The sequence below is a fragment of the Criblamydia sequanensis CRIB-18 genome (assembly GCF_000750955.1).
GTDB classification, from domain to species: domain Bacteria; phylum Chlamydiota; class Chlamydiia; order Chlamydiales; family Criblamydiaceae; genus Criblamydia; species Criblamydia sequanensis.
In genome coordinates this window covers 173,015-288,357 of the sequence record NZ_CCEJ010000008.1, presented here as the reverse complement: position 1 = coordinate 288,357, position 115,343 = coordinate 173,015, and the positions used below count along the sequence as shown (strand labels likewise).

Below are 115,343 nucleotides of genomic sequence, written 5' to 3'. Positions count from 1 at the left end.
ATCGCAGGCATTTTGTCTGAAACCAAATCAATTGGTGCTTTACGTCTTGTTTGCTTAGGTCTTGGGCTTAATATAAACATGAAAGAAGAATCTCTTAAAAACCTTTCAAATCCTGTAAGCTCACTATATCTTGAAACCAATCGAACTTTTAATATCGATGCAGTTAAAAATGATATTGCTAAAAACTTTAATGAAAAAATTTCTATTTTTCTAAAAGAGGGGTTCGATCCTTTTTATGAACCTTTTAAATCTTGTTTAACCCTCGATGGCCCCCTTGTCTTTAAAGATAATTCGGGGAAGCTCCAAAAGGGAAATAAGGGAAGGCTCAATCGGGACGGATCCCTTTCCTTAGAGATTGAAGAAGGGTCTTTTAAAACTTTCTTTTCAGGTGAACTCCTCACAGAACATAGCGAACTTTAACCGCTGAATACTATCCTTAGGACATGTCGAAACATGTCCTTAAAAATGCTTTCAGGCCGGGTAGCATGGTTTAAGCGGGGTAGGGGCTTGTAAAGTCAACGTCAGGTATCAATTCGATATCGGGATGTACTTTATTTCTTAAAGTTTGCTGGATAAAAGAGAGGGTCGTTCCAATCGATGAGTAGCAGGACGTGCATGCGCCTTCATAGCGAATGAGAATTTGCCCGCTATCCAAAATTTTAACGATTTTGACGCCTCCCGCATCTAGAGCAATGTAGGGCCTTATATCCTCATCAAGGATTTTTTCAATAATGGCAATTTTTTGTTCATGGACAAGCTCTTTCCAATTGGGAACCTCTGATTTTTCCCCTGTTCCACCAAGTGAAATGGGCGGCGCCGAGTAACTGGTTGGAAGCGGCAAATCCAAGCACTTTTCTTTTGCAGAATCAATCGCTTCTAAAACAAGATTTAAATGAGGCCATGTTTCATTAGGAAACGCCGCCTCTTTTGGCTTATCCCGAAGCTGCTTATCGATAAGATCGGATGTGATCCTGGAAGCTTGATCATAATTTTTTCCAACAATCAGCTCTATTGCGCCTTCAAGGGCGCCAATTAAGGCTGTTTGCCCAAAAAGCTGATACCTTGCATCCACAATCGTCCCATCATCCCGATCTAAAAGCCAATAAAAAAGGATGTAATTGCCTTCTTCTATAGAGCCTGATTCCCCAAGAACTCTTCTTAAGGATCGATTTTTGGCATCCTCTTCGTTAAAAAAGCCGAAATTCCTAGGGTTTAAAATCTTTAAACGAAGCTTTTTGCTGTAGCGATACCAGGGAAAAGGGTCTATTAATTCTTTAAGGCTCATTCTTACTCTTCCTCCCCTCTTTTAAATTTAAGCTGGGAAGACAATGGCAGTAATTGGTTCACACATTTGACTATGATATTGGCAGCGTTTTCTATATCTTCCTGGGTCGTTTCCCGAGACAAACTAAAACTAAGCGCAGCTTGGGCCAAATCTTTTGGAACGCCGGCTGAAGATAGAATTAGACTGAGCTGTTGCAAGCTCCCTCCCCCTATTGAGGCATAAACCCCTTCTTCATTAAGTCTCCAAAGTAAAGTCTCGGCAGTAACTCCGGGAAAGGCTATAGCGGATACATGAGGAAGCCTTTCTTCCTCTTGATAAAAAGGCAAGGCTGTTGGCAGCTTTTCAATAATAAGGTCTTCAAGCAGGTTTCTAAGCCTTGCTGTTTCTGTGGCAAGGATCATTTTTGTCTCTTCAGCTTCCCTAAGGCAAGTTCCTAAAGCTAAAAGCATGGCTACACTAAACGGCCCTCCTCTTAAGTGCGCTTGCTCAACGCCACCTTGAATAAAAGGGGCTGCTTTGAGGCCCTCTTTAATATAGAGAGCGCCCGCTCCAAAAGGGGCGTGGATGGTCTCTCCTCCGAAACTTAAAAAGTGAACGCCTAATTCATTAAGATCAAGATCCAATTTTCCTATGGCATGGGTCGCATCGACATGGAATAAAATGGCTCTTTCCTTTAACAATTCTGAAATTTGAGAGATAGGGTTGATGACCCCTGTCAGGCCATTGGCAAGAGAAAGGGATACTAAAGCCGTTCTTGGGGTTAACGCATTTCCAACAGCTTCTTTTGTAATTAATCCCTGTTTATTAGGACCTATCAGTTTATAATTGCAGGAAAAATCCTTAAGGCGATTCAAAGACATAATGGCAGCCGCTTCATCATTCGCTCCTGCCAGGAATTGATTTCTTCCGCTTTCAAGAGTATGTGTCAGATAGGCGGAGAGGATCGCTTGGTTGACAGCTTCAGCCCCGGACGAGGTAAAAACAATCGTATCTTGCTCATTCGCTTTTAAAGACGAATAAAGACTCCTAAAGCCTTCTTGAACCCCTTTTTGAGCTTTTTCACCTAACTTATGCGGAGAATAAGGCGAGCCGAACCGCTCCCCTAGATAAGGCATCATTTCACTGACGGCTTTTTTTGATGGCTTTGAAGCCATGCTATTATCAAGGTAAATTTCTTTCATGAATGATTTGTTTAAGATTCTTTTCGGTAGAAGGAGCCATATTTAAATTCATAGATGATTGGCTCGCCGGTTGCAATTTCAAGCTGGATAATTTCTTCTCTATTTAATCCCATAAGGTCCATGAGGATGGCTCTAAGGGAATTTCCATGGGCGCAAACAAAGACGTTTCTAGCTTCCCTTAAGTGGGGGACAATCATTTCTTCAAAATAAGGAATTACTCTTTGAGCGGTCATTTCTAAACTCTCTCCCTCGGGCGGAGCTACATCATAGCTTCGGCGCCAAAGCTTCACTTGCTCAGCCCCAAACTCTTCCATCATTTCAGCTTTATTCTTTCCCTGCAGCTCGCCATACATTCTCTCATTTAAGTGCCAGGAAGTATAAACGGGAATTAAGCTTGCAAAGGTTTTTTCATTATAAACTTTAGCCCATTCTTCAAGTTTTCCTTCTCCCGTATGGGTTAAATACGGAATTCCGGAGGGATGATCGAGAAGAGAGAGCATCAAGGTCATTTGAGCTCTAATTAAAGTAGAGGTAAAAGCTACATCGATTTTGATGTCTTTGATGACTTTGCCCGCATCTTCTGCTTCTTTAATTCCTTTTCTAGAAAGAGGAACATCAACCCAGCCGGTAAAAAGGTTTAACTTATTCCACTCCGATTCGCCATGTCTTAGCAAGATTAAAAGGCTCATTAGTCTTCCGTCTCCCTATTTCCTTAAAAACACTTTCAAAGGAAAAATTTGTCCTGTTTTTCACAATCATAGTCAATAAAGGGATTAGTCGCCAGGCTTCTGATTGACTTCCGTATTCTATAAACAAAAACTTATTTTTAATATATTTATAAAGGGTAGTTTATTGCAATTTAATAGATTTTTAGTTAAAATTTTTTTTCATTAATTTTTTAACAGATAGCCCGATATGGAAAAAAACCCCCAGCAAGTACGATTGAATAAAGCTCTAGCGGAAGCAGGCGTGGCTTCACGAAGAAAATGCGATGAAATCATTTTTGATGGAAAAGTCAAGATTAATGGCGAAACAGTCCTAGAGCCTGGAAGATTAGTCGGAGAGAGGGATCATATTCAAGTTTTTGGAAAAAAGGTTAATCCTTTCCAAAAGAAGCTCATCTTTATGTTCAATAAACCGAAGGGTTATGTTTGCACAGCGAATCCCCTGCCTACTCAAAAAAGCGTTTTATCTTTTTTTGCTCACATAAAAAAACGTTTTTTTACTGTCGGCAGACTAGATAAAGACACCTCCGGGCTTTTGCTTGTGACAACAGATGGGGATTTAGCCCAAAAAATCATTCATCCAAGCTCAAATATTCAAAAGGAATACTTGGCTAAGACCGATAAGGAAATTACCCCGGACCATTTGCAAGAAATTTCTAAAGGAGTGGTCATAGATAGAGTCCTTATTAAGCCTGTAAAAGTACAAAAAGTGAGACGAGGCACTGTAAAAGTCTCTGTCAAAGAAGGAAAAAACCGAGAAGTTAGGTTATTGCTTGAGAAAGCCGGCCTTGAAGTCCTGGAGTTAAAACGTATTCGAATCGGAGGACTGCACCTTGGTCATTTAGCGGAAGGTGCTTTTAAGGAACTTTCAAATAATGAAATAGAAACCCTTTTCTCTTAAAAAAAAGATAAACCATGAAAAAAAGAGATTTAGCACCCTCGCTGACTTCAGAATTAAATGAATTAATGCCGCTTCTCATCTCTATATGGAGACGAACGATGCGGCTTTCAGGACCCCATGATCGTTTACAGACAAGGGAGTTTAGATCAGTCGTCGCCAAAATAACAGAATATGAAGAACACCAGGCAAAAAACGGCCATTTAGGGACATTAGAATCTTTTAAAGAAGCTGAAAATCTAGTTTCCTACCTTCTTTATTACTTTCCTCTCCACTTTCAGGAAGCCTTTTCTCTTCTTCAAGAGCTGCCTTCTTCTAAAAAAAGAGTCCTTGACTTATGCAGCGGGCCAGGCTCCTATGCTTACGCGGCTTTAAAACTTGGAGCGCAAGAAGTCACAGTCGCCGACTACCACGAAAGCGCTTTAAGAATAGCAGGTGAGCTTGCGGGAAAAGCCGGATACTCCTTAAACGTCAGAAGAATGGATGTTCATAGAAGAAATTGGCCCTTTGAGGGGAAGTATGATCTCATCATTTTAGCCCACGGTTTGGAAGAGCTTTTTCCATCAAAAGAAGGAAATTTTGAAGAACAAACATCGTTTTTCAATAGACTTCTCCAGCACTTAAGTGAAGATGGCCACTTCCTCTTAGTTGATAGTTCTTCCAAAGGAACCAATGCTAGAATTTTAGAGCTTAGAAACTATTTTGTAAAACAGGGCTATCCCATTCAAGCGCCTTGCCTTTATCAAGGAGAATGCCCTGCTCTAAAAAGCAAAGCTCCTTGCTACGCCCAAAGAGAGCTCGAAAGCCCTTATCTGATTGATGAAATTCATAGATCCGGCAAGATGAAAAGAAACTCTCTTAAAATGAGTTATCTTCTTATTCGGGGGAATAAGCAGGAGTGGCCAAAAATTGCTGAAAAACCTCTTTTTAGGGTGATAAGCCCCCCTATCGAAACCCAAAATGGAAGCCGATTTTTTCTTTGCGGCAAACAAGGAAAAAAGCGTCTTGGAACTCTTCTGAAAAAGCACCCCAAAGAGTCAAGGGCCTATGAATATCTCAGACGTGGCGAAGTCATACAAATTCAAGATCCTCAAGTTAGAGGGGATGATTTACTTGTTCAGCAAACTACAAAATTAGAAGTCTATACCCCGCTTGGCAAAGCCTTAAAAGAGGTTTACGAAGAAGAAAATTAGTTTTAATTAATAATAGAGAAGCTTAGAAACCATGTCTCAGGAAAATTTATCAAAAGAAATTGCCGAGCGGTTGGAGGCTATTGAGTCTGCGATTCGAGTCCTCGAAGAGTATAATCATCGCAAGTCCGCCATGAAAATGCAAGCTGTAAGCTCGCATTTAAAATCTCTATTTCAAAAAATATTCTTGCCCGAGAAAAAAACAACAGATTTCTCAGAGAAACTAACAGCTGCGATCGTCACCTTAAAATCCAACTATCTTCTCCTTGAAAAATTTCAGAAAGGCTCTCCAAAAGAGCAAAAGCTTGCGAAATTAGCGGTTGCGGCCATTCACGACTTTAATGATAAAAATGAAACGAAAAAATCCCCGAGCTGGAGCCATAAAATCCCCTTTCTTCTTTTAAAAACGCTGGGATTGGAAAAAGAAGAATCTTCCTTTCCAAAGATTTTAATGCCTATCAAGTTAAGCTCCCATTATGAGGAAGGCGAGGAGGTCCGGAAAAATGCGGCTTCTGCGTTAAAAACAGAAGGGGTAAGATTGAGCTTAAAAAAAAGAGAAGTTCATGAAAAGCCTTTAACGCAAGAGCTAGACATGTTTCGAATGAAAGGCATTATGCTTTTAAAAGATCATGAAATTCCCCTTAAAGTGATTGATCTTGCTAAGGTCCCGGTGCAATTTTCAGGGCTTGCCGATAAAGAAACGGTAGTGCTTTCACAAACCCTATTGCCGCTCCCCGGGGAAGAAATTGAACTCTCAGGCGAGTTTATAAGAAAGCAAGGAGCTTCTTTAAGAAGTGTTCCTCAAACGTTTAGAATGTTAAGAAGGTCCATGCAAAGCGGCTACCCCCATCCAAAACAATATGCGGGTTGGGCTTTAAGCAATTGCTTTATTCCAAATTGCCCTCTCAGGCCTGAATTTCTTCCCTTATTCAAACAGTTCCATGAGAAGAAAAACGCTGTCGCTATCGCTCTTTTGCCTAAGGGGCGTTTGAACACTTTAGCTAAAAAATCTCTTCAACTTAAAGAAGAGGCGTTCAAAAAAAATAAAACCTATTTTTTAAACCTCCACAAAAAATTGGCCTCGCAGTTTTTAAAGCTAGTCCCGGAATCTCTGATTAGCCAAGAAAAAAGCCTTGAGATTCTAGATCTTTTTTTTGGAAAAATAGCCGAAGAAAAAGAGGCTTTTAATACCCTCTCTCAAACCTATTCTTTGTTTGAAAATCAAGTGATCGCCTCTATTCACGAAAAACTTTTGGAGAAAAGAACTTTTGATAAAGAAATCATGCTTCAAACTAAGGTTGAGGGGTATCTTCCTCTTTATTTCTTTTTAGAAAAGGTGTACGAAGAGGCTTTATTCGATCTAACCGAAAAGAAAAAATATCTTTTCCCCTTTAAAGAAGCGATCGATTTTGTGCATTTACTTGGAAAAATTTTTGAACAATCGATCCTTTTTATTTTTATTCAGGAAGCCGGAGAAACACTTGAGTTTTGCCCCCCTCTTCTTACCCTGCATGAAAGGACAGTACAAGCCGCAGCTTTTAAACAGGCTGTCGATTTTATAAGAGAGTGTGAAACACCCCCTAATAATATCTTAGAAGCTGAGAAGCTGCTCGCAAAAAGACTGGAAGAAGACATCCTTCTTTTTGGCGAAGACTTCGAAGAGCATTTTTCCGAGATCAATAACCTTATCAATGAACTTGAAGAATACGCGCACGCACGCCACTTCACCAAAACCTAACGATCTTGCCTTAGGCTTGTCTTTTACTAAACCCAAGCTTTCGGCTATAGGAGAATAGTCTTTCTGTAGCCAAAAGACAAAGGAGGGCTCCTCCGATAAGCGGAGCTTGGGAGCCAAAGTAAGAATTCAAAATGCTTCCAAGAGCCGGGGCTACAAGGCCTCTTAGGCCGACTGTCACAACATTAACCGTTGTAAATAGAGAGCTGTCTTCATCCTTAGAGAAAATCGGGCCCGACATATTCCAGCTCAAATTGCTTCCGGCTTGCATAATACCGTATCCGATATATCCAAGATAGAGCCAGATCAAATTGAATTTCGCAAAAAGAAGGAAGAATGGAAAAAGGGCGGCGATAGCAATGACATGGCTTGTAAATCGGAAAATATCTTCCCTTCCGATAAACCTTGTCCAAAAAGGGGTTGAGAGGGCAAAGCCAATCCCTTTGCAAAAAGTTAAAGCCACTGCAAGCTCCGTATAGGACAACTTTAAATTATCAAAGAAAAAAGCCGGCAGCGCAGGCTGCATGATGATTAGTCCCGAGCCTCCAAGAATAAAGCCGATTTGAAAATAGGCAAAATCTCTTCTTTTTTTAATTAATTGGAAAGTGCTCTTCCATGGGGAAACAACATGGTCTTTAAGAGAGCTTTTTATGGGGTTTGCTTTTAGCTCTAAATCTTCCTTAAGGGGAATATGCCATTGAAAAACTAAAGGAAAAAGGGAGATTAAGGCCGTGATCGGAAAAATATATCGCCATCCTTGCTCAACCCCATCTAAAGCCATGCCAATGACAAAGGGAATGATGGCATCCCCTATGTACCCTAAAGCCGAACCGAAAGCAAAGGTCTTTTCTTTAGCAACTCCCGGCAGATTTACTTTTAAAATTTCCATCCAGGCAGGCTGCGCTCCCCTATAAAGAGCCATATTAAGACCGAAAGCAAAAATAAAAAACCAAGGATTGGAGACCCATGGGAATAAGAAAAAGGGAAGGTGTCTGATTAAATTGCTAAGAAGAATATTATTTTTTAAACTCCAGCCTTTTTTGCTTAAGTGATCACTCCAGTACATGGAAATAATCGCAGATAAGGGCTTAAGAGCAATAATAACGGCAATTTCAAAGCTTGAGGCTTGCAAATCCTTATATAAAATAAAAGGCAGCATGTTAAACATCGCCCAAAAGGGAGTGTCTAAAATCTTTGTCCATAAAAAAGCAAGGCGAGTTTTTTCTTGAACGAGTGTCTTTAGGTTAAACCCTTTTTCCATAACCAAAGCTTTTTAACTCTTTTCTATAACCGACAGACTAGGCATAACAAATTACCTGTTAAAATGTTAGTAAAAAAATAAAAGAGTTTTTATTTATGAATTTTAATTGAAAAGTTTCAACCATTTTAACAAAAAATAATACAATTAGATTCTTTAATATTCAATTAATAAAACTATTCATTTTAAAAATTTATATTGACCATTCTCTGGGCTGTTTTAGCCATTCTAAAAAAGAAGATTTTTTTGGTAACATTCTTTTTTCTTTTTTCTTTAGAACCACTCCGAAATACGAATTCTATATAAAAAAGAGGACTTTATATGCAGCCGAAAACGAAAGTTTCATCTTGCTTACGGGTAAATTTACAAAGGTTATCCAGCCCCTCCTTAACCACAGCGCTTTTTGGGTGTCAAACCAAAACCACTTGGAAAGGCCGATCGTACAATATTCCTCATCTCCCTTTGCTTAAAAGTCTAAACTGCATCCCAAAAGAATCTGTTATGACCCTCGACTCAACGACAAGAGATGGTTTGCAAAAACGAAAAGAAATTATTTCAACAGAAGATAAGCTTGCGCTCATAGAAGCAATTTCTGAGGCCGGCTATCCTCATATTGAATTTGGCAGTCTTGTAAAAAACTTGGTAAGCATGGCTAATACTGAATCAGTTTTTAAAGGGTTAACCTCCAAAAATGGAGAAACCTTCGATATTTTAGTCCCGAATGAAAAAGGCTTAGAGCGCCTTATCCCCCTTTATGAGTCTAGAAAAGATTTACCCCTAAGAGTCTCCCTTATCACAACCGCCTCTGCCGGATTTGCGTTAAAAAATACGAACTGCAGCGTCCAAACCTCTTTAGAGAGGACAGGCTCTCTTATAAAACGATTAGCTTCACTTAACCTTCCGAATAGGGTTTATCTCTCTTTTGCTTACGGCGGATTTCAAGATGAAGAGCTAACCGTTGATGAAATCGCAAGCTTTTCACAAAAACTATTCGATATGGGTGCTCAAGAGGTTGTGTTAAGCGATACTAATGGAAAAGCCTCTGCAAAACGGGTTTATGAAACCATTCAAGCCATTAGAGAACGCTCCCGAAATCCAAAAGAAGCAGTTAAAAAGCTTGGCCATCACTTTCATGGCGATGATTTAGAAAGAGTGGCCGCAGCGCTAGAACAAGGGGCCCGTAAATTCGATACCACTATCAACGGGATCGGCGGATGCCCATCTATTGCTAATACTGAAGGCAATCTAAATGCCATGCATTTACTGACTTTCCTTGAAAAATCAAACTTCAGGACAGGCATTGATGTCGAAAAAGTAAGTAAGATAGAATTTTTATTGGCTAAAATATTGAAGGAAAAGGCTCCTTCACTTTGAAAACTTGGGAAGTTAACGCCGAGACTAACGTCTCGGCTTTGATCTAACCGGTCCTCTAATTTTCCAAAGCTTTAACCCGCGATTTTCGTCCCAATCTCGCTTCTAAGCTGATTCTAAGGAGGTGGATGCGTATTTCCGTAGCCGAAGCCAAGCTTTTTCATCTTAGCGAGGCAAATGAAATTAGTTAGAGGCGTTGTTAGAATCAGCCTAGAAGAGACTAACTTACGTTTAAAATGCTAAATAAATGAGCGATAATGAAGAATGAAATTTTAAGGTAAAACCCTTTCTCTCTTCTAGCAGGAATATATCTAGGTATTCTGCTTAAAATGCTGCTAAAAACAGTTTCAATGCGGTTTCTTCCTTAAGATAACATCTAAACTTGGTGAATGCTGCTTGGGTTAAGTTGCTTTTCCGTCTTGGAACCGGTCTTATTTCTGCCATTTCTTGCAGATCATCTTCAAGTGTACAACTATTGGATGCTTTATCAGCAAACAACATAAACCCTTTTGGAAGCTCGCAAGGAAGCTCTTTTAAGCCTCTATGCCAGATGTGCTTCCTGGAGTAATACAGAATTCAATTGGTATTCCTATTTCGTCAACAATCATATGAACTTTGATTCCAAAAAAATATTGTTTTTTTGAAGCCGTATATCCGTGAAATTCTTTTCCTTTAAAAATTTTGGCTCGAAAACTTTTATGATTTTCATATGCCTTTACAGAAAAGCTATCGACAATAAAAACTTCACCCTCAAACTTACGAAAGATACATTTGAAGTACATAAAAAATCATCCACCCCATGTTTTCTTGAATAGCATGAAGGCGTCTAACTAAACGACTATGGCTAATTATGTTTGGAAAATACTTAAACGACATGGAGACAAGGGCATGTTGCACGAATCTAACGTGCTAATGCGAGGGCTGATATCAAAGCAAAGGTCATTACCTTTCGCTAGGGTCATTTTGTAGTGGGGATCATCAGACAAACCGAATGATTTTACGATTTCATCGCTAGATGAAAGAAAATTGCTATAGCTTGTTCATTCATGATATTTTTCCATTCGTAAAAAAGGAAGATATCGCTCGTGACCAATCATCTGATAGCTGAATCTCATCTTTTTCATCTTTCGTATCGGGAATGAAAGGAAACATTCCCTTCACCGGAAAGCTAAAAATTTGCCATCCATCTACAGCGGTTGGCCACGGATTAGGGCGTTAATCACGGGTTTAAGTTGGTATAAACAACAAAAGATAGTAAACCGCAATTGATATTAAAGCCCCGGCCGGCACCGTGACTATCCAAGAGACTACGATATCTCTTGTAGTGCTTAGATCAAGCGCTTCAATTCCCCTTGCAAGGCCGATGCCTAAAACCGCTCCAACTAGTGTGTGGGTTGTAGAAATAGGAAGACCGAGCCTTGAAGCAAAGACAATTGTCAAAGCCGCGCCGAATTCCGCCGCAAAGCCTCTGGAAGGGGTCAACTCGGTCAATTTTTTTCCTATAGTTTCAATCACACGCCATCCCCAAGTAGCAAGGCCGGCTACTATGCCTAGCCCTCCTAGGGCTAAAATCCATATAGGGATTGCCATACTGGAGGTAGGTATTTTACCTGTTTTTAAAACAACAAAAGCTGCAGCAACAGGTCCTATGGCATTCGCGACATCATTCGCGCCATGAGCAAAAGCCATAAAAGAGGCGCTCATAATTTGAAGGTAGCCGAATACTTTTTCAACAAGCTCATATTCAGAAGGCGTTGCTTGGTCATCTTGCTCCATGGAATGCGATAAATGCTCTAATTCATCAAGGGCTATCCCCACTTGATATGATGTAGACCCTTTGGTTTTTTCGCGGGCGGCGAAAAGGTACTTTTTGGCTTTTTCAAGGTCTTGAATGGCTTCTTGACTTGTGTCAGGCTTTAGAGAAGCCCCAATTTTTTTATTCGGAAGGTCTTTTACAAGGAAAAAAGCGATAAATGCGCCGATAGATCCTAATAAAAGACTAAAAAAAATGGATTCTACCAAGTTTAAGTGGATATTCAAATTCTTTAGCCCGCCAAACATAATTATGAGCGAAATGGTGCCAAGAAAAATTAAAACAAGCCAAGGAACTATTTTTTTGGTGGCTGCAATAGGACTGGAAGCATAAAAAACAACTTTTCTTAACCAAATGAAGACAAGATACCCAACTATCCCGCCAAGAATAGGCGATAAAATCCAGCTTGTGGCAATAAAGAAAACATTTTTCCAATAAATGGCATCCAAGCCGCCAACTATCGCTCCGAATCCTACAATCGCTCCTATGATCGAATGAGTCGTAGATACCGGCCAGCCATAGTAAGAAGCTATTTGAAGCCAAATTCCAGCCGCTATTAATGAAGCCAACATGCCTTTTACAAAGTTCATGGGCTCAAAAGCAAAAATGGAGGGATTCACAATCCCTTGCTGAATCGTATCTGAAACATGCGAGCCAAAAAGAAGGGCTCCTGTAAATTCAAGAACCGCTGCAATAAAGACGGCTTGTCTTAGAGTTAAAGAGCCTGATCCAACAGAGGTGCCCATGGCATTCGCGACATCATTTGCGCCAATATTCCAGGCCATATAAAGGCCTGCCAAAGCGACTAAAGTGATAAGTATTATTTCGTGATCCATCGTTTTTTTAAATTATTTTTTTACCTATTTTATTTCTAACATTCTTCTTACCCTCAGGGCGAGCCTTTCTGATAAATTGGAAATTCCCCCAATAGCTTCAATGGATCTTTGCCAAACATGGAAAGTGGTGTAGGTCATTTCATTCTCGGATGCAAAAAGCTTTTTTAAAAGCTGTCTTTGAATTAAATCCGCTTCATGCTCTTTATACGCCACCCTATCCACAAATGAACTCACTTTTTCAGCTTCTGCACCGCCAAAAGAGGCCTCCAAAAGATCATGCATTTCGTTGATAATGAGTCTTACCTCATCAAAGGTCTCGATATTTTTTTGTAAAAAGCTAAAAAATTCATCTTTAAAGGTATCTAAAAAAACAATCGGTTTTAAAGTTGTTAAAACCGCTGCATCTTCAGCTGCATCTGCGATCCCGTCCTGCAAACTTAAAAGCTCAAGCAAATGGCTTTTATCGACAGGAAGAAAAAGGCTTTTCGGTAAATGATTTCTTATATCATTTTTAATAAGGTCCGCTTGATGTTCAAGATGGGAAATAAGGTCTGCTAAGTCTAAGACCTCTTTTTCATTATTATTGGCTAACGCCTCATACATTTTGACGAGGTGATAAACACAATCTGCAATTTTATCCATATGAGCCTTTAAAGGTTCAAATGGGGATCGACCAAACAATTTTAATATCGTTAACATATTTTTTAAAGAGTTATGCCATAAAGTTGAGGTTTTTTTTAACACATCTTAAACTATAAGCAATTTATTTTTGCAAAAAAAAATTTGTTTATAAAAATAAAGAAATTCGAAAGAAGCCTATAAAGAAGGTTGGCGAAAGAATTAAAAAAAGGTAGGATCATAGAGAAACTTTTATCTTTTTTAGTAATTTTTTTTGGAACTATCGGCCTATGGAAGAATCCATATTAAAAGTAAGAGACTTGACAGTTGAGCTTTCCATACAAGGGAAAAATTATGCTGTCGTCGATAATATGAATTTTGACTTAATTCGCGGCAAAACTTTGGCGCTTGTCGGGGAGTCAGGCTGCGGAAAATCCCTAACCGCTTTATCTTTAATGCGAATTCTTCCAACTCCTCCGGCACTCCCTTCAAAAGGAGAGATTCTTTACAAAGGAGAAAATCTAACCCAAGTTTCCGAAAAAAGAATGAGATCCATTCGCGGCGGAAAAATGGCCATGATTTTCCAAGACCCTTTAAGTTCTCTAAACCCGGTATATTCCATTGGAGATCAACTTCTGGAAGTGGTTGAAATACATCTTTCGTTAAAAGGCGAGCAAGCTTATCTCAAAATTATTGAATCTTTAAAACAAGTGGGGATTCCAAACCCTGAAGAGCGTATTTTTGATTACCCCCACCAACTATCGGGCGGTATGAGACAAAGGGTCATGATTGCCATGGCGCTTCTTTGCAAACCGGACATTCTTATTGCAGATGAGCCGACAACAGCCCTTGATGTCACAATTCAAGCTCAAGTCCTCGAATTAATTCGAAAGCTTCAAAAAGAAGAAGGCATGGCTTTACTTCTCATTACCCATGACATGGGAATTGTAGCTGAACTTGCAGACTCAGTCGTTGTGATGTATGCTTCCCAAAAAATTGAAGAAGGAACTTCTTTCGATATCTTCGATCATATGGCTCACCCCTATACGCAAGGGCTGTTTAAATCAAGGCCAAGCCTTTCGACTTCAAGGGACACAAGACTTCCTGCCATTAAAGGTTCCGTGCCGCCCATCACCCATTACCCGACAGGCTGTCGGTTTCACCCAAGATGCCCTTTTAAAATGCCAAAATGTGTTAGCCATGCCCCCCCTTCGTTTAAAGCCCCCGGCGGGCCACTCCATCATGCAAGGTGTTGGCTTCTTGATGGGACAGAAGAAAGCCAAAAAAAATTAGAGGGCGGGAATCATGTCTGACAAGCCGTCTTTATTGCAAGCAAGCCGCCTCTATAAAAAATTTCCTATTTACTCAGGAATCATTAGACATGAGGTCGCTTCTGTAAAAGCTGTTTCCAACGTCAGCTTTGAGATAAAAGAAAAAGAGGTCGTTGGTTTAGTAGGTGAGTCAGGATCCGGGAAAAGCACTCTTGCAAGAATGGTTGCCGGGCTTATAGAACCGACATCCGGAGAAATATATTTTGAAGGAAAAAATATTCAATCCCTTACCCCGGCAGAAAAGTCTTTTTTTAGAAGAAATACGCAAATGGTTTTTCAAGATCCGTATGCGTCGTTAAATCCGAGAAAAACTATATCCGAAACAATTAGCGAAGGCATATTGCTTCTAAAGCTTGCAAGTAATAAAGATGAAGCAAGATCTCTTTCTTTAGAAGCCCTTCATAAAGTCGGTTTAAGTGAAGAAGCGCTCGATAAATACCCTCATGAATTTTCAGGGGGACAACAGCAGCGTATTTGCATCGGCAGATCGATTGCCCTAAAGCCAAAATTGCTTATTTCAGATGAATCGCTATCGGCCCTTGATGTTTCCTATCAAGCTCAGATCTTAAATTTATTTAACGATTTGAAAGAAGAGCTTAAGCTAAGCTATCTTTTTATTGCTCATGACCTTGAGCTTGTGAAACATATCTCTGACAAAGTTATTGTCCTCTACCTTGGCAAGGTTATGGAATGCGCCTCTTCTGACGAGTTGTTTTCAAATCCAAAACACCCTTATACTCAAGCTCTTCTCTCGGCTGTGCCAAAAAGGCATCCTTCGGAGGAAAAAAGCCGGATTTTACTTGAAGGCGAAATCCCCTCTCCCGTCCATCCGCCAAGCGGGTGCCCTTTTAGGACAAGATGTCCTTACGCACAAAAAATTTGCGAGGAAACGCCTCCAAAAAGAGAAGTGTTTGATAAAGGGACCGAAAAAATGGATCACACATACCATTGCATTTTGCCTTAAACCCCTGGGTTACCGCCCTAATCCGCTAGGCAAGCGCTAATAGTTAAGCAATAGGCTTCTTGGAAGGTCATGTCGAGACATAGCCGAAAGATATGATACTGTTTTAACTGTAGATGATTTGCCTAACGAACGTAATATCTTTTCTCTAGTCCTAGGGGTTACCTTATAAGTTAGTCGCTTGATGCTTCATTTTAAAAAAGCAGATCGCGGTTTAACATGAAGCATCAAGCGAGATTAGGGGCAATCAGAGGTTAAAGCCTTTTTTATCAATCACCTGTAAATGATCACATTTGGTGAAGATAGGGTGTCAGCCCCATATAGGTTAAAAAAGCACCTAATAGGCAAAAAACGGCTCCTATGAAATAAATAAACTCTGGAGAAGCTTTAAAAAAACTATGGAAGGTGTTCAGGATAAATTCAGGAAATAAAACTCGAAGCGCCCCCGATAGGAAAAGCCACCACGCAAAGAAAGTAATAATCACCCTCCAGTCAAAAACCCAAATATTATGCACTTGAATCATTAACAAGCCTAAAACGACACCGATAAACCCAGTTATAAAAAGAAGAATCGGGTGGCTTAAGACACTATCTGCAAAGCTTCTAAATAACTTCTGATTCAATATCAGTCCACCATAGAGAACAAGCAAAGTAACTCCAAGAACTCTAGCTAATATATAAGAAATATCCACGGTCAATCCTCTAAAATTATTTTTATTATATCATTAACCCTTCAAGGGATTTTTCGACAAGGACTTCAACTTATCGTGCCTTCTTTAATTTTAGAGAAGGGGGGTATATTAACCCGATTTTCCTCCTTTCCTAAAATAAGACTATCGGGAGGGAGAATAAAAAGAGTCTTATCTTAAGCTTCATTTTAATCTCAGTTTAAAGGCCATTTAAAATTTCTCCATAAAGATTTGAAACATGGATCTTAGGTTCTTAAAAGTTCAGATTCAATTCTTGGGTATATGGATTGGGCAGATTCAGACCATCCCGTTTTTGATGGCTTAGAAAGCGGATAACCTAGGGTTAAAGCACCCTATTTTTGAAGAGTTTGGATATCAATATCAGGATAGTTTTGCTATCGATTAGGTTCAAATAACTCTTAACGTATTCTTTGGGACAAAACCAATTTCATCTTGCGAAGTCTCTATTTTATAATATTCCCTCTCCTTATCAAAATCTAATATTTTAACTTTTAGACCTGCCGATAAGGGCTCTTCTCTTACAGCTGCAAATTGATCGCCTGCATCCATCTTTAACTCTACACCTTGTATTAAAACACCTTCTTTGGGTGAAAAAAGAGCTGAAAAAATTATCCAAGACAATGCAAGAGCGGATACCATCAAAAAAGTTCCTGCCAACTGTTTATAAATCGGTTTTTCTTTCCAGATATAAAGGCTTGCTAAAACAACAAAAAGAATCCAAGAAAGTGAAAAAGTTTGCAGCTTTCTTGTAAGCGGTGAAAAAAAGGTGATTACTTTTAAAGAGTCATTAGGCTCTTCCTTTAACCCTAATTTGTTTAAAGCCACTGCTAAATTCCTCTCTACTTTTTCATCAAGCGGTCGAAGAGCTATTGCTTTATAATAGTAGTAAACAGCGTAAGCAAACTCATCTAAATTAAAAAAAGAATTGGCAATATTATAATAAAGCTTTCCATTCGAGTAACGAAGATCATTCTCCTTTTCAACTTCAAGATAATTTTTAAGGGCTATATTAAAATTTTCTTCTCTTTCTGCTACTGTTTTCGCCGATTCTCCACTCCTATATCTAGTACCTGCTTCTTGAAGCTTTGTCTCAAGATTTGGGCTCATGAAAAAAAGAAAAATAGGAATGATTATAAAAGCTAATCCGGCAATGATGATTAAAGGGCTCTTTAAAACGTTCATTTAGGGTTTCCTATTTTTTTAGTCAGCCTTTTTAATTTTATCAAGCAACTCTAAGGCTTTTTGCTTTTGAGCTTCATAACTGAGGTGTTCTTTACCTGAAAACCTAGCTTCTTCTAAATCTTCGAAAAAGGCTCTAACTTCACCTGTAATCCCTCTTTCATCTAACTCATGAGGCGATAAATCTTGTCTGCTAACCAAGCCTTTTTCAAAAAGCGCCTGCATAAGAGATTTCTCTATTAGAGCATGTAAATTTGTCTTATCAGCTTCATTTAATATTTCTTGAGGCTTTTTACTGACCTTTTCCACACCCGGCTTATTTCTTCTTCTTTTCAATTGACTTTGCAGATAGAGAGCTAAAAGACCCATGGGAATAAGCCATATAGCGCTTAAAGTTCCCAAAAATCGAGAAGTCAAATCTTCTTTAGTTATGGGATAAATCGAGGAAATTTCTAAAGCTTCGGGAGTGTTTTTGGGCTCACTCCAAATTTTATTCTCATCTTTATTTTCTTCTGTAGGCCCTTCAGGGGCAATAGCGCCTTTTGGCGCTTCGTGCACCTTTATTGGGATGGGAGCACTCCTTAGAGTCGTGTAGCTTTCCGTCTTTAAATTGAAATAGCTGAATTCTATCGGAGGAATGGCTTTAATGGAGGATGAAAGCGGCGTCATCTCAACAACAAAATACTTGGTCGATCCTTTAACTGTGACAGCAGGCGGAAAATCGCTTAATCTGAATTTTCCGGGAAATCCCGGTTGGCAGCAGACATCAGGCATTGGAAGCGATTCAAAATCGCCTTTCCCGGTTACGGCAAGTGAAAGGGTAAGTTTATCACCCACACTTAATTCCGGAAGGCTTTGAATTTCAACTTTGAATTGCAAGTCCTCGCCAATAGCTCCATTAAAAGAAGCAGGTTTTCCTCTATCCGGAAAGGATTTTACTAGCAAATTAACAGCCGGTGCTTCAGCTCTTATGACATCGCTTATGTATTCTTTCTCTCCTGTTCTGCTGGAAGTTCTATAAACTTTACCTTCAATAATTGAAGGCCCCAAACGATAATTTCCAGGTTTATCGGCTTTTAATTCTTGCGCGATTTGCCTAATGCCAAGTCCGCTTTGCTTATAGTTGCTCACTTGCTGAGCCCCGACTTTCTTAAACTCTCCGGCTTCAAAAAGAGGAAGCGTTTCTTTTGTAATTTCAATGTTATTATTAAAAATATAGAAATAGCCAACGATAATTTTTTGCCCGGGGTAAAGCTCTGACTTTCCGTCTACAAAGGATTTTAATGCGAAAATGATGGGATCCCCATCTTTAGTTTTAGCCGTCGCATTAGGTGATTCTCCGCTTGACCCATCGGGCTTTATTTCATAAGTCATCGAAGGCGTTTGAAATTCTTGAGCGCCGACTTTAACTTTTATGGGAGGTAAAACATATAAACCCTTTTGTCTTGAAGCTATAGCAAATTGATAAAGAGAAATAACTAATCCATTGCCGACTTCGGTTTTCTTAAGGAAAGTGGGGTTTAACTTTTGATCTTTTAATTTAAAGCTTTCTAGCGGAATGGCATCCTTATCGGAATGCATGATTGTAATTAGCCCTTGAACAGGCTTTCCTGGAGCTAAAGTTTCGTCATAAAAGCTTACGGTTATTTTAGGCTCTTCGCCATCAAGCGTATTGGCCATAAAAAATAACCCAAAAAGCAAAAAAACTTGCAAAAAGGTTGGATATATTAGTTTATTTTTACTTCTTACCATGGCTTTTCTACCCCTTTAGGAGGCTCCGCTTTTTCTTCTCTAAATCCTGCATCTTCTTGTTCCATTTCCATAAGATTTTTAAGGACATCCTCTTCTTGCTGATCTGAGGGCTTTGGAGCTTCCGACTCTTCCGGCTCCTCTTCTTCTTTTTTCTTTTGAGGGGATCCTTTGCACCCGTTGCCGCCTTTAGGATGATCTATCGCTTCAAGCGCATCTTTAAAGCTAAAGATAGCTTGGTCGATATAGAGTAAATCCTCAAGTTTTTTTAAGATAGGCTTCATTCGGCTTGATGCTTCCGTTAAAAAAAGCCTTCCTTGATCAAATAAAGGATTGACATCATCCCAAGGGACGCTTTGACAGCGATCCTTTCCACTATAATCTTCATTAAACCCAAGTGTTTGAATCAATAAAACAGCTTCATCAAAATCATCTTCTATAGCTTGTAAGCTAAAATAAACACTCCATAAAAGTTGATTAGGCTCCTCTTTTTTATCTATCATATCATAATTTCGATACATTTCCCTAAAAGACCAAACCATTTTAAGCAATTTAACAAGAATTTCTTTAGGGGAATTTTTAAGCTCCGTATTCTTATACATGAACAATTGTAAGAAAAATTGGGCCCCTTGAAAAAAAAATTCACTCTCTCGATAGTTTTCTTCTGATTGATTGAGGATACTCAAACGAAGAAGCTTAGTGGAAGTTTCTAAAAATTCAAAGCCTATTAGCTCTCTTTCCTTTAGGCTTAAAAGAGATTCTTCCTGCAAATCCAACAAAGCTTGCAAACTCCCAATTCTTAAAAAACCTTCCTCTTCCAAGCTTTCATAGCTATCAATTAAAACATTTAAAGCTTCAAGCGCTCTACTTTCTCCAAAACTTGATTTTAGGGTATTTTGCAAGGTTTGCTCAGTTTTTGATAGATAAGATAGGCTTGTCTTTAAATCGCTTCCACTTAGGGCTTGGATAAATTGATTGAAAGAATCTTTAGCTTTTAAACCCTCAACTCTTTGATTCGCTTCTCCTCTTAGAGTGCTAAGCCTTTTTGAATACAGATCCCAAAAGGGAAGAAGCCCTTCGGCAAATTCTTTTTCAGAGGTTAGCAGTTGATTTTTTTCTTGATTCGGGATCGTTTTTTCAAGATGGGAGAGCCTTAATTTCATTCTTTTGATAATGCCAAGAAGCCTTAAGCTTACATCGGTTAAAGGCATTTTCTCAAAAGCTGCCATGTAAGATTGGTCTCTGATAATTAAATGAAGCTCTCGAGCTTTATTTTCTATTTCTTGCAAATATTTTGTCGGAAGGCAATTTTTAGCCCCTTTAAGCTTTTGAGTTTCGCAATCAAGTGTTCTGGCATCTTTTAAAGATTCTAAAATATGTTTATACAAACCTTCCGCTGCATAAAAGTCTGCTTCTCTAAATTCCCCCCTTGACCCGGCTTTTTCTTGCAAAAGCATTAAATTTTCTAAAGCAATAAGGGCTTCATTTATTTTGACCCTCAATGTAAGAGGGGGAAAGGTTTCTTTACTAAGGGGCTCTTCCAAAAAGTATTTTCTTGCGGGCCTCTTTTCTTTCGAATACATGTATGAAGCCCCTTGGTTATATCTTAAAATGGCTTTTTTCCAAGGTTCTTTTTCTCTTTGAATTTCAGCTTCCAAAGAAGCGCTTGCTTTTTCCGGCATATTGGCTTCGGCATAGTTTTTAGCCTTTATGGTGCCTTCATTAACAGCTTGCAATTGGGAGGCTGACATCAACAAAAGAATCAAAAAGCTCTTTTTCAGTTTGGGAATAGGGGGCGTAAATAAATACAGAATGAGGAAAAAGATCGATAACGAAAGGGGGTATTGAAAGTAGAGATCGTAAACGACAGGCAAAGGTTTATTATCAACAGCTTCTTTTTTTACTTTAAAGGATTCCTTCGAGCGGATTTCTTTAATAAGGGCTGCCGCAAGGGCTGCTGAGGAATAGTTTTCAGAAGCGAAATACCTTCCCTTAAAAGCTCTCGCAATTTCTTCAAGGACCTTTGGTTCGAGTTTGGAGGTGACTTTCTTTCCCTGATATTCAACATCCGGAACAACCCCTCCTGATTCTGTCCCCATGCCAACTGCAAATACCCTAAAAGGCAGCGCATTTTTAGAAGATTGCGCCAAGGTTTTCCAAATTGAAGGATTCGCGCTAGCTTCTGTTTCCTCGCCATCTGAAAATAGAAGTATAGTGGCGGGAAGCGTTCTATTTTTTTGACTCATTTCTTTGACAAGCTGGGACATGGTTTTTATAAGGCTTGTGCCCCCTCTTTCAAACTCCTTTTTTCCAACTTCTCTTAAATGAAGCCTAAAATAGAAATAGTCGATAGTGCTGGCGATTTTTCTCTCTAGATTATTTGAAAAGACATAAAGAGAGATCTGCTCCCCGTTTAACTGCCTTACGACATCATCGATAACGGTTTTAGCATTCTCCAATCGGCTTTTTTTCTGACGCCCATCTACAACATTCATGGAAGCTGATTGGTCTAAAAGAAAGACGACCTCTTGCGATTTCATTTCAACATCGCCGCCCTTGGCTTGCTCAAATGCCTTTTCAACCCCTGCCGGATAATGGGGATTTCCTTTCGGGTCCATTAACGCTAAAACTAAAAAGCTAAACGATTGAAGAAGAAAGAAAAAGCGAATCAAATAAGAGTATCGGTAAGGAAGGAGCGAGCTTTTTTTTAGGATTTTTAAATCGCCAAGAGCGGCTAATATTTTTTCATTTTTTCTATATTCCCGAAACACAAAATAAATAAAGAAAGGAAGGATAAGAAAAAGGAAGATATTTTCTTTTGCGCCAAAAATCACTTAGGGTACCCTGCTGATAACAAATAGCTTTATGATGAGATGAAGCAAAAGCAAACCAAGAGCCGCTTTCATTAAAAAAAAGGAAAAATATTTTTTTTCAGTGTACGTTGTGGGCTCATTTTTTTTAGATTTTAGAAAAGCCGGCACCTCGCTTTTTTCAAGCGTGTCTATTTCTCGATAAATATCAGCGAGGCTTCCCCCGCTTTCCACCATAAAAAATTTCCCGCCGGTATACTTAGTGACTAAATTAAAAAGTTCCCGATTGGATGCGTATTCCGGCGTACTTAGCTTTGGCTCAATATTGACAACATAGATTTTAATCCCTTCTTTTTTGGCAGCTTCGGCGGCTTGAAAAACATCAATGCTTCTTAAAGGGTGCTTCTCATCATTTGGATTGGTTTCTTGAAACCCGTCTGTAATGACAATGATAATTGAGTTTAGAATAGTAAACCCTTTTTCTTTGTCCATTTCTTTGGCAAATTGCTTGGTTGCGGCTATTTCATTGACCGTCTTAAAAATGGCATACCCGATGGATGTGCCGATTTGGTTGATATCTCGATTAATGGTCAACCGATCGATTTCATTGGCAATAGCCTCATGATCAAGCGAAAAAGGAGAAATAATTTGAGCGGTTCTTGCAAAAGCGACAAGCCCGATTAAATCAGATCCCCGACCCTTTAAACCAAGTTTAGGATCGCCCAAAACAAATTTTTTGGTTAATTCCTTTGAAAGATCTATCTTTCTCATGTTTTGAGGAAGGCCTGTCGAGCTTGGCACGGAAACTTCTTGATACATCGAACCTGAGTGATCTAAAAGCAGATAGATAGCCAACCCTTTTTGAAGCGCGGGCGGGGGAAGCCCCTCTTTTTGCTGAAATTGAATCGTCTTTTCTAAGTGGGGTCCGGCTAATGCCATTAGAAGGGTTGCTAAGCTAAGATACGCAATGGCTTCCGGAAGCCAATAATACTTTTCTTTAAAGGTCTTATTTGAGGAGAACGCCTGAACGGTGGATAAATAAACGCCGGGTGCTTCAAAGGAGTTTTTCAGCTTGTAAAGAAAAAAGCCGAGAAGAGCCAAAGATATCGCAATAACTGTCCAAAAAAAGTCTAAGCTCATAAAAAAAATGACTTAAATTAAAATCTATTTTATAAGCCTTTTCGGCGACTTCTTTCAATAGAGTTCTTTTAAAACTTCATTTGCCTTCTAAAATGAATCTTCTTTACAACCCATCAAAGCTAAAATGCGATCAAGATCATCATAATTGAAGTAAGAAATTGTAATTTTGCCTTTCTTGCCTTCTTCTTGAATCACAACTTTAGTGCCATACTTTTCTTGAATCTTATTTTGAAGATCTTCAAGGAAAAAATCTTTAGTTCTATATCTAAGCTTATTCTTTTTAGCTTTATCCTTAAATTGATCTGCTTTTTTTTCCGCTTCTCGAACAGAGAGTTTCTCAGACAAAACCGTTTCATAAAACAATTCCATTTCATCTTCTTTTTCAAGGGAAAGAAGAGCTTTTGCATGTCCCATTGTAAAAAGACCGCTTGTTATCCCATCTTGTATGTGTGCCGGCAAGGTCAAAAGCCTGAGATAGTTAGCGACCGTAGAACGCTTTTTACCAATTTTTTCAGAAACTGTTTTTTGGGTGAGTTTAAATTGCTGAATTAATTTGTCTATGCTTTTGGCAATTTCTATTGGGGAAAGATCCACTCTTTGAATATTTTCAATTAAGGAAGCAGCTCCACTTGAAAGATCGTCTATTTTTCGAATAAAGCAAGGAGCTTCTTTTCTTTTCAGAAGATGAAGTGCCCGAAGCCTTCTCTCCCCTGCGATAAGCTCATAGTGGTCATTCTCAATTTTTTTGACGACAAGAGGTGAGATAAGGCCTACGGATTCAATCGAATCGGCAAGTTCTTGAATATCTTTAGCGTTAAAGCTTTTTCTTGGCTGATACGAACTTACTGAAATTTTTTGTAATGAAATAATCTTTAAATCTTCATCCATTGGTTCATCTTTCATAAGCGTTTAATCTTCTCGACCTTTAAAATTTTAAAAAAATTGCTGTTAATCACGAAAATGCTGTTAATCATGGCTAAAAAAGAAATTCATGGTTTTTTTTAATGGGAAATTTTCTATACTTGCTAAAAAAAACAAAACAAAAATTTTAGTATGAAAGCAGCATCCTCCAATTACAAATCCGAATTCCCTATTAAAGAATCTTTTATAGACACTTTTGATCCGGAGTGGCTGAAAAAAAATTCTAAGAATATTTTACTAGCATTTGGCCTAGCTATGCTGCTTCTCATTATTGGAGCAAAATATTTTTTTACAGCCGGCTTAAAAGCTGAGTCAGATTATATTGCAGCGGACACTTATTTTACAGAGATGAAAACAGCTTCCATTAAGGGAGACAGAGATACTGCCCTTAAATCCTACCAGCAATTAAAGGACGTTCTTGAGAAGCATCCTGAATTGACAACAAAATATAATGGCTTGCTCGGACAATTATTAATGCTTTTAGGAGAATCGAAAGAAGCCGCTCCCTATTTAAAAGAAGGCATTCAAACTCTTATCGCAAGAGGCTTAAATTTATACAGCACATTAAGTGAATCCAGTCAATTGGCGGCAAATCAGGATCTTGCAAAAGCAGCCGATCTCGAAAAAAAACTGTTAGTGTTACTTTCGCAAAACCAAGATCAAGAGACAGAGTACCTCAAAGCTTACAATCTGCTTCAACTCAGCTTTATTGAAATGGCTCTTAATCAACCAAGCACTTATGGATCTGAAGTAGAAGCTCTTTTAAAAGATAAAGATTCTCCCCTTTCAAAGATCGGGGATAAATTTACGCAAGGTGAAGCAAAACTAATAGATGCATTGAAAGCTAAATAAGTCCGCTAGTCTTTTTGCTTTATTTCGAAATTGAAGTTATAGCTCCAATTTTATTACTTGCCATTTTTTAAGTTCAAAATTTACAAATTACGATTGCTTTTTTCAACATATAAGTGATAAAGGCATTAGTTAAGCTTTATGCTCTCTTTCTTGTAAAAAAGAAGAGATTTAGGCCCCAAAAGTGGACAGATCGAGCAAAAAGGGGGTGGATTGTGGCTTTTAAACTTTACTATGGTAAAGAAGCTCTAAAACCACGAATTAACTTGGGGCTATGAAACCTATAAGACAGAAAGCCTTAGGCGTTAAACCTAAGGAATTGAAAAATTATACAAGGCTGATTTTACGTTACTAAGTTGCTTCAAATGCAATCCAGAACGTAATCTGTACGTTTTTAAGATGATTTCCTTGGAACGGCAAGAGCCTTAACGCTGCCTCTTTAAAGGGGTATGGAGTTATCTCGTGAGTCCAAAATTATGCTCACTGGCTTTCGAGGAAGCCGAGTTAGAAACTACTTTCGAAGAGGACTACTCTGATAAAGTTGTGACCGCTAACTTTGCGCCTTCAAGCTATCATGCAACCAATAAAAATTCTTCCATTTCCGAAGATGTTATTTTAGTTTGCGGAAGAATTAACGTATCTTTCTAAGAAAGATTAATGATTTAGGCGGCCCTTTGGCCGCCTTTTTTTTTAATCTTAAGCAATCGCCCTTCTAGTTAGTTAACCCTCAATGCTTTTACAAAAAACTCTATGTAAAATAAATTTTTTATGTAGGATTAAAAATAAAGGCTTCGAAAATTAGTAATAATCGCAATAAGGTAAACTATGAGTCATTCAATTTTATTTTATTCTGATTTTTTAAAAAATTTTGAATCGGACCCTCAATTTCAAAAAATTGATTCGCAATTTAAACTTAATAAAACCCTTTCTTGGATAGAGAAAAAATTTTTTTCAGATTTTGATGAGTGCTATTTATTGCAGCATGAGGATACAAAAGATTCATTAAGAAAAAATCCAAGAAAAATCCATCAAATCGAAGTGCAAGAATCCTTAAAAAAAAAGCTAAGGCTATACGATTTGATGCTTTCGATCCACCTCTTCGATAAAGAAAATCAATTCCTCTCAACTGAAAAAGAGAAATTATCTGAATTCATAAGATCAATGATAAAGGGAACGACAAAACCTCCTAAAGAAGATTTTTTTGAGGAGCTCTACAATAAAGTCAAGACGTTTAGTAAAGCCCATAAGGCGAAAAAAAAAGATACTTTTTTTGAAGAAGAAAAGCCATTTTTAAAAAAGCTTGATCTGAAACTCGATAAAGCAGCTTCTCTAAGAGAAAGGCTTGTCCCTTTAAAGAATAAAACCTTAAACCTTGTCTTCCCTCTTTATAAAGTAAGCGAGTACCATGGCATTCCCTTTACAAGATTTAGCAAACCCTTAGGCTTTTTAAAAGGGTGTTCCAAGAAAGATAGGGACAAGGACATCCGTCTTGGAACTTCTCATCTTGAAGCGCTTATCTATCAAATAAGTATAATTTTAGGATGGGAAGCTTATTTTGCTCCAACTACTTTTGTTAAAATAACTTGTAAAAACGAATCTTTTTTGGGAAGCGTTCAAAAAAGAATTCCTTATGGAACTTTAGATGATATTATCGGGGTTCCTTACCTAAGTGAAAGAATTAATGAGCTTGAGTTTGCTAAAGCATTTGCCATAAGTATCTTCCTTGGCTTTAATGATGCTCATGGAGACAATATATTTCTCTCAAGCACGCATACAGGCTTTATCTTTTTTGATAATGCAAGGTCTTTGCCTCATTCAAACGGAATTATTTTAAAAGCAGATAAATTTTTTTTAAGTTTTAGATGCCACTTGCTCTTAATCCCTCTTGCCTTGATAAAATTAAGCTCTGAAACAATTGATGTTTTAGATAAAATGAGTAATCAAATTTTAAAAAATCTCGAAAACATAAAAAACGAAATTAAATCGGCCAAAAAAAAATTTACTTTTCCCCCTGATTGGCTAAATGAAGACCAAATTATTATAGCCATGAAAGAGCGAGCCGACTCTTTTAAAAAAGCCCTAGAAAAGTCTGAAACCGCTTATGATTTAATTTTTAATACAGATCCCACTTTTTTATTTATGTCATCACTTTGCATTCTTCTGCATATCGCAAGCAAGGGAGGACTCCTTCCCGTTAGAGAATCGTTTAAAGAGGAGCAAGACTATTTCAAAGCCATTCTTCCTCATTTAGACGCTCTTTTCGGCCCTCCCCTTGACATTTATCAAACAGTGGAAAATGCGAGATCCCTTCAAATTGATTTTAGTCGGGTGAAAGAAATCACTGAAAATTTCCATAATTTTGAATCTTTAATAGATAAATTAAACGCATACGGCTTAGAAATTTTGGAAAAGCCTTTGGAAAAAGAAGAGCCATCTCAGCTATTTGTAGCTTATGAACTTTATAAAAACGATCTCCTTGCTATGGCGGAAAAAGATGAAAAAGATCCGGTGAAGCCTTTAGAGGATATAAAATAAATAAAAACCCTTAAATATAACGTTGGATTTGTTTCGAAACTTGCTTTGACTAAGAAAGATGAGCTTATTTTGTGCAAATTTTTTGATAAATTCTGAAACCATATGAAGCATGTGGGAAAATTTCCAAAAAAAGATGTCAAAATAACTCTTTAAGCGATTAGGTTTCGAAGGATGTCTATTAAAACCAATACATAATAGGTAAAATTATGGGAGCAATCTCCTGGGCGAGCGTCGATAAAAAAGATTTCGGTGAAATTTTTCAATCTAAACCTAAAAAAACTTTAGCCGCTTTAACTAAAAATTTAAGTTTAGAACTTTTTAGTGAAGATTGGTGCGGCAAAAATAAAATTCGAAATTTACATCATAAGCTGCGTTTGATTTCAACTGTTCTTTCCCTTACAGAAAGAACCATTAATAAGGAATCGATCTCTCTTTTTTTTATCGAGCTGCAAAAACTTCTACCTTTTTCAGACAAAAACCCGATGGTTCATCAAACACCTCAAACTGAACCAAAAGAGAAATGTGAGGCCTGTCTTTTTGAAGATGTGCTAAAAGAGGCCATAAATAAGAAAAATGATAACTTGGCTAACACCATCATTCGTTATCGCTGCAATCCGGGTGATTTTAAAAGCCACCTTATAAATGCCGCAGCGAAAGGGTGTTTTGAAACTGTAAAAGAACTATATCTTAAACATGATGCTCTCATTGCAAAGGAATTAACTAAACAAGCTGCTTTAGAAGCTTTCAAATTTGATCGGTTTGAAACGCTTTCTTTCCTTTCAGAAAAAGGAGATTTTCAGCCGGATGAGGAAAAAGGTCTAGAACTTTTGCATTTAGCTTGCAGCAGAGTCTGTCTTAATTCTCTAAAAATTTTATTAGAAAAATTTTCATCTTCAGTATTGAAAAATCTTCTAGATACGCCTTTGCCTCAAACAAAGCGAGCAGCTTTAGAGACTCTTTATTTAGCCCTTGATGGCAATTGCAGCTCAAAATCTAGAGAAAAAGATAATTTGACAGTTATTGAAATGGAAAAAATCCTTTTAAGCCAAGGCGCGTCTCCAAACTGTCTAACAAAAGATGGAATTCCTTTAATTCATAGCATTCTTTCCGACTGGGCTTGGAAAGACAAGGAGCATCACTTCATTCAGCTTCTTATATCCTTTGGCGAGAACCCGAATCTTCTTTATAGTGGTTTAACCCCTCTCCACTCTCTTTTTGTTTCAAATAAAACAGTAACTGCCCCTCTTCTTTTTATGACTCTCATTCACTGTAAAGGAGATATTTCAGAACCAGGAGAAGTGGGCTGTGCCCCAATTCCTTTTGCTTTGCGTGAAGAAAAATTTGCTGTCTTGAAGGAAATCTTCTGTGATCATTCCCGCCTTGTAGAGGAAATTCAAAACTTAAAAGGCCTGTCAAAGACACTTATTTTAGAAGAATATGAGGCTAAAGGGATTAAATGGGTCCTTGAACTTATCGTTTTATTTCAAGATAAGGAACTTGCTTTATTTGCAGTTCAAACTTGGAAGGATGGAGATTCGAATTTTCAAAAATCTATGATTCAACTGGAAGAAAAATATGGATTAAAGGCTTTAATGATCTTTTCTTAAAAAAAATCCTTATTGTGACAAAACCTTTTTTTTGCTAGGATTTTAACTTTTCCATGCATTAAAAAAATTTCTATTCCATAATGAATGGAAGAAACAGCTTGAACCTTAGCAATCTAACTTAAATTTCTCTTGATTGTTGTTTAAGAAATTGGCAAAGTTTCAACTTTTTACCTGATTTTTGGTCTTATCGCCCAAAGTTTATCCTATAAATAGAATATTCTTTAGATAATGTTTAGAAAATAGACGGATCAGTCCGTCGACAATGGTAGAACTTCAGTTAGTTAGGCGCTTAAGAGAATTTTTCAAAGCTGTATTGTATTATTTTCCCCGTAATTCAATTCGTTAGTCTCTACTCGCTTTCGTTGCCATTAATTAAATTTGAAGCTATGGGGAAAAATACAATAAAACTAATAGTATCCTTATAAGGATAAATTAATTTTTTATGTTCCAAGAAAGCAAGGAGCACTAAACTCATGGGAAAATCGCTGATTATTGTCGAATCCCCAGCTAAAATAAAAACTTTAAAGAAATTTCTCGGCGCAGATTATCTTTTTGAGTCTTCGGTCGGGCATGTTCGCGATCTTCCGGAAAGGGAATTTGGAATTGACATTGAGCACAATTTCACTCCCCACTATGTCATCATGCCGGATAAAACCAAAGTCATTGCCACGCTAAAAGCCGCCGCCAAAAATTGCGATGTCATCTTCCTTTGTCCCGACCCTGATAGAGAGGGTGAGGCTATTGCTTGGCACATTCAAGAAATTCTAAAAAGCGAACTTGCTAAGAAGGCCCTTGTCTTTAAACGGGTCACATTCAACTCCATTACAAAAGAAGCTGTGGCGAAAGCCCTAAAAGAACCTCGGGAAATTGATTTAGCGCTCGTCGATGCCCAGCAAGCAAGACGTCTATTGGACAGAATTGTAGGCTATAAAATATCCCCGATCCTTAATCGCAGAATTCAAAGAGGAAAAGGCGAATCTGTATCAGCTGGCCGTGTTCAATCGGTAGCTCTTAAGCTTGTCGTCGAAAGGGAAAAAGAAATTGAAGCCTTTAAACCGGTAGAATACTGGAAGATTGAAGCCCACTTCAAAAAAGAAGACGATGAGAAAGTATTTAAAGCCTACCTCTATTCTGTCGATGGAAAAAGAGTTGCTAAAGAAGAAGAGGAAGGAAAAGATTTAATCACAATCGGGGATAAAGACACCGCTTTTGAAATTGCAAAAAGAATTGAAAACGGAAAATTTAAAGTTGAGTCTTTGGAGAGAAAAGAAAAAAGACGGTTTCCCGTTCCCCCTTTTATCACTTCAACTTTGCAGCAAGAAGCAAGCCGCCACTTTGGATTTTCCTCTGCCCGAACCATGAGCATCGCGCAAAAACTTTATGAAGGAATTGATCTTGGAAAAGAAGGACCGGAAGGTCTTATCACCTATATGAGAACGGACTCGACAAGAGTTGCGCCTGAGGCCATTAGCGAAGCTAGAAGTTTTATCAGCAAAACCTACGGCAGCGAGTTTATTCCGGAGACGCCAAAATTTTATTCGACCAAAAAAAGCGCTCAAGACGCTCACGAAGCTATAAGACCTGCCAACTTGCAGCATGCGCCTGAAAAATTAGAGCCTTATTTGACAAAAGAGGAATTTCTTCTCTATCAACTTATTTGGAGACGTTTTTTAGCCTCTCAAATGATGCCGGCAGTTTACGATACTCTTGCAGTTGATATTGTCGATGGAAAAGGCATTAAATTAAGAGCGAATGGCTCTATCATTAAATTCCAGGGTTTTCTTGTTCTCTACGAGGAAAAATTTGACGAAGAGAATAAAGATGATGAAGCCAAAATTCTTCCTCCCCTGGAAGTGGAAGATCTTTTAAAACTTTTAGAGGCTACAAGCGAGCAGGCCTTTACAAGACCTCCACCAAGGTTTACAGAGGCTTCGCTTATCAAAGAGCTTGAAAAATCAGGAATCGGACGGCCTTCTACCTACGCCGCTATCATGAATAAAATCCAAAGCCGGGACTATACAGTCAAAGAAAGCGGCAGGTTAAAGCCGACAGAAATCGGCCGTGTGATAGCACAGCTACTCGAAGCTAACTTTACAGAAATTATGAATGTCGGCTTTACAGCTGCCATGGAAGATGATCTTGAGCTTATCGCAGAAAACAAGAAAGACTGGAAAAAACTCATAAATGATTTTTGGGATAAATTCTTTCCGGTGCTTGAAACGGCTGAAAAGCAAGCTTTCGTTCCAAAGATAGAGACTGATATTCCCTGTCCTAGTTGCAAAACAGGCAAATTGCAAAAAGTATGGTTTAAAAATAAGTACTTCTTTGGCTGCACAAATTATCCGGACTGCACTTATTCAGCTCCAGTTGAAGAGATCACTTTTAGAAAAGAAGATTACAGCGAGAATTTTAACTGGGAGCAACTTTGTCCGGATTGCGGGTCTCCCATGAAGGTAAGGCATGGTCGTTTTGGAGCTTTTCTTGGCTGCAGCAGATACCCTGATTGCAAGGGAATTGTGAATATCCCCAAAAAAGGCGAAGAATTAGTTCCCGAAAGCGAGCTTCCCCCTTGCCCTGCCATAGGGTGCACAGGTAAAATTGTACAAAGAAGATCCCGATTCGGAAAAATGTTTTTCTCCTGTTCAACTTTCCCTGATTGCGACGTGATTGGAAATACTTTAGAAGAATTGGAAACCAAATACCAAAATCATGAAAGAAAAGCGTACGTCAGCAAAAGAAAGAAAAAAACAGCGCCCGTAAAGGCGTCAGCCAAAAAACCAGCGAAATCTGCAAAAACCGCCAAAAAAGCAAAAGCTCCTGCAAAAAAGACCGCAAAAAAAAGAGAAATGCCTAAATTTAATGTCAGCAAAGAACTTGAAGCGATTGTCAAAGAAAAAGAATTGAGCTTTGGGGATGCGACTAAAAAAGTTTGGGAATATATTAAGGATAAGGATTTGCAGGACAAAAACGATAAGAGAAGCATCAATCCCGACAAAACGCTTTCAAAAGTTTTGGGAAGCTCTGATTCTATCAATATGTTAAAATTAGGCGCCCATCTTAAAAAACACCTAACCAAAAAAGAAGAAGGATAATCATGCATTTTAGAGCTGCCGCCATTTTTTTTACGGCTTGTTTATACCTTTTAATGTTTGAGTCACCTCTTAATACCCAGGAAAACTTTATGAAGAATGACCCCGTTATCGTTATGGAAACAACACAAGGAAATATTGAAATCAGACTGTTTCCAAAAAAAGCTCCTAAAGCTACTGAAAACTTCTTAGGGCTTGCAGAAAAAAAATATTATGATGGCTTAACTTTCCACCGGGTCATTAAAGATTTTATGATTCAAGGCGGAGATCCAAACGGCAACGGAACAGGCGGAAAATCTTTATGGGGAACCCCCTTTGAAGATGAGGTTTCAGATGAGCTTAAATTTGATAAAGGCGGAATTTTAGCTATGGCTAACGCCGGTCCAAATACTAATGGAAGCCAATTTTTTATTACGACAGTTCCAACTCCTTGGCTTAATAAACGCCATACTATTTTTGGAGAAGTGATTTCAGGCTTTGAAATCGTTAAAAAAATCGAAAATGTGGATACTTCCGCAAGAGATAAGCCTGCAACTCCGCAAGTGATCAAAAAGGTTTATCTTAAGCAAGAATAGTCTCTTTAAGGCCAAGGCTTAAGTCTTGGCCTATCTCAACTTTTAAATAAGGCTAACTGTTTATCTTAGAACAAGTCCAAAAGGCATCCATTAGGGTTAGCTTAAATCAAGAGATATTACTATTTTCAGAGGTAAAGTCCATTTTAACAACAACAAATTTTGTTTTCATAATAACAAATCCCATGGCTATTGTCGCTTTGTAAGCTTCCTTCACTTTGGCGACACCTGGAGAAAGTAAAATTTCATACTCTCCTCTTTTACCTGCAGTATCGCCTATATAAAGGCCTCTTATTCTTTCGTTTTTACCGAATTCAAAGACAAATACCGTTAATTTTCCTTCTTCTTGAATTTTTGGGGAATTAGGCTTATTTGTAATGCTTGCGGAAACAAATGAAGGAAATTGCCAAATATCTCCCTCTCTTAGTTGTCTTGAAGTAATTTCTTTTCCTTGTACATTTTGTTTATAATCATCAGCTTCCGTACGGAAAAGGCGCACTTGATGGTTAAAACACATGTCATCCATATTATGAAATATATTTCCAATGTGGTTTGTGATTTTTGAATCATCATTAGAAGATGAAACAGCTCTCATTTGCTTATTTATGCGTAAATAGCCCTTAGTTAAGGCGTAATATTTCAAAGATTTTTTAACATCCTCGGTTTTTTTATTTACCTCTTGACTCAAGAGAATCAAACATTCTTCAGGAATATCTTTTATCGGCTCTTCCTGAGTTTCAATTTCATTGATATCAAAATATATTCCGGGAGCCAAGTTTTGGGGAACGCTAGTGGCATAAGAATAACGAGGGCTTGTACAATGCATAAAAAATATCTCTTAATTATTTAATTAAAAGATATTATTTAATATTCAAGTAAGTAATAAATTAATTATTTGTTAAGATTAAATAAACATCAATTTCTCTAGGGCTACGGTTTAAGTCTTGGCCTATCCCATCTTTCAAATAGGTTAATCCCCTACCTCCTCTTCTTTTTTCCCATTGTTCTTACAAAAATTCATGAAGGACTGAAGCTGAAAACTCTACTTCGATATGTTTTACTTTTAACCCGTGATTAACGCCTAATCCGTGGCCAATCGCTGTAGATGGATGGTAAATTTTTTAGCTTTCGGAGAAGGGAATGTTTCCTTTCATTCCCTAGACGAAAGATGAAAAAGATGAGATTCAGTTATCAGATGATTGGTCACGGTTTAGGACGAAAATCGCGGGTTTAAGGAGCGGAAGACATAAGCTGGAATTTAAGAAATATCAAAAAGGCTTTCTTGTAATAGAAAAGAACTTAAACCTACCGTCTAACTTTTTGAAGATTAAGGTAGGGTAAGTTTAAGTTTAATCTCTTTTCTTTATCCCTATTAAAAAGGGCTAATCCAATCCCATACGTTTTCTAAGCTCAGGAATAAAGCGGAGGATCGGCTTACTGTAAATAGTTTCGTTATTACTTGCGGATGCCCATTGTAAAACGGTGGTTGAATCGGTACTATACTTTTCTCTACGAGGAACTTTTATCTCGTGTAAAAATTTTTCATCTCTTGTCCAATAATGGTTGATCTGAACCGTATCATACCCAAGGGTGACCATTTTAATAGTAGGCTTTAAAATGCAATGATGGGGACTTGCGCAATAATCCACAAATTTTGGTCTTACGATGCATTTATAAAGATTGCTAGTTCCTCCATTAAGAAGAAGTGTTTCAATCATCAACTTATCTTTAGGGACTTCCCATATGTGCGAAGTGCCAAAAACGATCCAGAAACAATGAACTTGCCCAATCTTTTTATCGCGAGCTTCTGTTTCTTGAAGAAGTTTAGAAATTGTGGGTGCTTTTATGGGCACGAAAAATTCATCAGCATCAAGAATTGCAAGCCAATGGGCTTCTTTTTTTGCTTTCTTAAGTGCATGGGAATAGGCTTTACATTGAATAGCGTCAAATTCGTCCGCAATCTCATGATCATAGGGCCACTCTTCAAGCTCTACTATTCCCTTTTCTATGTAAGGCTCTAGAACTTCTTTGTAGTTGTCATGGCTTAAATTGTTATAAAGATAAAAATGTTCGAAGCCTTGCATTAAATTATACTCTATCCACTCCTTAAGCCAAGGGGCTTCATCTTGGAAAATTAATGCTGCCGCTAGATAGTACTTCTCGCCTCTTTTTTTTTTATATAAAGCTCTCCATCATTGGCTGCAAAAAAATCATCATCATCGTCATCTTCTTCATAAGGCTCATAAATCGATACCGCTAAATTTTCTTCATTTTCTTCCGCTTGAACCTCTAGAAGGGGCAAGATAAATGTTGATGCGCATAACATCAGTAATAAAAATTTTTTAATCATGAAAGAAACTCCTTTTTTTTCTTTAACAAAAAATTGATCTAACGCTTTCTTTAGCAAGAACTAACTTTTCATCGCTTGCGAAGTTTTAGCTTAATCTTTATTTTTTGTCATTATGAACCTAATAAAAGGCATTTTTTATGAAAGGGACTTTCTTATGTTTTTTTCTTTTTATGGCTTTGCATGCTCATAGCGGTGAGCGATCGATGACCTTTGCAGATTTTTTAAAAATAAATGAAAGCGGTCAATCTAATTTAAAGCTTGATGAGACCATCAAGATAAGCGGTTTTTTATATAAGGATAGCAACCAAAATATCTTTTTATCAAATACTCCGGATCTAAAAAGTTGCTGTGTGGGTCATTTTAAAGAGGGAGCTTTTCAAATTAGACTTTTAGATCTTCCTTTAGATACCGCAATTGCAGAAGGCGAACTTAGACAAATAAGAGGATCTCTATTCTGGAATAGCCTGGAAAAGGGTTCTCCCTCCTTTTATTTAAAGAAAAGCGAGCTTTTGGATAAAGCCCAGGCTAAACCTTTTATCCTCGTTGGTGCGATCTTTGGGCTTTTTCTTATAAGTATTCTTTTCTTAAAGGGGGCAGCTCGGTATGGAAAAGTTTAAAGGCTCAAAATTCTTTTTAAGCACCTGCGGCATTGAAAAACCTAAGAAAGTTTCTCCAATATCTCTAAATCGATTAGGATCATCTGATACATAAACTTGCAATCGTTCGCTTTTTAATGTCTTTGAGAGGAGTCCAAAATTGGAGAGAAGCTCGATGACATTGTTAGAAACAGCTTTTGCAGAGTCAATGACAGAAACCGCAGAACCAAGCTCTTTTTCCACTAAATTTCTTATAAGCGGGTAATGGGTGCATCCAAGAAGAGCCGTATCTATATTTTGAGCTTTGGCAGAAGCCAAGTACTCTTTTAATAAAATCTTAAGGGCCGGATGCTCAAATAGCTTCTCTTCTATGAAAGGGACAAGAAGCGGGCATGGGAGGGATAAAATTTCGGCGTCCGGTATAAATCTTTGGATGGCTTTAATATAAACCTGGGATCGAATAGTTGCTTTCGTTGCAAGAACCGCTATTTTTTTGTTGTTTGTTTTTAAAGATGCCTCTTTTGCGCCAGGTTCAATCACACCGACAATAGGAACGCTTGAGAGTTGCCTTAAGGGCTCAAGGGCATAGGCTGAAGCGGTGTTGCAAGCAATCACTAATGTTTTGATTTCTTTGCCAAGCAAAAATTCCGCGCATTCGAGGACATAGCGAATGAGGGTTTCTTCGCTTTTATCTCCGTAAGGAACTCTTGCCGTATCTCCAAAATAGATAAAGCGCTCATTCGGGAGCGTCTCCATCAGTTCTTTTAAAACCGTTAGGCCGCCAACACCCGAATCAAAAACGCCAATCGGAAAATCAACCGCATTTTCCATTTATTTTTTTTCCGGTATTTTTAGTTTTTGACCCACAAAAATGGTATCTGATTTTAAGTTGTTCACTTCCTTAAGCTGCCTTGAGGAGATTTTATATTTTTTCGCAATTAAACCCAAAGAATCTCCTGATTTTACCTCGTGGACAAATGTTTTTTCGGATTGAGGGTTATCTTCAAGATTTAAAGCTTCCAATATAGCGTTTACAGCAAGATTTAACTGCTTCATCTTTTCTTTCTCTTCAGCTAAACCAGCTTCTAAGGCTTTGATTTTTTTTTGGGAATCATCAAAGCGTTTAGCTTCCTCTTCGAAGTGATTTTTCAATAAAGATAGATCGCTTGCTAACCCTTTTAAAGCACTTTCGGCTTGATCTAACTTTTGATCGATTGTGCCTATGCTTCCCTTCATTAATTTTTCCCCTTTTTTAGAAAAGCTATCCATGTGTCCTTTTAGGGCTTCAATCGTATCTTGCTGACTCTCAATTTTTTCTTCCAATCCTTTCATTTCAGAATTTTGATTAGCAAGTTCATGGCGTAAAAAGTCCAGGGAATTTTGCAAGCGCTCAAAAATTGCGTTTTCATTTCTAAAATTTCTTGGTTCTGAAAAAAGAGTTTGAGAAAAAAATACTGCCAAAGGCACAAAATAAGCCGGGCTTTTTATATTAAAAAAGTGATGGGTTACAGAAGAATATAAAAAGCCCTTAGCCATTTTAAGTCCTATTGAAAATAGATTTTAAATTCAGCTCTTCTATTAACAGCTCTTGATTGATCATCATGACCATACGCCAGGGGTCTTTCTTTTCCATAAGAAATCGTAAAGAGATTATTTCCATTGACCCCTTCATTTATAAGATAGGTTCTCACAGCATTGCTTCTTCTTGCGCCAAGGGCTAAGTTGTAAGCCTCGGGCCCTCTTTCATCGCAATGACCTTCGATAAATACATAAACATTCGGATGCTGCTTCATGTAATGAGCAATTCTTCTTAGACACGCCAAATTAGCTTCTCCCTTGATGAGATTGCTATCATAGCCGAATTGAACATTTTGAAACACGGAAGCCGCTTCCGGAATAGTTGAAGGGTTTCTAAAAGATCCGATTCCGGGAATTGAGCTTCCGGATTCCCCTGGACTTAACTTGGAATGGTAAACTGGACTGTCAGCAAAAGCGACTTCATTTCCGAATTCGACATCATTCAGGGGAATAAAATCATTCTCATAGCTAAAATCTTGAACCGCATAAAAATCATCACGGCAAGAAATTTGCCTGGAATCCCCATGCTTTCCTCCTAAAGAAGAAAACCCATTTCGTATATGTCTTGAAGCTGTTTTGGTATCATCGAAAACTTCTTCAGTAGTACGGCAGCAAGAAGTCATGACTTGAAGTAAAAGGCAAGGAAGAACTAAAAATTGAATGATTTTTGACATAGTTAGAGGCCCTCAAAAAATAAGACTGTTGAGAGAAGATCTTAACAAAGCTATGAGGGGCCTTGCAAGACAAAAGGCGTTAAAGTTTGGCCTTATTCTAACTTAGGATTAAAAAATAAATCCTAGTTCCTTGGTTCCCAATGAGGAAAACGCTTTTCTCCTGATCCGGAAGAAATTTTGACCGGTTTCTTTTGATTAAGGTTAATAATATAAAGATCTGATTCGAAACCGTTTGATGAGTTGTAAACAAGGTGTAAGCTATTGGGTGCAAAGCTTGGATTTTGTTTTTCTAAGGATCCTGTCGTAACTTGTGTTTCTTCCCCTGTCCTTAAATCATAGCAAAAAATTTGATGAACCCCGTCAACGGGAGAGCAATAAGCGATTTTGGTTCCATCAGGAGACCAGGAGGGCGCTGTGCAGTTTCTTCTAAAACGAGTGAGTAGCTCAGGTAGCTGTCCTTTGACAAACCCTTGTTTTTCAGGAACCTCAGCTATATAAATACGGGCGGATCCATCTTTATTGGAAACAAAGGCAAGCTTTCTCCCATCAGGGCTAAAAGCCGGAGTTCCTTGAACTCCCATTTTTGAGGAAAATAACTGGAAAGGCTTTAGATTAGGATCAATATTACCATTAAAGGGGGCTAAAAATAGATCAGGGTTTCCTGTTACATCGCTTACAAAAGCTATATAGGTTCTATCCCGATTCATGGTGGGCATCAACTGGTTTCCATTCATTTTGGTAAAACGGCTCGTCTTACCATCGATAAGGGAGGCAAAATAAATTTTGGGAATGCCATTTTTATAGCTGACATAGAGAATACTGCCCGATTTTTTTCCTTGGGCCGGGGGAACATATTGAGGGGTTACAATATAGCCCTCATCTCTTAATAATTTTTGGTTCGAAGCTCCATCATAATCCATTTCGTAAATATCGGAGATCCAATCATTTTTCCCGGTCGAGCGAAGCGTATAGATGATTTTTGTAGAAGCTATCCCGCTTTTGCCAAAAAGCACTTTATGAATTTCATCTGAAAGAAGATGAAATTTGGCACGATCCTGCTTTATATTTAAAGTTAAAGCGCCGACTGAAAATTTCTTTGTCCAATCATGGTTTGTCGAATACAGAATTACAGAAAGGTTCGTATCTTCAATTTTTGGAATGATGAAATAGGCCGGCTTGTCTTTGCCTTGGAAAGGGCCATTTTTTCCTTCTGCTATCAATTTAGCTTGGGCATCAAGCGGATTTGATTTACTCATCACTTGGACTAAACCTGAATTATCTAAATCAAAAAGAAGGATTTGATAGGCTTCTTTTTTATAGTCGTCTGTTACTTTAGAGTCGGTTATTAATGAGCTATTCAAATAAACAGGCACAAGTTGAGGGGCCGTCTCCAAGCTAATAATATAAGGGCTTTCATTTTCAGAAGCTTGGATAAACGAGGATAGAAATAGGAATAAAGCGAGGATTAAAGTTCGCATGGACAGCCCTTTTACTCATTGGTCAACGTGAATAAATATGTTACGTTGTTTGTCTCATTTTTTGAAGGGGGAAATTTAAGATGGCTCACGCCTTCTTTAATATAAAGGCTATTCACCTCACTTTTTGTTTTTACAATATCCGCCTTTACTAATTGACCATTGCTTTTTAATGTAAGGCTTATTTCAACCTCTCCATAATCCGGCAGCTTGAGTTCCCTTTTTAAAACCAAGGCCACTTCATCTTTATGGCTTAAAGCAGACGTTAGTTTTAAATCTGAAATTTTATTGGCATTTAACTCCCCTAAGGCCTTTCTTTCAGGCGAGGCATTTAGAGTTTCATTCTTTACGCTATTTTGAGAATTGACTTTTGCCATTCGTTCTTTAGCTTCTTTCAATTTGTCTTTTTTAAGAGAGGTTTCTTTCTTGGGAGCAATTGGAGTAGCCGGCTTTGGAATTTCTTTTTTTGCCGGAGTCACTTTTTTGGGTTGGACAATGGTTTCTTTTTTAGGAGGAGTTTTCTCAACAGTTTTTGGCGTCGATTTCTCTTTAGGGCTTTCCTTTTCATTAATGGCCGCATGCTCTTTTATCTCTTGCACTTCGGTTTTAATTTCCACTTCTTGCGTCAAAGAAATAGTAGAGACAAATAACGGCTTATTTTTTATCACTTTTTTGGGAGCTTCAATAAAAGATAAGAGCCCAAAGCTGCCATGAATAATTACAACCAAAAGGGTTATGGCGGCTAAACGAAGGTCACCCTTTTCAAAAGACTTAATTAACTGTTCGTACATAGATTATTTTTCTTCGGGTCCCAAAACCAAATCGATTTCGTGAAATCCCGCCTTTTCAAGGGCGGATTTAATTTTTTGATAACTTCCAAACGTCGCCCTTTTATCGTGATAAAGTAAGGGTTTTGTTTTTTCATGCTGAAGTTTAAGCTGACTAAAGGCTTGGAAAATCTCAGTTTCCTTTACTAATTGGTTATTGAGAAATATCCTATTATGCTGGTCGACCCTTATAGAAACCGGGTTCTCCTCTTTCTTTAATAGAGTGATATTTTTTGAAGAAGGGGAAGCTCCCGCAAGTTCAATTTGGTCCATCTCTAAAATGGGAGCAATTAAAATAAACATAATCAAGATAACGAAAACGACGTCTATTAAAGGCGTTAAATTAATGACCGGGTCTTCGTCCCTTTCGCGATTTAAGTAAAAAGAGTGTCGCAAAGCTCAAGCCCTCTCATTTAAGAAATGTCTACTTTTCTGTAATGCATCTCAATATCCGTAACAAGTTTATGGCCGAAACATTCCATTTCAAGAGAGAAATTACGGATGTAGTTCTTTAAGTAATTGTACCCGACAAGAGCCGGTATCGCATCGACAAGACCTAGGACAGTTGTCGCAAGAGCCAAGGATAAGCCTTGAAGAACCGCATGACTTGTATCCCCGCCTTGCATTGTAAGATCCTCAAAAGTGGTTAAAATTCCCCAGACAGTTCCAAGGAGTCCCAAAAAAGGTGCCAAAGCTGTGACAAGAGCAAGAACATAAAGATTTTTTTCTAAATCCTGCACTTCTTTCGCAATGACGGTATTGACGTGGGATTCAACTATATCCACATCTGTTGGCGAAAGAAAGATCTCCTCTCGTCCGGTCCCTTTTAGTCCGAAGTGCTTGTTTTTAGCCAGAATCTCCAATGTATTCTTTCTTGTTTCAGAAAAAATAGAATAATAGGGGTTCTTATTTTTTTCCTGTAACCCTTCGATGCTTAAAAGAGATCCTTTTTTTTCAGTAAGGCGCCCCTCAAAAAATTTAGCGCTATTTCTTGCTTTAAAGGCTAAGTATCCTCTGTTTAAAAGAATGACCCATGTGAGAATCGATAGAAAAACAAGGCCTAAAAAAATTATTTTTCCCAGAAGGTCCGACTGGGAGTAAGCATTAAAAAAAGGACTTGATAAAATAAAACAATCCTTTACAAACATTACTTCTTCCTTTATAATATCTTAAAGATATAAATAATAATTTATAATTCCATTAAATTAAGTTACTAAATAGGGAACTATCTATTTAATAAAAAGTTTCCCAAATAAACTGATTCAAGGTACTATTCGTCTTAAGCCAAACGTTTCTTAAGAAGAAACTCAAGTTTCCCCCATAAGGGATAGCTGAGATGAAGAGATCTTGTCAACAAGGCTTAAGTGGATTTTACGTAAGAAACCGTGAAAAACAGCTTTTACGATGCTTTTACTTTAAGGGTTAAGTCTCATAATTTAGCAGCTAAAAGCGATACTAATGCCTTACGAAATTAGGAGATTGCCCCTTGATTAAGCAAAAATGTCTGATCATTATGCTTCTTTTGTCTGTTTTTTTCATAAAAGAAGTCTATTCAGAAGGTTTTGAAGTCAATGAGTCCAAGCCGACTGCCTTTATCGAGACTAAAGAACCCGTATCCCTAGAACTTATTTCAAGCCAACCGACTATTCAAGGGGACACCCCTTTTACTGTTGCTTTAAGAATCCGTCATGAAGCGGGCTGGCATAGTTACTGGAAAAACCCGGGCGATGCCGGGATTGCCACCGAAATTAAATGGAACCTTCCCGAAGGCTTTACCCATAAAGAATTGCCTTGGCCAACACCCCATAAATTTGAAGAGTATGGAATTCTCGGGTATGGTTATGAAGGGGAAATCTTTATTTTATCAACGATAGAGCCTCCCAAAAACTTTTCCTCGGATAAACCTGTTTCAATTGAAGCCTCTGTTACTTGGACTGCTTGCTCAGACTCCAATTGCTTACCTGGAGAAAAAGTCGTTAAATTAAACTTAAATGACCCTAAAAATCAAAATTCCCATAGAGACCTTGTCAATAAGGCCATGGACTCTATCCCGGAACTTGCATCTGTTAAAGGATCCTATAAAGATGAGCATTGGCTTCAATTAGAATTGACAAACCTTGGCCATCTCCCGGAAAAAGAACATGAAATCGCTTTCTACCCCTTAACTGAAAAAGCAGTAGACGGATCGGCAAAAGCGCTCCTTATTCCTAAGAAAAATGCGGGAGAGTTCTCTTTACTGATTAAACGTCATGAAGAGTGCGAGCCTTCCGCTTCCTTGGAAGGGATTGCTTTGCTGCCTGAAATTGAGGGATCTTCTAAGTCTCTTCAGATTCAAGCAAAACTTGATAAGCCGGCAAAAGCTCTCATCAGTTTTCTAGATAAAAGACAGGCTGCCAAAAAGTCGCAAGAAATGGAGGGTAATGAAGCGTTTGCCTTCGAGGGCGGTTTTTTCCTATACCTATTAATGGCTTTCGTCGGCGGTTTGATCTTAAATTTGATGCCTTGCGTTTTGCCTGTGGTTTCCTTTAAAATCTTAAGCTTTGTCAAGTTAGCCGGGGAAGATCGATCCTTAACTGCTAAACATGGACTTGCTTTTTCTCTTGGGGTTTTAGTTTCGTTTTGGATTCTTGCAAGCGCCCTTCTTATTATTCAAGCCTATGGAAAAGCTGTGGGTTGGGGATTTCAACTTCAAGAGCCGATTTTTGTTGCGACCCTCATTATCGTCATCTTTATTTTCTCCCTTAGCTTGTTCGGGGTATTTGAAGCCGGAACTTTAGTTTCCTCTTGGGCCGGAAGCAATGCCCAAAAGGTCAAATCGAACCAAAAGCTTTTGGGTTCTTTCTTTAGCGGAGTTCTAGCAACAGCTGTCGCAACCCCTTGTACCGGGCCATTTCTTGGGCCGGCCGTCGGGTTTGCCGTTCAAGAACCTCCTATTTTTGCCATTATGATCTTTACCTCGCTTGGGCTTGGGATGGCGCTTCCCTATCTTTTGCTCTCCTTTTTCCCAAGCTTACTTCGCTTTTTACCGAAACCTGGAGCTTGGATGGTTTCTTTCAAAGAAGGAACCGGCTTTATCATGATGGCGACAGTCATCTGGCTTCTTTGGGTTTTCACGGCAGAAACAAGTTCAAATGCGCTTATTCTCTTATTGTTTAGCTTGTTTGTCATCTCGTTTGCTTGCTGGATTTTCGGAAAGTGGGGAACGCCTGTAAAATCAAAAAGAACAAGATTAATCAGCTTAGGCCTCTTTGCTCTTTTACTTGTCGGCAGCTTTAAAATAGCAACTTTAGCTTCCTCTTTAGTGGAAGCGCCTGCAGGCACTAATAAAGAGATCGCCGATCGCTGGGAGCCTTTTTCTAAATCCAAGATTAATGATCTTGTGGCAGAAGGAAAGCCTGTCTTTGTTGATTTCACTGCAAGATGGTGTCTTATTTGCCAAGCCAATCACTTTGTTTTAGGCCAGCCAAGCGTTGATGAAGCTTTCAAAAAACAAGGGGTCACCCTGATGAAAGCGGATTGGACAAGGCATGACCCTGAAATTACAGAGGAGCTTGCTAAGTATGGAAGAAATGGCGTGCCTTTATATCTTTTCTATTCAGGAAAAAGAGGGGCTCAACCTATTATTCTTCCGCAAGTGCTCACACCTGAAATTGTGCTTGAATATGTAGAAACCTATTCACCCATAGCTGAAAATTAATACAACATGCTTTTTGACACGCACGCTCATCTGACCTCTGAAAAGCTATCGAACGAAACCGACCTGCTAGTTCAGCGAGCTAAGGATGAAAATGTCTTAGCGATCATGAATATCTGTACGGATGAAGCCTCTTTAGAAAAGGGGCTCATCCTTGAAGAAAAATACCCTTCCTTTATCTACAATGCCGCCTCGACAACCCCGCATGATGTAGAGAAAGAAGGGTCTTCTTTTTTTCCCATAGTTAAAGAAAAGGCTCTTTCAAAAAAACTGAAAGCGGTTGGCGAAACCGGCCTTGATTACTACTATACCCATAGCGAAAAGAAAATCCAAAAAGACTATTTTATTCGCTACCTGCACCTTGCTTTAGAATCTAACCTTCCTGTCATAATCCACTGCAGGGAAGCTTTTTCTGACTTTTTTGAAATAGTCGACGCTGAATATAAAGATAAAAACAACAGATATGGCCCTCTTGTGCTGCACTGCTTTACAGGAACCATAAAAGAAGCTGAAGAGGTCCTCAAAAGAGGATTTTATCTCTCATTAAGCGGAATAGTGACTTTTAAAAATTCGATTGAGCTTAAGGAAGTAGCGAAGCTTACTCCCCTATCCCAGCTTTTGATTGAAACAGATGCTCCCTACCTTGCTCCGCACCCCCTTAGAAGCAAAGTGAATGAGCCTGCCTTCATAAAATATACGGCAAGCGAGATTGCTTTTCTAAAAAACATCTCTTTTGAAACCCTGACTCAACAAACGACAAAAAACGCTAAAGCCTTTTTCAATCTCTAAAACCTTAATGTTTTAAAGCAAATTGACGAGCGTATTAAGAAGTCACCCTCTATTATAACTTTTATTAGTTGAAGTAGACGATAGTTTATTCCTTTTGATTTTTATAGCAATCCCGCCTCCGGATCCATGTCCTTCAAATCAATAATTTTTTGGTCACTATCAAATGCCTCTGCCTGATGTTTTATTAAAGTAACATCATTAAATCCCATGAGATAACCAATCTTATAATTGCCATCATGGTTATTGCTGCAAGTATCTTTTTCTAGTTTTGCTTCCCTAGCTTTATTTTTTACAAAAAACTGAATGCCTCTTTTAAATGTAGCATTAGTGTTTCTTCAGAGCATTCTAAGTTGGATCTATTGCTATAACGTTTTTAATCTAGAGCATCTTTAATTCAGATTAAAGGATTCCATTCAGTAACGTGACTTGCAACACGAGTTGCTCCTGACGTACTTGCCTTTTTTAATACGGCCTACTACTCTAATTTTTAATTCATCATTACCATAGAAGTTTCTTTAAGAGTCATCGGGCATTTTTCTTTATTCCCATAAAGTTTACTTTGGATCTTAAAGAATTGTTTCAAAATCTGAAAATTTGAAAATCCAATTACCTTTTTTCTTATTTCTTCTGAGTACAGCAAAAAAAGAGAGGCAATCAGCAAAAAAAATCGGCCGCATAAGAACAATAAAACATAAATTTGATGGTTTGAAAAATTTAGTTTTTCATCCCTATTAAATCTATGTTTTATTTATAAGATGGCAGAGTCAAAACTCTGCCATTCAAAATTTATGAGAAAATAGCGAAATATTTTTTAAGCCGCTATTTTTAGCGATGTTTTAATTTTCTTTTACTTAAGCAAAGTGAAAATTAAAGTCATTCCAGCTAGTGAGACCAAGTAAAAAGAAGCATCGATTAAATAAACTTCGATGGGTTTTTTGGCCCAGATAACACCTGAAAAGTGAGCTGTTGCTATAAAACCAAGCCACATAAAAAACGCAAGTTCAAGAGCTTGAGAAATCGTTGATGCTTGAAGGGAGTAGACAAACACCCCGACAACCCAGGCCATAATAAGACCGACCACAAGCGCCCCGACATAAGATTTAACATTTCCTTTCAAAGCATCTTCTCTAAAACCATGAGCGTCAATCCAAGGACCGCCAAGAAATCTTGGGTGGTACCAAAAATAACCTAAAATCATATTAAAAAGAGTTGCCAAAACAAGCGCAACAGGCGATATTCCAGTTAAGGTAAGCATAGGGTTTCCTCTTACTTCTTTTTCTTTAGCTTTGTACCTAAAACAAAGTTATTGATAAAAGTTTTTTTGATTTAAAGCTCACTTTTTTTAAAAGAAGAGACACAAAATAATATGGCAAAACCCAAAGTAATTATTGTTGGCGCAGGTTTTGGCGGATTAAATGCCGCAAAAGGCTTAAGGAAAGCTCCTATAGATCTTCTTGTCTTGGATAAAACGAACCACCATCTTTTTCAACCCCTTCTCTATCAAGTAGCAACAGCTGCCTTATCCCCTGCCAACATCTCTTCCCCGATTAGAGAAATTTTACGGAATCAAAAAAATACGACTGTCTTAATGAGCGCGATAGAGAAAGTTTTACCTCATGAAAAACTCATTGTTTCAGCAAACGATGAAAAGTTTCCTTATGATGTTTTAGTTCTTGCTACCGGGTCGAGGCATTCCTATTTTGGCCATCCCGAATGGGAAAAGTATGCACCCGGTTTAAAAACAATCCCCGATGCCATTAAAATCAGGGAGCGTATTCTACTCTCGTTTGAGCTTGCAGAACGGGCAAGCGACCCTTCGGTTGCTGAAAAATACCTACGCTTCATCATCGTCGGAGGGGGGCCAACCGGGGTTGAACTTGCAGGATCGGTTGCTGAAATCGCCCATAAAACCCTTTTTAATAACTTTAGAAGAATCATCCCTTCGCAAGCTAAAATCTTTTTAATTGAAGGCGAGTCCGAAATATTAAAAGCGTTTCCCTTAAAGCTTCGTAAAAAAGCCCACGCCATGCTTGCAAAAATGGGGGTCCGCATCATCACCTCCACCCACGTGACAAAAGTTGTCGAAAATGGCATTTATATCGGCGATGACTTTATGGAAAGTTTCAACATCATATGGGCTGCCGGAAATAACGCCCCCTCTCTTCTTAGAACCTTAAATGCCCCTCTTGATAGAATGGGAAGAGTGATTGTTGAAAAGGATTTAAGCTTACCCGGTCACCCTGAGATTTTTGTGATCGGAGACTCAGCCCAGGTAAAAGATGAAAAGGGAGAGCCTCTTCCTGGAATCGCTCCTGTCGCTTTGCAACAAGGCCAATATGTAGCTAATATCATCCGAAAAAAAATCCCTAAAGAGAATAGAAAACCCTTTAAATACTTTGATAAAGGGACTATGGCCACCATCGGTAAATCAAAGGCCATTGTTGCCTTATGGAAAGCTCAGTTTGCCGGGTTATTTGCCTGGCTTCTCTGGTGCTTTATCCACATTCTCTACCTGATTTCTTTTAAAAATAGAATCCTTGTGGCTGCTCAATGGCTTTTTTCCTTCCTTACAGGCGGCCGGCAAGTCAGACTCATTCAAAAGCCTATCTATGATGAGCATGACGCCATTTTCCAATCGAGAAGAAAGATGAAACAGCTTCAAAAAAAATATTTTTCAGATAAAGATTTTTTTAAATAAGAAGACAACCCTTAATTTGAAAGTTATAAACTTCATAATCCTTGCGAAAAAAAAAGGGACCATGTAGGATAGCAGCTTGCTTGAAGGAGTGAAGTTCTTTCAGATCATTTAAGCAATTGGAAAGATGGCTGAGTGGCCGAAAGCGCGTCCCTGCTAAGGACGTATACTCGTGAGGGTATCGAGGGTTCAAATCCCTCTCTTTCCGAATCCATTAAGCAGGCTTTATGCCTGCTTTTTTCATTAAAGGCCTTTTCGAAAAAATAAGTGACAGCACATAAGAAAGCCCGGCTACAAGAGCAATCGTTGCACCGACCGGAAAATCCCATTCAAAAGCGATTAAAATCCCGACCGCTGAAAATAAAGCAGAGAAAAGAGTGGCCAAGATCATCATATGAGAAAGGCGCTTGGTAAAACTTCCGGCGATGGCAGCCGGGATCGTTAACATGGTCATAACAAGGATAATCCCGACGACTTCTATAAGAAGAACCACCGTTATGCCTGTTAAGACAAGAAGCGTTAAATAAAGGATTGGGACATTTTGCTCTTGAAGGTAAGCTTGGTCTTCATCAAAGCAGACAGCCAGGAACCTTTGATGCAAGAAAAAAACAGTGATTAAAATGACAGCGTCTAAAAGAGCCAGTATATAAAGGTCGCTATCGGTTACCCACAAAATATTACCGACAAGAAAATTATTTAATTCTACATTAAACCCGGGGGTCATGGCAATAAATATAACGCCAAGGGCCATCCCGATGGACCAGAGCGCTGCGATCACAGAGTCTTCACGCTCTTTGCGGTAAATGTGGATCAAACCGATGATGATCGCTGAAACAATAGCTGATAGAAATGCCCCTGCAAGGGGTGTTGCCCAGGAAAACAGAAAAACTCTCTCCAGGAAAAGGAATAAACCAATGCCTCCAAGAACAGAGTGGGAAATCCCGCCGCTTATAAAGGCGATTCTTTTAACGACTACATAGGACCCTACTATGCCGCTTGCAATGGAGGCTAAAAGGGCAGCCACACAAGCATTAAAAAGGAGCGGGTTTTCAAATAACGCTTCTAAAAAAGTCATAAAGACTCCTCTTTGATCACCTGAAGACGGCATGAGCTTTCATCTACGTTTTTCTTGAGTAAGGGGGCGTGGTAGAGCCCTAAAGCAAAGTGTTCGCAAACCTCGCTCGTCTTAAAAGTCGACACTTGACCCTCAACACAAAGAACTCGATCCACTAACTGAATGGCGGTAGATAGATCATGGGTGACCATAACTATAGTAATCGTTTCGGAGAGATTTTTTAGAAGATGATAGATTTTTCGCTCTGCTTCCTTGTCAACACTTGCTGTCGGCTCATCTAAAATAAGGAGCGTCGGCTGAGATGCAAGCGCTCTTGCAATTAAGGCGCGCTGCAATTGACCTCCGGATAAGGAGCCGATGGGCCTTTCCTTTAAATCAAGAATGCCGACCTTTTCTAGGGCTTCTTCACTAATTTTTTTGTCTTCTTTATTAAACTTTCCAAACCAGGGAAGGTGCTTTAATCTTCCGGATAGGGCGAGCTCTCCCACGCTAATCGGAAAAGACTTATCGAAAGTCGGGTGCTGCGGAACATAAGAAAAAACTTGTCTATTTTCTTTGGGGGACTTGCCAAAAACTTCAATACGTCCATGCGTTGGCGTCAAAAGCCCTAAAAGAAGCTTAAGAAGAGTTGTTTTCCCTCCTCCATTAGGCCCAATCACACCCAAAAACTCTTTTTCTTTAAGAAAAAAGTTTACGTTAGAGAGAACTTTTGTGCCATCATGGTAATAAAATGAGACATCTTCAAAAAAGGCCACATTCATAAAGGTTCAGTCTCGGAATTTGAAGGGGCTTCGACATTCTTTTTCTTAAGGGAATCATGAAACGATTTCGTAATGTATAGAAGATTTTTGATATAATCTTCGGCATAAGGGTCGATCACAATCACATTCACCCCGAGATGCTTGGCAATAAGCTGAGCCCCCTTATTAGCATGCTGAGGCACCATAAAAATGGCATTAACCGGCAATTTTTCAATTTCTCTTAAAAGATAGGTTAGCTGTTTCGGTGTAGGCTCCCGTCCTTCCGATTCTATGGATACTTGGCGAACCCCATATTCCCTTTGATAATAGGCAAAAGCCGGGTGGGAGACAATAACAGTAAAAGGAATATCGCCGTTAAGCATTGCCGGGATTGTCTTATCAAGCTCTTCAAGCTCTCTAACCAACCCCTCTAATCCTTTTTCATAAGCCTCCTTATGTTCAGGAAACTGCTCGATAAGTGCAGAGGATATAGTTTTGGCCTGGATAATCGCAGCTTTTGGACTTAACCAAACGTGCGGGTCTGATCCGTGCACATGGCAACCTCCATGAGAACAGCAGCTTTCTTGAATCAGTTGAATCCCCTTTCTTGTGTCGACAATTTTCATATTAGGATTTTTTGAAAGGAGTGCTGATTGCAGTTTAGGCTCGAAAACATCCCCCATCGTGAACCAAACTTCAGCTTTTAGCGCTTTAATCATTTGCTGAGGCGTGGGCTCAAAGGTATGGGAACTTACTCCCTGCGGCACCAAAACTTCTATATTAAGGGAATCGCCCGCAATTTTCTGAACAAAAAAACGATGAGGCAAAATACTCACCATAACCGTCTTTTTTTCTTCGGAAGCTTCTTCGGCGTGAGAAAGACCGGAAAGAAAAAGAAAAGACAAAAAAAGGAATCGAAAAAGATTTGGCATCACTAAGCCTTTAAAAAATATTAATAATAATTTTAACTTTTTAAGTTATTTATTGTGTAGATAGCTTTTAGGGAATGCTTAGTCGTTTCAAGAAAATTAGTATACGGTTTCATTTGATTGTTTCCTAGTAAAGAAATATTTTTCTTCAATCAAAAAAAATCCCTATCCCGCTTCTTATCTTGCTAAGAAAATCAAAAAAAACTAGAATACTTTTCTTTCTTCGTCTGGAGGAGTGTCCGAGCGGCCGAAGGAGCACGCCTGGAAAGTGTGTGTACGCTAACCCCGTACCGTGGGTTCGAATCCCACCTCCTCCGATTTTCTTTCCCTACCAAAACTAAATAGTTATCACAAGTTCTGACTAGTCCTAAACTATCCATCCGCTGTTCAAAATATTAAAGGCGCTCAGTAATCGAGAGGCTTAAGAAGAGCCGATGAACTGGCTTATCTTAATTTCCCCTTCCTCATTGGAAAGAAGTTAGAGCTAAAATAGTTAAGCATGAATGTGTAGAAGCAAAAAAAGCCGGAAGAGCCTGATATGAACCCAATAAATTTTCTTCTACAGGATATTATTTAGACCCCCTTGTTAATAAAGCTGTTGTTTTTTCTTCTTTCTTGAGAAGGTAAAATTAAAATATTTTCAGTGTTTTTATTATGAAAAATTGGGTTTTCATTCTCATTTTTTGTACTCCCTTATCTTATGCTCTAGCTAAAAATATTGTTTTAACCATTGATGATTTTCCAATGGGAGACGGCCCTCTTTATTCACTAGAGGAAAGAACGGATCTTTATTTAAAGGCTTTAGAAAAACAAGATTGCTCCGCCGTCTTTTTTTGCATAGGAAGCCACTGCAAGGAAGAGATTAGTTTAAGCTGTCTTTCCAAACTTAGCGATAAAGGGCATGAAATCGCCAATCACTCCATGAACCACTGGCATTTAAGTTCCATCACGCTTAAAGACTTTGAAAAAGAAATCAAAGAAACAGAAAACCTTTTAAAACCTTATTCAACTTTCAAAAAATGGTTCCGTTACCCATTTTTAGACTATGGAAATCAGTTTTTACTAGGCGGCTCGACAAGAAAAACGGTTCAAGGATTTGAGCTTTTAAAACATCTTCAGTACAAAGACGCTTATGTCACAATTAATACTTTTGACTGGCACCTAAATGAAAGGCTAAAAAAATCCATAGCCCAGGGGCGGCAAGTGAACTATGACAAGCTAAAAGAAGTCTACCTTTCCCTAATCAACGATTGGACCGATTTCTATTTAGAGCTATTTGATACCCACCTGAAGAAAGAATTTACCCATACCTTTCTTCTTCATGCAAACGATCTTAATGCCTTATACCTTGAAGATATCTTGGTGCTCCTTAAAGCGAAGGGATTAAATTTTGTTAAAGGCGAAGAGGCTTTTGAAAAAAACGAGTTATCGAAATTAGTATCCCCTTCTCAAAGAACACAATTGATGAGTAAAAAACCAAAAACCCTTGATATTAAAGCGATAGATGAAATCTTAGAAAAAGGGAACGTCTTCACAAGATAAGGGAGATGCCAAGGGCATCTATACGGCTATCTTCCCCATTTAAGGTTGGAACCAATATGGTTTCCATACCCTTATGTTCTGAGAGAATCTTATTGTACTCGTAAGTTTTAATCGCTTTAAAATCGTAATCATGAGGCTTATTAATGGGATTGCCTCTAGGAATTAAATTATCTGTAATTAAAAGGGTTCCGGGCTTCGATAGTTGAAGAATATCCTCAAGATAATCAATGTAACCTTCTTTTTCGGCATCTAGAAAAATTAAATCAAAAGGAGCTTCATTTTGACTTATAAAACGTTTTAAAATTTCATGGCCGTCGCCTACAATTAAATCGATTTTGTGATTCACCCCTGCTTTTATAAAATTTTGCCTGGCTACTTCCGCGTGCTCATGATTTATCTCTAAGGTAGTGATTTTAGCTTCCGGGCAAGCTTTGGCAAGCCAAAGAGTGCTATAGCCGCCAAGAGTTCCAATCTCTAATAACCGATGAGGATTTTTGAGTTTAGCAAGCAAGTAAAGAAATTTGCCCGTATTCTCTGAGATAGCAATTTTTGGCAATGAGGCTTCATGGGAACTTTTTTTAGCATTAGATAGAGCTTCATCTTCATCGCTAAAGTATTCTGAAATATATTCCTTTATTTCTTTATTTCTATCCTCAATCACCCCGATAAATCCTTTCAAGTCAACACTGCGTTCAATTAACAATCGTTATTATATTATAAAAAATAGTTTCTTAATATATATATGAACTATATTTCTATTTCGTTATTAAAAAAAAATATTTTTTCATTATAGTTGCTTTATCAGCAAAAGGAGACTGCTATGCAAGTTGAAACGACGACTCAACGGCCGCTTTACCCACCAGTATTAACTACTGCAACAGAAACTGATCCAACGTCATACCATGCCTCTCAAGAAAACCCTGAAGAAAAAGAACTTGAGACAGAAGGTGCTGACGACTCTTTCCAAACTCAAAAAGCATACGATTTTAGCTTGAATTTTGCCGGTTTTTTAAAACAACAAAATAAAGATTTACGTTCAAGCAGATCGATCATCCCGGAGGACCACTTAAGAGAGCAAAATTTAAGAAAGAATCAGCACTCAAAAGAACTTATTATAACGGTCGCTGAAAGGTGTCCAACAAAAGAAGTCGTGCTTATTTTGGGGGCGGGGGATTGTTCTAATTTGCCTCTTGTTCAATTGACAAAGCTATTTCGAAAAGTAGTATTAGTCGATTTGGACAATGAAAGCATGGAAAATGCAAAAAATCAGCTTAATGAAGAACTACAGGAAAAAATTTCAATAAAAATACAAGACTTAAGCGGCGCCCAAAAATTTCTGGAGACTTTAAAAAAATGCGTGAGCTTTGAAGAATTTAAGGAAACCCTTAATACTTTCTTAGAAACCCCAACTTTTGTCGGGCATGATTTAGCAAACGAACGCGCGGATCTTGTAATTTCTTCCGAGGTTCTAAATAATCTTGGATCTTCTCTAAAAAATTATATTTCTTATCTAAACGAAACCTATTTTGGTTCCTTCTCAGACTTCTTAAAACTTCTTTTTTTAAGCCAACCATGGGAAAGATTCGTACTTGAATTAACCGGATTTCATCTCAAACAGCTTGATTCTTGTTTAAAAATTGATAGCATTGCGTATGTCACTTTTTGCGAATCGATGGTAAACTCTCCAAATGGCTACTACTCGACAAAACAAACCGCTTCATTAGTGCCAAAGCCTATTCTGTTTCAAATTGAAAATACCTACAAAAACAATAGCCCTTTAGCAAGAAAAAAATGGATAAGGAAAATATCTAACCCTGAATCCCAATTGGAAGCTATTTTCTACTCCGCAAGAAATGCCACTACAATTTTTTCTCCAAGAAATAAAGTACTTCAAACTAGGTCTGCTTCCGAGCCTTTAATGCGCCGTCACAAATTTAAGCTTGGGGTTATAAAGGAAGAAAATTTTATAGCAAAAGCAGGAGAATCTTCCGATAGCGATGAATCTTTAACCTCCGGCATGAAAGTCCCCCCTATTAATTTCAATAATAGGTTTAATGCAAAAAAAAATGAAGCTTATGATAACAGTGAATCCTCAGATACTGATGAAGAAGATGAATCCGAAGAACAAATTATCTATTCTCCAAGACAGGTTGAGAACGAGGAACGAGGTTATATTCGTCAACCCAAAAACATAGAAAATATGCAAACCTGGGCTTGGGCAAAAAAGGCCCCTGTAGGAAGTTCTAAAGGCTCTCGTTTAAAAAGATCTATGAGCATTATTAATAAATCGCAGCAACAGAACCCTTATAGCGAGGAATAAAAGACCTTCTCTATCCGGCTATTGTCCTTTACTTAGGCTTAGCCGGATATAAATATTTTGATATATTTCTCTATACAACAATGAATTGAATTTTTAAACTCCCCTCCAAAAAATATCTATCTTTTAAAGTTTAGGGGAAACAGACGATGCTCTCAAATTTATTGAATCTAATTTTTTCTTTATTCATTTTTTCAAGTTTTAATCTTAATGCCAATGAAACAAAACATGTGATCGCAATTGGCGCACCGACCATCGACTTTCTTCTCGATGTAGATGAATCATTCCTGGATTCTATTAAAGGGGAAAAGGGCGGCTGCGAAGTTGTTGATTGGCCGACTTTTAAAAGCATCGTGCATGAAAATAGAAGTTTTTTAAGAAGATATGCCACAGGAGGCAGCAGTGCGAACACAATCAAAGGGCTTGCAAGCTTAGGTCTCGAAGCCTCCTTTTTTGGCCGCATCGGAAACGATGATCTAGGTGAATTTTTTTTCAATCGTCTTTTAGAAATTGGGGTCACACCGGAACTGATCAGAACAGAAAAACCGACTCAACAAGTCGCTTGCCTTATCACACCGGATTGTCAAAGAACCATGCGCTGCTTTCTTGGCGCCACCCTTGAATTTTCAGACCATGATATTATTCCGGAAATTTTTGAGGGAAAGCATTTAGTTCATATCGAAGGATATGCGTTAAGACACGAGGGTCTTGTCAAAAAAGCTTTTAGCTTAGCAAAAGAAAAGGGGTTAAAAACTTCTTTCGATCTTGGGGCCCATGAGCTTGCCCGTGAATATAAAGATAGTCTTATGAAAGAAATTTTGCCTAGTGTGGATGTCTTATTTGCAAACCAAGATGAAGCTTTTGCGCTAACAGGCCTTGATCCCAAAGAAGCCTGCGAGGAATTGCAAAAAATGGTAGATACGGTTGTCATTCTTATTGGAAAAGACGGTTGCTTTGTCGGATCAAAGGGAACCACCTCTCATTTTGGAACAACGCCTGCTGAAATGGTCGATTCAACAGGGGCCGGAGACTTATTCGCAAGCGGTTTTATCTATGGGTATTTAAAGGGTTTAAGTCATCAGGAATCCGCACAAATAGGCAATCTTCTCGGCGGGGCTGTCGTTGAAGAAGTCGGCGCTGAAATATCCGATGAGCGGTGGGAGAGGCTTTTACATAAAATTCGCTCTCTCGAATCTCTACCCGCTTTGGCCGGAAAGTAAAAGTTCCATTTGCTGATACTTACGCATGAGGTCGCGCCATTTTGCGGCCTCTTCAAATTCCATGTTTTTAGCAGCCTCTTTCATCTTTAATTCGCACTCACGCTGCTTTTTTTGAATATCATCAAGAGATAATAGCGATTCTTGTTTTGTGGCTTTTTTAGTCTCTAATTCAGCTAATTCTTCAACTTCCTCAACTAGCGGACTAATATGTCTTTTTACAGTGGTCGGCGTGATGTTATTTCTTGAGTTGTAAGTTCTTTGAATCTCTCTTCTTCTTTCTGTGATAGCAAGAGCCGCCTTTATCGAATCAGTCATTTTATCGGCATACATCACAACCCTTCCCAAACTATTTCTTGCAGCTCTTCCGCAAGTTTGAACAAGGGAGGTTTCGCTTCTCAAAAAACCTTCTTTATCAGCATCCAAGATGGCTACCAAGGTCACTTCCGGGATATCAAGCCCTTCTCTTAAAAGGTTGATCCCGACAAGAACATCGAAATTTCCTTGACGAAGCTCATTAATAATCTGCATTCTCTCAAGAGTGTCGATATCTGAATGCAAATACTTAGCTTTGATGCCAAGTTCAAGCAAGTAATTGGTTAATTCTTCAGAGAGTCTTTTTGTTAATGTGGTGACAAGGACTCTACCTCCCTCTCCTACTTCTTTTCGTATCTCCTCAAGACAGTCATCGATTTGATCGCTTGCTTTTCTAATTGTGATTTCAGGGTCTAAAAGCCCTGTCGGTCGAATAATCTGCTCTACAACCACACCGCCTGCTTCTTTAACTTCAAAAGCGGCCGGCGTTGCCGAGACATAGACCACTTGATGAAACCTTTTGTACGTTTCATCGAATTTTAGGGGCCTGTTATCATAAGCTGAGGGTAGTCTAAAGCCATAATCGACAAGCGCTTGCTTCCTTGCCCTATCTCCATTATACATTGCGTGAAGCTGAGGAACCGTTTGATGCGATTCATCAATAAAGAGCAAGTAATCGGAAGGGAAATAATCGATAAGGCATGGAGGCGGATCCCCGGGATTTCGTTTACTGAAATGGCGCGAATAATTTTCAATTCCTTTACAAAAACCTATTTCTTTTATCATTTCAAGATCATGTCTTGTCCTTTGATCGATTCTTTGAGCTTCAATCAAAAGGTTCCGCTCCTCAAACCATTTTATACGCTCTTTCATCTCCTCTTTTATGGTTTCCATAGCATCGATACGAACCTCTTCAGGTGTAACGTGGTGGGATCCCGGATAAATGGTGATGCTATTGAGAGTGCGTCTTGGCCTACCTGTCAAGGGATCGATTTCAAAAATCCTCTCAATTTCATCCCCGAAAAATTCAATCCTATAGGCTAGTTCATCCTCATAAGCCGGAAAAATGTCTAAGACATCTCCTCTAACTCGAAAAGTTGATCTCGCAAAGTCATAGTCGTTACGCTTATATTGCATTTCAACAAGATGCATGAGGATGTCATCCCGTCTTCTTTTTTCATTGACTGCGAGAGTCAAATTCATACCCTTGTAGTATTCAGGTGAGCCAAGGCCATAGATGCAAGAAACAGAAGCCACGATAATAACATCGCTTCGCTCTAAAAGAGACCTTGTCGCTGAAAGCCGCATTTTGTCGATGCGGTCATTGATCGAAAGGTCTTTTTCTATATAAGTGTCTGTTCTTGGGATATAAGCTTCCGGCTGATAGTAGTCATAGTAGGAAACAAAATATTCAACCGCGTTATCGGGGAAAAAACCCTTAAACTCTTGATAGAGCTGGGCGGCTAATGTTTTATTATGAGCTAAAATAAGAGTCGGCCTTTGAACATTGACAATGATATTGGCCATAGTAAAAGTTTTGCCAGATCCTGTGACACCAAGCAAAACTTGAGAAGGAGCCCCTGATAAGACCCCGTCTGTCAACTGTTCAATGGCTCTTGGTTGATCGCCCTTAGGCATGTAGTCTGTTTTTAATCTGAACATAGTGTTTTATTATATTATGTGTTTAAAATGTAATTATATAGGATTAGCCTTTTGTTTTAAACCTTCGCTTTTAGAGGTAAAAATGCTCATTTGGAAGCAAGCCATCCCGGGAATTGCGCTTAATAGTTATCTTATCGGCGACGAAAGTCAAAAAACTTGCGTTGTAATCGATCCCTCCCTTGACTTTCAACCGCTTGTTGAAAAAGCAAAAGAATGGAATTTTGAAATAAAAAAAATCCTGGAAACTCATATTCACGCCGATTTTATTTCGGGGGCTTCCTCTTTAAAATCTGCATTAAACGGAAAAGCTGAAATCTACTCTTCAGGAGAGAATGAAAATAGCAATAATTACGCAGATGTCTTTGTCAAAGACGGGGATCAATTTTCCATTGGTTCCTTACGATTTAAGGCGCTTTTTACCCCGGGGCATACACCGGAACATCTATCCTGGCTTCTTTTCGATGAAAAAAAATCTAAAGAGTTCCCTCAAATTTTATTTTCAGGTGATTTTTTATTCCCGGGATCTCTTGGCAGACCCGATTTATTAGGAGATGAAGCTATAGGTGATTTAAGCCGGCAATTATATGAGAGCAGTTTTGTTAAGCTTCAAGATCTTCCCGACAACCTTTTTATTTATCCTGCCCATGGCGCCGGTTCTTCCTGCGCAAAATCAATTAAAGGTAATGAGACAACACTTGGCGAAGAAAGAAAAAATAACCCTTATTTAAAGAAAAAACCCTTTCAGGAATGGTTTAACTACTTACTAATGGATATGCCAAAACCTCCTCAATATTTTTTTAGAGTAAAAAAAATTAATGCCGAAAAAAACCCTTACAACTTAAAGCCGGCTCAAATAGTGCATCTCTCTCCAAAGGAAGCCTATCAGCAAATAGCAAAAAAGAACGCTTTAGTCTTAGATGTAAGAAATAAAGAGGCGTTTAGCAAAAAACACGTTAAAAACTCCCTTTTTATCGGAAAAAATTCCCCTCAATTCTTAACTTACGCAGGCTTGCTTATAGAGGCGAATCAGCCCCTTATCCTCCTTGCTGAAAATGAGAAGGACGCTGAGGATGCGTTTAAAAAACTTCAACTTATCGGTATAGATCAAATTTTAGGAGCCGTTGAAGGGGGGATTTCCTCTTGGGAAGAAGAAGGGCTTCCAATAAATCATTTAGAACTCCTCGATCCGGCCTCTCTTAAGCCCAAACTAGAAGATGAGAGTACAACGGTTTTAGATGTCCGATCTTTACCTGAATGGAATCAAAAGCATATAGAAAAAGCCAAGTTTTTCCCAATAACTGAATTTTCAAAGGATCAAACTCTTGAGGAAAAACCCTACATCACCGTATGCCAATCCGGCTATCGAGCTGCCATAATCGCATCCCTTCTATTACAGCAAGGCCATAAGAATATCTCGTCTCTACAAGGGGGAATGGACGCCTTGAATCTTTAGATGTTTGTTTGGCTTTTTTGTATACTACATAAGCCACTCAGATCAATGAGAAGGTATGAGATAGGATTTAAGCAGCTTTTCTTCTGCTTTATGGCATTCCTAAACTTGTCATAGCTTTTAAGGCTTTAGCTTTGATATACGCCTCAAACTCTTGAAATGTTTAGCATTTTAGATCTCTCCCAAAAAGCATTTTAAACCATACATGTAAGTTTCAGCAAGGCTTGACTCTATCAACAGGACGGTCTAGCGGACCATAACCTAAAATTGACTGCTTGTTCAAATGTGATCGAGGGAGAATTACCTCATACTATTGAACACGAAGGAAATCGAGCCTTCGGGATAGCAGCATTTGGGCAGGAAGCACTGGATTTACCCTATTGCTTTGGTTCGGCAGCCATGATAAATCTTTCTGACGAAGCCGTCATAGAAAAATAAGATTATGGAAGCTCATACTCTGCCGGTTCAAAATCGACTAGCCTTACGATCTTTTTTTGCATCTTTTGCTCATTTTTATGATCGTAATCTTTATAGGCGATGGTATTCCAGTCATGACCATAGTTTCGATTAAGATAGGCCATCCATCGATTCGGGGCAGGGATAGTTAAAGGGCCGAAAGGCAGTTTTTTTAAATTTTCCTTGATATCTTTAACTTGAAACCACTCATTAGTTAATCTTTGCCTTAGGGTCTTATTCTTATGAATGATAAGACCCTCTTCTTCTTTCATCACAAAAAAATCGATAAAAGGGAATTTCCAAGGATAGAACCCTTTATTATCGGGTCTTTGAATAGCATCTCCTTCTTTTGAAAAAATTTTATACCCTCCACCAAAAGAAGCAAGGATCAGACCTTTTTCGTAGAGTTCTTCCTGCAAGCTCAAAAGAAGGTCCTCTTCTTCTTCTAAAATCCCAAAGTCAAGGTCATCATCCCATGGAATAATAGAACCATGCCTTACTGCCCCAAGAAGCGTTCCGCACATAGCAAAGACACAAACCCCTTTTTCTTCCAGGATGGGCAAAGTTTTTAGAAGTAAATCATACATTTTCCCCACCTCTTCTTTAGGGACATGAGGAAGACTTTTTTCGGTTTCAAAGGGTTCATTGTTAGAAAACGAAGGAAGAGGCGAGCAGATTGAAAAAATAGTTAAAAAGAGGGAAAGGCTTTTTTTCGTGAAAGTCATATTTATCCTTGAAGCAAACAAAAATCTTTGATAAAATTTAAAGGAAAAACTTTAATTAAGTTATAAAATTTACATCTTTTTTATCTTATAGTATGGAAAGATGCAAAATAAATTCTTAGACAAATTTAAACTTTTGCAAGGTCTGAATGTCCGGATTATCCTTAATACCGCCCGTTGTTGTTTTTATTGTTGGTTTTTGGACAAAAAAAATCCGTCTTGCCCTTTTTTTAGGGGTTTTAACCGCTGCTTTTATCGCCTCGGGCTTTGCTCCAATTGACTCTCTAATTTTAACTTTCGGACGTATTTTCGAAAATTCCCAGGTCACGAACCTATTTTCATTAGAGAAGCTCACCTCTTCAAGCAATCTTCTTATTATGCTCTTTGTTTTGTCCTTGGGCGTATTAATTGAAATGATTCGGCTATCCGATTCGGCAAACGCCTTCGTTTCTTTTGCTGAAAAATCGGTTAAAAGCAAGAAATCTGCAGAGACAGGTTCTCTTATCATGTCTCATTGCCTTTCAATGGATGATTATTTAAGCAGCCTAACCGTTGGTTCTGTCTTAAGGCCGCTCACTGACCGCTTTAAAATCCCAAGAATCAAACTTGCTTTTTTAACCGACTCTATGGCGGCTCCTTTAACCATGCTTACTCCAATTTCAAGCTGGGCGGCTGCAATTTTAGGATTTTTAACAGAAAATGGCGTGGGCTATCTTGAAGATAAAAACACCCTTGTTTTAGCAAGCCCTTACTCTCTTTATTTAAATATTCTGCCCTATGTCTTTTACTCAATAGCGCTTGTTATCGCCGTTTGGGTTATTGTCAGGAAAGAGCTCAGCTTCGGGTTAATGAATGAGCATGAAGCGCTTGCACAAACGACAGGAGACTTGCTTGGCGGCAAAAAACTTGATTTTTCAATCGCGAAAGGCGCTCACTTGGGCGGGCGGGAATCCAGGCTTTTAGACTTTTTCATTCCTATTGGCTCCCTGCTTTTTTCAATGCCTCTTTTTCTTCTTTATTGCGGCGGTTTCTTTTTAATGGGCGGCCAAAATGACTTTCTTGTCGCCTTAAGAGAGGCCCCTATTTCGCTCGTATTATTTTTATCCGGCATGACCTCTCTTATCGCTTCCTCCCTCTACTTTAGGTTGAGCCAAAAATTTTATGCAAAGGACCTCTTAAAAGTATATCGAAGCGGCATTTGGTTAATGCTTCCTGTCAACGCGATTCTTTTACTTGCCTGGACTATGGGGGGCTTGCTTAGGCAAGACTTGCAAACAGGCCAATGGATCGCTTCGTTAATTGTGGATTCGGTCCCTCTTGTTCTATTACCGCTTATCCTCTTCTGGAACGCCACGATTATTTCCTTGTCTCTTGGCAGTTCTTGGGCAACAGCCGCCATCCTCTTCCCGATTGCCATTCCTATGGTTATGGGCCTTGAAAGAGCAGCTATTCCCTCTACTATCGAGGAATTGCCGATCCTTCTTCCTGTTTTTGGCGCCATCCTATCAGGGGCTGTTTGCGGAGACCATATCTCCTTAATATCGGACACCACCATTATGGCAACTTCAAGTTCAGGATCGGATTTATGGGATCACGTGAAATCCCAAGGGTTTTATGCGCTGCCCATATTTGCCGGAAGCTCTTTCGCTTTTCTTGCAGCCGGGTTTTTAAGCGTCTCGTTTTCGCCTCTTCAAACGCTTCTTGTCTCTATGGGAGTCGCCATTTCAATCAGCCTATCCCTACTCTTCCTCATGCATTATTTAAACTGCAAAAAGGGTGAAGAAGCGTTGGTTTTGAATGAAACGGAATAATTCTATCTAAATAGGATAGGAGGGTATTCTTGGCGAACACGGATTAAAGTTTCTGAGAGCTCATTATGAAGGAGCCCGTTAGTTGCCAAGATTCTTCCGGTTTCAAGATCTATCGGACCATTTTCATAAGAAGACAAGGAGCCAAAGGCTTCCTTAACAAGAAGAGCGCCGGCTGCTATATCCCAAATTTTAAGACCCCTTTCCCAAAAGCCGTCATACCTTCCTGCTGCAACAAAAGCCAAGTCTAAAGCCGCTGAGCCACCTCTTCGGACACCATGAGTGATGCTCGTTAAATAGCAAAATTCTAAGTAATTATTATCTTTTGTGTCACGTCTATCATAAGCAAACCCGGTGGCAAGAAGACTTTTCGAAAGGGTTTCTGTTTTGGTTACAAAAAGCTGCCTATCATTTAAGTAAGCCCCTTTTTCTTTTATAGCTTTGAATAATTCGTTTGTAATGGGGTTATAGACAAGGCCTACAACCGGCTCCATCTTATAAAGAAGCCCGATTGATATGGCAAAAACAGGCATTTGATGGGTGTAGTTTGTCGTCCCATCCAAAGGGTCGATGGCCCAAAGGTAATCCGTATCTTTCGATGGAATTAAACCGCCTTCTTCGCCGATGATAGGATGAGAGGGGAAATGTTTTTTAATGATTGTTGTTATAGCATATTCCGAAGCGTTATCAGCTTCTGTAACAAGATCTCCCTGAATGCTTTTTTCTCTAACATTTTCAAGTTTTCCAAAATGGTTGAGAAGAATTTTACCGCCTTCCATCGAGGCCTTTTCAGCAATTGCAAGGGCTTTTTCTAAATTGATATTCATGCTTATTTTTTTGATCAATATGGGTAAACTTGCTAAGATAACCCTACCGAGATAACGGGTTTAATTGCAAGTCAAGCGGAGAATTTCTTATGACATTAACATTTAAAGGTAAAACGATTCATCTTAAAGGAAAGCCCTTGGAAGTGGGTCAAAAAGCGCCTGATTTTAATCTGACTCAAGCGGACTTAAGCGAAATTTCCCTTGCGGATTTAGGTCCTGTCGCTAAAGTTCTTAATATTGTTCCAAGCTTGGATACCAATGTTTGCAGCACCTCTGCCAAAAAATTTAATGACAAACTTAAAGGAAAAGAAGTTCTTCTTGTAAACATCTCAATGGATCTTCCTTTTGCTCAAGATCGCTTTTGCAAAGCCTCCGGAATTGAGAATGGAAAAACCTTATCGGCTTTTAGAAGCTCTTTTGGGGAAGATTACGGCGTCCTCATGCAAGACGGTCCTTTAGCGAACCTCCTGTCGAGGGTAGTCGTATTGCTTGATAAAAACAATAAAGTCTTGTACATCGAAAAGGTCCCTGAAATTACACATGAACCCAATTACGACGCTGCTCTAAAAGCATTAGGCCTCTAGGGCCTCATTTTTGAAAGAGGCGCTATCAATCACAAAACGGTACTTTACATCGCTTTTCAGCATACGTTCATACGCTTCGTTAATTTTCTGGATGGGAATGATTTCAATGTCGGAAGTGATGCTATGCTCGGCGCAAAAGTCGAGCATTTCTTGCGTCTCTTTTAAACCTCCGATTAAAGATCCGGCAAGGCTTCTTCTTCCGAAAATCAAATTAGTGACATTAGGAGAAGGGTGAGGAGTAGGCGGGGCGCCCACAAGACATAGCGTTCCATCGCTTTTTAAAAGCTCGATATACGGGTCGAGATTGTGGGCTGCGGCAACTGTATTTATAATAAAATCAAAGGATCTAAGATGTTTTTTCATTTCGTTCGCATCTTTTGAGAGAACCACTTCATCAGCTCCAAGTCGTTTGGCATCCTCAACTTTATTTTTTGAAGTAGTAAAAAGAACGACTTTTGCGCCCATGGCATGAGCCAATTTAATAGCCATATGGCCAAGACCGCCAAGACCCACCACACCGACTTTTGAGTTTTTTCCAACTTTCCAATGCTTCAAGGGTGAATAGGTTGTAATTCCTGCGCAAAGTAAGGGGGCAACGCCCGGAAGATCCTTCTCTTTGAATTTTTTAGGGACATGAAGAACAAACTTTTCGTCCACAATAATTTGAGTGGAATAACCTCCATAAGTAATCGAGTTTCCATGCCGCTTATCGATGCCATTATAGGTTAAAACAAACCCGTTTTCGCAGTATTGCTCTAAGCTTTGCTCGCAATAAGAGCAAGTCCTGCAAGAATCCACAAGACAGCCAACCGCAGCCAAGTCTCCAACCTTAAAAGATTTAACCTTAGAGCCGACAGCGGTCACTTTTCCGACGATTTCATGTCCCGGGACAATAGGGTAAAGAGTGTTTTTCCATTCATTTCGGGCAGAGTGTAGATCCGAATGGCAGATGCCGCAAAACAAGATTTCTATTTGAACATCGTTTTCGAGAACGTCTCTTCTCTCAAAAGTAAAGGGGGCAAGGGGTGATTTTTCTGATTTTGCTGCGTAACCTTTTATTTTTTTAGCCATAACAACCTCTACTTATGAAAGTTATAAAAGTCTTTTTAGGTAAAAATTCAAGGGGGATGATGGTAATTTAACTTATTAATAAATTTTTATTTTTAAAATTTCAATAAATATGAATTTATCGTAGAGAGTCGTCCAGAAAATCATTCCCGTAATCGAACGTAATTTCTTCGCCTGTTTCAATCGGTCTAATGGCTCTAATGACAATATGCAGAAGATGATGATTTAAAGTGATAATGGATTCCGCATTAGGCGACTTCGAATGATTAATAAAACTGACTTCATTTGCGAAAGATTCGGCATCGATTGTGTAGTTAAATAATTTTTTATTTAAAGGATATCGAAAACAATAGGGGTTGATATAAGAGGAAAAATAGCGGCTGACCTTCAAAATCATTCCCACATATTCGCCTATAAACTCCCCAGGCTTTAAAGGGGAATCCGCAAAAACCCCAAAGCCTATGCGATCGTGAATAAAACGGATCGAAACATCGGCGACTTTTCCTTGCAAAAGCTCATTTCTATACTGAAACCCAAACCACTCGGCCTGCTTATCGATCTCGCCTTCGTCAAACCCTTTTTTAATCTCATTAATTAATTCGTAGCAGAATTTTCGGCTCGGGAAGGCCAAATGGTCGATATAATTGACATGGGTTAACTTTTCAAATTCCTTTACCCTTACACGGCGTGCAAGTTTATCCCATTTAAAGGCTATCTTGATTTCCCGAGCCTTTTTGAATTCAGGATCGTAGGGTAAAGGCTCCGGAAAATAATTCTCTTTTAACAAGCCTATCTTTAAGACTCCTCAACGGAATTTTTTTCTTTAGAACGCCTAATGCCGGTTTTTTCTTTCTTTACCGCCTCTTTTGGCTTAGCTGAAACTTTCTTATCTTTATCAGCTTTTTCGGAATCATCAGAGAAATCAAAAGCTGAAACTTTTTTTTCTTTCTCAGCTTTTAGGTAATCATCATAAAACTCAAATTCAGGAGGGGGCAGATGTTTATTTTTTTCGCGGATGACCTCGCATTTATGACACACTCCTTCGCTAAAAGAGGCGCTGAAGGTAAATCCCAAAATAAGCATTAAAAAAATTTTCATATAATGACCTCTATTGAATAGATACGATTTCAACATCAAAATGAAGCGTTTTATCTGCAAGGGGATGATTGGCGTTGATTGTGACGCTATTTTCCGAAAGTCTTATAATCTCAGCTTGAGTGATCTTTCCCGTTTTTTTCTGTTTAATCTCTATTTGCTGTCCGACGTGCGGGCTTAGATCCTGAGGTAGATTTCTTCTTAAAACTTCCACAATAAGCTCTTCACGGCTAAATCCGTAGGCGTCTTCGGGTTTAAGGGTAAAACTTTTCTTATCCCCTTCTTTTAAACCGATCAGCTCTTTTTCAAATGCCGGGAAAACCTGTCCGCCTCCAACTTTAAATTCGAGGGGCTTTTTCCCTTGAGTTGAATCAAAAGAAGACCCGTCTTCAAGCCTTCCCGCATAATGGATCTTTACCAGGCTGCCCTTTTTGACTTCGTTCATTAGAAATCCCATGTTTTACTCTTGATTTGAGGTAATCATAATTGAACATTATCCTCAAGCGAAGGATGATAAAAGTGATTGTTAATTTTTCAAGATTATTCTTTAATTTATCTTAATAATACTATGTTTTAATTATCTTGATAATTTGCCTGAAGACAAGGATTTCTTATGCAAAATATAATAAACGGGCCAAAAACAACTGAATTAAACTGGGTAGATGGAATACGTGACGGTAAGCCTTTTAAAGGCCATACCTACGGAATTTCAAACGGCGCCGGCGGCGGCCATAAGGCAATGGCAGATGCCATTCGATTTAAATTTTCACAATCCGCTGAAGAAGGCAATGAGTTTCAACAAGCCGACATCCTAAGAAGCACTTTTCTTCCAACCTTCGTAGCTTCCAAAGTAGAAAGAGCTTGGGATGATGCCAAAAGAGCCGGAGATGTCGCAAAACAAGAAGCTTTAGTCAGAGGTAAATTCTTAGGCTTGATCCCCTATAATGTCTTAGCCGATTATATTTTCTTTATTCCTATCTTTATTAAGACTTTTATTACCCTTCTACGAGACAGAAAAATCACTCAAATTATCGATACTCAGCCTATTGGCACAGGGGCTGTTATTAAAGCTGCAAGGCTTGCAAATTTTCTCTTTAATACTCATGTTCGGGTCTTGAAGGTCATGACAGATTTGCCCAAGGAAGCCATACACTTTGCGCCTGGTTTAAGCCAAGCGGATAGATCTATCTATACTCTTCTTGCCACGCCTCCTTTTAAACCAAAAGAAGGCGAGAGTGAAAATGACTATAACTCGAGGGTAAACGATTGGTGGAAAGAACATTTTGGTTTGGATCCGGGTCAAGTAGAATATATTAAACCCCCTCTTAGACCAGCTTTTGAACAAATAGCCTCTCAACCTGTTCCTCAGGAATTAGGGGTTAAAATCAACTCCGATGAAGAACTTGCCCTTCTTAAGTCTATTTCCATTTTTAAAGAGGAAGATATCCCCAAAGAAGAAAAAACAAACGTTCTTGGCCCGAATGGAATTCCGGTTGAAGAAACCTACAGAAGGCTTTCTTATACGGTAAACCCTGAAGATACAGTCGGGTTGATCACAATTGGAAGCCAGGCTAACATCGAAGCCACAAAAGCTTATGTCAATGACTTGATTGATATGGTGAATCAATCAAACACCATGGTAAGAGAAGGCGAAGAGAGAAGAAAGTTTCATCTATTTGTAGCTTCTGGACGCCATATTCCAAATGAGAATACTCTCTTTAAACAACTTATAGACTTGATTGATGTCAAACAAATCGAAGGCACCTTTCCGGATAATCTATCTATTATCCCAATGGGCTTCCAAAGCGATAAAGAAATGGCCCCGGCTATGAAACGAGCTGATTTTGGTATTTATGGAGCCGGCGGAATCACCTCATTTGAAGTCAACGAAGTCGCCGAAGGTCAAATATTTATCCACTCGGATGCTAAAGGCGCTAAAGTTGAAATGAGCGAGGAGGAGCTGACTCAAGAACTCTTAAAAGGACTTGCGCTTTGGGAAAGAGGAAACGCTGAATCTCAAGTTGAAACCCATGAAGGAAGAGCAGCTTTAGTCTCGCCTCATGACATCTTTAGAAAGCGTCTAGATCAAGTGATTTTTGCGCCTTAAGGTTTATTGAGGATCATCTTTTAATCGATTGAGCGTGCGCCAGCCAAAAAAGAAAAGAATCGCCCCCCCTATTAAATAGAAGGGGAAAAAGTTGGCATCCCACTTTAAAGTAAGGGTTCCGTCTTTTGAAAAGAGAAATAAAACAATTCCAAAAAGACAAAAAATCGACCCCGATAAAAGAAGGGCCAAGGGTAAAATCACATCCCGGCTTTCCCTTTTCTCCTTTGAGAAATGTTCTGTGGAATTATTTTCTTCAAAAGAATGCTCTTGATGGGAATACGCATCTTGCTCTTGAGGATTTGCTTTTTGATAGAGAGGCTCCGGAAATTCAGGCGGCGCTTCCTTTGCGATAGAGGGGCTTAAATAAACTCCGCAAAAAGGGCAATTTTCCTGGTCAAACTGAACCCTGCCTTCACAATTCCAACAAAGCTTGTGTTTGGTTGCTCGAGTCATTCCTTCACTCATTCATTTAATTTAAATCTAAATACAAAAAGAAATTATACAATTACTTAAGCTAATTAGATTTATCTCCCCTAACTAGGTATCTCAAAAAAAAGTCTTTTTAAGCAAGAGCTATCTCCCCGATCCCAAAAGTCAATAAATAGAAGCATTTATATTACATTTGGTAAGGCGAGATTTATTATTAATATTTTCTAAAAATTATTCAATGGCTAAACTTTTCATTCAAGCTATTAAAATTCAGGATAAGTTTTACTCGTGTCAATAATAAAATCATATCTCTTATACCTCGGCGTTAATTCAATATTTTCAATGCTTGAATCATGAAATCCAAAAGCTTTTAAAAGTGCTAACCTCCCATTTTCCTTTTCCTTTTGAACTTCCTGTTTATGCAAATTTTCTTGGAAGATGTAATCGAACAACTCTTCGAAAGACTTTTCCACTTGTTTGCGGCTTAAAATATCAAATACCGGATCTTCTTTTCTTTTTCTTGCTTCAAAATGGTGCGCGAATTGAAAAAGCGGGAACAATCCCTTTCTAATTTCATGATATTCTCCACTCTCTATAGCTTTTCTATTTCTTTCTTTTATTCTATGAATTAATCGATCGAAAGGACAATAAACTAATGTCAAGGTTATAGGAGCTATAAATCTATTTTTTATAAGGGCATGGAAGATAGTTTCTACACTCAAAAGGTCAAGGATTGTGTTCTTACCTTTTTGAGAATCTAAAAAAACTTTTTCTAAAAGCAAGCATTCCCTTTTTAGAGGAATGCCCCATAGGTTCTTTCGCAAATGATCCGCTATTTTTTTTAGAATTTGCCGTGTTCTTATCTTTTCATCTTCAAGAACCTCATTTTTAAAGAAATAAGACTCCCACAAAGCGGCATGCAAAAGATGAAGATCATCTTCTCTGATTTCCAGCACTTCATTTAAAAAAGAAACTTCATCGGGATAATGGGTCTTAATAAACTCTATCGCCATTTTAAAGGATTGTTGGTCTATCCCTTGAACTTGGGTGTCTCTATGCTTTTCTATAAATTTCTGAATGAAAGTAGATTTGCCGGCGCTTGAAGAGCCGACCAAAATAAAAATATGACCTTTGCCAAAACAATGAAATGCTGAATAATCTTTAATTTGAATGCAAAATGATTTTTTTGAAAAGAGATCGCAATAAGCCCCCTTTTTTTTATTTTCCAAAATAGAACCCGTCTTAATTTTATAATAGGGACTTAACTCTCCGATCACTCGCAACTCCTTAAATAAAATAGACTGAAACAATCCTGAAACTCATTTAGATCTTTCTTTGATTTCAAAATGAAGTTCTGTATGCTTAAAAATTAGATACAACTTTTATAATTTGAAAAAAAGTCATGAATTCAAACAAAAATAATCATTTTGACGTTGCCGTTTTGGGAGGAGGCCCGGGAGGTTATCCTGCAGCCATTAAGGCAAGCCAGCTTGGAAAAAAAGTGGCCCTGATTGAGAAAAAAGATTTAGGGGGAACTTGCTTAAATCGCGGTTGCATTCCTTCCAAAACTTTAATTGCTAATGCCAACCTTTGGAAAAAAATTGAGGCTGCATCCCTTTATGGAATAACAGTAAATAACCCGACTTTCGATTACGCCAAAATGGCAAAAAGAAAAGATGAGGTCGTTGAAAAGGTTAGGAATAGTTTAGGTCAGCTTATAGAGGCAAACGGCATCACCCTTTTCCGTGGTTTTGGAAAATTAACAGGTCCTAAAACCATTAAAATTATGGGCGATGAACTATTTGAGATTGAAGCTGATAAAATCATAATAGCCACAGGGTCTGAACCAAAAAGTGTAGCAAGTTTTCCGTTTGATTATGAAAAAATACATGACTCGACCTCGCTTTTAAATTTAACCTCTCTTCCAAAGTCTATTCTAATTATAGGAGGGGGCATTATTGGGTGCGAATTTGCTTCTCTTTTCAATGCCTTTGATGTCGAAGTATCCATTCTTGAAATGATGCCCCATTTAATTCCAACAGAAGCCAAAAACGTTTCGGATACCCTGGAAAAGGCTTTTAAAAAGAAGGGGATTCACCTTTATTTGGAAGCCCTTGTTCAAAAAATTGAAAAGACAAAAACAGGCGTTAGGGCCTATCTTGCAGGCGATAAGACAATCGATGCCGAGATTGCCCTTGTTGCCATCGGCAGATCCTTAAATACCTCCGGAATAGGACTTGAAAATGCAGGCGTTATTGTACTCCCAAATGGTTTAATTGCTGTCGATGAAAAGATGGAAACCAATGTTGCCGGCATCTATGCAGTCGGCGACATCGCCTCCAAATATTGGCTCGCTCACGTAGCGACCCATCAAGGCATTGTAGCTGCAAATAACGCCGCGGGCCAAAAAAGCATCATGCATTATAACGCTATCCCCTCTGTTATTTTTACAGAACCTGAAATTGCCTCGATCGGTTTAAATTTGGAAGAAGCTCTAAACGAAGGGTATGACGCTACAATTGGCAGCTTTCCTTTTCAAGCGCTCGGAAAATCGCAAGCGATCATAGAAACAGAAGGCTTTGCTCAAGTAGTCATAGATAAGAAAACAGGAGAGCTGCTTGGGGCGCAAGTCGTAGGTTACGACGCCGGAAACCTAATAGCCGAAATGGGTATAGCTATGAGTTCTGAATCTACTGTTGAAACCATTATGGACACCATACACGCCCATCCAACCGTTGCTGAAAGCTGGCTTGAAGCGGCTCTTCTTGCCAATGACACCCCTCTTCATCTGCCGAAGAAAAAGAAAAAATCTTTGAGAGAATAATGTTAAAGGAAAATTTCGACAACCGCCCTAAGGCTCTTAAAAAAAAATTGAATGTCCTGCCTCAAAACCCTGAAACTGCAAGTCAAGAAAAAGCAGTGGGTTTAGGAAGATTTCCCTCCTGGCTTCATAGAAAACTGCCAAAAGGACGAGGTCTTTTAGAAACAGGACTTGCCCTTGAAGGTGAACGCCTTCACACCGTTTGCGAAGAAGCTAAATGCCCGAATCTTTTGGAATGCTGGTCAAGAAAAAGCGCTACTTTCTTAGTCATGGGAAAAGTTTGCACAAGGGCATGCGGCTTTTGTGAAATTGGATTTTCAAAAGCGCCGCCTCCGTTAGACCCTGAAGAGCCGAAAAATGTTGCCGAAGCTGCAAAAAAGCTTGGCTTAAAACATATTGTTATTACAATGGTTGCCCGCGATGATCTTGAAGATCAGGGAGCTAATCATTTAATTCAAATTTTGAAGGAAATAAAAAGAGTATTGCCAAATTGCACGCTTGAAATTTTAACCTCTGATTTTAATGGAAATAAAGATTGTCTAAATAAACTTTTGAAAGAGCCGATTGATATTTTTAATCACAATATTGAAACGGTGAGATCTTTAACCCCAAGAGTTAGACATGTGGCTACCTACGAGAGAACTTTAGAAGTCTTAGCTCATATGGCCTCAAATAGGACTTCTCTAAAACCTTATGTCAAATCCGGGCTAATGGTCGGGCTTGGCGAAAGTCGGGATGAAGTTTTTGAAACGATTAGAGACCTAAAAGAGGCAGGCTCAGACATTATTACAATTGGCCACTACCTTCAAGCGAGCAATCGAAAATTGACAGTAAAGGCTTTTATTTCCCCGGAAGAATTTGAGCTCTACAATGAATTTGGTAAATCCATAGGGGTCAAAGCTATGTATACAGGCCCTTTTGTAAGGTCAAGCTATAATGCGGAATCGATTTTAGAAAATCTATAATAGAAAAATAACTTATGGACGAAGAAAACATTCTTGAAACTCAAGGTCTTATAGATGAAAACGACCTGCTTATACTTTTGCATAGAGAGGCTCATTTTGGGGGAAGCTTTCCTTTAATGGCAGCTTACTATGCTAAGGATGGCAAAGGGGTTCAGCCTGAAATTAATCCTAAAAGAATCCAAGAGCTCTTTGAAATTGAGCAGGCAGCGAATCAAAATTTAGCCGCCTTTTTCTTTACGGGTAAAGAAGCTGAAAAAATAAAGGAAGTTCGAGAGCATTATGAACAGCTTCGAGCCCTTTATGAGACTGATAAACCTTCCAAAGAAAAGCTTATCGCTGATTTGATTTTATCTGAAAGTGATCATCCGGAAGAAGAAATACAAGCGATTGCTGATAAGGGAGCCGAGATGCTAATTCCTTTAATCCGGCTTTTGCAAAGTGAAACCTATCATGACCCTCTTTTTCCAGGTTATGGGCTTGCGCCTTCCCATGCTTTAAAATGCATTAGCCTGATAGGAAATGAAAAAGCCATTCATCCTCTTTTTGAAGCCATTGGAAATGAAGGAGTTGAAGGGGAAGAAGAGGCGCTTATCGCATTAAAGCGAATCGGAGAACCTGCTTTTAATTTTTTAGTAAAAGTTGCTAAAAGCAAACCTTTTACAACTGATAATGAAAGAGCAGCCATTGCCCTTATCGCTTTTAAGGATAGGGAAGATGCCGGGAAAGCCGCTCTTGATCTTTTAAAAATACCTGAGCTTCGTCAAAAAACTCCTTATTCTTCTTACTTGGCCCTAGTTTGCGAAGGAATAAAAAACGAAGAAGATAGAAAAGAGTTCATTAAGCTTGCCGAAGATCCTCTATCCCCAAAAATCTTAAAAGATGATATTCAAATGATTTCAAAATTATGGAAAAAGAAATAAAACCAATTGTATCTTGTTGAAATGATTATCAGATAGTTTCTTAAATAATAATAATTAATTCAACTTGCAATTTCTTAAAGATTGGCTCATTCTTTATTCTTTCTCAAATTAATGGCATTTGCTAGGATGCGACTTTAGGCCCTTTCATTGTTCAAGAAAGGAAAAAGAAAAAATTGAGATATAGAGCTCGTGGTTAAACTAAGAGCCGATTTTTAAATTTATTGTAAACATATCAGTAGGCTAAAAGCATGCTAGAGCAAACGAAACCTTATTTGTATTACTTTAAAAAGACAGCTCTTTTTATCGGCATTCTATTTCTACTTCCTCTTTTCACAGGTTGCGAGGGCCGTCGAACGATTGTAAATGGTCTCGATGAAAGAGAAGCCAACGAAATAATAGTTTACCTTGCCACTAAGGGCATTGACGCTCAAAAAGTACAAGCGGCGGAAGCCGGCGGGGGCGGCGCGGCATTGGTTCTTTGGGATATTAGCGTTAAGGAGCCTGAAGCAATTCAAGCCATGTCCTCTTTAAATCAAGCCGGTCTTCCGAGAAGACGCGGCCAGAGCCTTCTTGGCATTTTCCAAAACGTTGGACTTGTGCCGACTGAAATGACAGAAAAAATTCGCTATCAAGCAGGGCTTGCCGAACAAATTGCAAGCACGATTAGAAAAATCGATGGTATTTTAGATGCCGAAGTACAAATTTCCTTTCCCGAAGAAGACCCTTTAAACCCCGGGTCGAAAAAAGGGGAGATTACCTCTTCTGTTTATGTTAAGCATTCAGGGGTTTTAGACGATCCAAACGCCCACTTAGCTAACCGAATCAAGCGTCTTGTGACCTCAAGTATCACAGGTTTAAAATTTGAAAATGTAACTCTAATTCCTGATCGTGCCCGCTATAGTGAAATACCCGGCGGCTTTTCAGGAGTCGGAGAAGACGAAAAACAGTATGTTCAAGTTTGGGGCCTGGTTATTGCAAAAGAATCGCTTAACCTCTTTAGAATTATATTTTTTACTTTTAGCGCGCTTACCCTTATCGGACTTCTCTTTTTAATCTGGCTGCTTTGGAAGATCTATCCCATTCTTCAATCCCATGGAGGCTTAAAAGAACTCCTGCACCTAAAGCCCATTAAAGGGGGCAAAAAAGAGGGTGAAAGCGAGCCTAGAGACGATAAAGAGAAAGCTATAAAATCAGCCCCTGCTGCCAAGGCAGGAGCGCCCGCTCAATCAGAGGAAGCTGCCGATTCAGAAGCTGATTTTGAGGGAGAAATAACTTTTGAATCCGATGAGGACGAGGAAAAGTAATAAACTTTCTTCTCTTTGTCGCCAGCCTTTCTTAACTTTAGAAGGGTTTACGATATAATAGACTTTTTTCAAAAATCGCTTTGGTTTGGAAAATAAGCTGTTTTTTACGATAGATTTTTTGATAAATTTTGAAAGCCTATAAGAGTATATGATTGAAAAATTTAGCAAAAAAAAGGTTAAAAAGAGTCTTTTTAAACAAAAGAGTGGAATTTCGAATAAAGTTTAATAATGGCCCTTGAACCGGGCAAGAGAACGATATGGTAGACCGCGCCCATTTAACATTGAAAGTTTTGATCAGTCGATTCCATAAGGAAGATGAATCTCTTTTCTTAAATGCACTCCCTGATGAAGAAAAAGAATCGATTCAAAAGCTAGATATCGGAGGTAGTACTCTTGAAGGCTTAAGCCTTGAAGGGGAAAAAGTAGTTTCTTCTATCCATTATAGCTGGGCCCTTCCTGTTATTAAAAAGCTTTCCAAACAGGAAAAAGAATGGGTGCTCTCTTCCCTCCCTCCCTCTTACTCAAAAGCCTTAGAAGCGCTAATACAGGAAGATCAGCTCCATTTAAAAAAGTTAACGCCTATGGGTAGAAAATTTTTTACCAACCTTCTTCTTAAAGAATTACAGCCTAAAGAAATATTGCCTATAGCATATCTAAAGCCAACGTCTATGCTCATTTTGCTTAAACTTGATAAGAACTCTCTCTTAGAGCTTATTGATTTTTTAGGCTTATATGATTTAGCCGAAAAAATTAGAAGTGTGGTCGACAAAAAAAAATTAAGCTCCATTTATAGGGCCCTTTCCTCTAAAGAGCAAAAATTCCTAAGTTATAGCTTGAGAAGCGGGGATAAAACCTTCTTATCAGATCTTGACTTAAGCAAATGGGACGGAAATGGCCCTAAACTCAAATCCCTTTTACATAAAAAAGGCCTTTTAAGATTAGCTAAAGCAATTTCTGAAGAATCTCCCGATTTTTTGTGGCATTTATTCCATCGTTTAGATACAGGAAGAGCTGCTTTCCTTGAAAAAAATTTATTGCCGAAGTCAAATGAAATGGTTCAAGCAAAGCTGAAAGATCAAATTCTTCATATATTAAATATTATTACTCCAAGAGGAACTTAAGGGAAAATGAGCGGTAAATTTTTCTCATTTATAAAAGGCGGACGCCTCCATATAGCGCCGGGCAAAAAAATTGTTCCGAAAGATGATTTTTCAAAAATGCTGGAATCCAAAGAAGTCTTGGAAAATGTTCAAAAAGATGCAGCCATTTATCGTCAATCTGTTGCAGAAGAGTGCGAAAAGCTTAAAGAGATTGCCCAAAAAGAAGGTTATGAGATGGGCTTTGAAAAGTGGGCGGAACATCTCGTTGCTTTTCAAAAAAATATTGAATCTTTAAGAGATGAATACACAAAAGTTTTAGCCCCTATTGCCTTAAAAGCAGCTCAAAAAATTGTAGGCAGGGCTTTTGATCTCTCACACGATGCTGTTTATGATATTGTAGCTAATGCCCTAAAGCCCGTCTTGCAGCATAAGCGGATTACGATCTGGGTCAATAAAAATGACCGGGAGATTTTAGAAAAAAATAGAAATCGTTTAAAAGATCTTTTTGAAAATGTCGAACTTCTCTCTATTAGGGAAAGAGAAGATATTTCACAAGGTGGCTGCATTATTGAAACAGAAGGGGGTATTATCAATGCCGAACTCGAAAATCAATGGGCTATTTTAGAAAAGGCCCTTAGCAGCTTATTTAAAAACGATAAAGCACTTGTAAAAGAAAACTTGGAAGCGAAACAAACTGAAAGTAAGAAAGAGGGTTAAAGGTTCCTATGACAATTTCGAGATGGTGGAATAAGACTTTAATTTTCAGGTTTCTTTTCATTTTTTGCTTTTTTGGATGCATTAGCGCACCCCTATACGCACAGCCTCCTGAAAAAACAGTTCAAGAAAGAAAAGCTGAAATAGAAGCTGCAAGACAGCAAAGATTAGAAGAAAGACAAGAGCAAGCAGGGGATGTCTTTGCGCCTTACCAACACCCATCCCTAATCACACAAGCGGTCGCTCTTAGCATTTTTGCCCTCCTTCCTTTCATCATCATGATTTTGACCTCTTTTATGAAAATCGTGATCGTGCTCTCTTTGCTAAGGAGCGCCCTAGGTGTCCAGCAAGCGCCGCCAAACCAGATCATAAACGGCGTTGCTTTCATGCTAAGCCTTTTTGTCATGTACCCGACTGTCCTTGAAATGTATGACATTTCACAAAAAGCGATTGCCAAATATGACACCCCGGCTTCTTTTACAGCTGAAGGATCTTCTGCTTATATTGTTGCTATCGCAAATGATACTAAAGAGCCTTTAAGAGAATTTCTTAAAAGAAACTCAACTGTCAAGCACCAAGCCCTTTTTTATCGAATGGCTTATAGAGTGCTTCCTGAAGATCATCGAGCCAATTTAAAGCCGGATGATTTTATGATTGTTGTGCCCTCTTTTATCACAAGCCAGTTAAAAGACGCTTTTGAAATCGGGGTCTTAATTTACATCCCCTTCTTTGTCATCGATCTTGTGACGTCAAATATTTTGCTTGCTATGGGTATGATGATGCTTTCGCCGGTTACAATTTCAATGCCGTTGAAGTTATTTTTGCTCGTTATGTTGGATGGTTGGACGCTTCTTGTTGAGGGGCTTGTCAATACGTTTAGGTAAGGAATTTTTTTAGAATATAAGGAATAAGGAAACATGTTTCGGACACAAGTCGTTCAGCTGGCCTATCAGGGGCTTTTGCTCATATTAATTCTTTCGGCGCCCCCTATTTTGATCAGTATGTTTTTTGGTATTCTGGTTGCGATTTTCCAAGCTGCCACACAAATTCAAGAGCAAACGCTTTCTTTTACAATTAAGCTTGTGGCGGTGACTTTAACCCTAATGTTTATGGGTGCTTGGCTTGGAGCTCAAATTATGACTTTCTCAATCAATATTTTTACCCACTTTCCGCAGTGGAGCTTAAATTCACGCTAGTGTAAATAATGATTTTTTTAAGAGGCTAAAAATCCGCCTGTGACCGATAGTTATGTTGAAATTTTTTTAAATAGCGCTCTTGCCAAAAACCCTATTGCGGCTCTTTCGCTTTTTTTTCTTTTCCTAGCCAGGCTTTTGCCGATTATCGCGCTATCGCCTTTCCTAGGGGCAAGGGTTCTTCCCCACCCTGTTAAAATGGCTCTTGCGATCACCCTTTTTGCTATTTTCTTACCTAAACTTGTGGAAGTGACAGAAACTCCTTTTAACTTTGACTTTACGCTTCTTATCTATCTTGTGAAAGAGCTATTTATCGGTCTAATTATTGGAAATATCATAAGCCTTCCCTTTATCATTGTTCAAAGCGCCGGAATTATTATCGACCACCAAAGAGGGGGCGCCTCCCTTATGGTGAATGACCCAACCATTCAAAACCAATCGTCCCCTCTTGGAACTCTTTTTAATATGGTTTTGATTTATGTTTTTTTTCTTATCGATGGGCCCTTTCTCTTTTTCGATGCGATTTTGAACTCCTACGAACTTGTCCCGCCCGACAAATTTATCAGTAACTATTTTTTCTCAAAAAATTCTGTTTCTGCTGAAATGATGATCAAGCTTTTCAATCAAGTGATGATCATGTCCGTTCAATTTGCAACTCCAGCTTTAATTGCGATCTTAATGACAGACTCTTTCCTTGGAATAGCCAACAGATTAGCGCCTCAAGTACAGATTACCTTTCTTGGCATGCCTTTAAAATCCCTTCTTGGCTTGACTGTGGTTTGCTTAGGCTGGAATTTAATGGTAAGCTATATGGGCACAACTTCTAACTACTGGATTGTGCAAGTCAATGAAATGATTAAGCTTTTTAGATCGGTCGGTGTCTCAGGAAACCCCACCTAATCGCTTCGATCTTCTAACAACAAGAAGCACTATTCAAAATGGGAGCTCATAAAGTTCCTGCACACCCAAACCCAACTTTTAATAATGGATAACAATGAATATGGATCGCGAATCAGCCTTATTATCAATGTTAAAAGCTATGTGGGGTAAGGGTCACACCTAATTTACGTGGGTTTTATATTGGACAAAAAGATGGAGCAAAATGTCTTTATTTTTATTACGAAAATATTCCATCTAAAAAACCTTCTTTTGAAAAAGTTTCATTGCTGTTTATGTACTCCATCCCTGGTTTTTTACTTTACTCGAAAAGAATAGATTCATAATCAAGAAAAACTAAATTATTAGGGCCTGCTTCATTCATTGCTTTGGTAAAGCAATCCATCTTCATAATTGAGTTAGAGGGGTAATCTTGAGAAATATCGGTTAAGAAGTCTAGGTGCTCAAAATAGTATTCGCCGAAACAACCGTAGGCATTAAAGTTGGTTCGAGGCTGGTTTTTGACATAGGCATAGAGGTTGGGTCCGTCATTGTCTCTAAGGGGATCTTTGGTTATCCAGCGTCCTTCTTCAGAGTCATAGTATCGTCTACCGAAGAATATAAGCCCAGATTCATGATCTAAGCGCTTGTTTGAGTAACCCCAAGGAAGGCATTTGATATTGGATGAGACGTTTTTTTGATTTCCGTAGGCATTGTATTGAATGTTACTTGCAAGTTCTCCTGTTTCCATGTCAACAAGGTAGCTAATGCATCCTTTATGGTCATTAATAGTAGCAAGAGCCTGATTCAAGCTCTATTGCCAGAGTGGATTTGTAATCTTCAGCTGCAGGGTTCTTTAAAACTCTAAAAGAAGATAGTTCTCCTTTAGAGTTAAAAGACCCTATTTAATTATCAAAACAGTATAAATATTTTTCATAATCGATGTTTCCATTGGAATCTTTAACTGTTTTGGAAAGCTTTCGATTAAAAGGATCGTAACTATAAGAGGCTTCAATTCCGTTACATTTATAAGAAGTTAACCTGCCAAGAGCATCATAGGTATATGTGCAAGTGTCATTGCCTTTCGCTTGATAGGTCAAGTTACCATCAAGATCGTACTTATAAGATGAGTTATCTCCCTTAGATTCTATTTGATTTAATTCATTAATCTCATAAAGCTCATCATTTTTTTGAAGACGATTATTAAAGGCATCATATTTATAGTTATTTGTGAAAGACCCTTTTTCCTCAGTTAATTGATAAAGCTCATCATAAGAGAAATTTTCGTGATGAGTATTGTGTTCGATCTGGATTAAGTTCCCATCAAGATCGTACTTATAAGAAGTATGATCCCCTTTAGACTCTATTTGATTTAACTCGTTAATCTCATAAAGCTCGTCATTTTTTTGAAGACGATTATTAAAGGCATCATATTTATAGTTATTTGTGAAAGACCCTTTTTCCTCAGTTAATTGATAAAGCTCATCATAAGAGAAATTTTCGTGATGAGTATTGTGTTCGATCTGAGTTTCTTTTTGGATTATATTACCAGCCCTGTCGTAAGTTAGTCTTCTGACCAATTATCTGATCTTGTGCTTTCAAGTTTACCCATTTTATTATACTTATAGCTTAGTGTCAGATGAGGTTGGCTTTCTTTAATAAGTCTGCCGAAAAGGGCATATTTATCAACCTGATACTGATAACTTTGGCGATGATTGGAGTTGCATCTCGTGACTTTAAACAGTTGCCCCGCCATATAATCATAGTCGATCGAGGAGTCATCTGGAAGATTTAAGCTTGTGATACGGCCCAAATAATTATATTGATTCGATAATCAATTACCGAGAGTTTCTTTTAAAACTATGAAAATATTGCTAAAGAAAAGAGTGTTAATAAAATAATGATGTGAAATAATCCATTGCACGAAATGAAGCTTAATAATGAGGTGACGAATGTCTCCCATTCAAAATGAAGTTATTAGCGTGTCTGCATTACTTATTTTTAGGATACTTATGCCTCAAAAAAACAAACTAAGAGACTGTCTTTTTTTTATTTTTGCATTTATTTGCGCACATTTTCTAGCTACAAGCTTAGAGGCCTCTCAAGTCGATCTGAAAAGCATGAGCACAAAAGATTTCATTTCCTATTTGGAAAGAAAAGAAGATTCTGTACTTTTTAAAAATCCAGAAATGGAATGGAGCCAAGAGCAAATCGACTTTTTGATACGTAAAATTGAATTTCATGATGAGAATGCAAAAAGAACCTTCAATGACGCAAAGGATAGATGTTGGTGGCTTCCTCAAGTTGACTATAGAATTAAAGCTCAAAATTGTTTCGCAGCTATTTTTGTAACAATTGCACCTGGTACCCCGCAGTCAAAATTAATTTCCGGTCTATTGACCCTGCTTTGCAGCTATGGTATAAACTGCCTTGACGAATGGGAATATATCGAGAATAAACTCATGTGGTGTGAGTACCATTATGCTCAAAAAGAATATTATGAAAGTTTACTGATAGAAGAATGTGAGCCTTAAAATTTAAGTTTAATTCATTATGAAAATTGAGCATTGCTAAGATATTAAAAATTCCAAAGTTTGCGATTAAAAGCAAATTAATATAATATCCAAAATTAAAAAAATTGCCCGTGAAGCCCAGTGGGGATAAAATGAGGGGTTTCTGCCCGGGCTATTTCTTTAAAGGTCTCAGCTTCCAATACTAAAAGAAATGAGGAATGATCCCGTTTATCAAAAATAACTGATAAAACGACGCCCTCGTCCTCTTTTTCACCCTTAGGATTGGCAACAAATAGGGCTTCTCCCGGAAAGCATCCCTTTTCTTTCCATTCAGATAATTTTTTAGATTTTAAATCGAATTTATAAATAGCAGCGCCCTCTTCTTCCCAATCTTTTGGGTCGATAAGATAGAGGAATTGATTATCTTTTCCATCCCACGCCTCATTAATTCGAGGAAACTCAACGGCAAAGTCTAAAAGGGTTTCTTTTTCGATGTGAGGGCTATTGAAAGAGATATGGAATCTTTCAAGCTTTGGTAAATTTGTTATTGGCTTAAAGTTGCCATAGTCGCTTAACTCATCGATAATGGAGGCGTCTTTATAGGTGACAATGTCTAAGGAGAGCCCAAGTTCTGTCTCTCTTGCATTAGCATGATGAAATGCGAAAAACGAATCGCCCTTATACTCCCCTTTAATTGCCCCGGTTTTCCTTGAAATCACTAAAAAGTTAGTCCCTAACTTTTCTTTCCATTCAAAATTTCTGATAAAAGGAACGCTACTTATCAGAAACTCTAGCGGTTTTACTAAAAACGGGTATTCCGCAAGCACAATATAATTCTCAGTAATTGAAAAGCTATGCATGTAAGACGGGCTTTTAACAAGCGTTTTTGAGAGGATTTGTCGTTCAGAGGATAAGGGGTCGATTTGATAAACAGTGTAATAACTTTTGAGGCCATATTCAATTAAGTAATTGATGACTTCTTTAGAAACCGGATTGAAGTGGGGATGCGCCGATTCCCAACACTTATCTTTAGGCAAATGATCTTCATAATTAAAGACACCAAGAGTCTCTAACGTTTTTACATCAAATTTCACAGGCAAAGGAATCTCTGTTAGAGCGATGTAAGAATCCGCTATTTTGGCAACGTTAATATTAGCATTATGCAACACAGGAGTTTCAGAAAAGAAGGTCTTAAACTTTTGGAAAAGAGAATGGCATGGGTCGCTTGCAAAACCTAAATAATCAATAGAGCCTTTCTCAAAGACTTGGTTATAAGCAGCGGTTCTTAAAAAACGATTACTGTAACCGATTCTCTTATTTTCTATATTGAAAGCATGGAGCATCGCAAGCCCATCGAACCAGTGATTTAACGGTTTGCCATTAACCGCCACATCAATCGGTCCATTTCGGATTAAAGATCCTTGAAGCCACTCAGGTAATGTTCCTTTAAGCTCTAGAGGAACATTAGAAACTTCCGTTTCAAGTTCAACAAAAACTTCATTTCCATTTATAAAAAAATTGCTCACTATTATCCCTTAAAAGCACCATAAATAAAAAGGCTTAAACAAATGTCTGTTTCAAACGGGTATTCAATCAAAGATTCAGAAAATTCATTTTCCCTATCCCCTTTTCATAAACTTCCGGATGAAATTACGCAAAAGATTCTTATAGAAGCCAATTGGTTAAGAAGTGTTGAAGTATGCAAGCTTTGGAGATCTTGCCTGATTGACAGTAGATTAGTCTCTCAATCGATTGGAAAAAATGCCATTTTGCAAAATTTTTGTAGAAGGATGATTGGAAAGCAAGAAGAGGTTTCAACCAAGCAAGAACGTCTGAATTTAGCCTTGGCAAAGATCACTGACTTCGGTTTCAACCCTAATTTAAGTCTTCACTTCGTTTCAAGAATCAGCTCCAGTTTGGAAGGAATGGAGGCTCTTAAATGCTTTTTTACTCATTTAGCAAAAAGGGAAGATCTAGAAGAGGCCTCTGAATTAATGAATTCGTCCACTTTTAAAAGATCAAAAGCTTTGGATCAACATCTTCTTATGAGAAGATGGTTTCGCAAGCATCAATCAAAACTCGCTCTTATTGAAAAATTAGAACTAATCGGAATCGGACTTACTGAAATACCCCAAGAAATACAATTTTTTACAGGGATAAAGGTTTTAGATCTAAAAAATAATCAGATAACTTTTCTGAGCCCGGATCTATTTGTTGCTTTACCAAAACTTGAAAAAATCAATTTAAGAGGGAATCTGTTGGAAACGATACCCGTTGACTGGGGTGACAAGTTATCTTGCTTAAAGTATTTGTTTATCTCCCATAATAAACTGAGGGGACTGCCGCCAAATTTTGGAAAGTATTGGCCCAATTTAGTTTCTCTTTGTCTTTCACATAACCTTTTAAAAGAAGTGCCCAAAAGCTTTAATTGCCGTTTTCAAAAACTTGAAATCCTCATGCTTTCTCATAATCAGATTGAAACCCTTTCTGAAACGTGCTGTTCTTCGATGACTTGTTTAAAAACGCTTGATTTGCACTCGAATCAATTAAAGGCATTGCCAAATAAAATAGGCATAAACTCCCCTTTAACTGCTTTCAGCTGCGATCTTGAGGTTAATAAAATACCGCAAAAGCTTAAAAAAATAATGAAAAAAGTGGTCTGTTAGGAAGAGGCTTTCTGAATTCGTTCCCGAAGAGTATCCCAAAGCCCGCCTTTTGGCATATCCATGTCGACCCAAACTGATTGATAGCCTCTTCTATCAAGAAGTCTTAAGAGATGATATAAGTTTTTAGAAGCCTCAGCGGGCGAGTTTAAGTCTGAAAGGTAAAGAGGGTTTAAATCATCAGGATAGGTTTTGTCTTTAAACCCTAAAACCGCTTCAATTTTTGAATCAGGTCTTTTTTCAGATAGAATGAGAGAGGCTTTTGGAGCGTAGTGTCTGTATTTTTGGCCCGGGCAAACAAGTTTCTTGTCAGAAGCTGGTTTTGGGCTATACCCGAGGACTTTTTCTATGGACTCTAAAGAAAGCGACCCTCTTCTTCCAAGTTCCCAAACCCCTTCTTTTAAAACAAGGATGGTCGACTCTATCCCTTTTAGAGTGCGTCCGCCATCAACCACGGGAAAATCTTCGCCAAAGTCTTCTTCAACATCTTCATAGGAGGTTGCGGATGGCTTTCCCGATAAATTAGCGGATGGCATTACAATCGGCCCCAAACTCCTGATAATCTCAACTGGGATAGGGTGACATGGCATTCTAAAGGCAGCCGTCGGCAAATTGGCTCGAACCAAAGGTGAAATCAGCTTGTCAATAACCGGCATTACAAGAGTTAAAGGCCCTGGCCAAAACGCTTTGGCAAGGTCATAAAAAGTGTTTTCATCTTTTATTAGATACCTTTTAACTTCATCAATTGAACTGACATGAAGGATTAGAGGGTTATCGAGAGGTCTTTTTTTAAATTCGAATATTTTTTTGATAGCTTCATCTGATGAGGCTTTTGCAGCAAGCCCATAAACGGTTTCGGTTGGCAGCCCGACAACTTTTTCATTATTTAATAACTCTATGGCAAGGCTAACAGGGATACGCAAAGTAAAAAACCTTTAAGAAAGAAGACGAAGAGTGTCTTTTAAGCTATTAATAAAATAGAGGACTTCTTCAGGAGTATTGTAAAGGCCAAAAGAGGCTCTTGCCGTAGACTCAACATTAAAGCGTTTCATGGCAGGTTGCGCGCAGTGATGCCCGGTTCTTATGGCCACCCCTTTTAAATCAAGGAGAGTTCCAATATCTAATGAATGGGCTTTATCGTGAACAAAACTAATAATGCCGGCTTTGTCTCGCGCTTGTCCTATTATTTTCAAATGCGGGATGGCAATCAATTCCTTTGTAGCCATTTCCAAAAGCTTTTTTTCATGCTCTGAAATGACATCAAGCCCAATTTTTGAGACGTAATCTATACTCGCGCCAAGCCCTATGACCTCTGCGATCATTGGCGTCCCGGCTTCAAATTTTAGGGGAAGCACATTGTAGGTTGTCTTTTTGAAGGTCACCGATTGAATCATGTCACCCCCGCCTTGATAAGGAGGCATAGCCTCTAAAAGCGCTTCTTTTCCATAAAGAATCCCAATCCCTGTCGGCCCATAAAGCTTATGTCCTGAAAAAACATAAAAGTCCGCATCAAGATCTTGAACATCAATTGTCATGTGTCCGCTAGCTTGCGCTCCATCAATTAAAACTTTAGCTCCGGCTTTATGAGCTAAATTAATGATTTCTTTAACGGGATGGATAGTTCCTAGGGCATTTGAGATATGGGCAATAGATACAAGTTTAGTCTTTTCATTTAGCATTTTCTTAAAAGCGTCAAGATCAAGTTCCCCTAAATCATTTACAGGGGCCACACGAAGAATCGCTCCCCTATCTTCTGCCATAATCTGCCAGGGAACGATATTTGAGTGGTGTTCAATCTCGGAGATTAGAATTTCATCGCCGGGTTTAATAAATGCTTTGCCAAAAGAGTAGGCGACTAAATTAATTGATTCTGTCGTTCCTCTTGTAAAAATAATCTCATGCGCTTCTTTTGCATGAATAAAATCCCGAACTTTCTCTCTTGTCTTTTGGTAATTTACGGTCGATAAGGTAGAAAGCTCATACACCGCCCTATGAACAGTCCCATAGTGGTCTCTATAGAAATCGTCGATAGCGTCAATGACCGTATTCGGCTTTTGAGCGGTTGCAGCCGTATCCAAGTAAACAAGCGGCTTTCCATGCATCGTTTTTGATAGCATAGGAAAATCTTCTCTTGCATGCTTAAGCTTAAGATCAAGCTCTACCGCTTTTTCCATAATATTCGACCTATTAGATATAATTGTCTGCTTGGTTGCTTAAAAGAGATCTTAAAGACTCCAGAGGAATCATTTCAACCACCTCTTTCAAGAAAGCTCCGATAAGTATATTTTTGGACAGATCCTTGCTTAATCCTCGAGACTCAAGATAAAACAACTCTTCTTCATCCAATCTGCCAATAGTGGCTCCATGGGAGGCTTTGACATCAGCTGCAAAAATTTCTAGGTTAGGCTTGCTATCCGCATGAGCTCTTTCACTTAAAAGTAAGTTGTTATTAAGCTGAAAAGCATCTGTGCCATCGGCGGTTTCCCTGACCAATATTTTACCTTCAAAGCTGGATTTAGAAAAATCTTTAAGCACATTTTTAAAAAGCTGTCTTGACCTGCAATTCATCGTTTGGTGATCAACAAGAACATGCACATGGCCTTCCGCTTTCTCATCTAAAAACGCAACGCCATCAATCGCGCATTCTGAATTTTCAGAAGCTAAAGTGACACGGTAATCCTGTCTTACAACACCCTTGCAATTATTAACTGTATAGCTTGTAAATTTGGAGTCCCTTTTTAAGTGAGCTCTAATAGCATCTAAATGCCAAACAGATTCATCTAAATTAAAAGAACTTAACGAAATTTTTGTCTGGGCATTGTTTTCAAGGGCAAAGTCCATGACTCCATTAATAATATAATCTTTTCCCGAAAGAGAAGCATAAGAAACATGAAAATCGGCTTCTGCTTGCGTAGATAAAAAGATTTGGAGCCTTGGGGTTACAAGCATCGGGAACTCTTCCGTATCGATGACATGAAGAATTTGAATCGGCGTCCTCGATTGGATGCCGGGGGGTACATAGATAAAGACGCCATCTTTATGCATGGCTGCGTTTAAAGCTGCAAAAGGATCGGTTTCTTCTTTCAGCGTTCTCGCAAAGTGGCTATTTAAAAAAGTTCCATAGGTTCTTGTGGCCCTCGAGAGAGGAGAGATGACAACTTGGTCATGGATGCCCTCAAGCTTTGAAAGCTCTTGTCTAAAAAAGCCATTGATAAAAACGATGCAAGAAGATTCGCATTCTTTAAATATAAAAGGGGCGATATCTTGTTCTTTACGCTCGGTTGGAAAAGAAGCTACAATATTTTTAGAAAAAAGCTCCCGGAGCTTGATGTAACGGTAAGGCTCATCTTTTTTCTCCGGCAAGCCAAGTTCCTGAAAATGATCCCAGGCCTTAACTCTAAAACGCTGGAGCGAATCGCCTTCCACATATTCATTATAAATGCGCTCAAGATTGTCTAAAAATATTTCTTCCCGGGATTGTCCTTGCGTCATCATTCGGCTACTTCCTCTCCCTTCTCAAGCCAGTCATAACCGCGCTCTTCCAAGGTTAAAGCAAGTTCAGGGCCTCCTGATTCCACAATCTTGCCATCAAGCATCACATGGACAAACTGCGGTTGGATATAATTTAGTAAACGCTGATAGTGGGTGATTAAAACAAGCGATCTCTCAGGGCTCATGAGTTTTTTAACGCCGCATGCCACAATCCTCATGGCATCAATATCAAGCCCCGAGTCTGTTTCATCTAAAATCGCAAGATAAGGCTCTAGAATAGACATTTGGAGGATTTCATTTCGTTTTTTCTCCCCCCCTGAGAAACCTTCATTTAAACTTCTTTTTAGAAATTCCGGTCTAATTTCCATCATTTCCATACGCTCTTCCAAAAACTTTTCAAATTCGGGTTTTGTCACTTCTTTAAGCCCTTTAGCCTTAAGATGGGCATTGTAGGCCGTTTCAAGAAATCTAAAATTAGTGACGCCTGCAATTTCAAGAGGGTATTGAAAGCTCATAAAAAGGCCAAGATGGGAGCGCTCCGAGGGTGATAGCTCAAGAAGATTTTTGCCTCTAAAATGGACTTCGCCTTTTGTCACCTCGTAAGAGGGGTGTCCGGCTAAGACTTTTGCTAAAGTAGACTTTCCGGCTCCATTCGGACCCATAATGGCATGAATTTCACCGGGATGGATCGTCAGATTAACGTCTTGTAAAATGGAATTGCCGTCTATTTCAGCGGCTAGGTTTTTTATTTCAATAATGGGGGTCGCCATGGATTAACCTACAGAGTTTTCGAGTTTTATAGCTAAAAGTTTTTGCGCTTCAAGGGCAAATTCCATTGGAAGCTCGCTTATTACTTCCTTGCAAAAGCCGTTGACAATCAGATTAATCGCGCTTTCCGTATCGATACCCCTCGATTCCAGATAAAAAATTTGATCTTCATTCATTTTTGATGTCGAGGCTTCATGTTCAACTTCAGACTTGTCGTTGCCAACTTCAATGTAAGGAAAGGTGTTGGCAGAACATAAGTTGCCGACAAGCATGGAATCGCACTGGGTATAGTTTCTTGCTCCCGTAGCTTTAGGAGCCACTTTTACAAGCCCCCTGTAGCTGTTTGAAGAATGGTCGGCCGCAATTCCTTTTGAAATAATAGTGGAGGTAGTATTTTTACCTAGATGGATCATCTTGGTTCCTGTATCGGCTTGCATTTTGCCGTTTGTCAGGGCGATCGAATAAAATTCTCCGACAGAATCATCCCCTTGAAGGATGCAGCTTGGGTATTTCCAGGTAATGGCAGCGCCAACTTCCACTTGCGTCCACGAAATCTTAGACCTTTTACCGGCGCATTTACCTCTTTTTGTGACAAAATTGTAAACACCGCCCTCGCCTGTCTTCGGATTTCCGGAATACCAGTTCTGAACAGTCGCGTAACGGATTTCAGCCCGGTCTAGAGCAATCAATTCAACAACCGCGGCATGAAGCTGGTTATTATCATAAGCCGGCGCTGTGCAACCTTCAAGATAGCTTACATAAGAGCCTTCCTCGGCAATAATTAAGGTTCTTTCAAATTGGCCGGACTCTTTGTCGTTGATCCTAAAATAGGTTGAAAGTTCCATAGGAGATCTAACCCCCTTTGGAATATAGACAAAGGAGCCATCGCTAAAAACAGCTGAGTTCAAGGCTGCAAAAAAGTTATCCCCGATCGGAACGACAGTTCCCAAATATTTTTCGACAAGTTCGGGATAGATTTTAACCGCTTCTGAAATAGAGCAAAGAACAACGCCTGCATCTTCAAGCTTTTTCTTAAAAGTTGTGCCGATAGAAACAGAGTCAAAGATCATGTCAACCGCCACATTCGCAAGACGTTTTTGCTCATCGAGTGGGATTCCAAGCCTTTCAAAGGTCTTTAAAACTTCGGGGTCCGCTTCATCCAGGCTATTAATTTGCCCTTTTTTCTTTGGAGCTGAGTAATAACAGATATCTTGATAATCGATTGGGGGATGGCTAACGTTTGCCCAACTTGGCTCTTCCATTTCAAGCCATCGGCGATAAGCTTTTAATCTAAAGTCGAGTAGGAATGAGGGCTCTCCTTTAATTCTTGAGATCTCGCGTATGATTCCCTCGTTTAACCCTTTCTCAAGGCGTTCTGTTTCCACCTCGGTCGTAAAGCCGTACTTATACTCTTCATTGGCCTGTTTCATCGACCCTTCTGACGACATGGGCTATCCTTTCAATGAACCTTCTTAACGAAAAACTTTAGATATTGAAAGAAGGTAGTTATTAATAATAATTATTTAACTAAGACCCATTAACTTAACAAATTTTGATAAAATTTACCACAAAAAGAATGAAATTTTAAAATGGGGCAGCTTCAGGGAGCTTAAGAATGTGAAAAAACAGATTGCAACCGTCGTCTTTTACCAAGTTTTATTATAAATTTTTATGGAACGATTTGTCAAATCCGGACGATCTATAAAAGCCAGATACTAGCAAGATAAAGGTAGACAAAAGTAGTCATAATGTCAGCAAAAACAAGAACTATCGGGCCTGAGGCGATTTTCGGGTCCAATTTTAATTTATGAACGATAATCGGGGCTAAAACGGCAAAAGTTGCCGCAATAAACATAGAGAGGATAATGGTTGCGAAAACCACAAGATAAGGCAGTCTTGACCCTAAGAAAAAATAGGACGCTAAGCTTACAAAGCAAGCGGCTGCAATGGAGAGAAGAAACGTCGTCTTCCACTCCTCGCCGATTCTAAAAAAAAGATTTTTCCAAGGAATTTCTTTTTTCTTTAGGATCGCAAGGCTTAAAGTCATAGCTTGCATGGAAACCGACTCGCTCAACGTTAGAATAAGGGGGATTAATGTCGCTAAAATAATGGCCTTTTGAAGGACATGTTCATAAAGACCCGCAATGATAGCGCACGCAAACCCGGCAAGAGAATTTCCAATAAGCCAAGGAATTCGATGAGAAAAGGAGGAAAATACACCTTTGGAATCGGCCTTTTCAACAGAAAGACCGATCATCTGAAAGATGTCTCCATAAATCATTTTTTTCTTCTTAAGAGATTCTTTTTTACCGATTTCAGGCGTTGCTTGCATTTCGAATATTCCAAGAAAGGCGCCTGTATGATCAATCACCGGCAAGGAAAGCAGCTCTAATTCATTCATCGTATGAATGGCGTGGCTTAAGGAATCTTCTGCTTTTATGGAGATAGGGCTTTCATCCATGATGTCTCTAACTTTATTTGAAGACTTTGCAAGCAGAAGATTATGAGAAGAAATGACACCTTTTAATTTTTTTTCCTTGTCCAATACATAAAACCAGCGCAGTTCAGATCTTTTGGGGAAATTCCTTAAAAAGTTTGTCGCTTCATCAATTGTCCATTCATGTTCAAGAAAAAGGGTGCCATCATCTGTCAAAGAACCGACTTTCTTATTAAAGTCGATTTTCTCAAGCTCTTTATAGATGTTAACGGCCATGGCGAAAACACTTATGATTTAGTTCTTCCCGTAAAACAGTTTATTAATCCATTTTTCCAATATATTCAAATCATTTAAACATTCTTCCCGGGGAAGCGCTCCTTTTGCAAATTTAACAAGATCCCCGCTTTCTAGAAGACGGCCGAGAAAACTAAGTTCACTCTCATCTGCTTTGTCTTTCATGGAACTTAGAAACTCTTCTTTAGTTTGAGATAAGGCAAGTAAATTCCCCTTATAAATGGCAGCTTCTCTTAAGAGTTGCGTCATTTCGCTGTAAAAATGACGGGTGTCTTCATTAGACTCTAAGGTTATCGTTTTAAGGCGATGGATTTTCCTTAAGAGCTTATTTTTTAAAGAGAGCGGGCTTTCTTGTTTCAGAGGGGCTTTACTAAAACTTCTAAAAAACCCAAACGCATAAATAAGTAGAAAGGAGACAAGAAGGGCAAGAGTTAAAAGCGATAGGAAAACAAACCTTCTCTTTTCTTTTTTATTTTCGATAAAAAGTTTCGTATCTGCTGTAATTCTATCCTGACCCTGACCTAACCTCTTAATCTCTTTATCTATTTCAAGAGGAAGATTTTGAGAAAGCGGGTAGAAACCTTCAATCTCTTGAGAAAAAGCTGAATCAGATTCTTTGGCTTTTACTTTGAAGGAAGGCGAAGCTATAAAGATTGCATTTCCTTCACTATTTGTGAAAGGTATTACCCCAAAGGAGGCCTTAATTTCATGGGGAGACTCCGCCTCAAGTTGAATTTTGTAAATAACATTAGTTTTTGTCTCACTAAGTTTTTCTATATCCCGTACTTTAAGATCTGGAATCATTTCCTTGAATAAACGCAAAATTTCAAACCAATGTTTCTCATTAACTTTCCAACCTTCCGGATGGGAAATCGCAAGGCTTACCTCGAAGGGGGTAAAAACCGATACCTCCTTTCGGTCCATCTTTATCAAAAGGGAAAAATCTTTATTCTCCACGCTAAAAAGGGAAAACGAAAGCAGGATAGAGAACAAAAAAGGGCTAAAAAATTTGTATTTACCCATTTTTTAATGCCTGATCTTACGCTTTTCAAAAAATTGGCGCATAGGTTTCTCAACGGGCGTTCTTGTGTCAATTTCAACCCAGGACGCAGAAGATTTGCCTAAAGCTCTTTTCCATTCCTTAAGATCTTTTTCTACCTGTTCTTCATAGGCTTTAATTCGATTTCTATTGCTTGTATCAATAAGGACATCTTTTTGACTTTCCGGATCTTTAAAAGTGATTAACCCGGCATCGAGAATGGTTTTTTCTAAAGGATCGGATAAAATAACAGCTGTAAAGTCATGCATGATGGCAATAGGGGCAAGCTCTTTCATTGGCACCGGAAAATGAAAATCTGAGAGAAGAAAACAGATCGCCCTCTTTTTATAAACTTTGCTTAAAAAGGAAAGAGCTTTTTTAACATCTGTTTTTTTTGTTTTAGGTTCCATTAAATAAAGGTCCCGTAAGAGTCTTAAAGTATGCCTGGTTCCCTTTCCGGGGGGCAAAAAATATTCAATTTCATCTGCAAAAGCAATCAAACCGACTCTATCGTTATTTTTTAAAGCGGCAAAACTAATCAGGGCTGCTGCGTCAAGCAGCGTGTCTTTTTTTAGCGCTTGGCTTCCGGTAAACATGGAGGAAGAGATATCGGCCAAGAGAAAAACAGGAAGATCCCTTTCTTCTTTATAAAGTTTGACGTATGGTGTGCCGAGCCTTGCTGTGACATTCCAGTCAATCGACCTATAATCATCCCCTTCCTGGAATTCCCGAGCTTCCTCAAACTCGACACCCTTGCCTTTAAATGCGGACTTATAAGCGCCTGCAGCAAAACCATCGGCCAATTTGGACGCGACAATTTTAAGGCGTTGAATTTTATCGAAAAGATTTTTTAGCTCCCCTTCCATAGCTTTAAGGCACAGGCAATTTTTTTAATATTTCATCGATAATATGATCGGGTGTGACCCCTTCGGCTTCAGCTTCATAAGTTCTTCTCAAACGATGTCTAAGAACAGGGTACGCCACTTGCTTAACATCAAGGGGTGTTACATAATTTCTATTTGCCAAAAAAGCATTTGCTTTAGCGCTATTTTTTAAAGCGATGCTAGCTCTTGGAGATGCGCCATATAGAATAAGGTGCTCCAAGTTAAGGTTGTATTTTTTAGGCTCTCTTGTCGCAAAAACAATGCTTAAAATATAGTCTAAGATTTTTTCATCGATATAAAGATTGTCTACAACGTCTTGAGCCTTTAAAATCGTCTCTTTAGATAAGATACTTTCAACTTTCGGGATCTCTTTCAGCTTGTTTTTTTCTAAAATACTTTTTTCTTCTTTTATAGAAGGGTAATCAATTTTAACTTTCAAAAGAAATCGGTCTAGTTGAGCTTCAGGAAGCGGGTAGGTTCCCTCTTGTTCAATTGGATTTTGCGTAGCAAGGACAATGTAGGGAGAGCCCGCTTTAAAGGTTTCATTGCTAATTGTTACTTGCCGCTCTTGCATAATTTCAAGGAGGGCCGACTGAACTTTGGCCGGGGCACGATTAATTTCATCGGCAAGCAGTACATTTGTGAATATCGGCCCTTTCCTTATGCTGAAGGTGCCTTCTTTCGGGTTAAAAATAGTTTGGCCGATTAAATCAGCAGGCAAAAGATCCGGGGTAAATTGAATTCTTTTGTATTCCAAGGAAACCACTTTGGCAAGCGTTGTGGCAATCAATGTTTTTGCAAGGCCGGGAAGCCCTTCTAGTAAAACATGCCCGGAAGAGACAAGTGCTATAAATAAATTGTCAATCACATGCTTTTGGCCGACAATGACTTTAGCCATTTCCTTTCTGGCATTTTCAAAATGGGAAGAAAGATCGGTTTCATCAGTCTGCATTTACAAAGTCCGTAAAAATAGGCTATTAAACTTACAAATGAATCTAAAATTTATTTCACCTTTCGTATACTTTAGTTTTCAAGTTAGCGCAAGCGATAAAGATAAATCTATAGAAAAAAATAAGAATACTAATTAAAGTTTAGAGATAGCTCGAAGATTTTCGAAAATAGTAATAATTAGTAATAAAAAGAGGTTTATTTATGTTTGGTAATGGTCATGTTATCCCCGGGTCAAGATCAGGTAGAGGGACGCCTGTTTATGTTCCGGACGAACGTCCTGCAAGACCTGTTCACGTAAGCCCAGTTTTCGTATCAAGCCGTCCTTACAGCCCGCCGCCTGTTAGTTATTATGACTCTACCTACCCTCTTTCAGGGAGAACAACATACATTCATTCTTCAAGCGGGGGTCCTTTTTTGATTCTTGGATTGATTGCCGCGATTTTTTTATTCACGATACTGTTTCCCCTAATGCTTTTGTAAGAGAAAAGTACTTTTTTATCGATGGACAGGCAAGGTGATCGTAAACTCGGTCCCTTTGCCGACTTCTGATTCTACCGCAATCTTACCTTGATGCTTTTGAATAATGGTTTCAACAAGGGAAAGCCCAAGACCTGCCCCGCCCATTTTTCTTGAGTGCGCTTTATCCACTGTATAAAAACGTTGGAAAATATGTTCAAGGTCGTCTTTTGGAATCCCGATTCCCTGATCCTTGACCTTAACCTCAATAACGTCATCAAAGCGGTTTAGCGACAAAGTGATTTTTGCGGGAGGGTTTGAGTATTTGGCAGCGTTTTCAAGCAAATTAATAATAGCAAGTTCTAATAGCTGGCCATCCGCCTTCACTTCATAATCATCTTCTTTATTATAGTTAAGGGTAAATTCAGCGCTTGGGTGTGCCTCTAAAAGCATTGATCCGCAAGACTCGGCAAGGTCAGCTAAGTTGCAGGGCACAAGACGCGATTCTTGTAAATGCTCAATATCCGCAAGCGTTAAAAGGTCTTTAATAAGATGAGTCATCCTTTCGCAGTTTTTAAGAATTTTTTGGGTGACCTCTTCTGTCGTTTCTCTTGGCAATTCAGGGTTATCGTGAAGCGCTTCAGCAAAACCCCGGATAATGGTGATCGGAGTTTTAAGCTCGTGCGAGGCGTTTGCGATAAAATCTTTTCTCATCTCGAGCATCTTATAATGGGATGTTTTATCTTGAATCACAAGGACAGCGCCCCCATTTTCTTTCTTTGGAGAGGCGACGATATCTAAATAAAGCTTTCTTCCTTCAAGAAACATCTCTTCTGTCAAAAGTTTTGAGGACTTTTCATTTCGGCACTCTTTTAAAAGTTGAAGCCAATGCTCTTTACCTACTTCTAAAAAAGGTTTTCCGATTAAGTCCTGTTTTTTCTCCCCGATAAATTTAAGCGCCATATTATTTACATAATTAATATTCAGCTTGTCATCAACGGCAATTACACCTTCAATAAGAGACTCAAGAACTGCCTCTTTCTCGTTTCTTTCACTTGTCAAACTATTGATATGGCTTTGAATCTTTTGAGAAAGCGAATTCAAGGTGTTGGCAAGCCTTCCAAAATCGTCTTGAGTATTTGTTGATTTTATACGAATTTCAGGAATCGTTTTCTGAGAACCCTCTTGATAAGGTCTGACGGCATTAATGATCTGCTGGATCGGGTTTGTCAAATGGTTAATAATAAACCAGGTCATGATGGTAAAAAGTAAGAGAACAGCTGTCGCAAGGGCTAAAAAGCCTATTTCAAAGTCCCGTGTCAAAGCAGTCACATATTTATAGGGAAAGGCCACCCTTAAAACATAGGTTTTGCCATGAAAATCAAAGGCTTTTGCAAGATAGGCAAATTCTTGCTGGAATAGCTCGGAATAGTCCTCATAATAACCAAAACCTTCATGAAAGGCCTGGTTAATTTCCGGATGGTCAATGACTTGCTCTTGACTGAATCTTGGACCTAGCAGCCTTTTTGTATGGGAATCGTATAAAACTTTTCTTTCATTGGTAATGATGCTGACTCTAAAGAAAATCATCCATTTAGAATCTTTCATTCTCCTTATTAGAGCATCATTATTAGGGGCCGATCTTAATTTAAGGATAAGTTCATCCGCTCTATCAGTTAGGGTTTTAGCCACAATTTCATCGACTGTTTTGGTCGCAAAAGGAAAAAGAAGCGCTAAAAAAAGCAAAAAGAGAGCAACGTAGGATAAGAAAATTTTTTGTCTGAAACTAAGCTGTGACATACTTACATAAATTAATGTTTTTTGATAATTCTAATATATAAATGTAAAGAATGATTGAAGATATTTTAAAATTTTTATTTAACTTCTCTGTATTTTCAAAAAATCTAGGTTTATTTTAACAAAACTACTTACTTCCAGTAAATTTATTTAATTTATTGTAAGATTTATACTTAATATATTTATAAATAAAACCAAAAAGATAGGGAATCTGTTTAAAAAAACTCAAAAATAAGAAGAAGAATTGAGTAATCGGGTTTTTAAGGTCCGTTCCCTTGTTTTCCAAATAAAACTCCGTGGCAAAAAAAAGCATGATCGATAGGCCAAGAAGGGCCCAAAAAACAAAAGAAAAATTAAAATAAACAAAAATTATAAACCCAAAAAATAAAAGAGAAAAAATAGCGGTCAATTTAAGAGACCGCACTTTTTCTAAAAGGAAGAGGTTTTTTGCTTTTTTTGAATGCAAAATCATAAGTTCTGCGAAAAGACTTCCCTTATTCCAGTAATACTTTAAATAATCAAAGAATCCCTCGATATCTAATGACTTAAGTTCCATTTCTTCTTCGATCACTTCTTCCTCATACTTTTCCTTAGACCGAAAGTAAAAATCCATAAAAGCTGCTTTATCAAGTCTTGGATTAAACCCTTTTAATTCCAAGAGTGTCGACTTCTTCAAAAGAGCCTCTTGAGATAACGCTTCTAAAATATCCTTAGGGTGGCGGACGGCCCATGAATCAATAAAGCTTAAAAAACAAGATCTTGCAGGGTAAAGCTCGCGTGTAACTCCTCTTACTAAGAAAACATTTTTTTTTCTCAAAAGAGGAAGGGCTTCATCAAAAAACTGCGAATGAAGGGCAACACCCCCCTCAAGAAAAAAGAGGGCTTCTCCTTTTGCCAGGGCTAGGGATTTATTTAAAACAAGGCCAAGCGGAGGATCTCCCCCTTTTATTTTTAAGAGTCTCGCCCCATAACTTTTTGCAAAATTAAGAAAAGAGGGTTTTGATTCTTGATCAACATAGAGAATATCCAAAGGTTCGTTTTCTTGTATGAGAGCGAGGGACTCAAAGGTAAACTCAAGCCTTTCAATATTTTTACTACCCAAGATAATAATAGAGATGCCAGGTTGCATAAGTCACCTTTTCATTCTTGAAAATAGGTAAAATCTGTCATCAGAACTATAAATAGATCTTTGAGAAGTCATGAAATTAAGGGAAAAAGCCATCCTGCTCTGGGTTTAAATGCCATTCTATTCTTTGCAAGTTTTCAAGCAAGACCCTATTTGCCGGATCTTTATCAAGAAGCTCTAAAGTTAATTCACGGCTTTTTTGAAGATTGCCTCTTTGATAGGCTTTTTTTGCAAGATATGATTTTGCTTCCATCGATCCATCAGCAATATTAAGGTAGATTTCTTCAGCCTTCATCTCATTTCCTTTTCGAAATTCGAGTTCAGCTAAAATTTCTTGTCCTTCAATGCTTTTATCTAGAAGCGAATTGTCATGGATAGTGTGTTCTGCCGCTTGATCATCTCCCAAAATTAAATAAGCTAAAACTTCTAGAAGCGCAGCTCTCTTTCCTTCTTCCCCAACTTTATTGTTCAACCCATCAAGAGCCGAAAGAGCCTCTTCTGCTTGTCCTTCTTCGAGTAAAAGTTCAGCTTTTAAAAGCCTTATTTCAGCCGTATCCGGCAATTGCTTGGAAAAAGCTAACGCTTTAGAGAGGCCATGATTTTCTTTGATGGCTTTCATAAGAGCGAGAGCGACCCAAATGGGAGTTTCTTCCGTTTTTAAAGAACCATGCTGCAATTCAAGAGCCGCTTCCTTCCAGCCGGCTGCTAAAAATAAAGACGGTAAAATAAGATTTCCCGAAATAAACTTTTTGGTAGCTTCTGAAACAAAAATTTGATTTCTAGCTATTTGATTGATTTCTTGAAAAATGGGATGGCTTTTGGAGTTATTTAAATCAGCTATTAATTTCTCTTCATCTTGTGAATAGGTTAATGGCTCTAAAGAGTCCTTATTTCTAAGGTAAAGGACTTGCTTTAAAGCAATTTCAAGCTCCGGCACCCAAGATTGCTTTTTGAAAGGATTTGTTTTTAAACGGTTATAGGCTGTTATTTCATTCTTCTCTTCTATCTCATTCAGAAGCTTTAGCCAGAAAGCCGACTGTTCCACTTTCTCTTCACTTTTAAGATTAAAGCGCTGCAGCTTTTGCTCATTCCAAAATTCCCAAGGCTTTAAAGAATACAGGTAATCACTATAGCCGGAATAATCATTTTCGGGTTTGGCCGGCAAATTAATTGGCTTTACCACTTTACTAAAAAAGAGAGCCTTGATCCAAATCGGGTCATCTGTCTCCTCATTTAAATTTTGGGACCAAATATCAAGCGACCTGGCATAATCTTTTCTTCTTAAATAAAAATCCGCTAGCTGATCGCTTAATTTAAGGTTATCGGGATCTAAGTTCCAAGCCATAAAATAAAGGGATAGAGCCTTTTCAGGTTCTTTTGCAAGCTCCATCAATTTTCCCTGATAGCTTAAGACTTCTGTATTTGTAGGATCTAAAGAATGAGCTTCTTTTAGATGCATCCAAGCTTGTTTCGGATTGATACGAATGTTAAATAGGGCAAGTCTTAAAAGCCTTTCAACTTCCATTTTTCCGTTTAAATGTTTGGCTTTTAAAACGTCAATCGCCTCTTGACGATTATTTTCAAAAAGATAGAGATCGCTTTCCAAAAGACGCCATTCATCGGATTTCGCATCTTCCGGAAAAAGATTCGAGATTTGAAAGAATCCTTCTCTATTCCCTTGTTGAATGTAGTTTTTCGCCACAAGAAGAGCGGCGTCTTCATGGTCTTTAAAAGCTTTATTTTGAAAGTCATAAAAAATAGCAAGTTGAACGGCATCTTTTTGCTTAAAAGCTGTTTCAATTAGAAGATGAAGCCATTTTTCGCTTAACCCGCTTTTATTTTCAATTGCCGGCATAACTTTTTTTGCAATCTTAAAAACTTGGCTATAGTTTCCTTCTTGAAAAGAGGCGGTAGCTTCATTTAGAAGCTCATCTTGAGAAATAGCTTCATTTTTAATAAATCTCTCATCTACATAAGCAATCTCCTTTAAAGGGGAAACTAAAGCAGCGGCTTCACTTAAAGAGCTTTCTCGGATACCCGTGGCTTTTTTTGAAAGCATTTCAGAGGATAGCCCCGTCTCTTTCCTGACTTCTTTTTGAATTTCAGGCTTTCGTGTTTCAATTTGTTTTGGCAATAAATGGGCGAGGGAAAATGAAAGAAAGGCGCCGCATATCATAAGTGAGAGAAGCCCAAGTTTCCGCATGTAAAAATCGCTCCCATAAGTGAGGGTTCTTGTGTCTTGCTTTCTTAAATAAATCTAATGTCTAAGTAAATAGTTTTGTCGACATGGCCGCATGTTAGCGAATCTAATAATTTGGTGGGAGTTATTTTAAAATGAAACTTGAAAATATAAGCAACAACGCCTCTTAGTAGGATATGTTTGTCCCTCTATTTGACTGAACTTTCGCACGGGGGCGTCTTACATATCTTGGATCTCGCCACTCTCTTTCATATTCGATCTGATCATAAAGAGAAGGAGACCCTTCACGACTTGTAACTTCATCATCCACGTGGCCAACCACATGCGTTTCAACAGCGGGAAGATTACCTGAAAAAATTAAAAAAGCTAATAAAAATTTGGTTTTGATTGCCACAAAATTTCCCGGCCAAAGAAATGACATTGATCTTCTTTATAATAAGAACAATTAAAAAGGTGCAAACATGAAAAACAAATGTTATAAACATCTAAGGATTAAACTATTATTTATTAAAAACGAAACTATTTTTTTATATTATTTAAAATAAATTATTTAGTTTGTTGAAGTCCGTCTTTACTCTCGTTAAAATAAAGGTATTATGACGATAAACTTTAAAGGACTTTCTATGGGTCGGTTATCCCTAAAACAAAAGATGCAGCCTAAAGCTGATTTTAAACAAACCCAAAAAATCCTCATGTCGCAAACAATGCAGCAAGGCATTTTTTTGCTTCAGATTCCAAACTTGGAGCTTGCCGCCGTTATTGAAACTGAACTTGAAACGAATCCATTACTTGAAATTTTGAGTGAAGAAGAAGCAATTGAAGAAGAGGAATTTCAAGAAGATGATACCGAAGAAGAGATAGAAAATAAAGAAATCGATTTTTCCGAAAAGGATTTCGACATTCTAAAACGTCTTGATGAGGATTTTAAGGAACATTTTCAGCAGTCTGAAACTTTCGATAGCAATTCTAAAGATAATGATTTGAAAAACTATATAGAAGCTTCCATTGTTTCAAAAGAGACTCTTTTCGATTATTTGCATCGACAAGCAAGGGAAACTTTCCAAAATGAGGAAGAGCTTAATGCGGCCATTTTAATCATGGGAAGCTTGGATGAAAGAGGCCTTTTAAGAAGCCCCCTTTCGGAACTTTCAGCTTTGAGCGGAATAGAAGAATCTTTTTTACAAGCCATCTTAAAAGTAGTGCAAACTTTTGATCCCCCGGGAGTTGCTGCCACAAGCCTAAAAGAGTCGCTTTTAACTCAGCTTGAGATAAAACATTTAAAAAAAACACTAGCCTACAGCATTATTGAAAATGAATTTGAATCCCTTTTGCAAGGAAAGTTATTAAAAATTGCGAAGTCGCTAAAAAAAGATCCCAAGGAAGTCGCAAGCGAGATTAAAAATCGAATCTCCCATCTTGATTTGAGCCCGGGCCTCTCCTTTTCAAGCGAGCTCATCCAAAATATTTTCCCTGAAATCATTGTCCGCGAAGAAGACGGGATTTTAAAAGTTGAGGTTCCGAAGGAGGGGCGCCCAGAGCTTAAAATTAAAAGAGAGTACTTAAAACTTGCTGAAAGCGACAGTTTGTCAGATGAAGAAAAACGCTTTTTTAAACAAAAAATCGCTTCCGCTAGATCCCTTCTCAAAAATCTCTCCCAAAGAGAATCGACTCTAAAAAGAATCGGAGAGTGGCTTATACAAAATCAAAAAGATTTCTTTCTTAAGCCCGAAGGAAAATTGAAGCCATTTTCTATGCTGGATCTTGCTAAAGATTTAGAGCTGCATGAATCCACTATCGCAAGAGCCGTTTCTTCAAAATATCTTTCGTGCGACCGCGGAATTTTTGCTTTGAGGAATTTTTTCTCCGTTGCCTATACCGCCGCCAACGGGGAGGATATCTCTTCTAAAACTATTAAAGATCTCATCGAAAGTTTAATCAAAGAAGAAGACAAAGGCCTTCCTCTTTCAGATGAAGTTATTTCACAAAAATTGAGGGAACAAGGTATTTTTTGTGCCCGAAGAACTGTTGCCAAATATCGAAAATCACTTCAACTTGGCAACACTAAGCAAAGAAAACGCCACTTTTAATTTATACTTCATAAGGCTTCCATGGGACTTTCGCAAGACACGGTTAAATGCAATTTCCAAGAGATCTATTACGACTCTCACCAAGAACAATCTTCTCAGGGTTTAATTTCCTCTCCTTTCGGAAGGCTTTATCACAAAAATAGAGGCTTTGGGGTCTTCTGGACGATTGTTTATTTTATCCTTAGGCCATTTTTTACAAAAAACTGGCAGGATAGAAAACTTGAAGAGACTGTCAGAAAAACTATGGAGGCTTATCTCTCTTCTCAAAATGAAGCGAAAGCCGTTTTCGCCTCCTACAAAAAAATCTTGTCAAATTTAGCTGAAGAAGTAAATCTTGAGGCGACTGAATTTCAAAAAGAAAGATTTAAATTAGCAGCTTGGAATGATTCGACTCTATCTTTTGTAAAAATGAAAGTCAAAGGTAAGGCGATCCCGGTTTTTGAGGAAATAAAACTTCAAAACCCAAACTCCATAGACCCTTTTTTTTCCTTTGATTTCTCTTTAGCTAAAGAATCTATAAGGTATGATGCCCTTTTAAATTTAGAACGTCTTTCCGAAGTGAACCTGCCCTACCCGATTTTAACCAAAATATGCTTCAATAAAGCTTTGAAGCAAGAAGATAGCTACGCGCTTACGGAATGGATTTTAGCAATAAAAACCAATAAAAAAGTCGAGCAAACCCATCTGCATAAAGGATTAAAAGCATTTGTTGACCATCTTCAGGTTTATCATCAGAATTCTTTTCTTCCGGCCCCCTCTCTTGCCCGCCTTGAAGTAGAGTTATTCCGTGAAGGTCTTTCTTTAATAAATGGAGAGGATAAAAAACAGCTTGCTTTCCAAAAGAGCCTTGTTAAGGGAGCAAAAATTATGATTCAAGATCGAACAATCACTCTTGGAGATGAGATTATCGGGGTTAAGAAAGAAAAAAATGAAACCCGCATATTTCTAATGGATGAAAATCCAAATCAAGTCGTAGCCATTGCTCGAAATAGAGCTATTTTAGAAATTAGGGAATTCATAGCTAAGACAAGCGGGGGCGGAATTCGTTTTCCTAAATTTATTTTTTTAGACCCTGAAGGCAGGTTTCAAATCAGAGAACGTTTGAAAACCTCTATTTTAGAAAGAAATTGGATTAGCGATTCATTTCTTGAGGAAGAAGATGCCTACTTTTTACATCCTCTTGTAGGTCAAATTAAAGCTTGCATTGAAACAAATAGCACGCCTAATAACTATGAAGCAGAATATCTCTACTATAATGATAAAAAAGTTTTGCACACCTCTAAACCTACCACCAATGGGGATTTTAATTTTAACAAACTTGAAACGTTTATTTATAAAGTTAGTAAAAACAACAGAACCATCATGAGGGCTCTTTTTGATGAGTCAAAGCTGCATGAACACAAAGAAGCCGCCTACTTTAAAGAAGTTTTGCATAATCTTGTTGAAGAGACGGAACTCTCTGCTGAAGGAATCGCCTGTCTCAGCAAGCACAATATTAAAAGTATAGGGACCATTAAAGCCGGTGAAAAGCTGCATAATAAAATGAAAAGAATCGGCATGAAAATCAGAAAAAAAATGATGAAAGAACTCCCTATAGAAGACCCTGTCAAACTTCCCAAAGAAATTTATACGATTTTACTAAAATTACATTTAGAAGAAGGATTCCTATCCCTTATACTCCCCGGGTTTCAAAAAAGAGCGAGCGCTTTTATCACATCTACTTTCAAAGCTTAAAATTAAATAAAGGTAATAATATGAATTTTTCAGGCGTAAAGCGAAAATTTAGTGAAATTGAAAATAATGAATCCCCTACCCCTCCATCGTCGCAAAGGACGCCGCCTATTCCTTCGGCTATTAGTTTATTAATGGCTTCTCAAAATGAAAAAGAAAGCGTTTTAACAAAAGAAAGATGCAAGCCCACTAAATATAACGACCTGGATGAAACATTAAAAATAGAGTTGCAACGATTTTTTAGGAATTTAGAGCCTCCCCACTTAGACGAATTAACCCTTTTTCTTTCATCTCATCAGTTGGAAGCGAAAGTCCGTAAAGAATTCGATTATATCTTAAATCAATCGTCCGCTCTACCGGATACCTACTTTAAAAAAGCCTCTATTCAACCTCTAAACGGTCTTGAAACTAAAATTGTCGGGCCCCATCATGGCAGCTTATCCACTCATAAAGGAAGCCGTTACAACGAAAATCAAGATGGCTTTGTCTCTTTTTCCCTACCCTTGCTTTCTCTTGGTGAAAAAGTCGAAGCCCCGCTTTATGCCTTATTTGATGGCCATGGAGGGCGGCAAGCCGCTTCGTTTTGCGAAAATCATTTGCAAGAAAATTTATCGATGGCCTTAGAAACTTTCAATAAAGAAGGCCTTCTTTTTGAAATAGCAAATAGCTTATCTTTAACTTCGGTTCGTCTCAATCAAGCCTTTAAAGCTTACATGGAAAGCGAAAACCCGAATATAAAAAACCCGGGAACGACAGCTGTCATGGCGCTTTTTGTTCAAGACAAAGCCGTTATTTCAAATCTTGGAGATTCAAGAGCGATTTTATTTAGAAAAGACAAGGCGCCTTTAGACTTATCTTTTGACTTTAAAGCAACAAGTGCAAGAGGGAAAAGAAAAGTCCTTAATAGAGGGGGTTCGATTATTCGTAATAGGGTTCAAGGCAGTCTTGCTATCACACGAGCGATTGGCGATGAATACTTGAAAGACCTTCAAGAAGATCATTCAAAAGTCATTTCATCTAAACCCGCCTTTACGATCGTTGATTTAAAAGACATTGAAGGCTATGTCCTGCTCACCTCAGATGGCTTAACGGATGTGGCCTCCAATCAAGAACTTCATGATTTTATTTTTGAAAATGATGCTACAATGCCTTTGGAGGTATTGACTGAAGCTATTGTAAAAAAAGCAAGGAAAGCCGGCTCAAGAGACGATATTACGGTTTGCCTTATCCCTATTAAAAGGTCTAAAGAAGGTTAGTTATTTTTCGGCGCCTGGCAAGAGGCCTCAAAATTAAATTTATCTATAGGAAGATCATAGCGAATCCTTCTTTCACAGGCTTCTTTAAAAGAAAGAAAGACCTCTTCCTTTTGCTTTTTCCCTTGAACTAAGTCTTTATGCAGCTCTTTTCTTATGTTTTGAACTTCAGCTGCAATCGCTTCATCTCCGAAAATAACGGATAAAAGTTCCTTTGGGACAAGCCAAACACGTATTTTGCCGTTGCCATGAAGCGTGATATAATCTAAAAGGGAAGGGTATCCTTGAGAGATGCTCCCATCAACTGGAGGTGATCCCTTAAGCATATGGTAAAAGGCATTTGCAAGTTCTTGATCTTTTAAATCGAGATTAGCAATCTGCTGAATCGTTTTAATTTTTTTTTGCGGATTTCGATTCTGCTCTTTCACCTCTTCTTTAAGCCTCTCTAAGAGCTCTTCAACAAAAGCCGGGCGGTTTTGCTTGATCTCCTCATAAAAAGATTTTCCTTCATATAACTTGTCTATCAAGTCTTTTAGAAGGTTTTTTACAAAAATTTCAGAAGCTTCGTCAGGGGCTTTAAAAAGATAAGACAAGTTAATATAGCGGGTAGCCTTGTTAGGTTGATTTTTACTTTCTTGAGACAGAGCATTCTCTTCTTTTGAAAAGGTGGTTTCATCGTAGAACCATTCCGATTTATGGCTAAAGTATCGTCCCGTCTCTTTCCTTAAAACCTCTGATTGCCCTTTTAAAATGGCAAAAGATTTTAAACTCTCTAATTTGCCGTAAGATAGAATCGCAAATACCATAAGAAGTGTCGTTACATAAATTAAAACTTGCAAGAAGAGCCTCTTATTTACCGTAGATTATCCACTTATCAAAATTGACAAGAGGGATTACTATTTTTTCTTCATTTTTTTCATCTGTTCCTCTTGTGAGAATGACTGTGACAATAGCCGGAAGCCTTGCCCATTCATTCCTCCACTCATCCCCGCATTTCGGCTCTTGCACAACGGTTGCTCGAAGCACTTTTGGAACTTCACTTTTAGGCTTTGGTTTCGATGAAATTTTTTCCGTAGGATAATAAAAGCTAAATTTTAAACCGGTAACGTTGCTAAGCAAGATTTCTTTCTTGATGGGAATGCTCTGTCTTGTCTCCCAGCGTGAGAATATAGGCCAAGTTGCAAGGGTTAGATTTTTCTCGCTATCTACAAATAGCCTGCCTATGACTTCATTTGAAAACAAAGGGTCCCGATCAATGCCTCTATCATAGGCAAATAAGAGATAAGAAGTCCCGGGCCAAAATAGCCCCTCCCCGCCGCTTCCTGTAAAAAACAAAAAGTCTGTGCCAAGAGTGCCATAAGAAAGGCTTTTGGCTAGGGATTTTTGCAACCGGATGTCGACATGCCTTAAATTAATTTCTTCTCGTCTTAGGGTTTCTCCTGCTTTGTCATAGCGCGTCAGTTCCCTATAGAAAAAAGAGAGCGCAGTTAGAAGAATTACTGTTAATCCAAGGGCTATCATTACCTCCAATAAGGTAATCATTCTTTTGATCGGCTTTAATCTTCTCATGCCTAACTTTCCTCATCGCTTTCGTCAGGGGAAAAATCATCTCCCTCTTCACTTGCCGAGGCACTCGAATTTTCTTTTAAAAGAGTAAACGAATAGGAAAATATTTTTTCTTTTTCATTAAGTTTGCTGAAAAAAATAATGTCCTCATAAGCCACGCTATAGCTTGCCTTCACAAGGTAAAGAACACATTCCTCCGAATTTGACTTAGGTTTATATTTGGAATCAAAGCTTAAAAATGCCTTGGGGAAAGGAGGCTTTATGAAGGCTTCTTGCATTTTATCTAGGGGTATAGAGATTTCCTTATTATTGCCTTCGATCTGACTCAAAGGGACTTTGTTTTCGTGCAAGTCTTGGATTAAACGCCCGAAAAGCAAATTGGCGTCATGTTCAGCCTTTAAACTTAAGGAAAATTTCTTTTCTTCCAGAAGAGCCCGTGAGTAGGGATAGACAATCGGAATCAAAGAAAGACTGATTAAGAGAAAGGCAATCAATACCTCGATGAGAGATAATTTTAATGTTTTTCTTTTTACAGTGCTTTTTAAGAGCATCCTTTTATTCCGTTTGTTCTGTAAGCTCTTGTGAGCTCTTAAAATTTAGAGAGCTTATTTCATCCACCAAATACCTCGTCAATTTTTGATCCAGCGACTCTCCTTCGTCTGTAAGGGTTCGGTTCAGCTCATCATTTTTATACGTTTTTAAAGGAGCCGGGTATCCCGGCAAATGAATGTAGTGGGTTATTGCTCCTAAATCCTTATCAGATCTTGAGGTGGACAATCTTAAAATCCCTTTAGGCAAATAAGATCCGTTTGAAAGGAATTTCAAGGAAAGTTTCCCCCTTTCATTTTCCTTTCTAAAGTCGTCAAACTCAATAAAGTGAATAGCTTTAAGAGAAATAGGTTCTTTTCCTCTTAGAAAACGATATTGAGAACCCTCATTTTCTATGATCATGGCAAGGGCGATCGCATCTTCTTTCTCAACAAATTGAATCTCGCTTTCAACATCAAAAAGAAGCGTTAAGTCTATGGCTAATTTAATTTTATCTTGGATTAGAGCGGATTCTTTTTGAAAACGCTCTTCTCTTATGAGCCTATTGGCATTGATTGCAAGAACCCCTGACACTAAGGAAAAAAGAGCTATCACAATCATAATCTCCATGAGGGTGATAGCTTGTCTTCGTAAAGTCTTAAAAAGGAAAAACTTCATTTTCTCTTATATAAATTTAATTTCTCAGAATGCATTTGTATCGCATTGGTTTCTCGATTGATTTCCAATTTTAAGGGCTGGCCCCATCCATCGTTAATCAATGCTTTTGGATCTTTAACCAAAGGATCGTTTCGTATGATCTCAGTCCAATCACGATCAAGATGCTGCAATAAATCGGGGTCTTCCGCCACTCTTAAATTTAAAATGGTTTCTACACGATCTATGCCTTGCTCTGTTTTAAAAGCTCGCCCTTTTTCAAGCGTTCCTTGATAATTATAAGCAATGACCGCTGTGATGATTCCGATTAAAAAAATGACAACCATCATTTCCATTAAGGTAATCATTCTTTTACTTTTTACTTTTTTAAAAAGAGTTTGATTTGAGGTCCGTCTCTTAATCACTTTTTTCATTTTTCATCCTCTCGCTTAAGTTACATCGTAAAACTTGTCATATCCATCAAAGGAAGCAAAATGGCCATAATAATTGCCCCTATAATGCCTCCCATAATAATGAGAATGCCGGGCTGCATAAGGGCCATCAGTTTATCAATTGTCTTCTCGACATCGTCCTCGTACATTTCTGCAATTTTTACAAAAATGGGACCTATGCTTCCTGTTTCTTCGCCTACTGCCAGCATTTTCGGTACAAGAGGGGGCACAAACTGCGATTTTGAAAATTCCCGGCTTAAGTAACTTCCCATGATAATGCCTTCCCCGGAAAGTTTGATTTCAGCTTCCAGGATGGAATTATTCATTACCTTCTCTGAAAGACGTAAAGCTTCTATCATGGGAACCCCGCCCATTAAAAGCGTGGCCATAGTTTCTGAAAATCTTGCGTAAGCTGATTTTATAGCGAGTGTTCTTAGAAGGGGCAGCTTTAAAATCAACCTGTCCTTCCACTCTTTTCCTTTTGGGGTCTGGAGCTGCTTAAAAGTAAAAAAACCGATTCCGGCAAGGGACGGAAATAAAAGCCACCAATAGTCTTGAAGAAAGTGACTTGCTTTAAGGACAAATTCTGTAAATTGGTTTAACTGCCTGCCTTCAAAAATGGCTTCAATCGATGGGATAACAAAAGTTAAGAGCATAATTAGAATAAGGCAAGCAAAACCTCCTAAAATAGCCGGGTAGATCATAGCTGTCGATAATTGCCTTTTTAGCTTGGAACGCCTTTTTAAAAATTGCGTGATCCGTCTTAAGACAGCGTCAATAGAACCGGATTGCTCCCCTGACTTAATTAAAGAGACGTAGAGCGAATCAAAACTTTTCGGAAATTGGGACATGGCCTCTGATAGTGAAGATCCGGATTTTAAAGCTTCGCAAAGGGAAAGCAAAATACGATGGCATCTTTCACCTCTGTATTGGGACTCGATGGTCGTCAAACTGTCATATAAAGGGACTTTTGCTTCAACAAGTTGAGCGAGTTGCAAAGAGAAGGTTAAAAGATCCGATTCCTTTAGATTCTGCCTTCGGCTTAAGCCTTCTTTTTTTTCTATTTTGACAATTAAAATTCCTTGGGAGCGTAAAAGGTCGCGAGCGCTTTTTTCATCTTGCGCTTCCAAAGACGCATGTTGCTTTTTTCCCTGAGGAGAAATGTATTGATAAGAGTAAAGAGGCATTTCGGCTATCCTTCAACCCCTCTTGTTGCGCGAAGCACTTCTTCAGGGGTGGTTAATCCTTGTTTCACAAGTTCGCTGCCATGCTTAAGCAAAGTGACCATGCCTTCTTCTAAAGCTATGCGTCTTAGTTCTATAGCATCAGGACTTGATACAATCTGCTTATGAATGCTATTGCCAACTTTCATAAGCTCATAAATTCCATGTCGCCCTTTGTAGCCAAGGCCATAGCATAAATCACAGCCTCTTCCTTTGCAAAAAGGGGCTCCTTGCAGCTCTTCTTTAGAAAGTCCAATGCTTCTAATTTCTTCGGCGCTAGGCTGATACTTGACGCTGCAATTAGGGCAATTTGTCCTTACAAGCCTCTGAGCCATGACACCTACGATAGAGGAGGAAAGAAGATAAGGCTCTATGCCCATATCGACAAGCCTTGTGATGGCTGAAGGAGCGTCGTTTGTGTGAAGGGTGCTTAAAACAAGGTGGCCGGTGAGCGAGGCTTGAATGGCAATTTCTGCTGTCTCAAGGTCTCTTATTTCACCGATCATGATGACATCCGGGTCCTGTCTTAGGATATGCCTTAAGCCTTTTGCAAAGCTTAAGTCAATCTTATGGCGAACCCCTATTTGGGCAATCCCTTTCAGGTTGTATTCGACAGGATCTTCGATCGTCATGATATTAGTTTCATCGCTTGTGATTTCGCAAATAGCGCTATAAAGGGTCGTCGTCTTTCCGCTTCCGGTCGGTCCCGTCACTAAAACTATGCCTTCCGGCAGCCTGACAAGATCGCTGAATTCTTTAAAGGCTTTTGGCATCATTCCGATTTTATCGAGACCTAAAATTACATTGCCTTTATCTAAAATACGCAAAACGATACGCTCGCCTGAAACTACCGGGACAGTACTGACCCTGAAATCGATTTCTTTAGGACCCATTTTTAGTTTGATGCGCCCATCTTGAGGCAATCTATGCTCGGCAATATCAAGTTTTGACATTACTTTGATTCGGGTCAAAAGCTGGGTTTGATACTCTGGCGACGGGGAGTGTCGAAGCTGCAAAACCCCATCGATTCGATACCTTACCTTTAAACCATCTTCTGAAGGGTCAAAATGAATGTCCGAGGCCCCTTGTTGAATAGCTTCTGTTAAAATCAGGTTTAAAAGGCGGACAAGAGGGGCTTGGTTTAATCTCCTATCTAAAAGATCATAAACTTCGCTTTCATAATCTTTTAAGGAATCTTCCGAGTCTGTTTTTAAATCAGCGATTAGCTGGGATGCGGCTCCGGCTTCTTGATTGTAGCATTCGTGAATGGCTAAAGCAATCGCATCCCTTGAGCAAAAGACTGCCCTTACAGGCTTTGAAACCATCATGCGAAGCTCTTCTAAAGGCTCAACAGTCATAGGGTCTGAGACTGCTACGACTATTTTTTCCTTTTCCTTCTTGTATGGCATAATAAGATGCTTTTTTAAGAAGGAATAAGGTATTTTTTCGTAGAATTCCTTAGGTAGATTCCGATCCCCGAAACTCTTGATGATTTCCATGCCGAAACGTTCCGCAAGTGATCTTGAAACATCCTCGCCTTGGAGCATGCCTTGTCTTATAAGCTCATCGCTTGCAGTTTCAGGCTGATAGCTTTCATTAATACCCATTATACTCACCCGGCCTATAATAAAACCGTTCCGGCTCCCTTCCAAAAAGCATCGTCATGTAGTCTTGCATAAGACGATTTTTTTCACATTCCCTTGCAAGGACAAGCCGTTTCATAAAGCCCGGAATATCGCCCGGCCGCCTTGACATTTCTTCGGAGCGGATAAGCAAAAAGTCCTCATGCGGATCGGAGATAATTTTTGGTGTTAAGAAGATGAACATTTCCGTGCTCGAGTCTTTTAGAGTCGTACTGCTAAAAAGCTTTCCGATCCCCGGAAGTTCTCCAAGAAAAGGAATGGAGTCTTTGCAGTCGCTTGAAATTTTCCGTCTTAAGCCCCCTAAGATAACGGTTTGACCATCCGGGATACGAACCGTATTTTCAATGTGCCGAGTGGTTACATCCGGGCGGTCCTTAGAGCTTCTTGGATGGATGGTTTGAAAATAAATGTCAGTTTCTAAAGTGACATAGTCATCATTTTCGCCAAACGGGATGCCATCGCAGTCATTTTTTAAATGAATCGTCGGTGTGACATCAATTGTAATACCATACTGAGCCCTTGTAAAAGAGTCTTTTAAAGTGACCCCTTTAGCCGTCTCCACTTCAAAAATACCGGTATTGATCGATATTTCTTCATTGATGTTGATGGTAGCTTTAGTTTGGTTTATGGCAACGACAGATGGACTCGCATTGATTGTGACATCATCCCTTGATATTAGAAACTTATACGCAAGATCAAATGCCGGAAAGCCGCAAGTCTTCATTCGGCTTAAGAAAAACTGTGTAATCCCTTCGCTGATACAACCCTTATGGCTATCATTAAAAAGTAAAGAAGTGTCATTTGTTTGTGAAGCCCGTGTCCCGAGTCTTAAAAGATTTAAGCCAAATGAATTTTCATTCTCTATCCGCTTTTCGAACAAGAGAACTTCAATCTGAACCATTTTCTTTGGAACATCAAGTCTTCGAATGAGTTCTTTTAATTTAGGTAAATAAAAGGACTCGACCACCATGACGATAGCGCCTGTTTTGGGATCGACAATAAAGTTAGTCCTGCCGGCATTAGGGTCGATTTTTGGAGCCTCAGGTCTCCCGGGTTGTGTCGGAGCCGGATTTACAGCAAAAGTACCTTCTTGGTAAAAACCGTCTCTATAGAGTTGCTCCGGGTATCTGAACTGAGGCCTTACATCGACTGAGGTTACCGCAACTTTTTGGGTTTGATCGACGGCGCCTGGCGGCGGGCCTAACTCTTCCGGGGTTGCAATCGTTCCTGTTTGCACCATCAAGTTGTAGACTTTTTCTAAGATATCGGCTAATTCTTCAGTGTCTGTATGCTTGCAAGTGTAGGTATAGATGACTTTTTCATCAGCTTCACCGATCTCGCACTCCACTTGATGAATGATATCTTCAGCTTTTCTAATTTCTTCCCTATCGCCGATTAGGAATAAGGCAGTTGGCGGACTGCCGAAGGGTATTACTCTTAGGTTAGGGCAAGGGCCATTATCAGACGGGGAATCTTCGTTTCGGCAATCCATGGAAGGAACAAAAAGGCTTTCTAAGATTGTCGCAAGCTCATCGGCGACAGCCCGTCTTAAGGCTACGATCTTATATTCTTTGCCTTGGGTATTAGCTTCCACAAACTCCAAAACTTTAATAAGTTCGCGTACATCGCCTGCAGGGCCCGTAATAAGAATATTTCTTCCTATCATATCAAGGTCTGTTGTGACCTTGTTTACAAATTTTTCAAGAAAAAGCCATATTCTCTCGGAATCCACGGGTTTTGGAGAAAGCAAAAATAATACCCTGTCTTCTTGGGAAACAAGCTCAAGGGCGTTTCTATCCTGGGTGATTAATTGGATGCCGATAAAGCTATCTTTCAAAGCATAGAGCTCGCGTAAGTACGGGTTAAGCTGTCTCACTCCAATTCCGCTTTGAGAAAGAATTAAAACCAGCATATCGTTCCAGTTAGATCTTGGAACCGGAATATTTGAATTGATGCTGATGGGAAGAGCTGCGATTTCAGAGGGAATCAGATAAACAAAGTCTTGCGCTCCATAATCGATAACAAGATCCCCAATTGTGGTATCAGGTTGGTGCCAAAGGGCGTAATCTTCAAGCTGATTATGCTCTTCTGCCATTTTTCTAAAGCTTTCTTCCAAAAGCTTTATATTGCCTCGAATGCCTTGAATATCTAAAAGAAGCCGTTCCCAGTCCCCTGATGCCGCATTCGCCTGATGGAACCTTCCAACTTCCTGGTAAAGCTCTCTAAGCTCCATTTTTTGTTCAGCAAGCTCGCGATTGATTTGAACTAAAAACTTTTGCATCTCGTGGCTTAAATCACACCCCCCTGGCCGTGTCGAGCTTAAAGCTGCTTTTTTTTCAGCTATGGTTAGAGCCAAAACCGGCTGATAAGGAAGAAACGAGAGTAATAAAAAAGCATTAATGAAGTAATGATGTAATTTAGTCATGATATGTATTTATTATTTTTTAATTATGAAACCAGTTTTTAATCGATCTAATTTTAAGATCGTATGGGTTTTTCGTACTTTTCAAGATAACTTCTTGAACGCTCTTTATCTGTTGAATGATAGACAAGCCCATCTTTTTGGACCATAAGCTCAATATCTTGGGAAATCGTTCTTCCGGGGTTATATAAAATCCCCTTCATGACCTGTTGATCTTCCTTTCTCTCAATGCCATTAAAAACAAAAAGAGTGCCGATTACTTTTCTTGAAACAAAGTCATCTATTTCTTGGGCCGTTGTCAGCTTTATCCAGCCGTTTTCGGTCAGTACAAGCCAATCTTGAGGGCTCAATAGCATTTTTTCATCGTCGACTTCAAAGACAAATTGCGATTTTGTTCTGGCTCCGATAAATTTAAACTGCTCCTGAATATTATTTGGTACCCACGTTTCCATGGATTTTAGAAGATTTAGAGCCATTTTGCGTTTGCCTTCGACATCCCAAAGCTCAAGGCCCATAAGCCTCTCTTCCACTTTTTTGATTACCATAAGGGGGTAGCGCTTGGTATCTTCATTCAAATCATTGATATTGCGCCATCTGCCCTCTTTCCAAATAAGGCAATCTCCGTTTTCCACATAAACGGAATAAACATCTTCCTTCTCTCCGAAATCGATTCGATTTTTGGAGGCAATATTTTCAAACTCTTGTCCGCCATGCTTTTCAAGGAACTTATCTACACCCATCCAGCGAGCTTTTTGTCTTGCAAGCAAAGTGCCGTCTACTTTCCATTTATCAATTTCCCATCCGCTTGGACTGACTCTTGCCATTTCTTTTTCTGCAAGATTAAATCGGAAGTTCTGTCTCGGCTCTTCGACAGGCCTTGCATTTTCATCGAGCATCCCGATTAAAATTTCGGCTTCATTGCCCTGATGGGAAGCTTCAAGCCAAAGCGAGGTTTCCATATTTCCCGGACTGAATTCATACTTTCCACCATCAAGCGGCAAGTAGTGCAAAAATAGCTTTTTACCGGGCTGAATGGAGGCAGTTTCTTTTGAGCCGCCTATTGAAAAATAGAGAAGGGTGTTGTCTTCCTTGCCATCGGGTCTGCCATTTTGACCATAATAGGTGATTTTTTGACGAAGGTCCGGAAGCTGCATTTTCGGAGCTACAAAATTAAGGGAAAGGAAAGGCTCGCCGATATCTTGATAGGCTTTTTCAGATAAGGAAAATGAGTTTTTCGGCAGAATGACTTCTTTCTTATTTTCAGAAAATTCTTGCGGTTCTTGATTTTTGAAAAAACTCAAAGAGAAAGTTGCAAAAAATAGAGCCGTTGCTGTTGCAAAAAGAACCTTACTGATAATTTGCAGGTATTGATTCCACATGAGTCTTGCTAAATGTTTTCTATGAAGATAATCTTCTTCTTATTATTAATATATACTACAATTTAAAAATTTTCTAAAGCGGCCCGTTAAAATTAGCCGGGCTCTCTTCCATTTTAAGCAGTTGATTATCTTACTAATTTACGTAAGTTTGATTTTAACAATCTCTAGTCATAAACCAATAATTATTAATTACTAACATTTAGTATTGATTATTAAAATAATCATCACACTAATAATATGGTTTTTAAACTTTAGCATACTTCTTGTTTTATGAATAACATTTTATCACACAGTAAAAGATAGGAATCAACAACTTACTGCTTGATTTGATAAAAATGATTTGATAAAGCAATGTTTTCGATTTAAAATAATTATGTACAGTCTTTTCAAGACAATACCCAAGGGATTTATATGGTAGATAGTGAAAAACCTCCTTTTGAAAAAAAGCTTCCGGAAGAACCCAAAGAAAAAGGGTTTAAAAGACCTGAGAAAATAGAAGACATCTATAAGCTTGCTTCTTCAAATGCTAGAGATACTCTTGCTTATATAGCGCTCATCATCGGCCTTCTGCTTCTCTTTTTTGATCGCCTCTTGGGGGGCTGCATTATCGGCATTATAGCCGGACTCTATTTCTCAAAAGAAATTATGGTCATCGTAAAAAATTTAGAAGACTTCATCGAAAATTTAGGCGTTGTCCGAAGCCTAATTCTTGGGGGCGCGCTTCTTGGATTATTAATTGAAGCGCCGGCCATCTTTCTTGGCGCAGCAGTTGCAATTGGCTTAAAGCAAATTATTTTCCCGGACGATAGTGAGAATGTAAAGTAATCGGTTTAAAAAGTTAGAGGGCTTTCATGGAGATTTCACGCATTCCTTTTCTAAAAGAAGAAGAATGCTTGAAAATCGAAGAGCAAATTTTTTCTCTTAAACCTTTTTGGATTAATCGTTTAAAAGAGAAAGGCTTACCCTTTTATACGCTTGGGCAAGCAAGCTACCTGGATCGACCGGAATCTAAAAATAGCGAGTACTATAGGAAAGCTCAAAAACAAAATATTTTTTTGCAAAACGAATTTAAGAGTCTTTATGATCATTTGCTAGAAGTTCTTAGAGAAGAGTTGGGAAAGCCTGCGGTGTACGAAGAAAGGTTGGCGCTTCCCGGTTTTCATATTTTTTTATACCATCAAGCTTTTACAAAGCCACTGGCTAGTAAACACTTCGATCTACAACACTACCAGCATCAATGGCCTTATAAAGAAGTGGATGACAAAAACCCAATTAGCTTCACCCTCGCTATAACTCTACCTGAAAAAGGGGGAGGGCTTAACTATTGGGACATCACTTTCGATGAAAAAGAAGACTGGAATCAAGTTTTAATCGAATCCTTAAGCTCCGACTCCCCCATGCACTTCCATCCCTACAAAAGAGGTGAAATTGCCCTTCATAAAGGCCTTTACCTCCATCAAATAGCACCGGCAAGCGAGATGAAAGAAAGTGATAAGCGAATCACACTTCAAGGCCATGCTCTTTTTTGCGATGGCAAATGGCGTGTTTATTGGTGATTCAATCGATTGACCCTGATTGACCGGGTTAAATCGTTTGTTTCCAAAAAGCCGGCACAAGGACTGCAAGGAAGGCTAAAAACTCAAGCCTTCCCATTATCATTAAAAGAGAAGAGAGCGCTAAAGCAAAATCAGACATAAAAGCAAAAGATTCCAAAGGCCCGGCTGCCCTAAATGCCAGACCTATATTGTTAATCATGCAAGCCACGCATGAAAATGCGGTTTCAGGGTCTAATCCATCAAAGGTTAGTAAAAGAGTTCCAAGGCTTGCAAAAGAAACCACGACTAAAAAGAAAGTTAAGACACGAACTAGCGCCGCATCGACAACAGGGGTCTCCCCGATTCGAAAAATACGGACCGCTTCCGGTCTAAATAAAGATTCTACTTTATACTGAGCAGCTCTAAAGAGCATATCCAATCGAACAATCTTTATACCACCCGCGGTAGACCCGGCCATTCCCCCAAAGTACATAACAATAATCATAATCACCTGAACCGAATAGGGCCAAAGATTAAAGTTGGCAGTTGAAAAACCTGTCGTTGTCTGAGCTGAAATAATTTGGAAAGCCGAGTCCCGCAAGGCATCGGACAATCCATAGAAGCCTTCGATGCTGCCGTTCAATAAGGCCTTTGGCGTGCCGACTAAAAACCAAGTTCCAAGACCTATCGAGACAACGTATAGAGCCGCATAAATTAAAAGCTCCCGATCAAAAAGCCTAAAAAATTTGCCTTTAAGCGCATAGAAATAGATTGAAAAATTAACACTGCCAATAAACATAAATAGAATGACTATCCAGTTAATTACATGGTTATTGTAAGAGCTGATACTCTCATTTCTAACACTAAATCCGCCCGTTGAAAGGGTAGAAAAAGCTGTGTTCACAGCATCAAAAAGAGGCATTTTGTTATAGACTAATAAAAAAATTTCAAGAAGCGTAAAGCCTGTATAAAT

Annotated in this window: 106 protein-coding genes and 2 tRNA genes (2 of these 108 running past the window's edge); 43 read left to right on the top strand and 65 right to left on the bottom strand. The window is 38.6% G+C overall.

Going from position 1 to position 115,343, the window contains the following annotated elements; all coding sequences use genetic code 11:
• Positions 1–420 carry the 3' portion of a biotin--[acetyl-CoA-carboxylase] ligase gene (locus CSEC_RS09245; protein WP_079978030.1) on the top strand. 321 nt of this gene lie to the left of the window's left edge, so 420 of the gene's 741 nt are visible here — the last part of the coding sequence; its start codon lies off the left edge, out of view; it ends in the stop codon at positions 418–420.
• 70 nt (positions 421–490) lie between these two features.
• Here the strand turns inward: CSEC_RS09245 and CSEC_RS09240 are convergent, their stop codons facing one another.
• From CSEC_RS09240 to CSEC_RS09230, 3 genes are read right to left on the bottom strand one after another with little or no spacing between them, the layout of a single operon-like run.
• Positions 491–1,285 carry a NifU family protein gene (locus CSEC_RS09240; protein WP_041018132.1) on the bottom strand — a complete coding sequence of 265 codons (795 nt, stop codon included), beginning with the start codon at positions 1,283–1,285 and terminating at the stop codon, positions 491–493.
• Between the two features lie 2 nt (positions 1,286–1,287).
• Positions 1,288–2,466 (bottom strand): cysteine desulfurase family protein, encoded by a 1,179-nt coding sequence (locus CSEC_RS09235; RefSeq protein ID WP_041018131.1) that lies wholly within the window; start codon positions 2,464–2,466, stop codon positions 1,288–1,290.
• Positions 2,467–2,477: 11 nt separating this feature from the next.
• Positions 2,478–3,155 (bottom strand): 2,3-bisphosphoglycerate-dependent phosphoglycerate mutase, encoded by a 678-nt coding sequence (locus tag CSEC_RS09230; RefSeq protein ID WP_041018130.1) that lies wholly within the window; start codon positions 3,153–3,155, stop codon positions 2,478–2,480.
• Between the two features lie 226 nt (positions 3,156–3,381).
• Between CSEC_RS09230 and CSEC_RS09225 the strand changes: the two genes are divergently transcribed.
• Genes CSEC_RS09225 through CSEC_RS09215 form a run of 3 tightly spaced genes read left to right on the top strand, consistent with a single transcriptional unit; the run spans position 3,382 to position 7,017 of the window.
• Positions 3,382–4,092 (top strand): pseudouridine synthase, encoded by a 711-nt coding sequence (locus tag CSEC_RS09225; protein ID WP_041018129.1) that lies wholly within the window; start codon positions 3,382–3,384, stop codon positions 4,090–4,092.
• Positions 4,093–4,106: 14 nt separating this feature from the next.
• Entirely contained in the window at positions 4,107–5,282 is a 1,176-nt protein-coding gene (locus tag CSEC_RS09220) for a small ribosomal subunit Rsm22 family protein (protein WP_041018128.1), read from the top strand.
• 31 nt (positions 5,283–5,313) lie between these two features.
• Positions 5,314–7,017 (top strand): hypothetical protein, encoded by a 1,704-nt coding sequence (locus tag CSEC_RS09215; RefSeq protein WP_041018127.1) that lies wholly within the window; start codon positions 5,314–5,316, stop codon positions 7,015–7,017.
• Between the two features lie 10 nt (positions 7,018–7,027).
• On the opposite strand, the gene CSEC_RS09210 is transcribed toward CSEC_RS09215, so the two are convergent.
• Positions 7,028–8,275 (bottom strand): MFS transporter, encoded by a 1,248-nt coding sequence (locus CSEC_RS09210; protein ID WP_041018126.1) that lies wholly within the window; start codon positions 8,273–8,275, stop codon positions 7,028–7,030.
• A gap of 318 nt (positions 8,276–8,593) precedes the next feature.
• On the opposite strand from CSEC_RS09210, the gene CSEC_RS09205 reads away from it, so the two are divergent.
• On the top strand, positions 8,594–9,646 hold the full coding sequence (locus CSEC_RS09205; RefSeq protein WP_041018125.1) for a beta/alpha barrel domain-containing protein: 1,053 nt from the start codon (positions 8,594–8,596) through the stop codon (positions 9,644–9,646).
• 321 nt (positions 9,647–9,967) lie between these two features.
• Here CSEC_RS09205 and CSEC_RS13150 read toward each other — a convergent pair whose 3' ends face one another.
• The 4 genes from CSEC_RS13150 to CSEC_RS09190 form a co-directional block, all read right to left on the bottom strand.
• On the bottom strand, positions 9,968–10,144 hold the full coding sequence (locus tag CSEC_RS13150; RefSeq protein WP_154017675.1) for a hypothetical protein: 177 nt from the start codon (positions 10,142–10,144) through the stop codon (positions 9,968–9,970).
• Between the two features lie 32 nt (positions 10,145–10,176).
• Positions 10,177–10,425 (bottom strand): transposase, encoded by a 249-nt coding sequence (locus tag CSEC_RS09200; RefSeq protein ID WP_041018124.1) that lies wholly within the window; start codon positions 10,423–10,425, stop codon positions 10,177–10,179.
• 445 nt (positions 10,426–10,870) lie between these two features.
• Positions 10,871–12,292, bottom strand: a complete 1,422-nt coding sequence (locus CSEC_RS09195) for an inorganic phosphate transporter (protein ID WP_041018123.1) — start codon at positions 12,290–12,292, stop codon at positions 10,871–10,873.
• A 24-nt stretch (positions 12,293–12,316) separates the two neighbouring features.
• Positions 12,317–12,934, bottom strand: coding sequence for a TIGR00153 family protein (locus CSEC_RS09190; protein WP_237559234.1), 618 nt, complete (start codon positions 12,932–12,934; stop codon positions 12,317–12,319).
• A 266-nt stretch (positions 12,935–13,200) separates the two neighbouring features.
• Here CSEC_RS09190 and CSEC_RS09185 point away from each other — a divergent pair, with 266 nt between their 5' ends.
• Together CSEC_RS09185 and CSEC_RS09180 are read left to right on the top strand one after the other, a co-directional pair.
• Entirely contained in the window at positions 13,201–14,223 is a 1,023-nt protein-coding gene (locus CSEC_RS09185; RefSeq protein ID WP_041018122.1) for an ABC transporter ATP-binding protein, read from the top strand.
• Entirely contained in the window at positions 14,216–15,205 is a 990-nt protein-coding gene (locus tag CSEC_RS09180; RefSeq protein WP_041018121.1) for an ABC transporter ATP-binding protein, read from the top strand. Before CSEC_RS09185 ends, CSEC_RS09180 begins: the two co-directional genes overlap by 8 nt.
• Positions 15,206–15,489: 284 nt before the next feature.
• On the opposite strand, the gene CSEC_RS09175 is transcribed toward CSEC_RS09180, so the two are convergent.
• From CSEC_RS09175 to CSEC_RS09150, 6 genes are all read right to left on the bottom strand, one after another.
• Positions 15,490–15,894 carry a hypothetical protein gene (locus CSEC_RS09175; RefSeq protein ID WP_041018120.1) on the bottom strand — a complete coding sequence of 135 codons (405 nt, stop codon included), beginning with the start codon at positions 15,892–15,894 and terminating at the stop codon, positions 15,490–15,492.
• A 405-nt stretch (positions 15,895–16,299) separates the two neighbouring features.
• Positions 16,300–17,094 carry a hypothetical protein gene (locus tag CSEC_RS09170; protein ID WP_041018119.1) on the bottom strand — a complete coding sequence of 265 codons (795 nt, stop codon included), beginning with the start codon at positions 17,092–17,094 and terminating at the stop codon, positions 16,300–16,302.
• Between the two features lie 18 nt (positions 17,095–17,112).
• On the bottom strand, positions 17,113–18,771 hold the full coding sequence (locus CSEC_RS09165) for a BatD family protein (protein WP_161780981.1): 1,659 nt from the start codon (positions 18,769–18,771) through the stop codon (positions 17,113–17,115).
• A gap of 65 nt (positions 18,772–18,836) precedes the next feature.
• Complete coding sequence (locus tag CSEC_RS09160) at positions 18,837–21,674, bottom strand: vWA domain-containing protein (RefSeq protein ID WP_041018117.1); 2,838 nt, start codon at positions 21,672–21,674, stop codon at positions 18,837–18,839.
• A complete protein-coding gene (locus CSEC_RS09155; protein WP_053331957.1) occupies positions 21,675–22,790 on the bottom strand; it encodes a vWA domain-containing protein in 1,116 nt (371 codons plus the stop codon).
• Between the two features lie 87 nt (positions 22,791–22,877).
• Entirely contained in the window at positions 22,878–23,693 is an 816-nt protein-coding gene (locus CSEC_RS09150) for a ParB/RepB/Spo0J family partition protein (protein ID WP_041018116.1), read from the bottom strand.
• A gap of 150 nt (positions 23,694–23,843) precedes the next feature.
• Here CSEC_RS09150 and CSEC_RS09145 point away from each other — a divergent pair, with 150 nt between their 5' ends.
• From CSEC_RS09145 to CSEC_RS09120, 6 genes are all read left to right on the top strand, one after another.
• Entirely contained in the window at positions 23,844–24,563 is a 720-nt protein-coding gene (locus CSEC_RS09145; RefSeq protein WP_041018115.1) for a hypothetical protein, read from the top strand.
• Between the two features lie 459 nt (positions 24,564–25,022).
• Positions 25,023–25,208 carry a hypothetical protein gene (locus CSEC_RS09140; RefSeq protein ID WP_041018114.1) on the top strand — a complete coding sequence of 62 codons (186 nt, stop codon included), beginning with the start codon at positions 25,023–25,025 and terminating at the stop codon, positions 25,206–25,208.
• A gap of 177 nt (positions 25,209–25,385) precedes the next feature.
• Positions 25,386–27,095, top strand: a complete 1,710-nt coding sequence (locus CSEC_RS09135; RefSeq protein ID WP_041018113.1) for a hypothetical protein — start codon at positions 25,386–25,388, stop codon at positions 27,093–27,095.
• A 206-nt stretch (positions 27,096–27,301) separates the two neighbouring features.
• Positions 27,302–28,702 (top strand): ankyrin repeat domain-containing protein, encoded by a 1,401-nt coding sequence (locus CSEC_RS09130; protein WP_041018112.1) that lies wholly within the window; start codon positions 27,302–27,304, stop codon positions 28,700–28,702.
• Between the two features lie 473 nt (positions 28,703–29,175).
• Positions 29,176–31,794 (top strand): type I DNA topoisomerase, encoded by a 2,619-nt coding sequence (gene topA / locus CSEC_RS09125; RefSeq protein WP_041018111.1) that lies wholly within the window; start codon positions 29,176–29,178, stop codon positions 31,792–31,794.
• Positions 31,795–31,847: 53 nt separating this feature from the next.
• Complete coding sequence (locus CSEC_RS09120) at positions 31,848–32,366, top strand: peptidylprolyl isomerase (RefSeq protein ID WP_053331963.1); 519 nt, start codon at positions 31,848–31,850, stop codon at positions 32,364–32,366.
• 106 nt (positions 32,367–32,472) lie between these two features.
• Here CSEC_RS09120 and CSEC_RS09115 read toward each other — a convergent pair whose 3' ends face one another.
• The 3 genes from CSEC_RS09115 to CSEC_RS09105 form a co-directional block, all read right to left on the bottom strand.
• Positions 32,473–33,189 (bottom strand): ADP-ribosyltransferase, encoded by a 717-nt coding sequence (locus tag CSEC_RS09115; protein WP_041018110.1) that lies wholly within the window; start codon positions 33,187–33,189, stop codon positions 32,473–32,475.
• A 556-nt stretch (positions 33,190–33,745) separates the two neighbouring features.
• Complete coding sequence (locus CSEC_RS09110; protein WP_272913375.1) at positions 33,746–34,498, bottom strand: glycosyltransferase family 92 protein; 753 nt, start codon at positions 34,496–34,498, stop codon at positions 33,746–33,748.
• 11 nt (positions 34,499–34,509) lie between these two features.
• Positions 34,510–34,713, bottom strand: a complete 204-nt coding sequence (locus CSEC_RS09105) for a hypothetical protein (protein ID WP_154017674.1) — start codon at positions 34,711–34,713, stop codon at positions 34,510–34,512.
• A 137-nt stretch (positions 34,714–34,850) separates the two neighbouring features.
• Between CSEC_RS09105 and CSEC_RS09100 the strand changes: the two genes are divergently transcribed.
• Positions 34,851–35,330, top strand: a complete 480-nt coding sequence (locus CSEC_RS09100; protein ID WP_041018107.1) for a hypothetical protein — start codon at positions 34,851–34,853, stop codon at positions 35,328–35,330.
• On the opposite strand, the gene murI is transcribed toward CSEC_RS09100, so the two are convergent.
• The 7 genes from murI to CSEC_RS09065 all read right to left on the bottom strand — a co-directional run bounded on the left by murI (position 35,298) and on the right by CSEC_RS09065 (position 41,011).
• Complete coding sequence (gene murI / locus CSEC_RS09095) at positions 35,298–36,140, bottom strand: glutamate racemase (protein WP_053331956.1); 843 nt, start codon at positions 36,138–36,140, stop codon at positions 35,298–35,300. The genes CSEC_RS09100 and murI overlap by 33 nt on opposite strands.
• On the bottom strand, positions 36,141–36,845 hold the full coding sequence (locus CSEC_RS09090) for a LysM peptidoglycan-binding domain-containing protein (RefSeq protein WP_041018106.1): 705 nt from the start codon (positions 36,843–36,845) through the stop codon (positions 36,141–36,143).
• Between the two features lie 8 nt (positions 36,846–36,853).
• On the bottom strand, positions 36,854–37,561 hold the full coding sequence (locus CSEC_RS09085; RefSeq protein ID WP_041018105.1) for an OmpA family protein: 708 nt from the start codon (positions 37,559–37,561) through the stop codon (positions 36,854–36,856).
• Between the two features lie 122 nt (positions 37,562–37,683).
• Complete coding sequence (gene tolB / locus CSEC_RS09080) at positions 37,684–39,039, bottom strand: Tol-Pal system protein TolB (protein ID WP_041018104.1); 1,356 nt, start codon at positions 39,037–39,039, stop codon at positions 37,684–37,686.
• A gap of 11 nt (positions 39,040–39,050) precedes the next feature.
• Positions 39,051–39,827, bottom strand: coding sequence for a hypothetical protein (locus CSEC_RS09075; RefSeq protein WP_041018103.1), 777 nt, complete (start codon positions 39,825–39,827; stop codon positions 39,051–39,053).
• Between the two features lie 3 nt (positions 39,828–39,830).
• Positions 39,831–40,259: an ExbD/TolR family protein gene (locus CSEC_RS09070; RefSeq protein ID WP_041018102.1), complete on the bottom strand. Its 429-nt coding sequence runs from the start codon at positions 40,257–40,259 to the stop codon at positions 39,831–39,833.
• Between the two features lie 17 nt (positions 40,260–40,276).
• Positions 40,277–41,011: a MotA/TolQ/ExbB proton channel family protein gene (locus CSEC_RS09065; RefSeq protein WP_041018101.1), complete on the bottom strand. Its 735-nt coding sequence runs from the start codon at positions 41,009–41,011 to the stop codon at positions 40,277–40,279.
• A gap of 338 nt (positions 41,012–41,349) precedes the next feature.
• On the opposite strand from CSEC_RS09065, the gene CSEC_RS09060 reads away from it, so the two are divergent.
• Both CSEC_RS09060 and CSEC_RS09055 read left to right on the top strand, forming a co-directional pair.
• Positions 41,350–43,560 (top strand): protein-disulfide reductase DsbD family protein, encoded by a 2,211-nt coding sequence (locus CSEC_RS09060; RefSeq protein WP_053331955.1) that lies wholly within the window; start codon positions 41,350–41,352, stop codon positions 43,558–43,560.
• Positions 43,561–43,566: 6 nt separating this feature from the next.
• Positions 43,567–44,346 carry a TatD family hydrolase gene (locus tag CSEC_RS09055; protein ID WP_041018100.1) on the top strand — a complete coding sequence of 260 codons (780 nt, stop codon included), beginning with the start codon at positions 43,567–43,569 and terminating at the stop codon, positions 44,344–44,346.
• Between the two features lie 847 nt (positions 44,347–45,193).
• On the opposite strand, the gene CSEC_RS09045 is transcribed toward CSEC_RS09055, so the two are convergent.
• Positions 45,194–45,601 (bottom strand): DUF1761 domain-containing protein, encoded by a 408-nt coding sequence (locus CSEC_RS09045; RefSeq protein WP_041018098.1) that lies wholly within the window; start codon positions 45,599–45,601, stop codon positions 45,194–45,196.
• 111 nt (positions 45,602–45,712) lie between these two features.
• Here CSEC_RS09045 and CSEC_RS09040 point away from each other — a divergent pair, with 111 nt between their 5' ends.
• Positions 45,713–47,044, top strand: a complete 1,332-nt coding sequence (locus tag CSEC_RS09040) for an NAD(P)/FAD-dependent oxidoreductase (protein ID WP_053331954.1) — start codon at positions 45,713–45,715, stop codon at positions 47,042–47,044.
• 118 nt (positions 47,045–47,162) lie between these two features.
• Positions 47,163–47,249, top strand: a tRNA-Ser gene (locus tag CSEC_RS09035).
• Positions 47,250–47,255: 6 nt separating this feature from the next.
• Here CSEC_RS09035 and CSEC_RS09030 read toward each other — a convergent pair.
• From CSEC_RS09030 to CSEC_RS09020, 3 genes are read right to left on the bottom strand one after another with little or no spacing between them, the layout of a single operon-like run.
• The gene (locus tag CSEC_RS09030) at positions 47,256–48,116 is read right to left on the bottom strand and encodes a metal ABC transporter permease (protein ID WP_041018097.1); all 861 of its coding nucleotides are present in this window, start codon (positions 48,114–48,116) and stop codon (positions 47,256–47,258) included.
• A complete protein-coding gene (locus CSEC_RS09025) occupies positions 48,113–48,877 on the bottom strand; it encodes a metal ABC transporter ATP-binding protein (protein ID WP_053331953.1) in 765 nt (254 codons plus the stop codon). The genes CSEC_RS09030 and CSEC_RS09025 overlap by 4 nt, the downstream gene beginning before the upstream one ends.
• Positions 48,874–49,788 (bottom strand): metal ABC transporter solute-binding protein, Zn/Mn family, encoded by a 915-nt coding sequence (locus tag CSEC_RS09020; RefSeq protein WP_053331952.1) that lies wholly within the window; start codon positions 49,786–49,788, stop codon positions 48,874–48,876. The genes CSEC_RS09025 and CSEC_RS09020 overlap by 4 nt, the downstream gene beginning before the upstream one ends.
• A 226-nt stretch (positions 49,789–50,014) precedes the next feature.
• Here CSEC_RS09020 and CSEC_RS09015 point away from each other — a divergent pair.
• Positions 50,015–50,102 (top strand) — tRNA-Ser (locus CSEC_RS09015).
• A gap of 337 nt (positions 50,103–50,439) precedes the next feature.
• A complete protein-coding gene (locus CSEC_RS09010) occupies positions 50,440–51,327 on the top strand; it encodes a polysaccharide deacetylase family protein (RefSeq protein WP_041018096.1) in 888 nt (295 codons plus the stop codon).
• On the opposite strand, the gene CSEC_RS09005 is transcribed toward CSEC_RS09010, so the two are convergent.
• On the bottom strand, positions 51,317–52,006 hold the full coding sequence (locus CSEC_RS09005; RefSeq protein WP_161780980.1) for an O-methyltransferase: 690 nt from the start codon (positions 52,004–52,006) through the stop codon (positions 51,317–51,319). The genes CSEC_RS09010 and CSEC_RS09005 overlap by 11 nt on opposite strands.
• A gap of 141 nt (positions 52,007–52,147) precedes the next feature.
• Between CSEC_RS09005 and CSEC_RS09000 the strand changes: the two genes are divergently transcribed.
• Both CSEC_RS09000 and CSEC_RS08995 read left to right on the top strand, forming a co-directional pair.
• Positions 52,148–53,647: a hypothetical protein gene (locus CSEC_RS09000; protein ID WP_041018095.1), complete on the top strand. Its 1,500-nt coding sequence runs from the start codon at positions 52,148–52,150 to the stop codon at positions 53,645–53,647.
• A gap of 146 nt (positions 53,648–53,793) precedes the next feature.
• A complete protein-coding gene (locus CSEC_RS08995) occupies positions 53,794–54,864 on the top strand; it encodes an adenosine kinase (RefSeq protein ID WP_053331950.1) in 1,071 nt (356 codons plus the stop codon).
• Here CSEC_RS08995 and uvrB read toward each other — a convergent pair.
• Positions 54,841–56,838: an excinuclease ABC subunit UvrB gene (uvrB, locus tag CSEC_RS08990; protein ID WP_041018094.1), complete on the bottom strand. Its 1,998-nt coding sequence runs from the start codon at positions 56,836–56,838 to the stop codon at positions 54,841–54,843. The two genes, CSEC_RS08995 and uvrB, sit on opposite strands and share 24 nt — an antisense overlap.
• Before the next feature lie 82 nt (positions 56,839–56,920).
• Here uvrB and CSEC_RS08985 point away from each other — a divergent pair, with 82 nt between their 5' ends.
• Positions 56,921–58,291 (top strand): MBL fold metallo-hydrolase, encoded by a 1,371-nt coding sequence (locus tag CSEC_RS08985; protein WP_041018093.1) that lies wholly within the window; start codon positions 56,921–56,923, stop codon positions 58,289–58,291.
• A gap of 437 nt (positions 58,292–58,728) precedes the next feature.
• Here the strand turns inward: CSEC_RS08985 and CSEC_RS08980 are convergent, their stop codons facing one another.
• A complete protein-coding gene (locus CSEC_RS08980) occupies positions 58,729–59,469 on the bottom strand; it encodes a LicD family protein (protein ID WP_041018092.1) in 741 nt (246 codons plus the stop codon).
• A gap of 146 nt (positions 59,470–59,615) precedes the next feature.
• On the opposite strand from CSEC_RS08980, the gene CSEC_RS08975 reads away from it, so the two are divergent.
• Positions 59,616–61,277 carry a Na+/H+ antiporter NhaC family protein gene (locus tag CSEC_RS08975; protein WP_041018091.1) on the top strand — a complete coding sequence of 554 codons (1,662 nt, stop codon included), beginning with the start codon at positions 59,616–59,618 and terminating at the stop codon, positions 61,275–61,277.
• 2 nt (positions 61,278–61,279) lie between these two features.
• Here the strand turns inward: CSEC_RS08975 and CSEC_RS08970 are convergent, their stop codons facing one another.
• Complete coding sequence (locus tag CSEC_RS08970) at positions 61,280–62,101, bottom strand: inositol monophosphatase family protein (RefSeq protein ID WP_041018090.1); 822 nt, start codon at positions 62,099–62,101, stop codon at positions 61,280–61,282.
• 89 nt (positions 62,102–62,190) lie between these two features.
• Between CSEC_RS08970 and tpx the strand changes: the two genes are divergently transcribed.
• Positions 62,191–62,685, top strand: a complete 495-nt coding sequence (gene tpx / locus CSEC_RS08965) for a thiol peroxidase (protein WP_041018089.1) — start codon at positions 62,191–62,193, stop codon at positions 62,683–62,685.
• Here the strand turns inward: tpx and CSEC_RS08960 are convergent.
• The 4 genes from CSEC_RS08960 to CSEC_RS08945 all read right to left on the bottom strand — a co-directional run bounded on the left by CSEC_RS08960 (position 62,674) and on the right by CSEC_RS08945 (position 65,293).
• Positions 62,674–63,756 (bottom strand): NAD(P)-dependent alcohol dehydrogenase, encoded by a 1,083-nt coding sequence (locus CSEC_RS08960; RefSeq protein ID WP_041018088.1) that lies wholly within the window; start codon positions 63,754–63,756, stop codon positions 62,674–62,676. The genes tpx and CSEC_RS08960 overlap by 12 nt on opposite strands.
• Positions 63,757–63,871: 115 nt before the next feature.
• Positions 63,872–64,540, bottom strand: a complete 669-nt coding sequence (locus tag CSEC_RS12795; RefSeq protein WP_053331949.1) for an SET domain-containing protein-lysine N-methyltransferase — start codon at positions 64,538–64,540, stop codon at positions 63,872–63,874.
• Between the two features lie 8 nt (positions 64,541–64,548).
• Entirely contained in the window at positions 64,549–64,851 is a 303-nt protein-coding gene (locus CSEC_RS08950; RefSeq protein ID WP_041018087.1) for a hypothetical protein, read from the bottom strand.
• 10 nt (positions 64,852–64,861) lie between these two features.
• Entirely contained in the window at positions 64,862–65,293 is a 432-nt protein-coding gene (locus CSEC_RS08945; protein WP_041018184.1) for an FKBP-type peptidyl-prolyl cis-trans isomerase, read from the bottom strand.
• A gap of 168 nt (positions 65,294–65,461) precedes the next feature.
• On the opposite strand from CSEC_RS08945, the gene CSEC_RS08940 reads away from it, so the two are divergent.
• Positions 65,462–66,955 (top strand): glycosyltransferase family protein, encoded by a 1,494-nt coding sequence (locus tag CSEC_RS08940; RefSeq protein WP_041018086.1) that lies wholly within the window; start codon positions 65,462–65,464, stop codon positions 66,953–66,955.
• A 3-nt stretch (positions 66,956–66,958) separates the two neighbouring features.
• Here the strand turns inward: CSEC_RS08940 and CSEC_RS08935 are convergent, their stop codons facing one another.
• Entirely contained in the window at positions 66,959–67,408 is a 450-nt protein-coding gene (locus tag CSEC_RS08935) for a hypothetical protein (protein ID WP_154017673.1), read from the bottom strand.
• A 239-nt stretch (positions 67,409–67,647) separates the two neighbouring features.
• Entirely contained in the window at positions 67,648–68,661 is a 1,014-nt protein-coding gene (locus CSEC_RS08930; protein ID WP_041018084.1) for a hypothetical protein, read from the bottom strand.
• A gap of 125 nt (positions 68,662–68,786) precedes the next feature.
• Here CSEC_RS08930 and lpdA point away from each other — a divergent pair, with 125 nt between their 5' ends.
• From lpdA to CSEC_RS08885, 9 genes are all read left to right on the top strand, one after another.
• The gene (gene lpdA / locus CSEC_RS08925; protein ID WP_041018083.1) at positions 68,787–70,208 is read left to right on the top strand and encodes a dihydrolipoyl dehydrogenase; all 1,422 of its coding nucleotides are present in this window, start codon (positions 68,787–68,789) and stop codon (positions 70,206–70,208) included.
• Positions 70,208–71,170: a lipoyl synthase gene (gene lipA / locus CSEC_RS08920; protein WP_041018082.1), complete on the top strand. Its 963-nt coding sequence runs from the start codon at positions 70,208–70,210 to the stop codon at positions 71,168–71,170. The genes lpdA and lipA overlap by 1 nt, the downstream gene beginning before the upstream one ends.
• A 14-nt stretch (positions 71,171–71,184) precedes the next feature.
• Positions 71,185–72,090 (top strand): hypothetical protein, encoded by a 906-nt coding sequence (locus CSEC_RS08915; RefSeq protein ID WP_053331947.1) that lies wholly within the window; start codon positions 71,185–71,187, stop codon positions 72,088–72,090.
• 248 nt (positions 72,091–72,338) lie between these two features.
• Positions 72,339–73,394 carry a type III secretion system inner membrane ring lipoprotein SctJ gene (sctJ, locus tag CSEC_RS08910; RefSeq protein ID WP_053331946.1) on the top strand — a complete coding sequence of 352 codons (1,056 nt, stop codon included), beginning with the start codon at positions 72,339–72,341 and terminating at the stop codon, positions 73,392–73,394.
• Between the two features lie 257 nt (positions 73,395–73,651).
• On the top strand, positions 73,652–74,515 hold the full coding sequence (locus tag CSEC_RS08905; RefSeq protein ID WP_041018081.1) for a hypothetical protein: 864 nt from the start codon (positions 73,652–73,654) through the stop codon (positions 74,513–74,515).
• Positions 74,516–74,521: 6 nt separating this feature from the next.
• Positions 74,522–75,211: an HrpE/YscL family type III secretion apparatus protein gene (locus tag CSEC_RS08900; RefSeq protein ID WP_041018080.1), complete on the top strand. Its 690-nt coding sequence runs from the start codon at positions 74,522–74,524 to the stop codon at positions 75,209–75,211.
• An 8-nt stretch (positions 75,212–75,219) separates the two neighbouring features.
• The gene (gene sctR, locus CSEC_RS08895; RefSeq protein WP_237559232.1) at positions 75,220–76,092 is read left to right on the top strand and encodes a type III secretion system export apparatus subunit SctR; all 873 of its coding nucleotides are present in this window, start codon (positions 75,220–75,222) and stop codon (positions 76,090–76,092) included.
• 33 nt (positions 76,093–76,125) lie between these two features.
• Entirely contained in the window at positions 76,126–76,404 is a 279-nt protein-coding gene (gene sctS, locus CSEC_RS08890; protein ID WP_041018079.1) for a type III secretion system export apparatus subunit SctS, read from the top strand.
• Between the two features lie 39 nt (positions 76,405–76,443).
• Positions 76,444–77,301 carry an EscT/YscT/HrcT family type III secretion system export apparatus protein gene (locus CSEC_RS08885; RefSeq protein WP_041018078.1) on the top strand — a complete coding sequence of 286 codons (858 nt, stop codon included), beginning with the start codon at positions 76,444–76,446 and terminating at the stop codon, positions 77,299–77,301.
• Positions 77,302–77,599: 298 nt separating this feature from the next.
• On the opposite strand, the gene CSEC_RS08880 is transcribed toward CSEC_RS08885, so the two are convergent.
• From CSEC_RS08880 to CSEC_RS13145, 3 genes are all read right to left on the bottom strand, one after another.
• Complete coding sequence (locus CSEC_RS08880; RefSeq protein ID WP_041018077.1) at positions 77,600–78,088, bottom strand: RHS repeat domain-containing protein; 489 nt, start codon at positions 78,086–78,088, stop codon at positions 77,600–77,602.
• Positions 78,089–78,182: 94 nt separating this feature from the next.
• Positions 78,183–78,857, bottom strand: a complete 675-nt coding sequence (locus tag CSEC_RS08875) for an RHS repeat domain-containing protein (RefSeq protein ID WP_041018076.1) — start codon at positions 78,855–78,857, stop codon at positions 78,183–78,185.
• Positions 78,842–79,033, bottom strand: a complete 192-nt coding sequence (locus CSEC_RS13145; protein ID WP_161780979.1) for a hypothetical protein — start codon at positions 79,031–79,033, stop codon at positions 78,842–78,844. The genes CSEC_RS08875 and CSEC_RS13145 overlap by 16 nt, the downstream gene beginning before the upstream one ends.
• A gap of 196 nt (positions 79,034–79,229) precedes the next feature.
• On the opposite strand from CSEC_RS13145, the gene CSEC_RS13445 reads away from it, so the two are divergent.
• Entirely contained in the window at positions 79,230–79,811 is a 582-nt protein-coding gene (locus tag CSEC_RS13445) for a hypothetical protein (protein ID WP_237559231.1), read from the top strand.
• Between the two features lie 95 nt (positions 79,812–79,906).
• Here the strand turns inward: CSEC_RS13445 and CSEC_RS08865 are convergent, their stop codons facing one another.
• Positions 79,907–81,316 (bottom strand): carotenoid oxygenase family protein, encoded by a 1,410-nt coding sequence (locus tag CSEC_RS08865; protein WP_053331945.1) that lies wholly within the window; start codon positions 81,314–81,316, stop codon positions 79,907–79,909.
• 42 nt (positions 81,317–81,358) lie between these two features.
• Between CSEC_RS08865 and CSEC_RS12790 the strand changes: the two genes are divergently transcribed.
• Positions 81,359–82,456 carry a leucine-rich repeat domain-containing protein gene (locus tag CSEC_RS12790; protein ID WP_053331944.1) on the top strand — a complete coding sequence of 366 codons (1,098 nt, stop codon included), beginning with the start codon at positions 81,359–81,361 and terminating at the stop codon, positions 82,454–82,456.
• Here the strand turns inward: CSEC_RS12790 and CSEC_RS08855 are convergent.
• The 9 genes from CSEC_RS08855 to CSEC_RS08815 all read right to left on the bottom strand — a co-directional run bounded on the left by CSEC_RS08855 (position 82,453) and on the right by CSEC_RS08815 (position 92,319).
• Positions 82,453–83,376, bottom strand: coding sequence for an L-threonylcarbamoyladenylate synthase (locus CSEC_RS08855; RefSeq protein ID WP_041018075.1), 924 nt, complete (start codon positions 83,374–83,376; stop codon positions 82,453–82,455). The two genes, CSEC_RS12790 and CSEC_RS08855, sit on opposite strands and share 4 nt — an antisense overlap.
• A gap of 12 nt (positions 83,377–83,388) precedes the next feature.
• Entirely contained in the window at positions 83,389–84,627 is a 1,239-nt protein-coding gene (locus CSEC_RS08850; protein ID WP_041018074.1) for a cysteine desulfurase, read from the bottom strand.
• A gap of 13 nt (positions 84,628–84,640) precedes the next feature.
• Positions 84,641–85,948, bottom strand: a complete 1,308-nt coding sequence (gene sufD / locus CSEC_RS08845; protein WP_041018073.1) for a Fe-S cluster assembly protein SufD — start codon at positions 85,946–85,948, stop codon at positions 84,641–84,643.
• The gene (gene sufC / locus CSEC_RS08840; protein WP_202593701.1) at positions 85,945–86,715 is read right to left on the bottom strand and encodes a Fe-S cluster assembly ATPase SufC; all 771 of its coding nucleotides are present in this window, start codon (positions 86,713–86,715) and stop codon (positions 85,945–85,947) included. The genes sufD and sufC overlap by 4 nt, the downstream gene beginning before the upstream one ends.
• Positions 86,716–86,718: 3 nt before the next feature.
• Positions 86,719–88,161, bottom strand: coding sequence for a Fe-S cluster assembly protein SufB (sufB, locus tag CSEC_RS08835; RefSeq protein WP_041018072.1), 1,443 nt, complete (start codon positions 88,159–88,161; stop codon positions 86,719–86,721).
• A 251-nt stretch (positions 88,162–88,412) separates the two neighbouring features.
• Positions 88,413–89,426 carry a magnesium transporter gene (locus CSEC_RS08830; protein ID WP_041018071.1) on the bottom strand — a complete coding sequence of 338 codons (1,014 nt, stop codon included), beginning with the start codon at positions 89,424–89,426 and terminating at the stop codon, positions 88,413–88,415.
• Positions 89,427–89,444: 18 nt separating this feature from the next.
• Positions 89,445–90,368, bottom strand: a complete 924-nt coding sequence (locus tag CSEC_RS08825) for a hypothetical protein (RefSeq protein WP_154017671.1) — start codon at positions 90,366–90,368, stop codon at positions 89,445–89,447.
• A 102-nt stretch (positions 90,369–90,470) separates the two neighbouring features.
• Positions 90,471–91,349: a DUF58 domain-containing protein gene (locus CSEC_RS08820; protein WP_041018069.1), complete on the bottom strand. Its 879-nt coding sequence runs from the start codon at positions 91,347–91,349 to the stop codon at positions 90,471–90,473.
• Positions 91,350–91,353: 4 nt separating this feature from the next.
• Positions 91,354–92,319, bottom strand: a complete 966-nt coding sequence (locus CSEC_RS08815; RefSeq protein ID WP_041018068.1) for an AAA family ATPase — start codon at positions 92,317–92,319, stop codon at positions 91,354–91,356.
• Between the two features lie 200 nt (positions 92,320–92,519).
• Here CSEC_RS08815 and CSEC_RS08810 point away from each other — a divergent pair, with 200 nt between their 5' ends.
• Positions 92,520–92,798 carry a hypothetical protein gene (locus CSEC_RS08810; protein ID WP_041018067.1) on the top strand — a complete coding sequence of 93 codons (279 nt, stop codon included), beginning with the start codon at positions 92,520–92,522 and terminating at the stop codon, positions 92,796–92,798.
• Between the two features lie 15 nt (positions 92,799–92,813).
• Here the strand turns inward: CSEC_RS08810 and CSEC_RS08805 are convergent, their stop codons facing one another.
• The 4 genes from CSEC_RS08805 to CSEC_RS08790 form a co-directional block, all read right to left on the bottom strand.
• The gene (locus CSEC_RS08805) at positions 92,814–94,574 is read right to left on the bottom strand and encodes an ATP-binding protein (RefSeq protein WP_041018066.1); all 1,761 of its coding nucleotides are present in this window, start codon (positions 94,572–94,574) and stop codon (positions 92,814–92,816) included.
• A gap of 124 nt (positions 94,575–94,698) precedes the next feature.
• Complete coding sequence (locus CSEC_RS08800) at positions 94,699–95,700, bottom strand: glycosyltransferase family A protein (protein ID WP_041018065.1); 1,002 nt, start codon at positions 95,698–95,700, stop codon at positions 94,699–94,701.
• Positions 95,701–95,776: 76 nt separating this feature from the next.
• A complete protein-coding gene (locus CSEC_RS08795) occupies positions 95,777–97,900 on the bottom strand; it encodes a tetratricopeptide repeat protein (RefSeq protein WP_041018064.1) in 2,124 nt (707 codons plus the stop codon).
• 163 nt (positions 97,901–98,063) lie between these two features.
• Positions 98,064–98,318 carry a hypothetical protein gene (locus CSEC_RS08790; RefSeq protein WP_041018063.1) on the bottom strand — a complete coding sequence of 85 codons (255 nt, stop codon included), beginning with the start codon at positions 98,316–98,318 and terminating at the stop codon, positions 98,064–98,066.
• A gap of 202 nt (positions 98,319–98,520) precedes the next feature.
• Between CSEC_RS08790 and rpoN the strand changes: the two genes are divergently transcribed.
• The 3 genes from rpoN to CSEC_RS08775 are packed head-to-tail and all read left to right on the top strand — an operon-like array spanning position 98,521 to position 102,971.
• Positions 98,521–99,984: an RNA polymerase factor sigma-54 gene (rpoN, locus tag CSEC_RS08785; protein WP_041018062.1), complete on the top strand. Its 1,464-nt coding sequence runs from the start codon at positions 98,521–98,523 to the stop codon at positions 99,982–99,984.
• 21 nt (positions 99,985–100,005) lie between these two features.
• The gene (locus CSEC_RS08780; protein WP_041018061.1) at positions 100,006–101,718 is read left to right on the top strand and encodes a hypothetical protein; all 1,713 of its coding nucleotides are present in this window, start codon (positions 100,006–100,008) and stop codon (positions 101,716–101,718) included.
• A gap of 20 nt (positions 101,719–101,738) precedes the next feature.
• A complete protein-coding gene (locus tag CSEC_RS08775) occupies positions 101,739–102,971 on the top strand; it encodes a PP2C family serine/threonine-protein phosphatase (RefSeq protein WP_041018060.1) in 1,233 nt (410 codons plus the stop codon).
• Here the strand turns inward: CSEC_RS08775 and CSEC_RS08770 are convergent.
• The 9 genes from CSEC_RS08770 to CSEC_RS08730 form a co-directional block, all read right to left on the bottom strand.
• Positions 102,968–103,807, bottom strand: a complete 840-nt coding sequence (locus CSEC_RS08770; protein ID WP_041018059.1) for a hypothetical protein — start codon at positions 103,805–103,807, stop codon at positions 102,968–102,970. The two genes, CSEC_RS08775 and CSEC_RS08770, sit on opposite strands and share 4 nt — an antisense overlap.
• A 10-nt stretch (positions 103,808–103,817) precedes the next feature.
• Entirely contained in the window at positions 103,818–104,537 is a 720-nt protein-coding gene (locus CSEC_RS08765; protein ID WP_041018058.1) for a PulJ/GspJ family protein, read from the bottom strand.
• A gap of 2 nt (positions 104,538–104,539) precedes the next feature.
• Positions 104,540–105,085: a hypothetical protein gene (locus CSEC_RS08760; protein WP_041018057.1), complete on the bottom strand. Its 546-nt coding sequence runs from the start codon at positions 105,083–105,085 to the stop codon at positions 104,540–104,542.
• 4 nt (positions 105,086–105,089) lie between these two features.
• On the bottom strand, positions 105,090–105,740 hold the full coding sequence (locus CSEC_RS08755; protein ID WP_041018056.1) for a type II secretion system protein: 651 nt from the start codon (positions 105,738–105,740) through the stop codon (positions 105,090–105,092).
• Positions 105,737–106,150, bottom strand: a complete 414-nt coding sequence (locus CSEC_RS08750; RefSeq protein ID WP_053331943.1) for a type II secretion system protein — start codon at positions 106,148–106,150, stop codon at positions 105,737–105,739. Before CSEC_RS08750 ends, CSEC_RS08755 begins: the two co-directional genes overlap by 4 nt.
• A 20-nt stretch (positions 106,151–106,170) precedes the next feature.
• The gene (locus tag CSEC_RS08745) at positions 106,171–107,355 is read right to left on the bottom strand and encodes a type II secretion system F family protein (protein WP_041018055.1); all 1,185 of its coding nucleotides are present in this window, start codon (positions 107,353–107,355) and stop codon (positions 106,171–106,173) included.
• Between the two features lie 5 nt (positions 107,356–107,360).
• A complete protein-coding gene (gene gspE, locus CSEC_RS08740) occupies positions 107,361–108,890 on the bottom strand; it encodes a type II secretion system ATPase GspE (RefSeq protein ID WP_041018175.1) in 1,530 nt (509 codons plus the stop codon).
• Between the two features lie 97 nt (positions 108,891–108,987).
• The gene (locus tag CSEC_RS08735) at positions 108,988–111,459 is read right to left on the bottom strand and encodes a type II secretion system protein GspD (RefSeq protein WP_053331942.1); all 2,472 of its coding nucleotides are present in this window, start codon (positions 111,457–111,459) and stop codon (positions 108,988–108,990) included.
• A 53-nt stretch (positions 111,460–111,512) separates the two neighbouring features.
• A complete protein-coding gene (locus CSEC_RS08730) occupies positions 111,513–112,835 on the bottom strand; it encodes a hypothetical protein (RefSeq protein WP_079978023.1) in 1,323 nt (440 codons plus the stop codon).
• Positions 112,836–113,246: 411 nt separating this feature from the next.
• Here CSEC_RS08730 and CSEC_RS08725 point away from each other — a divergent pair, with 411 nt between their 5' ends.
• Together CSEC_RS08725 and CSEC_RS08720 are read left to right on the top strand one after the other, a co-directional pair.
• Entirely contained in the window at positions 113,247–113,660 is a 414-nt protein-coding gene (locus CSEC_RS08725; protein ID WP_041018054.1) for a hypothetical protein, read from the top strand.
• A gap of 26 nt (positions 113,661–113,686) precedes the next feature.
• Positions 113,687–114,391: a hypothetical protein gene (locus CSEC_RS08720; protein ID WP_053331941.1), complete on the top strand. Its 705-nt coding sequence runs from the start codon at positions 113,687–113,689 to the stop codon at positions 114,389–114,391.
• Between the two features lie 28 nt (positions 114,392–114,419).
• Here the strand turns inward: CSEC_RS08720 and CSEC_RS08715 are convergent, their stop codons facing one another.
• A protein-coding gene (locus CSEC_RS08715; protein WP_041018053.1) for a TrkH family potassium uptake protein crosses the window boundary here: on the bottom strand, positions 114,420–115,343 show its 3' portion. It continues 723 nt past the right edge of the window; 924 of the gene's 1,647 nt are visible here — the last part of the coding sequence; its start codon lies beyond the right edge, outside the window; the stop codon is at positions 114,420–114,422.

What these genes read in the sequence shown, in the direction of transcription:
- CSEC_RS09100 (WP_041018107.1), top strand. Translation starts at nt 34,851, where the DNA reads ATGAAAGGGACTTTCTTATGTTTTTTTCTTTTTATGGCTTTGCATGCT.
- CSEC_RS08775 (WP_041018060.1), top strand. Translation starts at nt 101,739, where the DNA reads ATGAATTTTTCAGGCGTAAAGCGAAAATTTAGTGAAATTGAAAATAAT.
- CSEC_RS08935 (WP_154017673.1), bottom strand. Translation starts at nt 67,408, where the DNA reads ATGACTCGAGCAACCAAACACAAGCTTTGTTGGAATTGTGAAGGCAGG.
- CSEC_RS08960 (WP_041018088.1), bottom strand. Translation starts at nt 63,756, where the DNA reads ATGGCTAAAAAAATAAAAGGTTACGCAGCAAAATCAGAAAAATCACCC.
- CSEC_RS08800 (WP_041018065.1), bottom strand. Translation starts at nt 95,700, where the DNA reads ATGCAACCTGGCATCTCTATTATTATCTTGGGTAGTAAAAATATTGAA.
- CSEC_RS08825 (WP_154017671.1), bottom strand. Translation starts at nt 90,368, where the DNA reads ATGGACCGAAAGGAGGTATCGGTTTTTACCCCCTTCGAGGTAAGCCTT.
- CSEC_RS13145 (WP_161780979.1), bottom strand. Translation starts at nt 79,033, where the DNA reads ATGGCGGGGCAACTGTTTAAAGTCACGAGATGCAACTCCAATCATCGC.
- CSEC_RS12790 (WP_053331944.1), top strand. Translation starts at nt 81,359, where the DNA reads ATGTCTGTTTCAAACGGGTATTCAATCAAAGATTCAGAAAATTCATTT.
- CSEC_RS09025 (WP_053331953.1), bottom strand. Translation starts at nt 48,877, where the DNA reads ATGAATGTGGCCTTTTTTGAAGATGTCTCATTTTATTACCATGATGGC.
- CSEC_RS08940 (WP_041018086.1), top strand. Translation starts at nt 65,462, where the DNA reads ATGCAAAATATAATAAACGGGCCAAAAACAACTGAATTAAACTGGGTA.
- CSEC_RS09045 (WP_041018098.1), bottom strand. Translation starts at nt 45,601, where the DNA reads ATGCTTACCTTAACTGGAATATCGCCTGTTGCGCTTGTTTTGGCAACT.
- CSEC_RS09155 (WP_053331957.1), bottom strand. Translation starts at nt 22,790, where the DNA reads ATGAGCTTAGACTTTTTTTGGACAGTTATTGCGATATCTTTGGCTCTT.
- sufD (WP_041018073.1), bottom strand. Translation starts at nt 85,948, where the DNA reads ATGATGACGCAAGGACAATCCCGGGAAGAAATATTTTTAGACAATCTT.
- CSEC_RS09010 (WP_041018096.1), top strand. Translation starts at nt 50,440, where the DNA reads ATGAAAAATTGGGTTTTCATTCTCATTTTTTGTACTCCCTTATCTTAT.
- CSEC_RS08780 (WP_041018061.1), top strand. Translation starts at nt 100,006, where the DNA reads ATGGGACTTTCGCAAGACACGGTTAAATGCAATTTCCAAGAGATCTAT.
- sufC (WP_202593701.1), bottom strand. Translation starts at nt 86,715, where the DNA reads ATGGCGACCCCCATTATTGAAATAAAAAACCTAGCCGCTGAAATAGAC.
- CSEC_RS09000 (WP_041018095.1), top strand. Translation starts at nt 52,148, where the DNA reads ATGCAAGTTGAAACGACGACTCAACGGCCGCTTTACCCACCAGTATTA.
- CSEC_RS09200 (WP_041018124.1), bottom strand. Translation starts at nt 10,425, where the DNA reads ATGTACTTCAAATGTATCTTTCGTAAGTTTGAGGGTGAAGTTTTTATT.
- CSEC_RS09235 (WP_041018131.1), bottom strand. Translation starts at nt 2,466, where the DNA reads ATGAAAGAAATTTACCTTGATAATAGCATGGCTTCAAAGCCATCAAAA.
- CSEC_RS09130 (WP_041018112.1), top strand. Translation starts at nt 27,302, where the DNA reads ATGGGAGCAATCTCCTGGGCGAGCGTCGATAAAAAAGATTTCGGTGAA.
- CSEC_RS09220 (WP_041018128.1), top strand. Translation starts at nt 4,107, where the DNA reads ATGAAAAAAAGAGATTTAGCACCCTCGCTGACTTCAGAATTAAATGAA.
- CSEC_RS08970 (WP_041018090.1), bottom strand. Translation starts at nt 62,101, where the DNA reads ATGAATATCAATTTAGAAAAAGCCCTTGCAATTGCTGAAAAGGCCTCG.
- lpdA (WP_041018083.1), top strand. Translation starts at nt 68,787, where the DNA reads ATGAATTCAAACAAAAATAATCATTTTGACGTTGCCGTTTTGGGAGGA.
- CSEC_RS08985 (WP_041018093.1), top strand. Translation starts at nt 56,921, where the DNA reads ATGCTCATTTGGAAGCAAGCCATCCCGGGAATTGCGCTTAATAGTTAT.
- CSEC_RS08760 (WP_041018057.1), bottom strand. Translation starts at nt 105,085, where the DNA reads ATGCTCTTAAAAAGCACTGTAAAAAGAAAAACATTAAAATTATCTCTC.
- CSEC_RS09230 (WP_041018130.1), bottom strand. Translation starts at nt 3,155, where the DNA reads ATGAGCCTTTTAATCTTGCTAAGACATGGCGAATCGGAGTGGAATAAG.
- CSEC_RS09210 (WP_041018126.1), bottom strand. Translation starts at nt 8,275, where the DNA reads ATGGAAAAAGGGTTTAACCTAAAGACACTCGTTCAAGAAAAAACTCGC.
- gspE (WP_041018175.1), bottom strand. Translation starts at nt 108,890, where the DNA reads ATGGAAATCATCAAGAGTTTCGGGGATCGGAATCTACCTAAGGAATTC.
- CSEC_RS08805 (WP_041018066.1), bottom strand. Translation starts at nt 94,574, where the DNA reads ATGTCACAGCTTAGTTTCAGACAAAAAATTTTCTTATCCTACGTTGCT.
- CSEC_RS08745 (WP_041018055.1), bottom strand. Translation starts at nt 107,355, where the DNA reads ATGCCTCTTTACTCTTATCAATACATTTCTCCTCAGGGAAAAAAGCAA.
- CSEC_RS08765 (WP_041018058.1), bottom strand. Translation starts at nt 104,537, where the DNA reads ATGAGAAGATTAAAGCCGATCAAAAGAATGATTACCTTATTGGAGGTA.
- CSEC_RS08915 (WP_053331947.1), top strand. Translation starts at nt 71,185, where the DNA reads ATGGACGAAGAAAACATTCTTGAAACTCAAGGTCTTATAGATGAAAAC.
- CSEC_RS09145 (WP_041018115.1), top strand. Translation starts at nt 23,844, where the DNA reads ATGAAAGCAGCATCCTCCAATTACAAATCCGAATTCCCTATTAAAGAA.
- tolB (WP_041018104.1), bottom strand. Translation starts at nt 39,039, where the DNA reads ATGCGAACTTTAATCCTCGCTTTATTCCTATTTCTATCCTCGTTTATC.
- murI (WP_053331956.1), bottom strand. Translation starts at nt 36,140, where the DNA reads ATGGAAAATGCGGTTGATTTTCCGATTGGCGTTTTTGATTCGGGTGTT.
- CSEC_RS13150 (WP_154017675.1), bottom strand. Translation starts at nt 10,144, where the DNA reads ATGTTGTTTGCTGATAAAGCATCCAATAGTTGTACACTTGAAGATGAT.
- CSEC_RS08815 (WP_041018068.1), bottom strand. Translation starts at nt 92,319, where the DNA reads ATGCAGACTGATGAAACCGATCTTTCTTCCCATTTTGAAAATGCCAGA.
- CSEC_RS09240 (WP_041018132.1), bottom strand. Translation starts at nt 1,285, where the DNA reads ATGAGCCTTAAAGAATTAATAGACCCTTTTCCCTGGTATCGCTACAGC.
- CSEC_RS08795 (WP_041018064.1), bottom strand. Translation starts at nt 97,900, where the DNA reads ATGCGGAAACTTGGGCTTCTCTCACTTATGATATGCGGCGCCTTTCTT.
- CSEC_RS09180 (WP_041018121.1), top strand. Translation starts at nt 14,216, where the DNA reads ATGTCTGACAAGCCGTCTTTATTGCAAGCAAGCCGCCTCTATAAAAAA.
- CSEC_RS09020 (WP_053331952.1), bottom strand. Translation starts at nt 49,788, where the DNA reads ATGCCAAATCTTTTTCGATTCCTTTTTTTGTCTTTTCTTTTTCTTTCC.
- CSEC_RS09185 (WP_041018122.1), top strand. Translation starts at nt 13,201, where the DNA reads ATGGAAGAATCCATATTAAAAGTAAGAGACTTGACAGTTGAGCTTTCC.
- CSEC_RS09205 (WP_041018125.1), top strand. Translation starts at nt 8,594, where the DNA reads ATGCAGCCGAAAACGAAAGTTTCATCTTGCTTACGGGTAAATTTACAA.
- CSEC_RS08830 (WP_041018071.1), bottom strand. Translation starts at nt 89,426, where the DNA reads ATGGCCGTTAACATCTATAAAGAGCTTGAGAAAATCGACTTTAATAAG.
- CSEC_RS08980 (WP_041018092.1), bottom strand. Translation starts at nt 59,469, where the DNA reads ATGACTTTCACGAAAAAAAGCCTTTCCCTCTTTTTAACTATTTTTTCA.
- CSEC_RS09075 (WP_041018103.1), bottom strand. Translation starts at nt 39,827, where the DNA reads ATGTACGAACAGTTAATTAAGTCTTTTGAAAAGGGTGACCTTCGTTTA.
- CSEC_RS09030 (WP_041018097.1), bottom strand. Translation starts at nt 48,116, where the DNA reads ATGACTTTTTTAGAAGCGTTATTTGAAAACCCGCTCCTTTTTAATGCT.
- CSEC_RS09195 (WP_041018123.1), bottom strand. Translation starts at nt 12,292, where the DNA reads ATGGATCACGAAATAATACTTATCACTTTAGTCGCTTTGGCAGGCCTT.
- lipA (WP_041018082.1), top strand. Translation starts at nt 70,208, where the DNA reads ATGTTAAAGGAAAATTTCGACAACCGCCCTAAGGCTCTTAAAAAAAAA.
- CSEC_RS09040 (WP_053331954.1), top strand. Translation starts at nt 45,713, where the DNA reads ATGGCAAAACCCAAAGTAATTATTGTTGGCGCAGGTTTTGGCGGATTA.
- CSEC_RS08995 (WP_053331950.1), top strand. Translation starts at nt 53,794, where the DNA reads ATGCTCTCAAATTTATTGAATCTAATTTTTTCTTTATTCATTTTTTCA.
- CSEC_RS09165 (WP_161780981.1), bottom strand. Translation starts at nt 18,771, where the DNA reads ATGGCCAATACGCTTGATGGCGAAGAGCCTAAAATAACCGTAAGCTTT.
- CSEC_RS09150 (WP_041018116.1), bottom strand. Translation starts at nt 23,693, where the DNA reads ATGAAAGATGAACCAATGGATGAAGATTTAAAGATTATTTCATTACAA.
- CSEC_RS09065 (WP_041018101.1), bottom strand. Translation starts at nt 41,011, where the DNA reads ATGTTTGTAAAGGATTGTTTTATTTTATCAAGTCCTTTTTTTAATGCT.
- CSEC_RS09225 (WP_041018129.1), top strand. Translation starts at nt 3,382, where the DNA reads ATGGAAAAAAACCCCCAGCAAGTACGATTGAATAAAGCTCTAGCGGAA.
- CSEC_RS09055 (WP_041018100.1), top strand. Translation starts at nt 43,567, where the DNA reads ATGCTTTTTGACACGCACGCTCATCTGACCTCTGAAAAGCTATCGAAC.
- CSEC_RS08755 (WP_041018056.1), bottom strand. Translation starts at nt 105,740, where the DNA reads ATGAAGTTTTTCCTTTTTAAGACTTTACGAAGACAAGCTATCACCCTC.
- CSEC_RS09115 (WP_041018110.1), bottom strand. Translation starts at nt 33,189, where the DNA reads ATGCATTGTACAAGCCCTCGTTATTCTTATGCCACTAGCGTTCCCCAA.
- CSEC_RS08905 (WP_041018081.1), top strand. Translation starts at nt 73,652, where the DNA reads ATGGTAGACCGCGCCCATTTAACATTGAAAGTTTTGATCAGTCGATTC.
- CSEC_RS08735 (WP_053331942.1), bottom strand. Translation starts at nt 111,459, where the DNA reads ATGACTAAATTACATCATTACTTCATTAATGCTTTTTTATTACTCTCG.
- CSEC_RS08790 (WP_041018063.1), bottom strand. Translation starts at nt 98,318, where the DNA reads ATGTCATTTCTTTGGCCGGGAAATTTTGTGGCAATCAAAACCAAATTT.
- CSEC_RS08810 (WP_041018067.1), top strand. Translation starts at nt 92,520, where the DNA reads ATGTTTGGTAATGGTCATGTTATCCCCGGGTCAAGATCAGGTAGAGGG.
- CSEC_RS08900 (WP_041018080.1), top strand. Translation starts at nt 74,522, where the DNA reads ATGAGCGGTAAATTTTTCTCATTTATAAAAGGCGGACGCCTCCATATA.
- CSEC_RS09135 (WP_041018113.1), top strand. Translation starts at nt 25,386, where the DNA reads ATGAGTCATTCAATTTTATTTTATTCTGATTTTTTAAAAAATTTTGAA.
- CSEC_RS09105 (WP_154017674.1), bottom strand. Translation starts at nt 34,713, where the DNA reads ATGATTAAAAAATTTTTATTACTGATGTTATGCGCATCAACATTTATC.
- CSEC_RS09085 (WP_041018105.1), bottom strand. Translation starts at nt 37,561, where the DNA reads ATGTCAAAAATCATTCAATTTTTAGTTCTTCCTTGCCTTTTACTTCAA.
- CSEC_RS08720 (WP_053331941.1), top strand. Translation starts at nt 113,687, where the DNA reads ATGGAGATTTCACGCATTCCTTTTCTAAAAGAAGAAGAATGCTTGAAA.
- CSEC_RS08730 (WP_079978023.1), bottom strand. Translation starts at nt 112,835, where the DNA reads ATGTGGAATCAATACCTGCAAATTATCAGTAAGGTTCTTTTTGCAACA.
- CSEC_RS08850 (WP_041018074.1), bottom strand. Translation starts at nt 84,627, where the DNA reads ATGGAAAAAGCGGTAGAGCTTGATCTTAAGCTTAAGCATGCAAGAGAA.
- CSEC_RS09120 (WP_053331963.1), top strand. Translation starts at nt 31,848, where the DNA reads ATGTTTGAGTCACCTCTTAATACCCAGGAAAACTTTATGAAGAATGAC.
- sctS (WP_041018079.1), top strand. Translation starts at nt 76,126, where the DNA reads ATGTTTCGGACACAAGTCGTTCAGCTGGCCTATCAGGGGCTTTTGCTC.
- uvrB (WP_041018094.1), bottom strand. Translation starts at nt 56,838, where the DNA reads ATGTTCAGATTAAAAACAGACTACATGCCTAAGGGCGATCAACCAAGA.
- tpx (WP_041018089.1), top strand. Translation starts at nt 62,191, where the DNA reads ATGACATTAACATTTAAAGGTAAAACGATTCATCTTAAAGGAAAGCCC.
- sctR (WP_237559232.1), top strand. Translation starts at nt 75,220, where the DNA reads ATGACAATTTCGAGATGGTGGAATAAGACTTTAATTTTCAGGTTTCTT.
- rpoN (WP_041018062.1), top strand. Translation starts at nt 98,521, where the DNA reads ATGGGTCGGTTATCCCTAAAACAAAAGATGCAGCCTAAAGCTGATTTT.
- CSEC_RS08950 (WP_041018087.1), bottom strand. Translation starts at nt 64,851, where the DNA reads ATGAAAATTTTTTTAATGCTTATTTTGGGATTTACCTTCAGCGCCTCT.
- CSEC_RS08820 (WP_041018069.1), bottom strand. Translation starts at nt 91,349, where the DNA reads ATGGAAGGGGAGCTAAAAAATCTTTTCGATAAAATTCAACGCCTTAAA.
- CSEC_RS08945 (WP_041018184.1), bottom strand. Translation starts at nt 65,293, where the DNA reads ATGAACGAAGTCAAAAAGGGCAGCCTGGTAAAGATCCATTATGCGGGA.
- CSEC_RS09090 (WP_041018106.1), bottom strand. Translation starts at nt 36,845, where the DNA reads ATGGCTAAGGGCTTTTTATATTCTTCTGTAACCCATCACTTTTTTAAT.
- CSEC_RS09215 (WP_041018127.1), top strand. Translation starts at nt 5,314, where the DNA reads ATGTCTCAGGAAAATTTATCAAAAGAAATTGCCGAGCGGTTGGAGGCT.
- sufB (WP_041018072.1), bottom strand. Translation starts at nt 88,161, where the DNA reads ATGTCGTCAGAAGGGTCGATGAAACAGGCCAATGAAGAGTATAAGTAC.
- CSEC_RS08725 (WP_041018054.1), top strand. Translation starts at nt 113,247, where the DNA reads ATGGTAGATAGTGAAAAACCTCCTTTTGAAAAAAAGCTTCCGGAAGAA.
- CSEC_RS08975 (WP_041018091.1), top strand. Translation starts at nt 59,616, where the DNA reads ATGTCCGGATTATCCTTAATACCGCCCGTTGTTGTTTTTATTGTTGGT.
- CSEC_RS09190 (WP_237559234.1), bottom strand. Translation starts at nt 12,934, where the DNA reads ATGGATAAAATTGCAGATTGTGTTTATCACCTCGTCAAAATGTATGAG.
- CSEC_RS08750 (WP_053331943.1), bottom strand. Translation starts at nt 106,150, where the DNA reads ATGAAAAAAGTGATTAAGAGACGGACCTCAAATCAAACTCTTTTTAAA.
- topA (WP_041018111.1), top strand. Translation starts at nt 29,176, where the DNA reads ATGGGAAAATCGCTGATTATTGTCGAATCCCCAGCTAAAATAAAAACT.
- CSEC_RS13445 (WP_237559231.1), top strand. Translation starts at nt 79,230, where the DNA reads ATGTCTCCCATTCAAAATGAAGTTATTAGCGTGTCTGCATTACTTATT.
- sctJ (WP_053331946.1), top strand. Translation starts at nt 72,339, where the DNA reads ATGCTAGAGCAAACGAAACCTTATTTGTATTACTTTAAAAAGACAGCT.
- CSEC_RS09170 (WP_041018119.1), bottom strand. Translation starts at nt 17,094, where the DNA reads ATGAACGTTTTAAAGAGCCCTTTAATCATCATTGCCGGATTAGCTTTT.